107 protein-coding genes and 1 pseudogene (1 of these 108 only partly in view) are annotated in these 111,619 nt (G+C 60.4%); 60 read left to right on the top strand and 48 right to left on the bottom strand.

Annotation, left to right across the window (positions count from 1 at the left end; all coding sequences use genetic code 11):
• Both AB4N92_RS12435 and AB4N92_RS12430 read left to right on the top strand, forming a co-directional pair.
• Positions 1 to 452, top strand: the 3' portion of a protein-coding gene (locus tag AB4N92_RS12435) for a gamma carbonic anhydrase family protein (protein WP_010207773.1). Its footprint begins 91 nt before the window's first position; 452 of the gene's 543 nt are visible here — the last part of the coding sequence; its start codon lies off the left edge, out of view; the stop codon is at positions 450 to 452.
• Entirely contained in the window at positions 449 to 1,108 is a 660-nt protein-coding gene (locus AB4N92_RS12430) for an HAD family hydrolase (protein ID WP_010207772.1), read from the top strand. Before AB4N92_RS12435 ends, AB4N92_RS12430 begins: the two co-directional genes overlap by 4 nt.
• Positions 1,109 to 1,194: 86 nt before the next feature.
• On the opposite strand, the gene AB4N92_RS12425 is transcribed toward AB4N92_RS12430, so the two are convergent.
• Entirely contained in the window at positions 1,195 to 2,238 is a 1,044-nt protein-coding gene (locus AB4N92_RS12425) for an aminopeptidase (RefSeq protein ID WP_021491414.1), read from the bottom strand.
• Between the two features lie 142 nt (positions 2,239 to 2,380).
• Between AB4N92_RS12425 and AB4N92_RS12420 the strand changes: the two genes are divergently transcribed.
• Complete coding sequence (locus AB4N92_RS12420; RefSeq protein WP_010207770.1) at positions 2,381 to 2,803, top strand: PA0061/PA0062 family lipoprotein; 423 nt, start codon at positions 2,381 to 2,383, stop codon at positions 2,801 to 2,803.
• Here the strand turns inward: AB4N92_RS12420 and AB4N92_RS12415 are convergent, their stop codons facing one another.
• Positions 2,804 to 3,043: a DUF1161 domain-containing protein gene (locus tag AB4N92_RS12415; RefSeq protein ID WP_010207769.1), complete on the bottom strand. Its 240-nt coding sequence runs from the start codon at positions 3,041 to 3,043 to the stop codon at positions 2,804 to 2,806.
• Positions 3,044 to 3,278: 235 nt separating this feature from the next.
• The gene (locus AB4N92_RS12410) at positions 3,279 to 3,710 is read right to left on the bottom strand and encodes an OsmC family protein (RefSeq protein ID WP_021491415.1); all 432 of its coding nucleotides are present in this window, start codon (positions 3,708 to 3,710) and stop codon (positions 3,279 to 3,281) included.
• Between the two features lie 217 nt (positions 3,711 to 3,927).
• Between AB4N92_RS12410 and AB4N92_RS12405 the strand changes: the two genes are divergently transcribed.
• Positions 3,928 to 4,929 (top strand): LLM class flavin-dependent oxidoreductase, encoded by a 1,002-nt coding sequence (locus AB4N92_RS12405; protein ID WP_460130202.1) that lies wholly within the window; start codon positions 3,928 to 3,930, stop codon positions 4,927 to 4,929.
• Between the two features lie 59 nt (positions 4,930 to 4,988).
• Here AB4N92_RS12405 and AB4N92_RS12400 read toward each other — a convergent pair whose 3' ends face one another.
• Positions 4,989 to 5,216 (bottom strand): DUF1161 domain-containing protein, encoded by a 228-nt coding sequence (locus AB4N92_RS12400; protein WP_010207766.1) that lies wholly within the window; start codon positions 5,214 to 5,216, stop codon positions 4,989 to 4,991.
• A 115-nt stretch (positions 5,217 to 5,331) separates the two neighbouring features.
• Positions 5,332 to 5,547 carry a dodecin gene (locus AB4N92_RS12395; RefSeq protein ID WP_007953919.1) on the bottom strand — a complete coding sequence of 72 codons (216 nt, stop codon included), beginning with the start codon at positions 5,545 to 5,547 and terminating at the stop codon, positions 5,332 to 5,334.
• A 156-nt stretch (positions 5,548 to 5,703) separates the two neighbouring features.
• Here AB4N92_RS12395 and AB4N92_RS12390 point away from each other — a divergent pair, with 156 nt between their 5' ends.
• Entirely contained in the window at positions 5,704 to 6,030 is a 327-nt protein-coding gene (locus tag AB4N92_RS12390) for an ElaB/YgaM/YqjD family protein (RefSeq protein ID WP_003170746.1), read from the top strand.
• A 9-nt stretch (positions 6,031 to 6,039) separates the two neighbouring features.
• Here the strand turns inward: AB4N92_RS12390 and AB4N92_RS12385 are convergent, their stop codons facing one another.
• Complete coding sequence (locus tag AB4N92_RS12385) at positions 6,040 to 6,936, bottom strand: LysR family transcriptional regulator (protein ID WP_236266992.1); 897 nt, start codon at positions 6,934 to 6,936, stop codon at positions 6,040 to 6,042.
• A 110-nt stretch (positions 6,937 to 7,046) separates the two neighbouring features.
• On the opposite strand from AB4N92_RS12385, the gene trpB reads away from it, so the two are divergent.
• The 3 genes from trpB to AB4N92_RS12370 all read left to right on the top strand — a co-directional run bounded on the left by trpB (position 7,047) and on the right by AB4N92_RS12370 (position 9,674).
• A complete protein-coding gene (gene trpB / locus AB4N92_RS12380) occupies positions 7,047 to 8,288 on the top strand; it encodes a tryptophan synthase subunit beta (RefSeq protein WP_010207764.1) in 1,242 nt (413 codons plus the stop codon).
• A complete protein-coding gene (gene trpA / locus AB4N92_RS12375; protein WP_010207762.1) occupies positions 8,288 to 9,097 on the top strand; it encodes a tryptophan synthase subunit alpha in 810 nt (269 codons plus the stop codon). The genes trpB and trpA overlap by 1 nt, the downstream gene beginning before the upstream one ends.
• A gap of 136 nt (positions 9,098 to 9,233) precedes the next feature.
• A complete protein-coding gene (locus AB4N92_RS12370) occupies positions 9,234 to 9,674 on the top strand; it encodes an anti-virulence regulator CigR family protein (protein ID WP_236266991.1) in 441 nt (146 codons plus the stop codon).
• 65 nt (positions 9,675 to 9,739) lie between these two features.
• Here AB4N92_RS12370 and AB4N92_RS12365 read toward each other — a convergent pair whose 3' ends face one another.
• The 6 genes from AB4N92_RS12365 to AB4N92_RS12340 form a co-directional block, all read right to left on the bottom strand.
• A complete protein-coding gene (locus AB4N92_RS12365) occupies positions 9,740 to 11,047 on the bottom strand; it encodes an MFS transporter (protein WP_045791468.1) in 1,308 nt (435 codons plus the stop codon).
• Between the two features lie 183 nt (positions 11,048 to 11,230).
• A complete protein-coding gene (gene dgoD, locus AB4N92_RS12360; RefSeq protein WP_003170741.1) occupies positions 11,231 to 12,379 on the bottom strand; it encodes a galactonate dehydratase in 1,149 nt (382 codons plus the stop codon).
• 48 nt (positions 12,380 to 12,427) lie between these two features.
• Positions 12,428 to 13,048, bottom strand: coding sequence for a 2-dehydro-3-deoxy-6-phosphogalactonate aldolase (locus AB4N92_RS12355; RefSeq protein ID WP_010207755.1), 621 nt, complete (start codon positions 13,046 to 13,048; stop codon positions 12,428 to 12,430).
• Position 13,049: 1 nt separating this feature from the next.
• Positions 13,050 to 14,009 carry a 2-dehydro-3-deoxygalactonokinase gene (locus tag AB4N92_RS12350; protein WP_236266990.1) on the bottom strand — a complete coding sequence of 320 codons (960 nt, stop codon included), beginning with the start codon at positions 14,007 to 14,009 and terminating at the stop codon, positions 13,050 to 13,052.
• A gap of 96 nt (positions 14,010 to 14,105) precedes the next feature.
• On the bottom strand, positions 14,106 to 14,435 hold the full coding sequence (locus tag AB4N92_RS12345; protein ID WP_010207752.1) for a DOPA 4,5-dioxygenase family protein: 330 nt from the start codon (positions 14,433 to 14,435) through the stop codon (positions 14,106 to 14,108).
• A gap of 31 nt (positions 14,436 to 14,466) precedes the next feature.
• Positions 14,467 to 15,417 carry a choline sulfate utilization transcriptional regulator gene (locus tag AB4N92_RS12340; protein WP_010207751.1) on the bottom strand — a complete coding sequence of 317 codons (951 nt, stop codon included), beginning with the start codon at positions 15,415 to 15,417 and terminating at the stop codon, positions 14,467 to 14,469.
• A 103-nt stretch (positions 15,418 to 15,520) separates the two neighbouring features.
• On the opposite strand from AB4N92_RS12340, the gene betC reads away from it, so the two are divergent.
• The 3 genes from betC to AB4N92_RS12325 all read left to right on the top strand — a co-directional run bounded on the left by betC (position 15,521) and on the right by AB4N92_RS12325 (position 19,691).
• A complete protein-coding gene (gene betC, locus AB4N92_RS12335) occupies positions 15,521 to 17,035 on the top strand; it encodes a choline-sulfatase (protein WP_021491420.1) in 1,515 nt (504 codons plus the stop codon).
• A gap of 15 nt (positions 17,036 to 17,050) precedes the next feature.
• A complete protein-coding gene (gene choX, locus AB4N92_RS12330) occupies positions 17,051 to 17,965 on the top strand; it encodes a choline ABC transporter substrate-binding protein (RefSeq protein WP_010207749.1) in 915 nt (304 codons plus the stop codon).
• A 133-nt stretch (positions 17,966 to 18,098) separates the two neighbouring features.
• Positions 18,099 to 19,691, top strand: coding sequence for a SulP family inorganic anion transporter (locus AB4N92_RS12325; protein ID WP_154973722.1), 1,593 nt, complete (start codon positions 18,099 to 18,101; stop codon positions 19,689 to 19,691).
• 36 nt (positions 19,692 to 19,727) lie between these two features.
• Here AB4N92_RS12325 and aroE read toward each other — a convergent pair whose 3' ends face one another.
• Entirely contained in the window at positions 19,728 to 20,546 is an 819-nt protein-coding gene (aroE, locus tag AB4N92_RS12320) for a shikimate dehydrogenase (RefSeq protein ID WP_010207747.1), read from the bottom strand.
• The gene (hemF, locus tag AB4N92_RS12315; RefSeq protein ID WP_010207746.1) at positions 20,546 to 21,478 is read right to left on the bottom strand and encodes an oxygen-dependent coproporphyrinogen oxidase; all 933 of its coding nucleotides are present in this window, start codon (positions 21,476 to 21,478) and stop codon (positions 20,546 to 20,548) included. The genes aroE and hemF overlap by 1 nt, the downstream gene beginning before the upstream one ends.
• Positions 21,479 to 21,637: 159 nt before the next feature.
• Here hemF and AB4N92_RS12310 point away from each other — a divergent pair, with 159 nt between their 5' ends.
• Positions 21,638 to 22,615, top strand: a complete 978-nt coding sequence (locus AB4N92_RS12310) for a quinone oxidoreductase family protein (protein WP_198581247.1) — start codon at positions 21,638 to 21,640, stop codon at positions 22,613 to 22,615.
• A gap of 130 nt (positions 22,616 to 22,745) precedes the next feature.
• Here AB4N92_RS12310 and AB4N92_RS12305 read toward each other — a convergent pair whose 3' ends face one another.
• The 3 genes from AB4N92_RS12305 to AB4N92_RS12295 form a co-directional block, all read right to left on the bottom strand.
• Positions 22,746 to 23,303 carry an L-threonylcarbamoyladenylate synthase type 1 TsaC gene (locus AB4N92_RS12305; RefSeq protein ID WP_010207742.1) on the bottom strand — a complete coding sequence of 186 codons (558 nt, stop codon included), beginning with the start codon at positions 23,301 to 23,303 and terminating at the stop codon, positions 22,746 to 22,748.
• 54 nt (positions 23,304 to 23,357) lie between these two features.
• On the bottom strand, positions 23,358 to 24,452 hold the full coding sequence (dprA, locus tag AB4N92_RS12300) for a DNA-processing protein DprA (RefSeq protein WP_047542377.1): 1,095 nt from the start codon (positions 24,450 to 24,452) through the stop codon (positions 23,358 to 23,360).
• A 63-nt stretch (positions 24,453 to 24,515) separates the two neighbouring features.
• Positions 24,516 to 25,292, bottom strand: a complete 777-nt coding sequence (locus AB4N92_RS12295; RefSeq protein WP_042571106.1) for a hypothetical protein — start codon at positions 25,290 to 25,292, stop codon at positions 24,516 to 24,518.
• 135 nt (positions 25,293 to 25,427) lie between these two features.
• On the opposite strand from AB4N92_RS12295, the gene def reads away from it, so the two are divergent.
• From def to AB4N92_RS12270, 5 genes are all read left to right on the top strand, one after another.
• Complete coding sequence (def, locus tag AB4N92_RS12290; protein WP_010207739.1) at positions 25,428 to 25,934, top strand: peptide deformylase; 507 nt, start codon at positions 25,428 to 25,430, stop codon at positions 25,932 to 25,934.
• 68 nt (positions 25,935 to 26,002) lie between these two features.
• Positions 26,003 to 26,956, top strand: a complete 954-nt coding sequence (gene fmt / locus AB4N92_RS12285) for a methionyl-tRNA formyltransferase (protein WP_021491426.1) — start codon at positions 26,003 to 26,005, stop codon at positions 26,954 to 26,956.
• Positions 26,953 to 28,263 carry a 16S rRNA (cytosine(967)-C(5))-methyltransferase RsmB gene (rsmB, locus tag AB4N92_RS12280; protein ID WP_044286387.1) on the top strand — a complete coding sequence of 437 codons (1,311 nt, stop codon included), beginning with the start codon at positions 26,953 to 26,955 and terminating at the stop codon, positions 28,261 to 28,263. The genes fmt and rsmB overlap by 4 nt, the downstream gene beginning before the upstream one ends.
• Positions 28,264 to 28,284: 21 nt before the next feature.
• Positions 28,285 to 29,658, top strand: a complete 1,374-nt coding sequence (gene trkA / locus AB4N92_RS12275; protein WP_010207735.1) for a Trk system potassium transporter TrkA — start codon at positions 28,285 to 28,287, stop codon at positions 29,656 to 29,658.
• A gap of 17 nt (positions 29,659 to 29,675) precedes the next feature.
• Entirely contained in the window at positions 29,676 to 29,987 is a 312-nt protein-coding gene (locus tag AB4N92_RS12270; protein WP_010207734.1) for a hypothetical protein, read from the top strand.
• A gap of 136 nt (positions 29,988 to 30,123) precedes the next feature.
• Here the strand turns inward: AB4N92_RS12270 and AB4N92_RS12265 are convergent, their stop codons facing one another.
• On the bottom strand, positions 30,124 to 31,011 hold the full coding sequence (locus AB4N92_RS12265; protein WP_010207733.1) for a lysophospholipid acyltransferase: 888 nt from the start codon (positions 31,009 to 31,011) through the stop codon (positions 30,124 to 30,126).
• A gap of 40 nt (positions 31,012 to 31,051) precedes the next feature.
• A complete protein-coding gene (locus tag AB4N92_RS12260) occupies positions 31,052 to 31,609 on the bottom strand; it encodes a DNA-3-methyladenine glycosylase I (protein ID WP_010207732.1) in 558 nt (185 codons plus the stop codon).
• Positions 31,610 to 31,690: 81 nt separating this feature from the next.
• Between AB4N92_RS12260 and glyQ the strand changes: the two genes are divergently transcribed.
• The 4 genes from glyQ to AB4N92_RS12240 all read left to right on the top strand — a co-directional run bounded on the left by glyQ (position 31,691) and on the right by AB4N92_RS12240 (position 36,087).
• The gene (gene glyQ, locus AB4N92_RS12255; RefSeq protein ID WP_003187265.1) at positions 31,691 to 32,644 is read left to right on the top strand and encodes a glycine--tRNA ligase subunit alpha; all 954 of its coding nucleotides are present in this window, start codon (positions 31,691 to 31,693) and stop codon (positions 32,642 to 32,644) included.
• Positions 32,641 to 34,695 carry a glycine--tRNA ligase subunit beta gene (gene glyS / locus AB4N92_RS12250; RefSeq protein ID WP_010207731.1) on the top strand — a complete coding sequence of 685 codons (2,055 nt, stop codon included), beginning with the start codon at positions 32,641 to 32,643 and terminating at the stop codon, positions 34,693 to 34,695. The genes glyQ and glyS overlap by 4 nt, the downstream gene beginning before the upstream one ends.
• 2 nt (positions 34,696 to 34,697) lie before the next feature.
• Positions 34,698 to 35,234 (top strand): D-glycero-beta-D-manno-heptose 1,7-bisphosphate 7-phosphatase, encoded by a 537-nt coding sequence (gene gmhB, locus AB4N92_RS12245; protein WP_021491428.1) that lies wholly within the window; start codon positions 34,698 to 34,700, stop codon positions 35,232 to 35,234.
• An 82-nt stretch (positions 35,235 to 35,316) separates the two neighbouring features.
• Positions 35,317 to 36,087, top strand: a complete 771-nt coding sequence (locus AB4N92_RS12240; protein ID WP_010207729.1) for a lysophospholipid acyltransferase family protein — start codon at positions 35,317 to 35,319, stop codon at positions 36,085 to 36,087.
• Between the two features lie 182 nt (positions 36,088 to 36,269).
• Here the strand turns inward: AB4N92_RS12240 and AB4N92_RS12235 are convergent, their stop codons facing one another.
• Both AB4N92_RS12235 and AB4N92_RS12230 read right to left on the bottom strand, forming a co-directional pair.
• Positions 36,270 to 38,549: a CHASE2 domain-containing protein gene (locus tag AB4N92_RS12235; protein ID WP_010207728.1), complete on the bottom strand. Its 2,280-nt coding sequence runs from the start codon at positions 38,547 to 38,549 to the stop codon at positions 36,270 to 36,272.
• A gap of 3 nt (positions 38,550 to 38,552) precedes the next feature.
• Positions 38,553 to 39,410, bottom strand: a complete 858-nt coding sequence (locus AB4N92_RS12230; protein ID WP_236266999.1) for a FecR family protein — start codon at positions 39,408 to 39,410, stop codon at positions 38,553 to 38,555.
• Positions 39,411 to 39,725: 315 nt separating this feature from the next.
• Between AB4N92_RS12230 and AB4N92_RS12225 the strand changes: the two genes are divergently transcribed.
• On the top strand, positions 39,726 to 40,448 hold the full coding sequence (locus tag AB4N92_RS12225; protein ID WP_010207724.1) for a response regulator transcription factor: 723 nt from the start codon (positions 39,726 to 39,728) through the stop codon (positions 40,446 to 40,448).
• Between the two features lie 106 nt (positions 40,449 to 40,554).
• On the opposite strand, the gene gyrB is transcribed toward AB4N92_RS12225, so the two are convergent.
• From gyrB to dnaA, 4 genes are read right to left on the bottom strand one after another with little or no spacing between them, the layout of a single operon-like run.
• Positions 40,555 to 42,972 carry a DNA topoisomerase (ATP-hydrolyzing) subunit B gene (gene gyrB, locus AB4N92_RS12220; protein WP_010207722.1) on the bottom strand — a complete coding sequence of 806 codons (2,418 nt, stop codon included), beginning with the start codon at positions 42,970 to 42,972 and terminating at the stop codon, positions 40,555 to 40,557.
• A 4-nt stretch (positions 42,973 to 42,976) separates the two neighbouring features.
• Positions 42,977 to 44,080 (bottom strand): DNA replication/repair protein RecF, encoded by a 1,104-nt coding sequence (gene recF, locus AB4N92_RS12215; RefSeq protein ID WP_021491432.1) that lies wholly within the window; start codon positions 44,078 to 44,080, stop codon positions 42,977 to 42,979.
• Between the two features lie 20 nt (positions 44,081 to 44,100).
• Positions 44,101 to 45,204, bottom strand: a complete 1,104-nt coding sequence (dnaN, locus tag AB4N92_RS12210; RefSeq protein ID WP_010207719.1) for a DNA polymerase III subunit beta — start codon at positions 45,202 to 45,204, stop codon at positions 44,101 to 44,103.
• Positions 45,205 to 45,242: 38 nt separating this feature from the next.
• Positions 45,243 to 46,760 (bottom strand): chromosomal replication initiator protein DnaA, encoded by a 1,518-nt coding sequence (dnaA, locus tag AB4N92_RS12205; RefSeq protein ID WP_010207718.1) that lies wholly within the window; start codon positions 46,758 to 46,760, stop codon positions 45,243 to 45,245.
• Between the two features lie 585 nt (positions 46,761 to 47,345).
• Here dnaA and rpmH point away from each other — a divergent pair.
• The 5 genes and pseudogenes from rpmH to mnmE all read left to right on the top strand — a co-directional run bounded on the left by rpmH (position 47,346) and on the right by mnmE (position 51,273).
• Positions 47,346 to 47,480: a 50S ribosomal protein L34 gene (rpmH, locus tag AB4N92_RS12200; protein WP_003213577.1), complete on the top strand. Its 135-nt coding sequence runs from the start codon at positions 47,346 to 47,348 to the stop codon at positions 47,478 to 47,480.
• A gap of 16 nt (positions 47,481 to 47,496) precedes the next feature.
• Positions 47,497 to 47,900, top strand: a pseudogene (gene rnpA / locus AB4N92_RS12195) (ribonuclease P protein component).
• Complete coding sequence (gene yidD, locus AB4N92_RS12190) at positions 47,893 to 48,138, top strand: membrane protein insertion efficiency factor YidD (protein ID WP_010207715.1); 246 nt, start codon at positions 47,893 to 47,895, stop codon at positions 48,136 to 48,138. Before rnpA ends, yidD begins: the two are co-directional and overlap by 8 nt.
• 2 nt (positions 48,139 to 48,140) lie before the next feature.
• Entirely contained in the window at positions 48,141 to 49,823 is a 1,683-nt protein-coding gene (yidC, locus tag AB4N92_RS12185) for a membrane protein insertase YidC (protein WP_021491434.1), read from the top strand.
• Between the two features lie 79 nt (positions 49,824 to 49,902).
• Positions 49,903 to 51,273: a tRNA uridine-5-carboxymethylaminomethyl(34) synthesis GTPase MnmE gene (gene mnmE / locus AB4N92_RS12180; RefSeq protein WP_010207710.1), complete on the top strand. Its 1,371-nt coding sequence runs from the start codon at positions 49,903 to 49,905 to the stop codon at positions 51,271 to 51,273.
• A 70-nt stretch (positions 51,274 to 51,343) separates the two neighbouring features.
• Here mnmE and AB4N92_RS12175 read toward each other — a convergent pair whose 3' ends face one another.
• The 3 genes from AB4N92_RS12175 to AB4N92_RS12165 all read right to left on the bottom strand — a co-directional run bounded on the left by AB4N92_RS12175 (position 51,344) and on the right by AB4N92_RS12165 (position 55,323).
• Positions 51,344 to 53,782, bottom strand: a complete 2,439-nt coding sequence (locus tag AB4N92_RS12175) for a TonB-dependent siderophore receptor (RefSeq protein WP_236266759.1) — start codon at positions 53,780 to 53,782, stop codon at positions 51,344 to 51,346.
• A gap of 90 nt (positions 53,783 to 53,872) precedes the next feature.
• Positions 53,873 to 54,817 (bottom strand): FecR domain-containing protein, encoded by a 945-nt coding sequence (locus AB4N92_RS12170; protein ID WP_047542381.1) that lies wholly within the window; start codon positions 54,815 to 54,817, stop codon positions 53,873 to 53,875.
• Entirely contained in the window at positions 54,817 to 55,323 is a 507-nt protein-coding gene (locus tag AB4N92_RS12165) for a sigma-70 family RNA polymerase sigma factor (RefSeq protein WP_029529036.1), read from the bottom strand. The genes AB4N92_RS12170 and AB4N92_RS12165 overlap by 1 nt, the downstream gene beginning before the upstream one ends.
• 566 nt (positions 55,324 to 55,889) lie before the next feature.
• On the opposite strand from AB4N92_RS12165, the gene mnmG reads away from it, so the two are divergent.
• The 17 genes from mnmG to AB4N92_RS12080 all read left to right on the top strand — a co-directional run bounded on the left by mnmG (position 55,890) and on the right by AB4N92_RS12080 (position 72,140).
• Positions 55,890 to 57,782 (top strand): tRNA uridine-5-carboxymethylaminomethyl(34) synthesis enzyme MnmG, encoded by a 1,893-nt coding sequence (mnmG, locus tag AB4N92_RS12160; RefSeq protein ID WP_010207706.1) that lies wholly within the window; start codon positions 55,890 to 55,892, stop codon positions 57,780 to 57,782.
• On the top strand, positions 57,779 to 58,423 hold the full coding sequence (gene rsmG / locus AB4N92_RS12155; RefSeq protein ID WP_038454092.1) for a 16S rRNA (guanine(527)-N(7))-methyltransferase RsmG: 645 nt from the start codon (positions 57,779 to 57,781) through the stop codon (positions 58,421 to 58,423). The genes mnmG and rsmG overlap by 4 nt, the downstream gene beginning before the upstream one ends.
• Positions 58,424 to 58,441: 18 nt before the next feature.
• The gene (locus tag AB4N92_RS12150) at positions 58,442 to 59,239 is read left to right on the top strand and encodes a ParA family protein (RefSeq protein WP_010207696.1); all 798 of its coding nucleotides are present in this window, start codon (positions 58,442 to 58,444) and stop codon (positions 59,237 to 59,239) included.
• Between the two features lie 9 nt (positions 59,240 to 59,248).
• The gene (locus tag AB4N92_RS12145) at positions 59,249 to 60,121 is read left to right on the top strand and encodes a ParB/RepB/Spo0J family partition protein (protein WP_010207694.1); all 873 of its coding nucleotides are present in this window, start codon (positions 59,249 to 59,251) and stop codon (positions 60,119 to 60,121) included.
• A gap of 160 nt (positions 60,122 to 60,281) precedes the next feature.
• Positions 60,282 to 60,689 (top strand): F0F1 ATP synthase subunit I, encoded by a 408-nt coding sequence (locus tag AB4N92_RS12140; RefSeq protein WP_010207692.1) that lies wholly within the window; start codon positions 60,282 to 60,284, stop codon positions 60,687 to 60,689.
• 16 nt (positions 60,690 to 60,705) lie between these two features.
• Positions 60,706 to 61,575: a F0F1 ATP synthase subunit A gene (atpB, locus tag AB4N92_RS12135; RefSeq protein ID WP_010207690.1), complete on the top strand. Its 870-nt coding sequence runs from the start codon at positions 60,706 to 60,708 to the stop codon at positions 61,573 to 61,575.
• 133 nt (positions 61,576 to 61,708) lie between these two features.
• A complete protein-coding gene (gene atpE, locus AB4N92_RS12130) occupies positions 61,709 to 61,966 on the top strand; it encodes a F0F1 ATP synthase subunit C (RefSeq protein ID WP_002555987.1) in 258 nt (85 codons plus the stop codon).
• 56 nt (positions 61,967 to 62,022) lie between these two features.
• Positions 62,023 to 62,493: a F0F1 ATP synthase subunit B gene (locus AB4N92_RS12125; protein ID WP_008439543.1), complete on the top strand. Its 471-nt coding sequence runs from the start codon at positions 62,023 to 62,025 to the stop codon at positions 62,491 to 62,493.
• Positions 62,494 to 62,505: 12 nt separating this feature from the next.
• Positions 62,506 to 63,042, top strand: coding sequence for a F0F1 ATP synthase subunit delta (locus AB4N92_RS12120; RefSeq protein ID WP_010207689.1), 537 nt, complete (start codon positions 62,506 to 62,508; stop codon positions 63,040 to 63,042).
• Positions 63,043 to 63,063: 21 nt separating this feature from the next.
• Positions 63,064 to 64,608, top strand: a complete 1,545-nt coding sequence (atpA, locus tag AB4N92_RS12115; protein ID WP_460130175.1) for a F0F1 ATP synthase subunit alpha — start codon at positions 63,064 to 63,066, stop codon at positions 64,606 to 64,608.
• Positions 64,609 to 64,658: 50 nt separating this feature from the next.
• Complete coding sequence (atpG, locus tag AB4N92_RS12110; RefSeq protein WP_010207685.1) at positions 64,659 to 65,519, top strand: F0F1 ATP synthase subunit gamma; 861 nt, start codon at positions 64,659 to 64,661, stop codon at positions 65,517 to 65,519.
• Positions 65,520 to 65,546: 27 nt separating this feature from the next.
• On the top strand, positions 65,547 to 66,923 hold the full coding sequence (gene atpD, locus AB4N92_RS12105) for a F0F1 ATP synthase subunit beta (RefSeq protein WP_010207684.1): 1,377 nt from the start codon (positions 65,547 to 65,549) through the stop codon (positions 66,921 to 66,923).
• 44 nt (positions 66,924 to 66,967) lie between these two features.
• Entirely contained in the window at positions 66,968 to 67,384 is a 417-nt protein-coding gene (locus AB4N92_RS12100) for a F0F1 ATP synthase subunit epsilon (protein ID WP_003177061.1), read from the top strand.
• A gap of 123 nt (positions 67,385 to 67,507) precedes the next feature.
• On the top strand, positions 67,508 to 68,875 hold the full coding sequence (glmU, locus tag AB4N92_RS12095; protein ID WP_010207682.1) for a bifunctional UDP-N-acetylglucosamine diphosphorylase/glucosamine-1-phosphate N-acetyltransferase GlmU: 1,368 nt from the start codon (positions 67,508 to 67,510) through the stop codon (positions 68,873 to 68,875).
• A 228-nt stretch (positions 68,876 to 69,103) separates the two neighbouring features.
• Positions 69,104 to 69,871 carry a DeoR/GlpR family DNA-binding transcription regulator gene (locus AB4N92_RS12090; RefSeq protein ID WP_460130170.1) on the top strand — a complete coding sequence of 256 codons (768 nt, stop codon included), beginning with the start codon at positions 69,104 to 69,106 and terminating at the stop codon, positions 69,869 to 69,871.
• Between the two features lie 10 nt (positions 69,872 to 69,881).
• A complete protein-coding gene (gene glmS, locus AB4N92_RS12085; RefSeq protein WP_010207680.1) occupies positions 69,882 to 71,714 on the top strand; it encodes a glutamine--fructose-6-phosphate transaminase (isomerizing) in 1,833 nt (610 codons plus the stop codon).
• Positions 71,715 to 71,774: 60 nt separating this feature from the next.
• Positions 71,775 to 72,140, top strand: a complete 366-nt coding sequence (locus AB4N92_RS12080) for a hypothetical protein (protein WP_010207679.1) — start codon at positions 71,775 to 71,777, stop codon at positions 72,138 to 72,140.
• 36 nt (positions 72,141 to 72,176) lie between these two features.
• Here AB4N92_RS12080 and pbpC read toward each other — a convergent pair whose 3' ends face one another.
• The 3 genes from pbpC to AB4N92_RS12065 form a co-directional block, all read right to left on the bottom strand.
• Positions 72,177 to 74,474, bottom strand: a complete 2,298-nt coding sequence (gene pbpC, locus AB4N92_RS12075) for a penicillin-binding protein 1C (protein ID WP_236266758.1) — start codon at positions 74,472 to 74,474, stop codon at positions 72,177 to 72,179.
• Positions 74,455 to 80,259 carry an MG2 domain-containing protein gene (locus AB4N92_RS12070; RefSeq protein WP_236266757.1) on the bottom strand — a complete coding sequence of 1,935 codons (5,805 nt, stop codon included), beginning with the start codon at positions 80,257 to 80,259 and terminating at the stop codon, positions 74,455 to 74,457. Before AB4N92_RS12070 ends, pbpC begins: the two co-directional genes overlap by 20 nt.
• Positions 80,260 to 80,336: 77 nt before the next feature.
• Positions 80,337 to 80,966 (bottom strand): LysE family translocator, encoded by a 630-nt coding sequence (locus AB4N92_RS12065; RefSeq protein ID WP_029529035.1) that lies wholly within the window; start codon positions 80,964 to 80,966, stop codon positions 80,337 to 80,339.
• Positions 80,967 to 81,116: 150 nt separating this feature from the next.
• Here AB4N92_RS12065 and AB4N92_RS12060 point away from each other — a divergent pair, with 150 nt between their 5' ends.
• Positions 81,117 to 81,590 (top strand): Lrp/AsnC family transcriptional regulator, encoded by a 474-nt coding sequence (locus tag AB4N92_RS12060; RefSeq protein WP_029529034.1) that lies wholly within the window; start codon positions 81,117 to 81,119, stop codon positions 81,588 to 81,590.
• Between the two features lie 22 nt (positions 81,591 to 81,612).
• Here the strand turns inward: AB4N92_RS12060 and AB4N92_RS12055 are convergent, their stop codons facing one another.
• Genes AB4N92_RS12055 through AB4N92_RS12030 form a run of 6 tightly spaced genes read right to left on the bottom strand, consistent with a single transcriptional unit; the run spans position 81,613 to position 87,293 of the window.
• Positions 81,613 to 82,545: a phosphatidate cytidylyltransferase gene (locus tag AB4N92_RS12055; protein ID WP_010207670.1), complete on the bottom strand. Its 933-nt coding sequence runs from the start codon at positions 82,543 to 82,545 to the stop codon at positions 81,613 to 81,615.
• A 1-nt stretch (position 82,546) separates the two neighbouring features.
• A complete protein-coding gene (locus AB4N92_RS12050) occupies positions 82,547 to 83,167 on the bottom strand; it encodes a lysophospholipid acyltransferase family protein (protein ID WP_021491443.1) in 621 nt (206 codons plus the stop codon).
• A 9-nt stretch (positions 83,168 to 83,176) separates the two neighbouring features.
• A complete protein-coding gene (locus tag AB4N92_RS12045; protein ID WP_021491444.1) occupies positions 83,177 to 83,620 on the bottom strand; it encodes a hypothetical protein in 444 nt (147 codons plus the stop codon).
• Entirely contained in the window at positions 83,610 to 84,908 is a 1,299-nt protein-coding gene (locus tag AB4N92_RS12040; RefSeq protein ID WP_045791477.1) for a phosphatase PAP2/dual specificity phosphatase family protein, read from the bottom strand. The genes AB4N92_RS12045 and AB4N92_RS12040 overlap by 11 nt, the downstream gene beginning before the upstream one ends.
• Before the next feature lie 2 nt (positions 84,909 to 84,910).
• Positions 84,911 to 86,659: a bifunctional alpha/beta hydrolase/class I SAM-dependent methyltransferase gene (locus tag AB4N92_RS12035; protein WP_176331935.1), complete on the bottom strand. Its 1,749-nt coding sequence runs from the start codon at positions 86,657 to 86,659 to the stop codon at positions 84,911 to 84,913.
• Between the two features lie 10 nt (positions 86,660 to 86,669).
• Positions 86,670 to 87,293 (bottom strand): CDP-alcohol phosphatidyltransferase family protein, encoded by a 624-nt coding sequence (locus tag AB4N92_RS12030; RefSeq protein ID WP_010207663.1) that lies wholly within the window; start codon positions 87,291 to 87,293, stop codon positions 86,670 to 86,672.
• Between the two features lie 185 nt (positions 87,294 to 87,478).
• On the opposite strand from AB4N92_RS12030, the gene hflK (AB4N92_RS12025) reads away from it, so the two are divergent.
• The 8 genes from hflK (AB4N92_RS12025) (at position 87,479) to cfaB (ending at position 96,631) form a co-directional block, all read left to right on the top strand.
• Positions 87,479 to 89,383, top strand: coding sequence for a protease modulator HflK (hflK, locus tag AB4N92_RS12025; RefSeq protein WP_236266756.1), 1,905 nt, complete (start codon positions 87,479 to 87,481; stop codon positions 89,381 to 89,383).
• A gap of 12 nt (positions 89,384 to 89,395) precedes the next feature.
• Positions 89,396 to 90,385, top strand: a complete 990-nt coding sequence (gene hflC / locus AB4N92_RS12020) for a protease modulator HflC (protein WP_031290624.1) — start codon at positions 89,396 to 89,398, stop codon at positions 90,383 to 90,385.
• On the top strand, positions 90,382 to 91,416 hold the full coding sequence (gene hflK, locus AB4N92_RS12015) for a protease modulator HflK (RefSeq protein ID WP_021491449.1): 1,035 nt from the start codon (positions 90,382 to 90,384) through the stop codon (positions 91,414 to 91,416). Before hflC ends, hflK (AB4N92_RS12015) begins: the two co-directional genes overlap by 4 nt.
• Complete coding sequence (locus AB4N92_RS12010; RefSeq protein WP_021491450.1) at positions 91,413 to 93,299, top strand: cation-translocating P-type ATPase; 1,887 nt, start codon at positions 91,413 to 91,415, stop codon at positions 93,297 to 93,299. Before hflK (AB4N92_RS12015) ends, AB4N92_RS12010 begins: the two co-directional genes overlap by 4 nt.
• Before the next feature lie 115 nt (positions 93,300 to 93,414).
• Positions 93,415 to 93,669 (top strand): BufA2 family periplasmic bufferin-type metallophore, encoded by a 255-nt coding sequence (gene bufA2, locus AB4N92_RS12005; protein WP_010207657.1) that lies wholly within the window; start codon positions 93,415 to 93,417, stop codon positions 93,667 to 93,669.
• 65 nt (positions 93,670 to 93,734) lie between these two features.
• On the top strand, positions 93,735 to 94,580 hold the full coding sequence (gene bufB, locus AB4N92_RS12000) for an MNIO family bufferin maturase (RefSeq protein ID WP_236266755.1): 846 nt from the start codon (positions 93,735 to 93,737) through the stop codon (positions 94,578 to 94,580).
• Complete coding sequence (locus tag AB4N92_RS11995; protein WP_010207654.1) at positions 94,571 to 95,359, top strand: HvfC/BufC N-terminal domain-containing protein; 789 nt, start codon at positions 94,571 to 94,573, stop codon at positions 95,357 to 95,359. Before bufB ends, AB4N92_RS11995 begins: the two co-directional genes overlap by 10 nt.
• Positions 95,360 to 95,446: 87 nt before the next feature.
• Complete coding sequence (cfaB, locus tag AB4N92_RS11990) at positions 95,447 to 96,631, top strand: C17 cyclopropane fatty acid synthase CfaB (RefSeq protein WP_042571095.1); 1,185 nt, start codon at positions 95,447 to 95,449, stop codon at positions 96,629 to 96,631.
• Between the two features lie 5 nt (positions 96,632 to 96,636).
• Here the strand turns inward: cfaB and cls are convergent, their stop codons facing one another.
• Positions 96,637 to 98,076, bottom strand: coding sequence for a cardiolipin synthase (cls, locus tag AB4N92_RS11985; RefSeq protein WP_044288081.1), 1,440 nt, complete (start codon positions 98,074 to 98,076; stop codon positions 96,637 to 96,639).
• Between the two features lie 131 nt (positions 98,077 to 98,207).
• Between cls and AB4N92_RS11980 the strand changes: the two genes are divergently transcribed.
• Positions 98,208 to 98,729 (top strand): DUF3617 domain-containing protein, encoded by a 522-nt coding sequence (locus AB4N92_RS11980; RefSeq protein WP_010207650.1) that lies wholly within the window; start codon positions 98,208 to 98,210, stop codon positions 98,727 to 98,729.
• Between the two features lie 47 nt (positions 98,730 to 98,776).
• Here AB4N92_RS11980 and AB4N92_RS11975 read toward each other — a convergent pair whose 3' ends face one another.
• The 7 genes from AB4N92_RS11975 to folE2 are packed head-to-tail and all read right to left on the bottom strand — an operon-like array spanning position 98,777 to position 104,405.
• Positions 98,777 to 100,114, bottom strand: coding sequence for a dihydroorotase (locus AB4N92_RS11975; protein WP_236266754.1), 1,338 nt, complete (start codon positions 100,112 to 100,114; stop codon positions 98,777 to 98,779).
• A 3-nt stretch (positions 100,115 to 100,117) separates the two neighbouring features.
• The gene (locus AB4N92_RS11970; protein ID WP_010207647.1) at positions 100,118 to 100,678 is read right to left on the bottom strand and encodes a gamma carbonic anhydrase family protein; all 561 of its coding nucleotides are present in this window, start codon (positions 100,676 to 100,678) and stop codon (positions 100,118 to 100,120) included.
• Positions 100,675 to 101,088 (bottom strand): phosphoribosyl-AMP cyclohydrolase, encoded by a 414-nt coding sequence (gene hisI, locus AB4N92_RS11965; RefSeq protein WP_044288079.1) that lies wholly within the window; start codon positions 101,086 to 101,088, stop codon positions 100,675 to 100,677. Before hisI ends, AB4N92_RS11970 begins: the two co-directional genes overlap by 4 nt.
• Positions 101,085 to 101,963, bottom strand: coding sequence for a metal ABC transporter substrate-binding protein (locus AB4N92_RS11960; RefSeq protein WP_236266753.1), 879 nt, complete (start codon positions 101,961 to 101,963; stop codon positions 101,085 to 101,087). Before AB4N92_RS11960 ends, hisI begins: the two co-directional genes overlap by 4 nt.
• An 11-nt stretch (positions 101,964 to 101,974) precedes the next feature.
• Entirely contained in the window at positions 101,975 to 102,841 is an 867-nt protein-coding gene (locus tag AB4N92_RS11955; protein WP_154973703.1) for a metal ABC transporter permease, read from the bottom strand.
• Positions 102,841 to 103,512, bottom strand: a complete 672-nt coding sequence (locus tag AB4N92_RS11950) for a metal ABC transporter ATP-binding protein (protein WP_042571092.1) — start codon at positions 103,510 to 103,512, stop codon at positions 102,841 to 102,843. Before AB4N92_RS11950 ends, AB4N92_RS11955 begins: the two co-directional genes overlap by 1 nt.
• Complete coding sequence (folE2, locus tag AB4N92_RS11945) at positions 103,509 to 104,405, bottom strand: GTP cyclohydrolase FolE2 (RefSeq protein WP_042571091.1); 897 nt, start codon at positions 104,403 to 104,405, stop codon at positions 103,509 to 103,511. The genes AB4N92_RS11950 and folE2 overlap by 4 nt, the downstream gene beginning before the upstream one ends.
• A 128-nt stretch (positions 104,406 to 104,533) precedes the next feature.
• On the opposite strand from folE2, the gene AB4N92_RS11940 reads away from it, so the two are divergent.
• Positions 104,534 to 105,736: an N-acetylmuramoyl-L-alanine amidase gene (locus AB4N92_RS11940; RefSeq protein WP_236266752.1), complete on the top strand. Its 1,203-nt coding sequence runs from the start codon at positions 104,534 to 104,536 to the stop codon at positions 105,734 to 105,736.
• Here the strand turns inward: AB4N92_RS11940 and AB4N92_RS11935 are convergent.
• A complete protein-coding gene (locus tag AB4N92_RS11935; protein WP_137205828.1) occupies positions 105,733 to 106,101 on the bottom strand; it encodes a glutamine synthetase in 369 nt (122 codons plus the stop codon). The genes AB4N92_RS11940 and AB4N92_RS11935 overlap by 4 nt on opposite strands.
• A gap of 126 nt (positions 106,102 to 106,227) precedes the next feature.
• On the opposite strand from AB4N92_RS11935, the gene dksA reads away from it, so the two are divergent.
• The 4 genes from dksA to AB4N92_RS11915 are packed head-to-tail and all read left to right on the top strand — an operon-like array spanning position 106,228 to position 109,519.
• Positions 106,228 to 106,632 carry an RNA polymerase-binding protein DksA gene (gene dksA / locus AB4N92_RS11930; protein ID WP_010207636.1) on the top strand — a complete coding sequence of 135 codons (405 nt, stop codon included), beginning with the start codon at positions 106,228 to 106,230 and terminating at the stop codon, positions 106,630 to 106,632.
• Positions 106,633 to 106,659: 27 nt separating this feature from the next.
• Positions 106,660 to 107,868 (top strand): zinc metallochaperone GTPase ZigA, encoded by a 1,209-nt coding sequence (zigA, locus tag AB4N92_RS11925; protein WP_010207635.1) that lies wholly within the window; start codon positions 106,660 to 106,662, stop codon positions 107,866 to 107,868.
• On the top strand, positions 107,868 to 108,512 hold the full coding sequence (locus tag AB4N92_RS11920; protein ID WP_236266751.1) for a DUF1826 domain-containing protein: 645 nt from the start codon (positions 107,868 to 107,870) through the stop codon (positions 108,510 to 108,512). The genes zigA and AB4N92_RS11920 overlap by 1 nt, the downstream gene beginning before the upstream one ends.
• Positions 108,513 to 108,556: 44 nt before the next feature.
• Positions 108,557 to 109,519, top strand: a complete 963-nt coding sequence (locus AB4N92_RS11915) for a CobW family GTP-binding protein (RefSeq protein ID WP_236266750.1) — start codon at positions 108,557 to 108,559, stop codon at positions 109,517 to 109,519.
• Here the strand turns inward: AB4N92_RS11915 and AB4N92_RS11910 are convergent.
• Entirely contained in the window at positions 109,513 to 109,908 is a 396-nt protein-coding gene (locus AB4N92_RS11910) for a DUF3301 domain-containing protein (RefSeq protein ID WP_198831536.1), read from the bottom strand. The two genes, AB4N92_RS11915 and AB4N92_RS11910, sit on opposite strands and share 7 nt — an antisense overlap.
• A 117-nt stretch (positions 109,909 to 110,025) precedes the next feature.
• Between AB4N92_RS11910 and pdxY the strand changes: the two genes are divergently transcribed.
• Positions 110,026 to 110,898 (top strand): pyridoxal kinase PdxY, encoded by an 873-nt coding sequence (gene pdxY / locus AB4N92_RS11905; RefSeq protein ID WP_010207628.1) that lies wholly within the window; start codon positions 110,026 to 110,028, stop codon positions 110,896 to 110,898.
• A gap of 125 nt (positions 110,899 to 111,023) precedes the next feature.
• On the opposite strand, the gene AB4N92_RS11900 is transcribed toward pdxY, so the two are convergent.
• Entirely contained in the window at positions 111,024 to 111,500 is a 477-nt protein-coding gene (locus AB4N92_RS11900) for an acyl-CoA thioesterase (protein WP_010207626.1), read from the bottom strand.
• Positions 111,501 to 111,619: the final 119 nt, after the last annotated feature.

The raw sequence follows: 111,619 nt of genomic DNA, 5'->3' as shown, positions 1-111,619 counted from the left end.
TCGGCGCCGACAGCTCGGTCTGGCCGCTGACCGTGATTCGCGGCGACATGCACCGCATCCGCATCGGTGCACGCACCAGCGTGCAGGATGGCTGCGTGCTGCACATCACCCACGCGGGTCCCTTCAATCCGGATGGCTTCCCACTGCTGATCGGCGACGATGTGACCATCGCCCACAAGGTCATGCTGCATGGCTGCACTGTGGGCAATCGCATCCTGATCGGCATGGGCAGCACCGTGATGGACGGGGCGGTGGTGGAAGACGACGTGATCATCGGCGCCGGCAGCCTGGTGCCGCCCGGCAAGAAACTCGAAAGCGGCTTCTTGTATGTAGGCAGCCCGGTTAAACAAATCCGCCCGCTGACTGACAAGGAACGCGCCTTTTTCACCTACAGCGCCGCGAACTACGTGAAGCTCAAAGACCTGCACCTGGCTGAAGGATTCGACCGATGACTCTGCATTACCAAACCGTGCTGTTCGACCTGGACGGTACCCTCACTGACCCGCGCGAGGGCATTACCCGTTCGATCCAATATGCCCTCGGCAAACTGGGAATCGACGAGCCGGACTTGACCCAGCTGGAACATTTCATCGGCCCGCCGTTGCTGCAAGCGTTCATGCAGTTCTACGGTTTTGATGAAGCCAAGGCGTGGGAGGCGGTGAATTTCTACCGCGAGCGTTTCAAAGTGACCGGCCTGTATGAGAACCGCGTGTTCGAGGGCGTGATGCCGTTGCTGGAGGACTTGAGCGGCCAGGGACGCCAGCTCTACGTCGCGACGTCCAAGCCTTGGGTGTTCGCTCGCGAGATCGCCCGGCACTTCGATTTCGCCAAGCACTTCAAGGTCATCTACGGCAGCGAACTGGACGGCACGCGCACCAACAAAGTCGAACTGATCGCCCACCTGATGAGCGAGGAAGGCCTGGACCCGGCCACCACCCTGATGATTGGTGACCGCAAGCATGACCTGATCGGTGCGCACAGCAATGGGCTGGATTCGGCAGCGGTGGGGTACGGTTTTGGCAGTTTTGAAGAGTTGAATGCCGAGGCGCCAACCTGGCATTTTGAGACATTGGCCGAGATGCACCAGGCGTTTATGCAGCGTTCTTGAGATAGCTTTCGCAGGCACGCCAGCCCCTACATTTTGACCGGTGTACCCAGGACCAATGTGGGAGCTGGCTTGTCTGCGATGAGGCCCTAAAGCCCGGCACCTTCCAACTGTTTCAACGCCGCCTTGCGCTGCTCCACCGGCAACCCGCCCAGCTTCTCCACCGCCGCATAAAACCGCACCCAATCCCCACCTTCCTGCGCAAACAACGCCGCAAACGCCGGTACCCACTGGTCATACAACCCAAACGGTAACAACCGCGCATTGTTCATGGGCTGGTTTATCCAGGCGTCATAACGCTTATCCCCGCCCCATTGGTTATCACGCAGGTGTCGATAATCGGCGCGCAAACGCTCGAACTGAGCCGCCTTGGCCTGACGCATCGCATCCTTAGCCAACGGCTGGGCGTAGAGCGTTTCCAAGCGTCGACGGGTATCGAGGACCAGTTGGATAAACTGATCACGTTGCTTGGACGTCGACAGGCTATCTGGCGCCAGCCCCCGCGCAGCGCGCCATTGGCGTGTACCTTCCTGCTCAACGAAATTGGCAAACGACTCGTTGAATTCGGTGTCGTCCTTCACATAGAAACGCTGGTGCGCCAGCTCATGGAAGATCAGCGTGGCCAGGCGCTCATCGCCCCAGTTCATCATCGAATTCATGATCGGGTCATTGAACCAGCCCAAGGTGGAGTAAGCCTCGACGCCACCTATCGACACGTCCATACCCCGCTGCTTCAACAACGCTGCCTCGCCACGCGCCGCGCCCTGGTTGTAGTAGCCGCGATAGGCCACACAACCGGCAATGGGGAAGCAATGGGTTTCGGGGGACAGGGAAAATTCCTGCGTGGCGAAGACATTCCAGACCACATAGGGCCGGCCGATATCGGCGTACAACTTGTAACTCTGGTTGTCGGGCAGGTGCAGATGTTCACTGGCGAACGTGCGCGCCCGCTGAGATTGCACCAGGTGCTCGCGCAATAACGCAGGGCGTGTGGGGTCGGCAATCACCTGCGCCACCGGCTCACGAGCCCGCAGCAATTGCCACTGACCGCTGGCCAACTGACTGTAATAACTGACACTGGAGCAGCCGCTGAGCAGCACAACCAACAACCCTGGAAGAAAACGCCTGACCATGCCCCGACCGCTCCTGGGTAATTTGCTCGCCAGACTATCGCGCCTGTGTGGAATTTTTCCATGGCATGACGTGTTTATACTCATAGGGAGTCTGTTGCCGTCGGCGCCAGGCTCAATACTTCCTTCCCATTGAGTGCCTGCCATGCGCCAGCTCTTGCTTCCCGTCGCCGCCCTGTTTCTCGGTGCCTGCACCACAACGCCCGTACCACCGGTGGACCCGCAGCAAGCCTGGGTCGATTTCACCACGCCGACACCGGGCTCCAAGCTGGTCATGGCGCAGCGTCTGGACGGCAAGAACCTGGCTGACGGACGTTTCTTCCAATTCCCGCCCGGCCATCACGAACTGATGGTGCGTTTCGACTTTGAAGTCCCGGCAGGCGGCGGGCTGGGTGGGCTGAGCCAGATGATGTACCGCACTTGCTTCATGACCCTGGAATACGATCACTTCCAGGCCGGCCAGCGCTATGTGCTGGAAGGCCGCTCGCTGGCCTTCACGCCGAATATCCGGCTGTACGACTCGGCGCGTCAGTTGCTCGCGGAAGAACGCAGCGTCAACTGCATCTGATCAGTCGTTGTTCTTCTGGTAGACGATGGCCTTGGTGCCGTTCTCACAGCTGCCGACGACCATGGCGCTGTCGTGTTTGTCGGCTTCTTCCTTGCTGACGATTTCCAGGGTGTACGAAGGAACCGCATTCGCCTGGATCTTGACCTCGATCTCTTTCCTGAGCTCTTCACAATCTTTTGGAGCGGCCACGGCCGAAGTGGCCAATACACCGCAGATGATCGCCAAGGCAAAACGTTTCATGTGTGAAGCTCCCTGAATGCACTGCGCACGGATGTGCGCCTAGACTGCATAGGCTATAGGACCACATCGGTGAAATACGAGTTCTGATTTAACGCATAACTAAATGTCTGAAGACACCTCTGTGGGAGCAGGACTTGCCCGCGGTGCGTCGCCTCGGTTTCGCAATGACGTCGAGGTGATGCGTTCGCAGGCAAGCCAGCCCCGACAAAAGCCGGCGCCTATCGCTACAGGGGCGTCAGTTTACGAGCGTGGCATCCAGGCTGATTTTCGCATTCAGTACCTTGGACACCGGGCACCCTTCCTTGGCTTTCTTGCTTAACTCCTCGAACTGCGCCTGGCTCGCGCCAGGGATCTTGGCCTTGAGGATCAGGTGCACGGCGGTGATCGCGAAGCCACCGTCGACCTGGTCGAGGGTTACTTCGGCCTGGGTGTCGATGCTGTCAGCCTTGAGCCCGGCATCGCCGAGAATCATGGAAAAGGCCATGGAGAAACAGCCTGCGTGGGCTGCACCGATCAGTTCTTCCGGGTTGGTGCCCTTGCCGCCCTCGAAACGCGCCTTGAAGCCGTAAGGCGCTTCACGTAGCACACCGGTTTCCGTGGAAATAGAACCCAGGCCCGTCTTCAGGTCACCTTCCCAATGCGCGGATGCTTTTTTAACGATACTCATAGCGGTCTCCTCGAACGGTGGTTTTGCGTCAGTAAGGGTTCTGAGGATAGACGGCGTGGCAAAGTTCATCTTGTCGGAGAAACCGAGTGATTCAGTAGGAAATTTCCGGTCCCACTATTGAATCTCGGGTATATGCCCTCATTGCATGGGTATGCACATGAAGCGGCAGGTTTTGGTTCGTCTAAAAAGCCTGCGGCCCCCTTGGAGAAGCAGGCTTATGAAATCGCTGTCCGACGTAAAGTTCTCGACCCTCGACCTGGTGCCCGTGCGGGCCAACGGCAGTCCGGCGCAGTCGCTGCGCAATTCCCTGGACCTTGCCCAGCATGTGGAAAAGTTTGGCTACAACCGTTTCTGGGTGGCTGAACACCACAATATGGATGGCATCGCCAGTTCGGCCACCTCGGTGTTGCTCGGTTACCTGGCCGGCGGCACCTCGACGATTCGTGTCGGTTCCGGCGGCGTGATGCTGCCCAACCACGCGCCTCTGGTGATCGCCGAACAGTTCGGCACCCTGGAAAGTCTCTACCCCGGCCGCATCGACCTGGGCCTGGGCCGCGCGCCCGGCTCCGATCAGATGACCGCCCGCGCCCTGCGCCGTGAGCGCTCCGGCAGTGCCGACGATTTTCCGGAAGACGTGGCGGAGCTGATGGCCTACCTGGGCCCGCGCACGCCCGACCAACGGGTGATCGCCGTTCCCGGCACCGGCACCAACGTGCCGGTGTGGCTACTGGGCTCCAGTCTATTCAGCGCACAGTTGGCGGGCGAACGCGGTTTGCCCTACGCCTTTGCCTCGCATTTCGCACCGCGCCTGATGCATGAAGCGATTCGCGTGTACCGCAATCACTTCAAGCCTTCTGCCGTGCTGGACAAACCCTACGTGATGCTCGGTATTCCGTTGGTGGCGGCGGACACCGATGAACAGGCCGACTACCTGGCAACCTCGCTCTACCAGCGCATCCTCGCCCTCATGCGTGGGCAAAGCCTGGTGCAGCGCCCCCCGGTGAAAACCATGGACGGCCTGTGGCTGCCCCACGAAAAAGACGCCGTCGGCAGCTTCCTCGGCCTGGCAATGGTGGGCAGCCCTGCGAAGATCCGCGCCAAACTGGAAGTGCTGATCGAGCAAACCGGTGCCGATGAGCTGATTTTTACCTGCGACCTGTACGAGCACGCCGACCGGATTCATTCCTACGAGTTGCTGACGCAGTTAATGAAGGACTAAAACCCTCAGGCAAAAAAAACCGACGCATCGCGTCGGTTTTTTATATCCGCAACACAGGGTTAACCGCGCTTGTAGGCGATTTCCTTGGTGCCAGCTTCGCAGGTGCCGACCACTGTGTGGTCGCTCGGCGCAGCACCTTTATCCACCACTTCCAACGAATAACCCGAAGCGCCCTTGGCGTCGATTTTCGCCGCAATTTCGCTTTTGAGCTCTTCACAAGGCTTGCCCGCCGCCAGGGCCGTGCCTGCAATGCTCAACAAACCTACCGCTAACAGGAACTTCTTCATCCGTTACTTTCCTTGCGCTGATCTAAAAGAGCGTGCCGACGCTTGTGGCATCGGCACCCATTGGTTGTAGCGCAGGTTATGGCAATCGGCCAGTCAGCAAGTTCAACCGGTGCGATCAACTACTGGCAATTCGGAACCCCACCTTGAGGGTGACCTGAAAGTGTGCGGCCTTGCCGTCTTTGATGTGCCCACGGGTTTCGGTCACCTCGAACCATTCCAAATGCTTGATGCTCTTGTTGGCCTCGGCCAGCGCATTATTGATGGCGTCTTCGATGCTGGAGGTGGACGAGCCCACCAGTTCGACTTTCTTGTAGGTGTGATGATCACTCATGGCAGTTCTCCTAGGGGTCGTAAAGCAAGCGTAGCAGTCAATGTGCGTACTGCTTCTGGCGGCCGTTTCTACCTGAAAGTTCATATTTACTGCACTTTCTGAAACGGCCGCAGTCGGTATCTACACACGCCACTCAATCACTTCAGGAGAGTCCACATGGCCAACACTTCTTTACGCAAAGCGTCGCTGGAAAGCATGGAAGCCGAGATTTCGAGCCTGCTCAAGTCTCTGGAAAGTCTCAAGGACGATGCATCCGACGAGTCGCGCAAAACCTTGAAGGCGCTGAAGAGCAATGCGGAGAATGCCCTCAAGCACTCTCGCCACCTGATCAGCGACGCCTACGAAGAAAGCAAAGTCAAAATCCGCGAAACCGGTGTTGCAACCCGGGACTATGCACAAGAGCACCCATGGACAACGGCCGGCGTTGCCGTCGGTGCACTGGGTCTGCTCGCGGCTTATCTGCTGTGCAAGCGCGGCGATTAAACGCGTCGATTAAATAGGTTCGCGCTGTAGCTCAGCCTTGAGCCACTGCGCCAGTTGCCCGGCGCGCCCATCTGCGGCGCGTTTGGGCAGCCACAGCGCCAGGTGCGCCGGGGTTTCGCTGAAACCCCACGGCGCCACAAGGCGACCCGCCCGCACGTCCTCGGCCACCAGCGGCTGCGGGGCAATCGCTACGCCCAACCCTGCCACGGCCGCCTCCAGCAAGTAATACAAATGCTCAAACCCCTGGCCGTGCTTCAGCGCGCCGGGCTCAATGCCGTGCTGCGCTGCCCAACTGGGCCAGGCTTGCGGCCGTGACGTGGTGCGCAACAGCTTTTCGCCACACAAAGCCTCAGCAGGTGCATCGCGCAAGTGTGCATAGCCGGCAAAGCGCGGGCTCATCACCGGGCCGATGCGTTCACTCGCCAGCTCATACACCTGCATGTCCGCCGGCCAAGGCGGTTCAGCGAATACCAGCAGCGCGTCCAGGCCCGGGCGGCGAGGGTCCAGATCACCATCCCCCGCCGACAAATGCAGGCGCAGATCCGGCAGGTCAGCGTTCAAGCGGCCCAGGCGCGGGATCAACCAGCGCGCCAGCAGGCTGCCCGAACACCCGAGCACGAAAGGCGCATCGGCGCTGGCCTGGGTCAACTCGGCGCACACATCGCGCAGCCGCTCAAAGGCTTCGGCGCTGGCATCCCGCAGGCGAACGCCCGCATCTGTGAGTTTAAGGCCGCGCCCATCCTTGACGAACAAGCTGATCCCCAGATGCTCTTCCAGCACCTTCAACTGCCGACTGACAGCGCCGTGGGTCACATGCAATTGCTCGGCGGCCTGGCTGACGCTGTTCAAGCGCGCAGTCGCCTCAAAGGCACGCAAGGCATTGAGGGGCGGAAGGTCTCGGGTCATCTGTGAGTTTTCCTGACAGGTTACGGCGATCTTATCGGTTTTCAGCGCAGAGCGTCAGGGGTAGAGTGGCCCTCATTGCTTCCTACATCCTTTCTTTCCTGGAGCCTCCTATGACTCAGTCCCAGACCGATCTACGCCACGGCCCAGACGCCAACGGCCTCTTTGGCGCGTTCGGCGGCCGTTACGTCGCTGAAACCCTGATGCCGTTGATCCTCGACCTGGCCCGCGAATACGAAGCGGCCAAGGAAGATCCTGCATTCAAGGAAGAATTGGCCTACTTTCAGCGCGACTACGTCGGCCGCCCAAGCCCGCTGTATTTCGCCGAACGCCTGACCGAATTCTGCGGCGGCGCCAAGATCTACCTCAAGCGTGAAGAGCTGAACCATACCGGCGCGCACAAGATCAACAACTGCATCGGCCAGATCCTGCTGGCACGGCGCATGGGCAAGAAACGCATCATCGCCGAAACCGGCGCCGGCATGCACGGCGTGGCCACTGCCACCGTGGCGGCGCGCTTCGGCCTGCAATGCGTGATCTACATGGGCACCACTGATATTGAGCGTCAACAGGCCAACGTGTTCCGCATGAAGCTGCTGGGCGCTGAAGTGATCCCGGTGGTCGCCGGCACCGGCACGCTCAAAGATGCCATGAACGAAGCCCTGCGTGACTGGGTGACCAATGTCGACAGCACCTTCTATCTGATCGGCACTGTGGCCGGTCCGCACCCATACCCGGCGATGGTGCGCGACTTCCAGGCCGTGATCGGCAAGGAAACCCGCGACCAGCTGCAAGCTCAGGAAGGCCGCCTGCCAGACAGCCTGGTAGCGTGCATCGGCGGCGGTTCCAACGCCATGGGCCTGTTCCACCCGTTCCTCGATGACCAGAGCGTGGAAATCATCGGTGTTGAAGCCGCCGGCCACGGTATCGAAACCGGCAAGCACGCCGCCAGCCTCAACGGCGGCGTACCCGGCGTACTGCACGGCAATCGCACCTTCCTGTTGCAGGACGACGACGGCCAGATCATCGACGCCCACTCGATCTCCGCAGGCCTGGATTATCCCGGCATCGGCCCGGAACATGCGTGGTTGCATGATATCGGCCGCGTTCAGTACACCTCGGTGACGGACGACGAAGCCCTCGACGCCTTCCACAAATGCTGCCGCCTGGAAGGGATCATTCCTGCCCTGGAAAGCGCCCACGCCCTGGCCGAAGTGTTCAAACGCGCCCCCACCCTGCCGAAGGATCATCTGATGGTGGTCAACCTGTCGGGCCGTGGCGATAAAGACATGCAAACCGTGATGCACCACATGGAACTCTCTCTACAAGAGAAAACGCAGCAGGAGAAACACTGATGAGCCGCCTGCAAACCCGCTTCGCACAGCTTAAAGAACAAAACCGCGCCGCCCTGGTGACCTTCGTCACCGCTGGCGACCCTGGCTATGACACCTCGCTGGCCATCCTCAAGGGCTTGCCAGCCGCCGGCGCCGATGTGATCGAGTTGGGCATGCCCTTCACCGACCCAATGGCGGACGGCCCGGCGATCCAGCTGGCCAACATCCGCGCGCTGGAAGCCAAGCAGAACCTGGCAAAAACCCTGCAGATGGTCCGCGAGTTCCGCAAAGACAACAACGACACGCCGCTGGTGTTGATGGGCTATTTCAACCCGATCCACAAATACGGCGTGCCGCAGTTCATCGCCGACGCCAAGGAAGCCGGCGTGGACGGCCTGATTGTGGTCGACATGCCGCCCGAACATAACGGCGAACTGTGCGACCCGGCCCAGGCCGCTGGCATTGATTTCATCCGCCTGACCACGCCGACCACCGACGATGTGCGTCTGCCGACCGTGCTCAACGGCAGCTCCGGCTTTGTGTACTACGTGTCGGTGGCCGGCGTGACCGGTGCCGGCGCCGCGACCCTGGAGCACGTCGAAGAAGCCGTGACCCGCCTGCGTCGCCATACCGACCTGCCGATCAGCATCGGTTTTGGTATCCGCACCCCGGAACAAGCGGCGGCCATCGCGCGCTTGGCTGACGGTGTGGTGGTAGGTTCGGCACTGATTGATCACATCGCCAATGCCAAGAATGACCAGCAAGCCATCGATGGCGTGTTGACCCTGTGTGCGGCGCTGTCGGAAGGCGTGCGTAACGCCCGTAAGTAAAGGCCCCGTAAGCAGTGGGTAAAGTTCCTGATACAGAGGAATCAACCCGCCCAGGCACGGCCTAAACAGCAAGACCAAGGGATTTCGAACCTCGTTCGAGATCCCTTTTTTGTTTGCGTGCCCTGAGGAATACCCAATGAAAATGCCCAACTCCGTGATTGCCGGCCTTGGCGTGCTGGTGCTTGGCGCCAGCGCCCTGGTGCAGGCCGCGCCTTATGACCAAGGCGGCCCTGACCGTGGCGGCCCACAGGGCCAGCACGAACAACATCGCGACGACCCACGCGGCCCGCAGGACAACCGTCGCGGCGGCCCGCCCCAGGACTTCGGCCCGGTACGGCAGATCATCCACGACAACCACGGCCAGTTCGCCCGTGGCGCACCGCCACCACCGAATGTGCGCCTGGTGCGTGGCCAGCCGCTGCCCCGTGGCTACTACGGCGAACGCCTCGACAATCGCGCCCTGGCGCGCCTGCCGGTGTATCCCGGTTATGAATGGCGCCGTTCGGGGCCGGATGTAGTGTTGATCGCCGTGGGTACGGGCATCGTCTACGAGATCCTCGATGGCGTCCTCAACTGAAACCCACCCACTGTAGGAGCCGGCTTGCCGGCGATGGCGGTAAGCCGGCTCCTAAAGGGCTGTGGTTATTTGAGTTCGATGCGTTCGACTTTGCCTACGAGCAATACGTAGGACAGCGCTCCGAGCAACGCCAGCACCGCGATATAGGTAATGGCCGGCGCAAACGAGTCGCCACTGGCCAGAAAGCCGATCACGATCGGCGTGGCAATCGCCGACAGGTTGCCGATGAAGTTGAACACCCCACCGGTCAGCCCCAACAGGCGCGCCGGTGCCAGGGTCGACACCAGCGACCAGGTAATCGACGCCAACCCATTACCAAAGAACGCCACCGCCAGGAACGCAATCACCCACGCCGTCGAGTCCACATAGTTGGCGCCAATGATCGCCGTGGAGATCAGCAGCCCGCCAATGATCGGCAACTTGCGCGCAAAGCCCACCGACGCGCCGCGACGAATCAGCCAGTCGGAAAAGATCCCTGAGCACAGCACGCCGACAAACGCTGCAAGGAACGGCAGTGACGCCAGCAGGCCGGACTTGATGAAGTCCATGCCGCGGTATTTCACCAGGTAAGTCGGGAACCACGTCAGGAAGAACCACAGCGTGGAGTTCAGGCAGAACTGCCCCAGGTAGATGCCCCAGAGCTTGCGCTTGCTCAGCACGATGCCCAAATCGACCCAACTGAAGGGTGCCTTGGCGGCTTTTTCCTGCATGTCCACCAACCCGCCACCTTCACGGATCAGGTCGATTTCAGCGGTGTTCGCGCCTTTGAAATCCTTCGGTTCGCGGTACACCGCGTACCAGATCACCGCCCACACAATCCCCACGCCACCGGTCGCGACAAACACCATGTGCCAGCCGAATGCATGCTGCAGCCAGGCCAGTACCGGCGTGAGGAATGCCAGGCCGACAAACTGGCCGGAGGTGTAGACGCCAATCGCTGTGGCGCGCTCGCGTTCGGGAAACCAGGTGGTGACCACGCGGCTGTTGATCGGATACGCCGGGGCTTCCAGCGCACCCACCGCCATGCGCAAAACAAACAGCGCGATAAAGCTGGCGGCAAAGCCGAGCATGACGGTGGCGATGGACCACAGCAGCAACGCAGCGGTGTACAGAATGCGTGGGGGCACACGGTCCACCAGCCAGCCACCAGGGATTTGCATGGCGGCGTAGGTCCAACCGAACGCGGAGAAAATCAGCCCGACGTGCACCGGATCGATGCCCAGTTCGCTGGTCAACGCCGGGGCGGCAATCGACAGGTTGCTGCGGTCGAGGTAGTTGATCACCACGGTGATGAACAGCAGCACCATGATGAAAAAACGCTTTCTGGTAGGCGTGACTAAAGAAGCCTGCCCGGTGAAGGATTCAGGGTGCATGGGGGTGCCTCTTCTTATGCTTATTGAGGTCTGAAATGGATCTGACTGAAGCAACCGGATCAATCATGTGGGAGCGGGCTTGCTCGCGAATGCGCTAGTTCAGCCCCAGATGTGTTGATTGACACACTGCATTCGCGAGCAAGCCCGCTCCCACATTTCTGATCGCCCTCCGTCAGTCAGGAATCACCACTCGGCGAAGCTGCCGTCGGCATGCCGCCAGATCGGGTTGCGCCAGCGATGGCCGATGGCCGCGCGTTCGATCACGTATTCCTCATTGATCTCGATGCCCAGGCCCGGCCCGTTGGGGATCTTCACGAAGCCTTGGTCATAGTCGAACACGCCCGGATCGCGCACATAATCGAGCAGGTCATTGCTCTCGTTATAGTGAATGCCCAGGCTTTGCTCCTGGATAAACGCGTTGTAGCAGACCGCGTCCAGTTGCAGGCACGCCGCCAGGGCAATCGGGCCCAGCGGGCAGTGCAGGGCCAGGGCCACGTCGTAGGCTTCGGCCATGTTGGCGATCTTGCGGGTCTCGGTGATGCCGCCGGCGTGGGAGGCGTCCGGCTGGATGATGTCGACGTAGCCTTCGCTGAGCACGCGCTTGAAGTCCCAGCGCGAGAACAGACGCTCGCCCAAGGCAATCGGGGTGCTGGTCAGCGGCGCCAGCTCCTTGAGCGCTTCGTAGTTTTCGCTGAGGACCGGCTCTTCGATAAACATCAGCTTGTACGGGTCCAGCTCTTTCATCAGCACTTTGGCCATGGGCTTGTGCACCCGGCCATGGAAGTCGACGCCGATGCCGACGTTCGGGCCTACCGCATCACGTACGGCGGCGACGTTGGCCAGGGCCAGGTCGACTTTTTCAAAGCTGTCGACGAACTGCAGTTCTTCGGTGCCGTTCATTTTTACGGCGGTAAAACCTCGGGCCACGGCTTCTTTGGCGGCGCGGGCAGTGTCGGCCGGGCGGTCGCCGCCGATCCACGAATACACGCGGATCTTGTCACGCACCTGGCCGCCGAGCAGGTCGCTGACCGACACACCCAGGGCCTTGCCCTTGATGTCCCACAGCGCCTGGTCGATACCGGCGAGTGCGCTCATGTGCACGGCGCCGCCCCGGTAGAAGCCACCGCGATAGAGCACGGTCCAGATGTCTTCGATATTGCGTGGGTCTTTGCCGATCAGGTAGTCGGACAATTCTTCGACGGCAGCCGCCACGGTGTGGGCGCGGCCCTCGACCACGGGCTCACCCCAGCCGGTCACGCCCTGGTCAGTCTCGACCTTGAGGAAGCACCAGCGCGGCGGAACGATAAAGGTCGTCAGTTTGGTGATTTTCATCTGTTATGTCTCTTATAGATGCGGCGCCTGGGGGCGCAAGACTTGAAGTCAGTTCAGGGCTTTCCAGGCGGCGACATAAGCCTGGGCGCGGCTCGCTACCTGATCCACTGTCATACCCGGTTTGAACAACCCGGAACCCAGCCCGAAGCCTTTGGCGCCGGCGTCGATGAACACCTGCATATTGTCCGGGGTGATGCCGCCCACCGGCAGCAACAAGGTGCCGGCCGGCAACACCGCCAACCACGCCTTGATCACCGAAGGGCCCATTTGCTCGGCGGGGAACAGCTTCAGCACGTCGGCGCCTTCAGCCAGGGCGGCGAACGCTTCGGTAGGCGTGGCCACACCCGGCGACAGGAACAGGCCTGCGGCTTTCGCGGCACGCAACACCTTGGCATCGCTGTGGGGCATCACGACCACCTGACCACCAGCCGCCTTCACCTGCTCGACCTGCTCAGGCAGCAACACCGTGCCGGCACCGATCAAGCAGTCGGCGGGCAGGCTGTCGCGCAGGGTGCGGATGCTGGTGTAAGGGTCGGGGGAATTCAGCGGGACTTCGATCACACGAAACCCGGCCTGGTACAGCACCTGGCCGACAGCCTCGGCTTCGTCCGGGCGAATGCCTCGCAGGATGGCGATCAAACCGTTTTGCGCGAGTGCTTGCTTGAGCATGTCAGGCCTCCAATACAGGTTGAGTGAGCCCAGCCGCCACGGCCAGTTGCCACAGGCCGCGCTCGGCAGCTTCCTGCGCCAGGCTGACGTGGGCAAAGCCGCAGAGGGCGAGGGCGCGTTGATAACGGGCGCAGAGAGGAGCGGCGCCGACCAGGATGATCGGCTTGTGTTTGGCGCTGTCGGGCAGGCCGGCGAGTTCATGTCCGATGAGCAAGCCGGACAGGTAGTCGGGCTGCTGGTCTGGGGCGAGTTCGCCGGTGAGCCCAAGGGTGCGGGCGCTGAACAAGGTGGACAACACGCCGCGCTGACCGTCATTGGAGCGCGCCACGTGTACGCCGCGGTCGAAGGCTTCGGCCTGGAATCGCTCGCTGGGTTGCTGGGTACGCCCGAGGATGCTGTGCTTGCTCAACACCGCAAACACCTCGCCGGTCATGAAGGTATCGAAGTGCGTGATACGGCCCTCGACCACCTCGACCCACTTGGAATGGCTGCCGGGCAGGCCGATCAACATGTCGGCGCCCAGCCCTTGCAGCACACCCAGCACTTGGGTTTCTTCGCCGCGCATCACGTTGGGCAAGCCGACCTGCTCGATCACGCCCGGCACGATGTGCACGTCCACACCACGCAGGCTGCGCACCTTATGCAGCGCTTGGCCGAGGCTGGCGACATCGACGGGGGTAGGGCGGTAGGCCGCTTCGCTCCAGCCCTGGGCGCTGCCGACCATGCCACAGGCGATCACCGGCAAACCCGGCTCGGCGTCGAGCCAATCTCCGCACGCCGCATCGAACGCCAACTCGAAGCCGTTGCCGCAACGCACACCGGCGATGTCCCGGGGCTCGCTGGGCAAATGCATGATGCCCCACGCCAGCGCGCGCTGTTTCAGCACCACGCCTGCGAGGCCGAGTTTATAAGCACGAAGGGAGCTGGTCCCCCAATCGAGCGCGATCAATTGCGCCTGCATCGCTTCACCTGAGTTCTGAGCGGATGCAGCGAATATAAACCTACGCGAGCGGAAGTCTCAATATATAAATATCAATCCCATATTTAGGGACAATATTTAAGAAAAGGCTGACAGGTTCAGCTCCCGCATCGCCCCCATCCAGACGGCATAGTCAGTGTGGTCCTTTAGGTCATCACCGGTTTCGGGGTGCAAAAAAACCACCAGCCCGTTGCGATGAATCACCAACCACGGCAACACCACACCGATGTATTCAGGATCGAACGCCAGCTGGCAGCTCCAATCCGGGTGCGGTCCCACCGGCCGTTCGTGCACACGGCCCATGCGCAGCGGGAAGAGTTTGGCGGCGTCTTCACACAGGCTGCGCGCTTGGTCGATAGTGCTCGCGTCGAAGTAGATATGGGCGTGATAGCCCTTGATACGTTGCATGACGGACTCCGGATCCCCTATGCGCCAGATGCTAGACCGCAATGGACGGCAGGGCCAGCCCGGTCAGCGACTGTGCGCTGCTGGCTTGTTCCGCCACCAACCATTCGACGAAGCGCTCGACCAACTGCCCCCTGCGTTTGCGCTGGGGTTGCACCACGTAATAGCCGAAGCGCGAGATCACGGTGTCGCTCAGCGGTCGGCACAACCAACCCTGCTCCAGCAGGTTATCCACCAAGTGGCGCCAGCCGATGGCCACGCCCTGGCCGGCAATCGCGGCTTGGATCAGCAGGGTGTAGTTGTCAAAACGCAGTTGGCCCGGCGTCGGCGCACTGGCGATGCCCAGTTCGCGAAACACGCCGCTCCAGTCGAACCACTGGCTGTTGTTTTCCTGGCGCAGGTGCAACAGTGGGAAATCGTGCAAATTTTGCACAGTCAGCGGCGTGGTCTGGTCCTTGAGCCATTGTGGACTGCACACCGGGAACACCTCCTCGTTGAACAGCCACAGGCTGTCGCCCTGCTTGAAACGGCCGTCACCAAACAACACCGCCACGTCAATATCGCTACGCAGGGTGGCGTGGTTGCGCTCGCTGGTCACCAGGCTTACATCGACCTGCGGGTTGGCCTTATGAAAGCGATGCAGGCGCGGCATCAGCCAATAGGCGGCGAAGGCGAAGTCGGTGGCGACTTGCAGCACTTCATGCTGGTCCTGCTGGGTGATGAGGCTCAGGCCCTGGTTGATCCCCTGCAACCCGCCTTGCACGTGCTCGAATAGCAGGGCGCCGGCGTCGGTCAATTCGATGCCTCGGTAGATGCGGTCAAACAGGCGGATCGCCAACTGTTCTTCCAGGCGCTTGATCTGCTGGCTGATGGCCGGTTGGGTGGTGCCCAATTCCATCGCGGCGGCGGTAAAGCTGCGATGACGTGCGGCGGCTTCGAAGGCACGCAGCAAATCGAGGGACAGGTCACCGAGGGCTTCATACATAAGCTGTGCTTATCCTAGACATTGCTTCTCATGGGCTTTACCCCACTTTTCATGGGCTGCATGCTCATTCGCATAAACACCGCCTATGGAATGCCGATAGATCATGAAGCGCAAGAACATTCTTTTCATCATGGCCGATCAAATGGCCGCACCGTTGCTTCCGTTCTACGGTTCTTCGCCTATCAAATTGCCCAACCTGAGTCGCCTCGCCGAGCAAGGCGTGGTGTTCGATGCCGCCTATTGCAACAGCCCGTTGTGTGCGCCGTCGCGCTTCACCCTGGTCACTGGCCAACTGCCGAGCAAGATCGGCGCCTACGACAATGCCGCCGATTTCCCCGCCGATGTGCCGACCTATGCCCACTACCTGCGCCGCCTCGGGTATCGCACAGCGCTGTCGGGCAAGATGCACTTCTGCGGCCCCGATCAGTTGCATGGCTATGAAGAACGCCTGACCAGCGACATCTACCCCGCCGACTATGGCTGGGCGGTGAACTGGGATGAGCCGGACGTCCGCCCCACTTGGTATCACAACATGTCGTCGGTGCTGCAAGCCGGGCCGTGCGTGCGCACCAACCAGCTGGATTTCGACGAAGAGGTGGTGTTCAAGGCCCAGCAATACCTGTTCGACCATATCCGTGAGGACGGCGACCAGCCGTTCTGCCTGACGGTGTCGATGACTCATCCCCACGACCCGTACACCATTCCCAAACCGTTCTGGGACCTCTACGACAACGCCGATATACCTTTGCCTACAACACCTGCGCAAGGCGATCTCGATCCGCATTCCCAGCGCCTGCTCAAGGTCTACGACCTGTGGGACAAGCCGCTGCCTGTGGACAAAATCCGCGATGCACGCCGTGCCTACTTCGGCGCCTGCAGTTACATCGACAGCAACGTCGGCAAGCTGCTGCAAACCCTGGAAGACACCGGCCTGGCCGACGACACCATCATCGTGTTCTCAGGCGACCACGGCGATATGCTCGGCGAGCGCGGCCTCTGGTACAAAATGCACTGGTTTGAAATGGCCGCCCGCGTACCGCTGCTGGTCAGCGCGCCGGGGCAGTTCGCAGCAGGCCGCGTGAGCAAAGCCGTGTCCACCGCCGACCTGCTGCCAACGCTGGTGGAACTGGCCGGCGGCGAGTTGGATCCGCGCCTGCCGCTGGACGGCCGTTCACTGGTCCCGCACTTACAGGGGCAGGGCGGCCATGACGAAGTATTTGGCGAGTACATGGCCGAAGGCACCATCAGCCCGCTGATGATGATTCGCCGGGGCGCCTACAAATTCATCTACAGCGAAGACGACCCTTGCCTACTGTTCGATGTACACAACGACCCACGGGAGCAGGAAGACCTCAGCCAGTCGCCACACCATCAGGCGCTGTTTGCAGCCTTCCTGGACGAGGCGCGGGCCAAATGGGACATCCCGGCGATCCACCAACAGGTGCTCGCCAGCCAACGCCGCCGCCGTCTGGTGTTTGAAGCACTGACCCAGGGCAAGCTGAAGAGCTGGGATCACCAGCCACTGGTGGACGCCAGTCAGCAATACATGCGCAACCATATCGACCTCGACGACCTGGAGCGCAAGGCACGTTATCCACAACCCTGCCAAAACCAATAACACTGAGGGAAGGCCATGCAAAAGTTAACTGTGATGCTGGGGCTCTTGGCGCTGGGAAGCGCCAATGTTTACGCCGACGCCAGTTGTGAAACGGTAAAGATGGCCGATCCGGGCTGGAGCGATATCGCGGCCACCAATGCCATCACCGGTTTTCTGCTGACGGGCATGGGCTACAAACCCAAAGTCGACACCCTGGCGGTGCCGATCACCTTTGGCGGGCTCAAGGACGGCCAGGTGGATGTGTTCCTGGGCAACTGGATGCCGGCGCAGCAGGGCTTCTATGACAAGTTCGTGGCCAATGGCGACGTGGTTCAACTGGCGAAAAACCTCGACGGCACCGAGTTCACCCTCGCCGTGCCCGACTACGTATGGGATGCCGGGGTGCATGACTTTGCCGACTTGAACCACTATGCCGACAAGTTCGACAAGAAGATCTACGGCATCGGCTCCGGCGCGCCGGCGAATATCTCCCTGCAGGAAATCATCAAGAAGAACGACTTCGAGCTGGGCCAGTGGAAACTGGTGGAGTCCAGTGAACAGGCGATGCTCGCCGAAGTATCGCGGGCCGTTAAGAAGCAGAAATTCGTGACCTTCCTCGGCTGGACGCCGCATCCGATGAACGTGCAGTTGAAAATGCGCTACCTCAAAGGCGGCGAGAAATATTTTGGTGACACCGGCAGCGTGTATACCTTGACCCGCAAGGGCTACGCACAGGCCTGCCCGAATGTTGGAAAACTGCTGACCAACCTGAGTTTTACCCAGGAAATGGAAAACAGCATCATGGCCGAGGTGGCCAACAACAAGGTCAGCAATGCCGATGCGGCGAAAGCTTGGATCAAAGCCAATCCGGCGGTGTTGGATAAATGGCTGGAGGGCGTGAAGACCGTGGATGGCAAGGACGCGCTGGCCGCTGTAAAAGCCAAACTCTGAACGATACACAACCCTTTGTAGGAGCCGGCTCGCCGGCGAAGCCCTCGAAAACGCCGCGTTTTTTCACACAACCCGCGTTATCGTTACCCACCTTCGCTGGCAAGCCAGCTCCTACAGTATTTAGAGCAGTCCGATGCCCTGGCCCAACCGCCATACACTTTTCCCCTTCCTCGCCTGGCTCCCGCGCCAGACCCGCGCCAGCGTCGGCCGAGATGCGATGGTGGGCCTCAGCGGCGCAGTGCTCGCCTTGCCACAGTCTATTGCCTACGCGCTGATCGCCGGCCTGCCACCCGAATACGGCCTGTACGCCGCGATCATCCCGGTGCTGATCGCCTGCCTCTGGGGTTCCTCCTGGCATTTGATCTGCGGCCCCACAGCGGCGATTTCCATTGTGCTCTATGCCAGCGTCAGCCCGCTGGCCGTGCCGGGGTCGCAGGACTACATCACCCTGATCCTGTTGCTCACCTTTCTCGCCGGTGTTTTCCAGTGGCTGCTGGGCATGCTGCGCTTTGGTGCGCTGGTGAATTTTGTCTCCCATTCAGTGGTGCTCGGTTTCACCCTGGGAGCCGCTGTGGTGATTGCGCTCGGGCAACTGCCCAATCTGCTGGGGCTGGATTTGCCGAGCCAGGCCACGGCGATCAACAACCTGCTGACACTGATCCATCACAGCGGCGAATGGGACCCTGCGTCCGTCATTCTCGGGCTCGGTACCTTGCTGGTGGGTGCGTTGCTCAAATACCTCGTACCGCGCTGGCCGACCCTGTTGATCGCCCTGACGCTGGGCAGCCTGGTCACCTGGTTGTGGCCGGCAATGTTCGGGCATGTGGCGCTGGTCAGTTCCTTTATCGGCAAGCTGCCGCCGTTCAGCCCGTTGCCAATGGACCTGGACGTGATCCTGCGTCTGCTGCCGAGCGCCGTGGCGGTGGGCATGCTGGGGCTGGTCACCAGCCTGTCGATTGCCCGTTCACTGTCAGTGCGCTCGCAGCAATTGCTCGATGCCAACCAGGAAATCCGTGCGCAGGGTTTTTCCAACATCGTGGGCGGATTTTTCTCCGGGTATCTGTCAGCCGGCTCCTTTACCCGCTCCGGCCTCAGTTATGAGGCGGGCGCCTGTTCGCCGTTGGCTGGCGTGTTTTCTGCCTTATGGGTGGCGCTGTTTGCACTGTTTGGCGCGGCGCTGATCGCCCATATTCCGATCCCGAGCATGGCGGCGAGCATCTTGCTTATCAGTTGGGGGCTGGTGGACCGTCGCGGTATTCGGGCGTTATTCCGCGTCAGTCGCGCCGAGTTTGTGGTGATGAGCCTGACCTGCGTCGCCACCTTGCTGCTGGAGCTGCAAACAGCGATTTACGCCGGGGTGCTGGCGTCACTGTTTTTCTACCTCAAGCGCACTTCGCAGCCACGTGTCCAGCAATGGCGCGATGGCGATGAGGACGTGCTGCGCGTGGGCGGTTCGATCTTTTTCGGCGCCAGCCACTACCTGCAAGTGCGCCTGCAAAGCCTGCAGGGCAAACGGGTGGTGATCGAGGCGCAGCAGATCAACTTTATCGACTATTCCGGGGTGGAGATGCTGCACCAGGAGGCGCGGCGCTTGCGTGGGTTGGGACGCAGTCTGACGCTGCGCCGGGCCAGGCCGCAGGTGGTGGAGGAGTTGAGGAAGCTGGAAGGGGCCGACAATTGCCCCATCCATTTCCAAGCATCCATTGCCAAGACTGAACACCCTTAACGCTGTGGGAGCTGGACGTGCCCACCTCAAATAGCGTCAAGCCAACTGCCGGCGCAGCTCAGCCAGCACCGGCGCAGAATCCGGACGCACACCGCGCCACAAGTAGAAGGCTTCCGCCGCCTGCTCCACCAGCATGCCCAGGCCATCCATCGCCACGGATGCGCCATGCTCGGTGGCCCAGCGGCAGAACGCGGTCGGTTCCTTGGCGTACATCATGTCGTAGCAAAACGTCTTGCCCGGTTCGATCAGGCTGCTGGCAATCGGCGGTACATCGCCTGACAGGCTGGCGGACGTGGCGTTGATGATCACATCCACCGGCTCACGCAGCCAGTCGAAACCACTGGCGGACACCGGGCCCAGATCGTCGAACAACTCGGCGAGCATTTCGGCCTTTTCCACGGTGCGGTTGGCGATGATCAGCGAAGCAGGCTGTTCGGCCAGCAACGGTTCCAATGCGCCGCGCACCGCGCCGCCGGCGCCCAGCAACAGGATGCGCTTGCCTTGCAGGTTCAGGCCGGCATTGACCGTGAGGTCGCGCACCAGGCCGGCGCCGTCAGTGTTATCGCCCAGCAGGCTGCCGTCGGCCAGCTTGCTCAGGGTGTTCACCGCACCCGCACGTTGAGCGCGTTCGGTGAGGCTGTTGGCCAGGCGGTAAGCGTCTTCCTTGAACGGCACAGTGACGTTGGCGCCACGACCCTGTTGAAAAAACTCACGAGCACAGCCGGAGAAATCCTCCAATGGCGCCAGCAGGGTGCTGTAGTCCAGTTGCTCGCCCGTCTGCTCGGCGAACATCCGGTGGATCAGCGGCGACTTGCTGTGGCCGATGGGGTTGCCGAACACGACATAGCGGTCCATCAGACAGCCGCCTTGGGCGCGGCAAGGCCCAGCCAGTCACGGTCTTGCAGGAAGTAGTCGGTGAGACGCGCTTCTTCGCTGCCGGCTTCGGCCTTCCAGTCGTAGCTCCAGCGCACTTGCGGCGGCAGCGACATCAGGATCGACTCGGTGCGCCCGCCCGATTGCAGGCCGAACAAGGTGCCACGGTCGTAGACCAGGTTGAATTCAACGTAGCGGCCGCGGCGGAATTCCTGGAATTCGCGCTGCTGCTCAGTGTACGCGGTGGACTTGCGGCGCTGCACGATCGGCAGGTAGGCGTCGATGTAGGCGTCACCGATGGCGCGGATGAAGGCGAAGCAGGTGTCAAAGTCCCACTCGTTCAGGTCGTCAAAGAACAGGCCGCCAATACCGCGCGGTTCGTTGCGGTGCTTGATGTGGAAGTAGGTGTCGCACCAGGCTTTGTAGCGCGAATACACGTCCGGCCCGAACGGCGCACAGGCCTGTTCGGCCACGCGGTGCCAGTGGATGCAATCGTCTTCGTTGCCGTAGTAAGGCGTCAGGTCGAAGCCGCCGCCGAACCACCACACCGGTTCTTCGCCTTCTTTTTCAGCGATGAAAAAGCGCACGTTGGCGTGGGACGTCGGTACGTGGGGGTTGTGCGGGTGGATCACCAGCGACACACCCAGGGCCTCAAAGCCACGACCGGCCAGCTCAGGCCGATGCGCGCTGGCGGACGGTGGCAGACCGCTGCCAAACACGTGGGAAAAGTTGACGCCGCCTTTTTCGATCACCGAACCGTTTTCGATCACACGGGTGCGACCGCCGCCGCCGGCAGGCCGGGTCCAGGCGTCTTCGATAAAGCGAGTGTCCGTCTCGAAGGTTTCCAGGGCGCTGCAAATGCGGTCTTGCAGGTCAAGCAGGTAGGCCTTTACAGCCTCGGTGCGGGTAGTCATGGCATCACCTTGAATCGGGCAAAGCTACGCGAGGCCATTGGGCGTCGGCGGCAAATGGGCGCACAGGATACCACTGCACCCGGTTGCGCCGCAGTTGACGAAGATCAAGCTTAGGAGTTCGATAGGCGGCTACGCGAGTTCGACCCAAGGAGAAGGCAGATGGCAAAACGTATCCAGTTCAGCGCCCATGGCGGTCCCGAAGTGCTTGAGTATGTGGACTACACCCCAGCGGAGCCTGGCCCGCAGCAAGTGCGCGTGCGTAACGAGGCGATCGGCCTGAACTTCATCGACACCTATTTCCGCAGCGGTCTGTACGCGCCGCCAGCCCTGCCATCGGGTTTGGGCGCAGAAGGCGCCGGCGTGGTCGATGCGGTCGGCAGCGAAGTCACCCAATTCAAGGTTGGCGACCGTGTGGCCTACGGCAGTGGTCCATTGGGTGCCTACAGCCAACTGCACGTGCTGCCCGCCGCAAATCTGGTGCATCTGCCGGACGAGATCAGCTTCGAACAAGCCGCCGGCGCCATGCTCAAGGGCCTGACCGTGCAGTACCTGCTGCGCCAAACCTATGAAGTGAAGGCCGGTGAAACCATCCTGTTCCACGCCGCTGCCGGTGGTGTGGGCTCGCTGGCCTGCCAATGGGCCAAGGCCCTGGGTGTGAAGTTGATCGGTACCGTGAGCTCGCCGGAAAAAGCCGCCCTGGCCAAATCCCTCGGCGCCTGGGAAACCATCGACTACAGCAAGGAAAACGTCGCACAGCGCGTGCTGGAATTGACCGACGGTAAAAAGGTACCGGTGGTGTATGACGGCGTCGGCAAGGACACCTGGTTGACCTCGTTGGACAGCGTGGCGCCGCGTGGGCTGGTGGTAAGTTTCGGTAATGCGTCGGGCGCGGTGGATGGGGTGAACCTGGGGATTCTGTCAGCCAAGGGCTCGCTCTACGTCACTCGGCCGACCCTGGCGACCTACGCCAACAACCCACATAACCTGCAGGCGATGGCGGATGACTTGTTCTCGATGATCAAGAGCGGCAAGGTGCGCATTGATATCAACCAGCGGTATGCGCTGGCGGATGCGGCCAAAGCGCAGACCGAGTTGTCGGGGCGGCGGACTACCGGTTCGACCATTCTCCTGCCATAAGGCTACAGCTCTCCGGGGTCAGTGAGGCCTCTTCGCGAGCAAGCCCGCTCCCAGATGTTGATCGGATTCCCACTGGAGGAACTCGATCGAACGGGGGAGCGGGCTTGCTCGCGAAGGCCACGACTCGGTCTCAGGAGGGCCGCACCACCTCACCCGTCACCAGATCACGAATCAGGCTCGGGTTCTTGCGCCCACCCAGGGCGCCACCCAACACCAGGTCCACCTGGCCACGGAAGTATTGCTCCACGCGAATCCGCGAGCGCGCCGCCGGACGGCCCTGCGGGTTGGCCGATGTGGAAATCAGCGGCCCTACCAGCGAACACAGGTCCCGCACCAGCGGATGGTCAGTCACCCGCAGCGCCACGGTGTCGTGCACCCCCGTGACCCATTCCGGCAACAAGTCCTGATGGGGCACCAACCAAGTATTCGGCCCTGGCCAGGTACTGGCCATGCGGTCGATCCAGTCCTGTGGGAAATCTTCGAACAGAAAGTCGAACTGACGGATGTTGTCCGCCACCAGGATCAGGCCCTTGTCCACCGAACGGTTCTTGATGGCGAGCAAACGGTCCACTGCTTCTTCGTTCCACGGGTCGCAGCCCAAGCCCCAAACCGCTTCGGTTGGATAGGCAATCACCGCGCCTGCGCGAATTTCTCGTGCGGTTTCCAGCACACGCCACCGGTTGACCATTGTTCACTCTCCAGACTAAAGCTCTGCTCAGTTTACCGATCTTCTTTACAAAACCTAGCGGCGCGCAAGCCAGCGCCCGCTCTCGCAGATGACCTGGCCTTCCAGCTCAAGCTCCGTCAGGGTCGCCAGCACTTGGGACAACGGCCTTGCGCTGGCAATCGCCAGGGCTTCACTGGAGTGGGGCGCCGCGTGCAGCAGCGCCACCAGCGGGTGGACCACCGGCATCGGCGCCGGGCGAGACAATGCCTGCCAGCCACGCAACCCTTCCAGGATGTGCTCGATAGTTTCCACTAGCACCGCGCCATCGCGGATCAACTGGTGACAGCCCTTGGCGCCGGGATGATGGATTGAGCCCGGGATCGCATACACCTCGCGCCCCTGCTCGGCCGCCAGTTTCGCGGTAATCAGCGAACCGCTGGCCATGCTGGCTTCCACCACCAACACCCCCAGGGACAGCCCGCTGATGATCCGATTGCGTCGGGGGAAGTTACCCGCTTGGGGCGGCGCGTCCAGGGGGAACTCGGAAACCACGGCGCTGCCTTGGTCAATCATCGCCGCCGCCAGCCGCCGGTGGCGCTGTGGATAAAAATTTTCAAGCCCTGTGCCGAGCACGCCGATTGTCTGGCCGCCCACATCCAATGCCGCCTGATGGGCTGCACCGTCAATGCCCAGCGCAAGGCCGCTGGTGATGACAAAACCGGCGCTCGCCAGACTGCGTGAAAACGCTGCCGCCGTGTCCATGCCGGGGCGCGATGCACGACGACTGCCGACTATCGCCAGTTGCGGTTTTTCCAGGATCGAAGGGTCACCGGCGACGAATAACAGTGGCGGCGCATCATCGATCTGGGCAAGCAGTGCGGGGTAGTCCGGCTGGTCCCACATCAGCAATTGCTGGGCCGGACGCGCCAGCCAGGCCAATGCGTCGCTCGCACCGTCGCGGATTTCATGACTGCGTCGGGCATCGGCGCTGATGGAAGGCAACCCGAGCGAACGCCAGGCACTGGCAGGCGCACTGATGGCTTTTGAGGCAGAGCCGAACGCCTCGATCAACAAGCGAAAACGCTTCGGACCCAGTTCCGGCAGCCTGTGCAAGCGTAGACGCGCTTCCAGTTCTGAGGGGGAGATTTCGTGGTTTTTTGTCGGATACATCTGATCATCCTTGACCGGAACAAGCTGTGGATAACTCTGTTGGTAACTTATTTAGCAGGCTATTTATTGCGTTTGATGGGCAGTCTCGAAACGGTCCATTACGGCCAGGGGCCGTGAGGCATTGAGGACCAGGCCGTAACTGAGTTTTTCGTAGGTGCGAAACACCAACAGTGTGCCGGCGCGTTCATCAGGGAGTTGGGTCGGCGTGCCCGTCAGACTGTCGCGTACCGTGGCGCCAGCCTTGATTACGCTGAGCAGTTGGCCTTCGACCAGGCCGTCACGACGGCCTTTATTCAGGGTTACGGCATCCAGCACGCCGATCTGGGTCACGCCCTTGGGGATATCGATGATCTGCCCTTTGATAAAGCGCGTTGCTGGCGTGACGGCAAAGGCTGCCGGGTCGACGGGTGTTTGCGCACGCAGCAAGCGGTCACCGGGACGCACCTCCTGGGTGACACGCTGCACAGCGAGGGTGGTGAGGTCGCCCGCCGTGACGAAACGGGCGGTGCCAATGTCGTCGGCGTTGATCCCCAGTAGCTCTCGGGTCTGCGGGTCGGTGTAGACCTTGCCACGTCGGAATATGCCGTAATTCGGCTGGGAAGGCTCCAGGTCGCCCCTGGCGTGGACCCGCTCGCCATTGGCGCCAAGCACGCGGCCAGCATCGGCAGCGACGATGTAGGGCGCGTTGTCCAGGTCCTGGGGTGTATCGAGAATGCGGTTATGCAGCAGGAAGCGCTGGATAGCGTGTTGTGTCGGTGGGTCCAGACGCTGGATGGGCTGGGGTAGCAGGGCCATGGAAAACGGGGCCCACAGCAGCAAGACGAGTAGCGATTTCCTCATAGGGTGAATCTCCTTTATTATGTGCGTTCGCGTGAAATGCCTGGGCCTTAGCGGCTTTTAAGGGTTTCACACCGGTCGTGTGGGTCCATCCCAACGCCGATTTGCCTCTACCTCACATGTGCAGCAATTACGCTTATGGCTATTTTGAACATCCTCGAATTCCCCGACTCGCGCCTGCGCACGATCGCCAAACCGGTGGCCGTAGTGGACGACAAGGTTCGTCAGTTGGTCGATGACATGTTTGAAACAATGTATGAAGCCCCGGGTATCGGCCTCGCCGCGACCCAGGTCAACGTGCACCTGCGCGTCGTGGTCATGGACCTGTCGGAAGATCGCAGCGAACCGAAGGTGTACATCAACCCGGAGTTCGAACCGCTGACCGACGAGATGGGCGAATACCAGGAAGGCTGCCTTTCTGTGCCGGAGTTCTACGAGAACGTCGAGCGCCCGCTGCGCGTGAAGATCAAGGCCCTGGACCGCGACGGCAAGCCGTTCGAGCTGATTGCCGAAGGCCTGCTGGCGGTGTGCATCCAGCACGAATGCGACCACCTCAACGGCAAGCTGTTTGTCGATTACCTGTCCACGCTCAAGCGCGACCGGATCAAGAAGAAGCTGGAAAAAAAGCATCGCCAGCAAGCTTGATGCCCTCCTTCCAAAGGCTTGCTGCGGCAAGCCTTTTTCTTTGTGACTGCTTTTAACCGAGACCTCCCATGACCGAGCCACTGCGCATAGTTTTTGCCGGCACTCCTGAATTTGCCGCCGAACACCTCAAGGCCCTGCTTGCCAGCCCTTATGACATCGTCGCGGTATACACCCAGCCGGATCGCCCGGCCGGTCGTGGGCAAAAACTGATGCCGAGCCCGGTCAAACAGCTGGCGCTGGAACACGACATCCCTGTGCTGCAACCGCCGACCCTACGCAACGCCGAAGCCCAGGCAGAACTGGCGGCGCTGAAGCCGGACCTGTTGGTAGTAGTGGCCTATGGCTTGATCCTGCCGCAAGTCGTGCTGGATATCCCCCGTCTGGGCTGCATCAACAGCCACGCCTCGCTGCTGCCTCGCTGGCGCGGTGCGGCGCCGATCCAGCGCGCCGTGGAAGCCGGCGACAGCGAAAGCGGCGTGACCGTGATGCGCATGGAAGCAGGCCTGGACACCGGCCCGATGCTGCTGAAAGTCACCACCTCGATCACCGCCCAAGACACCGGCGGCAGCCTGCACGACCGCCTTGCCGAGCTGGGCCCACCGGCTGTAATCCAGGCCATCGCCGGTCTGGCTGCTGGCACCCTGCAAGGCGACGTGCAGGACGACAGCCTGGCCACCTACGCCCACAAACTGAACAAAGACGAAGCGCGCATCGACTGGCGCCGCCCGGCCGTGGAGCTTGAACGCCTGGTGCGCGCCTTCAACCCATGGCCGATCTGCCACAGCACGCTTAACGGCGAAGCCTTGAAAGTGCTGGCCGCGACCCTGGCCGAAGGCAAAGGCGCGCCCGGTGAAATCATCGGCGCCAGCAAGGACGGCCTAGTGGTCGCCTGCGGTGAACAGGCATTGTGTCTGACCCGTCTGCAATTACCCGGTGGCAAGGCGCTCAATTTCAGCGATTTGTTCAACAGCCGCCGTGAGAAATTTGCCTTGGGCACGGTCCTTGGGGTGGTAGCCCAATGAACCCACGTCTGGCCGCCGCCAAGGCTCTCGCCGCCGTCCTCAGCGGCAAGGCGTCGTTGAACAGTTCGTTGCCCACCCAACTGGACAAGGTCGAAGACCGCGATCGCGGTTTTACCCAGGACCTGGCCTTTGGCACAGCGCGCTGGCAACCACGCTTGTCGGCGCTGGCAGCCACGTTGCTGCAGAAGCCGTTCAAGGCGGCCGACGCGGATGTCGAGGCGCTGCTGCTGGTCGGCCTCTATCAACTGCTCTACACCCGCGTGCCCGCCCACGCCGCTATCGGCGAAACGGTCGGTTGCGCCGACAAGCTGAAAAAACCCTGGGCCAAGGCCCTGCTCAACGCCGTGCTGCGCCGCGCCCAGCGCGAAAGCGAAGCACTGCTGGCTGAACTGGAGCACGACCCGGTGGTGCGCACCGCCCACCCGCGCTGGCTGCAAAAGTCCCTGAAGGCGTTCTGGCCGGAGCAATGGGAAGCCATTTGCGCAGCGAACAATGCGCACCCGCCGATGATCCTGCGGGTCAACCGTCGTCATCACAGCCGTGACGCCTACCTGCAATTGCTCACCGACGCAGGTATCGGCGCCACGCCGTGCGTGTACAGCGTCGACGGCATCGTGCTCGAAGCCGCCACTGATGTGCGCGGCCTGCCGGGATTTGCCGAGGGCTGGATCAGCGTGCAGGACGAAGCCGCGCAACTGGCTGCCGACCTGCTCGACCTTGCACCGGGCCAACGCGTACTCGACGCCTGTTGCGCGCCGGGCGGTAAGACGTGTCACATCCTGGAAGTCGAAAAAGACCTGGTCGGTGTAGTTGCCGTCGACCTGGAAGCCAAGCGCCTGGTGCGCGTGCGCGAGAACCTGGCTCGCCTGGGCCTCAGCGCCGAGCTGATCGCGGCCGACGGTCGTGACACCGCCACGTGGTGGGACGGCAAACCGTTCCAGCGCATCCTGCTCGATGCGCCGTGCTCCGCCACAGGCGTGATCCGCCGCCACCCGGACATCAAGCTCACCCGCCAACCCGACGACATCGCCGCCTTGGCCGTGCTGCAGGGCGAGTTGCTCGACGCCCTGTGGCCCACCCTGGAAGTCGGCGGCATCCTGCTCTACGCCACCTGTTCGACCTTACCGACAGAGAACACCGAGGTGATCGAAGCCTTCCTCGCCCGCACCAGCGGCGCGCGGGAGCTGGACCTCGCCACCACGGCCGGCATCAGGCAGCCCCACGGCCGCCAATTGCTTGCGCAAGAAGGCGGACACGATGGCTTCTACTACGCCAAACTGATCAAGATCGCCGCCGCGCGCGGCTGAATGATTTAAGGGAGTGACCGGATGAAAATCATCATCCTTGGGGCAGGGCAGGTCGGCGGCACGCTGGCTGAACATTTGGCCAGCGAAGCCAACGACATCACCGTGGTCGACACTGACAGCGAGCGTCTGCGCAACCTTGGCGACCGCCTCGACATCCGCACCGTACAAGGCCGCGCATCGTTCCCGACAGTGCTGCGCCAGGCCGGTGCCGACGACGCAGACATGCTGGTGGCCGTGACCAACAGCGACGAAACCAACATGGTCGCCTGCCAGGTTGCCCATACTCTGTTCCACACCCCGACCAAAATCGCCCGTGTGCGCGAAGCGGCCTACCTGACCCGCGCCGGGCTGTTCGACAACGACGCGATTCCCGTCGACGTGCTGATCAGCCCGGAACAAGTGGTCACCCACTACATCAAGCGCTTGATCGAAATTCCGGGCGCCCTGCAGGTGATCGACTTCGCCGGCGGCAAGGCGCAGCTGGTCGCGGTGAAGGCCTATTACGGCGGCCCGCTGGTGGGCCAGCAGCTGCGCCAGTTGCGTGAGCACATGCCGAATGTGGAAACCCGCGTAGCGGCGATTTTCCGGCGTGACCGTCCGATCCTGCCCCAGGGCGATACGGTGATCGAGGCCGACGACGAAGTGTTTTTCATCGCTGCCAAAGCGAATATTCGTGCAGTCATGAGCGAAATGCGCCGCCTCGACGAGACCTATAAACGCATCGTCATCGCCGGCGGCGGGCAAATCGGCGAGCGTTTGGCCGAAGCCATCGAAAGCCGCTACCAGGTGAAGATCATCGAGATGAGCCCGGCACGCTGCCGGCATTTGTCCGACACCCTCGACAGCACGGTCGTACTCCAGGGCAGTGCCTCTGACCGCGACCTGCTGATGGAAGAGAATATCGCCGACGCCGACATCTTCCTGGCCCTCACCAACGATGACGAAGCCAACATTATGTCTTCCCTGCTGGCCAAGCGGCTGGGGGCGAAGAAGGTGATGACCATCATCAACAACCCGGCTTATGTGGACCTGATCCAGGGCGGCGATATCGACATCGCCATCAGCCCCCAGTTGGCCACCATCGGCACCTTGCTGGCCCACGTGCGCCGTGGCGATATCGTCAGCGTGCACTCCCTGCGCCGGGGTGCGGCGGAAGCCATCGAGGCGATTGCCCATGGTGACTCAAAGTCGAGCAAAGTGATCGGCAAGGCCATCCGCGATATCGGCTTGCCGCCGGGCACCACCATTGGCGCGATCATTCGTGACGAAGAAGTGATCATTGCCCACGACGATACAGTGATCGAAACCGGGGACCATGTGATCCTGTTCCTGGTGGACAAGAAACATATCCGCGATGTGGAGAAACTGTTCCACGTGGGCCTGAGCTTTTTCTGATCGAACGGAGAGAACCGATGCTGGAGTCCCTGGAAAAAATGCTCGCCAAAGGTGCGGATAATTCCCTGCTGCGCTTTGGTTTGGGCAAGGGTTATCTGGACCTGAAAGACAACGCCAAGGCAGCGGAGCATCTGCACAAGTGCGTCGAGTTCGACCCGAAGTATTCAGCGGCGTGGAAGCTGCTGGGCAAGGCGCATCAGGGACTGGGGGATAGTGCTGCGGCGCGGCTGGCGTGGCAGAAGGGCATAGAAGCCGCCCAGGCCCATGGCGACAAACAGGCCGAAAAAGAGATGACCGTGTTCCTGAAAAAACTCGACCGCCAGGGGTGAATGGCGATCAACAATGGGGGAGCGGGCTTGCTCGCGAAAGCGGTGTATCAGCGTCACATTCAGTGACTGACATACCGCTTTCGCGAGCAAGCCCGCTCCCACATGGGTTTCGCGGCGAACCGGAGTCAGTATGGAATCAATACCACCGCGCCTCACCCGGCGGGCGTTTCTTGAAGCGCTTCATGCTCCACATGTACTGGCTCGGATAAGCGCCGACATAACGCTCCACCACCTTGCTCATCGCGGCGCAGGACGTGGCGGTGTCGGTGCTGTACATGTCTTCCGGCGCCGCTTCCAAAATCACTTTGTAACCCGAACCGTCCGGCAGCCGCAGCGCATGCAGGAACACACCCACCGCCTTGTGGCCGGCGAGCATGTTCGGCACGAACTTGCTGGTCAGCGCCTGGGTGGCGAAGAACGGCACGAAGATCCCCGCGGATTCCGCCGGCTCGGGATCGGCCGGGATTCCCACCTGGCCGCCTTTGCGCACTTCCTTGATCACACTGAGGATGCCTTCCTTGGTCGACGCGGCCACGCGGTTGCCCAACTGCACGCGCTGTTTTCGCAGTAACTCATCCACCGCCTTGAGCTTGGGTGGGCGGTAGAAAATGATCGGTTTGCACTGGCTGCAATAGAAGTGGTTCAGCACTTCCCAGTTGCCCAGGTGGCTGGTGATGCCAACCACGCCTTTGCCTGAGGCGAGGGCTTCGTGCAGCACTTCCAGGCCTTCGACTTCACGCACCAGGTCGATGGAACGCTGGGCCGGCCAGATCCAGGCGCAGGCGCTTTCGGTCAGGGACTTGCCGATGTCCATCAGGCTGCGGCCGACCAGCGCTTCGCGCTCCGCGGGGTCCATGTCCGGGAAGCACTTGGACAGGTTGATCCGCACCGTGTCACGGGAACGGTTGGGGGTTTTCCACATGATCCAGCCAATCGCGGTGCCGACGGCCTGAACGGCGCGCCAGGGCAGCAGGGCAAATAACCGGAGAGCGCCTACCAGCAAGGCGCCTTTCAACTTTTCCACAGGTCACTCCTGATCGTGTGTGGTGCGCAAAGCCGGCATTCTAACCGGCGTTGGCCAGGTCCGCGTAACGGTCGCAGTCCTGAGTGTGGTCCATGACCATGCCCGAGGCCTGCATGAACGCGTAGCAAATGGTCGGGCCGACGAAGGTGAAACCGGCTTTTTTCAGGGCTTTGCTCATGGCTTCAGCTTCCTGTGTAATCGCCGGTACTTCGCTGCGGTCCTTGAAGTGATTGACCTTGGGTTTGCCGCCGACGAAGGACCAGAGCAACCCCACCGGGTCCTCCAGCGCCAGCCAAGCGGCGGCATTGCGGCGGGTGGCATTGAGTTTAAGGCGGTTACGCACGATACCCGGATCGAGCATCAGCGCTTCGATCTCGGCGTCGCTCAGTTGGGCCAGACGCTGCGCATCAAAACCGAACAAGACCTTTCGATAATGCTCGCGTTTGCGTAAAACGGTGATCCAGGAAAGGCCCGCCTGGAACCCTTCGAGCAAAAGCAACTCGAACAAACCCTGCGCATCGCGCAGCGGCGTTCCCCACTCCTGATCGTGATAAGCCATGTACAGCGGATCTTCAGAACACCAAAAGCAGCGTGGCATAAGGCTCCAGGGAGTGGTGGCAGGGCCGAATCGGGTATACTCCCGCTCTTTAAATCGCAGCCCAAGTAACAGGTGAATTTTGTGAGCCAGCCTACGCCAGCCGTGCGTACCTTCCAAGACTTGATCCTCGCCCTCCAGCAATACTGGGCCGAGCAAGGTTGTGTGGTACTTCAGCCCTACGATATGGAAGTAGGCGCCGGCACTTTCCACACCGCAACATTCCTGCGGGCCATTGGCCCGGAAACCTGGAACGCCGCTTATGTGCAGCCCAGTCGTCGCCCGACTGACGGCCGCTACGGCGAAAACCCGAACCGTCTGCAGCACTACTACCAGTTCCAGGTGGTACTGAAGCCGAACCCGGACAATTTCCAGGAACTGTACCTGGGCTCGCTCAAGCACGTGGGCCTGGACCCACTGGTCCACGACATCCGTTTCGTCGAAGACAACTGGGAGTCGCCGACCCTGGGCGCCTGGGGCTTGGGCTGGGAAGTCTGGCTCAATGGCATGGAAGTGACGCAGTTCACGTACTTCCAGCAAGCGGGCGGCATCGAGTGCTACCCGGTGACCGGCGAAATCACTTACGGTCTTGAGCGCCTGGCCATGTACCTGCAAGGCGTGGACTCGGTCTACGACCTGGTGTGGGCTGACGGCCCGTTCGGCAAAGTCACCTACGGCGACGTGTTCCACCAGAACGAGGTGGAGCAGTCCACCTATAACTTCGAACACGCCAACGTCGACAAGCTGTTCGAACTGTTCGACTTCTATGAAAGCGAAGCCAAGCGCCTGATCGAACTCGACCAGCCGCTGCCATTGCCGAGCTATGAAATGGTGTTGAAGGCCTCCCATACCTTCAACCTGCTGGACGCCCGCCGTGCCATCTCGGTAACCGCGCGCCAGCAATACATCCTGCGTGTACGCACCCTGGCGCGTTCCGTCGCCCAAGCCTATCTGCTGGCTCGCGCCAAGCTGGGCTTCCCGATGGCAACCCCGGACCTGCGTGATGAAGTGTTGGCTAAGCTGGAGGCTGCACAATGAGTGCTCAAGATTTCCTGGTTGAACTGGGCACCGAAGAGCTGCCACCCAAGGCACTGAACACCTTGGCCGACGCCTTCCTGGCCGGTATCGAAAAAGGCCTGCAGACCGCTGGCCTGAAGTTCGAAACGAAGAAAGTCTACGCCGCACCGCGTCGCCTCGCGGTGTTGCTGACCGCGCTGGAAACCCAGCAGCCGGACCGCAGCATCAACCTCGACGGCCCGCCGCGCCAGGCGGCTTTCGATGCCGAAGGCAACCCGACCCAGGCCGCCCTTGGTTTTGCCAAGAAGTGTGGCGTCGAGCTGAGCGAGATCGACCAGAGCGGACCGAAACTGCGTTTCAGCCAGGTCATCACCGGCAAGCCGACCGCCAGCCTGTTGCCGACCATCGTTGAAGACTCGTTGAACGACCTGCCGATCCCGAAGCGCATGCGCTGGGGTGCTCGCAAGGAAGAATTCGTACGTCCGACCCAGTGGCTGGTGATGCTGCTCGGTGACCAAGTCATCGACTGCACCCTCCTCGCCCAGAAAGCCGGTCGTGATTCCCGTGGCCACCGCTTCCATCACCCTGAAGCCGTACGCATCACCTCGCCGGCCAACTACGCCGCCGACCTGCGTGCTGCCTACGTGCTGGCTGACGCCAACGAGCGTCGCGAGTTGATCAGCAAGCGTACCGAAGAGCTGGCCCGTCTGCAGGAAGGCACCGCCATCGTGCCGCCAAACCTGCTCGACGAAGTGACGGCGTTGGTTGAATGGCCGGTGCCGCTGGTGTGTTCGTTCGAGGAACGTTTCCTCGACGTACCGCAGGAAGCGTTGATCACCACCATGCAGGACAACCAGAAGTACTTCTGCCTGCTGGACGTGGACGGTAAGTTGCTGCCGCGTTTCATCACCGTGGCCAACATCGAAAGCAAGGATCCGCAGCAGATCATCGCCGGTAACGAGAAAGTCGTTCGCCCGCGCCTGACCGACGCCGAGTTCTTCTTCAAGCAAGACAAGAAGCAGAAGCTGGAAGACTTCAACCAGCGCCTGCAAAACGTGGTGTTCCAGGAAAAACTCGGTAGCGTCTACGACAAGGCCGTACGGGTTTCCAAGCTGGCCGCCTACATTGCGCCACGCATTGGCGGTGATTCCGCCTGGGCTGCGCGCGCAGGCCTGCTGTCCAAATGCGACCTGGCCACTGAGATGGTCGGCGAGTTCCCGGAGATGCAAGGCGTTGCCGGCTACTACTACGCCCTCAACGACGGCGAGCCGGACGATGTGGCCCTGGCGCTGAACGAGCAGTACATGCCGCGCGGTGCCGGCGCTGAACTGCCGACCACCCTGACCGGTGCAGCCGTGGCGATCGCCGACAAGCTGGACACCCTCGTGGGTATCTTCGGTATCGGCATGTTGCCAACCGGCAGCAAAGACCCCTATGCCTTGCGTCGTGCGGCCCTGGGCGTACTCCGCATCCTGATCGACAAGAAGCTGGACCTCGACCTGACCCAGGCCGTGGTGTTTGCCGTCGGCCAGTTCGGCGCCAAGGTCAAGCAGGCCGGCCTGGCCGAGCAAGTGCTGGAGTTTGTGTTCGACCGCCTGCGTGCGCGTTATGAAGACGAAGGCGTGGACGTGTCGGTGTACCTGTCGGTGCGTGCCCTGCAGCCGGGTTCGGCGCTGGACTTCGACCAGCGCGTACAGGCCGTGCAGGCCTTCCGCAAACTGCCGGAAGCCGATGCCCTGGCCGCCGTGAACAAGCGTGTGTCGAACCTGCTGAGCAAGGCCGAAGGCCTGGGCAATGCCGACGTCGACCCTGGCCTGTTCGCGGATGCCAAGGAGTTCTCGCTGAACTCGGCCATCGCCAAGGCTGAAAACGCCGTGAAGCCGCTGATCGCTGAACGCAACTACGCCGAAGCATTGGCTCGCCTGGCGACCTTGCGTGAGCCAGTGGATGCGTTCTTTGAGGCGGTGATGATCAATGCCGAAGATGCCGGCGTGCGGAAAAACCGCTACGCCATGCTGGCGCGTCTGCGTGGCTTGTTCGTCAACATCGCTGACATTTCGACGCTGAGCTGACCATGTTGAAACTGCTGATTCTCGATCGGGACGGGGTGATCAACTACGACTCCGACGCTTACATCAAGTCGGTGGCGGAGTGGATTCCTTTGCCTGGCTCGATCGAGGCCATTGCGCAGTTGAGCAAAGCCGGCTGGACGGTGGCGATCGCCACCAACCAGTCCGGCATCGCCCGTGGCTACTACGACATCGCCACCCTGGACGCCATGCACACGCGCTTGCGCACGTTGGTGGCGGAGCAGGGCGGTGAGGTGGGGCTGGTGGTGTACTGCCCCCACGGGCCGGATGAGGGCTGCGATTGCCGCAAACCCAAGCCTGGCATGTTGAAAACCATTGCAGAACATTACAACGTGCCGTTAGCTGGGATATGGTTCGTCGGGGACAGCCTCGGTGACCTGGAGGCGGCCAAAGCCGTCGACTCTCAGCCAGTTTTGGTTAAGACCGGGAAAGGCGACAAGACCCAGGCGAAAAACCTGCCGGTAGGCACCTTGATTTTTGACGATCTGGCGGCCGTTGCCGCAGAACTTATCAACAACTAGCCGCCCTCGACTTCCTGACCAAGGAGTGTTCGGGAGTGCGCTTTTAGCAGGCGGGCCGTGTCCCGCAACGGTAAATGCCGCCATGTCGATTTTGCAGGCCATCAGAACCTTTTTCTTTTACCTGCTGCTGGGCACCAGTTCGTTTCTCTGGTGCACCCTGAGCTTTTTTATTGCGCCCTTTTTGCCGTTCAAGGCGCGCTATCGCTTTATCAACGTTTATTGGTGCCGCTGCGCGTTGTGGCTGACCAAGGTGTTCCTGAACATTCGTTTTGAGGTCAAGGGTGCGGAAAACGTTCCGGACCAGCCCTGTGTGATTCTGTCGAACCACCAGAGCACCTGGGAGACGTTCTTTCTCTCGGCGTACTTCTCCCCGTTGAGCCAAGTGCTCAAGCGTGAATTGCTGTATGTGCCGTTCTTCGGCTGGGCCATGGCCATGTTGCGTCCGATCGCCATCGACCGTGACAACCCCAAGGCTGCGCTCAAGCATGTGGCCAAGAAGGGCGACGAGTTGCTCAAGGATGGTGTTTGGGTGCTGATATTCCCGGAAGGCACGCGTGTGCCCTTCGGCACGGTAGGCAAGTTCTCACGCGGTGGTACGGCATTGGCGGTCAATGCGCATCTGCCAGTGCTACCGATTGCGCATAACGCCGGTAAGTTCTGGCCGAAGATGGGCTGGGCCAAGCGCGAAGGCACCATCACGGTGGTCATCGGTAAACCGATGTACGCCGAAGGTGAAGGACCCCGCGCCATTGCAGCGCTGAATGACCGTGCCCAGGCCTGGAATGAAGCACAGCAGAGGGCCATGGGTTCGCTGCCGCCGGAGCCGGTTGTAGTCGACACGCCCATTATCTAAGTATCTGTGGATAACCTGTGCACGGTTTGTTGGCGAATCGCCTTTTTTGTCTTGTAAGAATCTGATTTTATTACATATTTCCCAACATAATAAAATCACGAAAAAGGTGCATAAGTTTTTTCCGCATAAAAAAACCGGTCCTTGCGACCGGTTTTTTATGCACAACTGAAAAGTACGTTTTTTCAGTCGTCCAGCAGCGGCAGTCGAAGGCTGAATGTGGTGCCTTTCCCCACCTCACTTTCGCAGCTGATGCGTCCACCGTGGCGCTCTACCACGGCCTTGACCATCGTCAGCCCCAAGCCCAGTCCTTCACTGCCTTGGGACGAATCGAAACGACGGTATTGGTTGAACAACTCCGGCAGGTCCTCTGCAGCAATCCCCGGGCCCTGGTCGCTGATACGGCATTCCAACCAACCCTGCTCGCTACTGTGCCTCAACCTCACGGTCGTCCCGGAAGGCGAATACTTGATGGCATTCTCCAGCACGTTGAACAACGCCCGTGTGAGCAGTGACTGGTCGGCAGAGACCATGCCTTCATCGGCCTCATCCAAATCGTGGACCAGGTGAATACCTTTAAGTTGGGCGATCAGCGCTACTTGATCAAAGGCATCCATGACCAACATAGCGAACAACGTCGGTTGGAACTGATAACCGTCAGCCTCGGCCTTCGCCAGTTGCACGAAGGATTCGGTGAGGCCCAAGGCGCGGCGAACCTGCTGTTCGATCTGGGCAAAGACCGGGGATTCACCGTTATGCACATCCAGCAACGCGAGGATCGCTGAATGGGGCGCACGCAGGTCGTGAGAGAGGAACCGCAACATGGTCTCGCGGTGTTGCTGGGCGTCGCGCTCCTTACTCAAATCCGTCAGGCTCAGCAGCCAACCGAGGGCGACATCGCCTTCAGCCGGCAGCAAGGGCGCAAGCTCCATGCGCAGGCTGCGTTGGTGGATGTCCCGGAACTCTACAAGCTCCAGCGCTGATAGGGCAGGGCGCACGCCATTGTGCAGCGGCGGGTAGCCCAAGTCGGCCAACTGCTCCAGCAGGTTCTGCGTGACCAGCTCATTACCGAACACCTCGCGGGCAATGCGGTTGGCCAGCAGGATATTGCCCATGGGATCGGTAATCAGCGTCGCCACCGGCAGGCATTCCAGGCCATCGGCCATAAAGCGTCGTGTGTCACGCGTACGGCTGACGGCTTGCTCCAGGGCGAAGATACGCGCCTGCAGTACATCGCCTTTGCTGGCGGGTGCACGGCGCCGTTCGGGCAGGACTTTGGGTTCATTGTCCAGGCGTGCCAGCTCCCAACCGAAATAGGCGAGGATCACGCTGAGGCGGCGCCAGTTCCAGATCAGATAACTGAGCAGCAAACCAATCAGGCAGGCCGCAGGCGACCACCAGTGGCCCAGGCGCAACAAGGCCAAGGACACGAGCAAAGCGACAGCCATGCAGCCCAGGGTCATCCACAGCGCATAGCGCGGCCGGTAGAGCAGCAACCCCAGCAGTAACGCCACCCATGCGGTAGCGATCAATGCGGCGAGCCAGCCCGGTAGATCAACGATGCTGCGGCCTTGGAGCAAACCATTGAGCACGTTGGCCTGTATCTCCAAACCCGCTGTGGTGCCCACCGTGGAGGAAAGAGGCGTGACGAAACGATCGCCCATGCCGGAAGCCGTCGAGCCGACGAGGATCAGGCGGTTACGTAGTCGCTCAGGCGCGACTTCACCGTGTAGGACGCTGACGTAGGACACACTGGGAAAGCGCGTATGAGGTGCGATGAAGGGGATACGGATGGCATGTTCGCGATGCCATTGCTGGGTGACCGATTGCTGAGGCTCGCCCGGCATCTCAGACAGCTCGCCACTCATCTCATAGGCCAACCAGGCCAATTGCGGCGCCTTGGCATCAGGCGGGCCTTCACGCAGATAGAGGCTGCGGACCACGCCATCGCTGTCTGCTTCAACATTGATGTGGCCCACGCCTTTGGCACATTTGAGCAGCGGCATCATCTGTGCGTCCGGTTGGCTGTAGTTCGCAGCACCTTCACGCACCAGAGGCAGCAAGACATTGCCAGCGTTGCAGACCGACTCGGCCAGGCGTTTGTCATTGGCCGGGTCACCGGGCTCACTGAAGATCACATCGAACAAAATGCCCGCCGGTTGCGCGGCGCTCAAGCGATCGATCAGGTCGGCGTGCAAGCCGCGTGGCCAAGGCCATCGGCCAAGCTTTTTCAAACTGGCGTCATCGATCGTCACCAGCAGGATGCGTGGGTCGACCGGCAGCGGGCTGAGGCGACGCAAACTGTCGTATAACGGATTGTTCAAGGCCAAGCCGGGGCTCAACGACAGGTAGGCGGTGATAGGCAACAGCAATAAACCAATCCACAACCACTCACGCACCAGGCCGTGGAACAGCCGCTGAGCATGGGTAGGTTGACGTTTTTCGGCCTTGCCCCAGAGCATCATCGGTCAACGCACCTGAACAGTGGGTGGGTAATAGAAGATGTCATAGACCCCGGTTTCTCCCTCAAGGCCGTGTTCGTCGTAAGCCGACAATCGCACGTGATAGAACGAGGCTTTGAGCCCAGTGAAGCTCATTTTCGGCATGCTGGAGAAGTTTTCCTGCTTGATATTCATAAAGGCTTTGTCGGTGGCGACCTGGGCACGGTATCGCTGGGCGCCGGGCAACGGGCGAAGGTACAAACTCCAGACTGGCGCGTCACCTTTCTGGCCGTCTTGGCCGATAAGCTTCGGCGCCGCAAGCAGCTCCACAGGATTGAGGTCGCCCAGTTTCCTGAAGAGCAGACCTTGGCGAGCGGCCACTTTGATCTCGCTTGTGCGATCGCGATTGACGGCGACCTGGCCGTCCAACACTTCCACAAGCGATCGCTCAGCGTCATTGCGCACCCGAAAATGCGTGCCCCGCACGCCCAGCACACCGACCGGCGTCACGATCTGGAAGCGATCATGATCGCTGGCGCGCTTGATCACGTACGCCTCGACCTGGCCTTGTTCGAGCACCACCTGGGGAATCGACAGTTTCTTCTCCAAGCGCAACCGCACCTGGGAATCAGAAGGCAACACCACGCGGGATCCATCACCGAGCAACAGACTGACAAACGCCGAGGCCGAAGTCTTCACACCTTCCTGTTCATCAACAGTCATGCCTTCCAGCAAAGGCGTCGCCTTGCCCTTGGTATCGAGTTTCCAGGCCTCTCCAGTGAGATGCTGGACCACCGCAGGCAGAGGCTGGACCCGGCACAGAAACTCATCGTCGATGTAAGGCGCTCGAACCTTTGTGGCAGCGCCCGCCGAACCCACCACCATGATCAACAGAGAGGGAAGGGCGCGGCGCAAGTAACTGAGAAGAACAAACATGGCGCTCATCAAGGTCGGGGGTTCCAGAAGGCATCTGACATCAGACACAGGAGTTTACGGCAGCGCATGCGTCGGCTGATCCTTTTCCTTATGGTCAGGAGCCGGTATCTTTCCCACATTGGTATCGAGGACTTTCAATGGGTTAACCGCCCATTGTTCCCAGCGTATAGAGAGATCCGAGGGCTCGATGAATCTGCGCACAATTCTTCAGATTCAAAGACCGGCCGGACGGCTGCCGCACTCTTCAAATGAAAGGACCCACCCATGCGTGTCGCAATACTGGATGACGAACCCGCGGAACTGCGCCGGGTGGAACAGACACTGCGACAAATCCCCAGCACCGCCGAACAGCCCTGGACGCTGCATTGCTTCGAACGTGGTGAAGACCTGCTTCGTCAATTGCGCCGGGAAACCTTCGACCTGTTGATACTCGACTGGCAACTGCCGGATATCACCGGCATCGCATTGCTCCGCTGGACCCGCGAACACATGGAATCCCCGCCTGCTGTCATCATGCTCACCAGCCGTGATGCCGAGAGCGACATCGTCACCGCGCTCAACAGTGGCGCGGATGATTACGTCAGCAAACCGTTTCGCCCCAATGAACTGAAAGCACGGGTTACGGCGGTGCTGCGTCGGCATGGCCTGCAGAAGTCTGCTAGCCATGAAGTGCAAAGCTTCAACGACTTGACCTTTGACGATGCCGAATTGACGGTGACCCGAGCGGGAAAACCCATCAACCTCACAGAACGGGAGTATCGCTTGGCTAGCTGTCTGTTTGCCAACCTGGCGCGACCGCTGTCTCGCGAGTACCTCTACGAGCGATTCTGGACCCATGAAGAAATGGTGTCTTCACGGCCGCTGGATACACATATCTACCGGTTAAGAAACAAACTCGGGCTGACGGCGGACCGAGGTTGGCAGTTACTGACCATCTATGGGTATGGTTATCGATTGGAGAGTGTGGCGGCCGCTTCTCAAAGTTAGTGTGCTGATGTTCCACGTGGAGCATTTTAAAAATCAACGTGTTTTACCCAATAAAAAAGGCCAACGTTTAAGCGTTGGCCTTTTTAGTTTGACGGGCTTACCGGGATCAGAAGTCCAGGTTGGAAACCGCCAGGGCATTGCTCTCGATGAAGTCACGACGAGGCTCGACCGCATCACCCATGAGGGTGTTGAAGATCTGGTCTGCGCCAATGGCGTCTTCGATGGTCACACGCAACATGCGACGCTGAGCAGGGTCCATGGTGGTTTCCCACAGCTGATCCGGGTTCATTTCACCCAGACCTTTGTATCGCTGGATGGTGTGACGCTTGGTGCTTTCCGCCATCAGCCAGTCGAGGGCTTCCTTGAATTCCTTGACCTGCTTCTTGCGTTCGCCACGCTGAATATAAGCGCCGTCGTCCAACAGGGTGCTCAGTTGAGCGCCCAGCGTTACCACGGTCTTATAGTCATTGCTGCCGAAGAAATCACGGTTGAACGTGACGTAGTTCGACAGACCGTGGGAGATCAGTTCGACCTCAGGCAGCCACACGTTACGTTCACGGTCTTCTCGCAGGCTGGCCTTGTACACCAGACCAGACTTCTCGACGGTACGCAGGCGCACCTCGTACTGAGCCAGCCAATCTTGCATCGCTGCGTGATCGCCCAATTGCTCAAGGCTGACAGCCGGCAGGTAGATGAAGTGCTCGGTCAATTCCTGAGGGTAGAGACGCGACAGGCGCTTGAGGGTCTTCATCACCATGCGGAAGTCGTTTACCAGACGTTCCAGCGACTCACCGGAAATGCCCGGCGCTTCGTCGTTCAAGTGCAGGCTGGCATCTTCCAGAGCCGACTGCGTCATGTACTCTTCCATGGCGTCGTCGTCTTTGATGTATTGCTCTTGCTTGCCTTTTTTCACTTTGTACAACGGCGGCTGAGCGATGTAGATGTAGCCACGCTCGATCAACTCCGGCAACTGACGGAAGAAGAACGTCAGCAGCAGCGTACGAATGTGCGAACCGTCGACGTCAGCATCGGTCATGATGATGATGTTGTGATAGCGCAACTTGTCGATGTTGTACTCGTCGCGGCCGATACCGCAGCCCAACGCCGTGATCAAGGTACCGACTTCCTGGGAGGAAATCATCTTGTCGAAGCGAGCCTTCTCGACGTTGAGGATCTTGCCTTTCAACGGCAGGATGGCTTGGGTGCGACGGTTACGACCCTGCTTGGCGGAACCGCCAGCAGAGTCACCTTCCACCAGGTACAGTTCGGAGAGGGCAGGGTCCTTCTCTTGGCAGTCAGCCAGTTTGCCTGGCAAGCCTGCGATATCCAGCGCGCCTTTGCGACGAGTCATCTCACGGGCTTTACGCGCCGCTTCACGAGCACGCGCGGCGTCGATCATCTTGCCGACAACCAGCTTGGCTTCGTTCGGGTTCTCCAGCAGGAAGTCGGAGAAGTACTTGCCCATCTCCTGTTCCACCGCAGTCTTCACTTCGGAAGACACCAGCTTGTCTTTGGTCTGAGAGCTGAACTTCGGATCAGGTACTTTTACCGAGATAATCGCGGTCAGGCCTTCACGGGCATCGTCACCGGTGGTGGCGACTTTGTGCTTTTTGGCCAGGCCTTCGGCTTCAATGTAGGTGTTCAGGTTACGCGTCAGTGCGGAACGGAAACCCACCAGGTGAGTACCACCGTCGCGCTGAGGAATGTTGTTGGTGAAGCACAACAGGTTCTCGTTGAAGCTGTCGTTCCACTGCAGAGCGATTTCCACGCCGATGCCGTCTTCACGCTGAATGTTGAAGTGGAACACCTGGTTGACCGCGGTCTTGTTGGTGTTCAGGTATTCAACGAATGCGCGCAGGCCACCTTCATACTTGAACAACTCTTCCTTACCGCTGCGCTCATCCTTGAGGACGATACCCACACCGGAGTTCAGGAAGGACAGTTCACGAATACGCTTGGCCAGGATGTCCCAGCTAAAGTGGATATTCTTGAAGGTCTCAGCCGATGGCTTGAAGTGGATCTGCGTACCGGTGGTTTCACTGTCACCGACGATTTTCATCGGTTCTTTTGGAACACCGTGAACGTAGGTCTGTTCCCAGATCTTGCCACTGCGGCGAACAGTCAGGATCAACTCTTCAGAAAGAGCGTTCACTACCGAAACGCCCACACCGTGCAGACCGCCGGAAACTTTATAGGAGTTGTCGTCGAACTTACCGCCGGCGTGGAGCACGGTCATGATGACCTCTGCTGCCGAAACGCCTTCTTCTTTGTGTACGTCTACCGGAATGCCGCGACCATTGTCGCGCACGGTAATAGACTCATCCGGGTGGATGATGATGCTGATGTCGTCGCAGTGACCGGCCAGAGCTTCGTCGATGGAGTTGTCGACCACCTCGAACACCATGTGGTGCAGACCGCTACCGTCATCAGTGTCGCCAATGTACATACCGGGACGTTTGCGTACGGCATCCAAACCTTTCAGCACTTTAATGCTGGTCGAGTCGTACGTGTTTTCTTCGCTCATGCCTTCACTCCCGATGGTCGTGGGTCTGGGTGATACGGCCTTGTTCCACGTGGAACAAAGCGACTGGCGTTTCCGTCTGCCAGCCTTCCCTCAATAATTCGTGGTCTACACAGGTGATAAACACCTGGCAGCGTAATTCTTCCAACAAGCGGCATAACGCGCGGCGGTGTTGCTCATCGAGCTCCGACGGCAAGTCATCCACCAGATAAATACACTGACCGCGCCGGGCCTGGCTAACCAGATGGCCCTGGGCGATGCGCAATGCACACACCACCAACTTCTGCTGACCACGGGACAAAATATCCGCGGCATTGTGAGCGCCTAGTCTAAGACGCAAATCAGCCCGTTGGGGTCCGGCCTGGGTATGGCCAATTTGCTGATCCCGCTGCAAGGACGTCGCGAGCACTGCACTCAGCTCACGTTCTTTGTCCCAGCCACGGTAGTAACTCAGCGTCAGCCCTTCGAGTTCCAGCAACTCACTCAAGGTCTGCTCAAAGACTGGTTTCAAGGCTTTGATATAAGCACGGCGGTATTCATCTATTTCGTCGCTGGCCAGGCACAGTTCCCGGTCCCAGGCCGCTTGCGAAGCGGCGTCAAGTGTACCATGCCGCAGCCATGAGTTCCGCTGCCGCAGGGCCTTCTGCAGGCGCTGCCAAGTGGCCATGAAACGCGGTTCCACGTGGAACACTCCCCAATCGAGGAACTGCCTGCGGATTTTTGGCGCGCCTTCCAATAGGCGGAAACTGTCGGGGTTGATCAATTGCAGCGGCAGGATCTCTGCCAGCTGCGCAGCACTGCGCGCGTTTTGCCCGTCAATGCGAATCTGGAACTCTCCGCCGCGATCACGGGATATCCCCAGGCTGCTATGCCCACCTTCAGCTAGTTCGACTTGGCCAAACACTGTGCACGCCAACTGCTCGTACTGGATAACCGGTAACAAGCGAGCGCTGCGGAAGGAACGAGCAAGCCCCAGCAGGTGAATGGCTTCCAGCACGCTGGTTTTGCCACTGCCGTTGGCGCCGTGGAGGATATTGATGCGGGGAGAGGGGGAGAAGGTCACCGGGTGCAGATTGCGCACCGCGGTGACCGAGACGCGACTGAGGGACATCTAGCTTCTGCTGAGCATGATTACAGGCGCATCGGCATGACAACATACGCCGAGTCGTCATTGTCGGATTCCTGTACCAGCGCGCTGCTGTTGGAGTCCGACAGAATCAGGCGAACCTGTTCGGTGGTCATCACACCCAGTACGTCCAGCAGGTAGCTCACGTTGAAGCCGATTTCCAGGGAACCTCCGTTGTAGTCGACGCCCACTTCTTCTTCCGCTTCTTCCTGCTCCGGGTTGTTCGCCTGGATTTTCAGCTGACCGTTGGCCAGTTGCAGACGGATACCCCGGTACTTCTCGTTGGACAGAATCGCGGTACGGCTGAACGCTTCACGCAGCGCTTGACGATCCCCCAGCACCAACTTGTCGCCACCTTTGGGCAGCACACGCTCGTAATCCGGGAACTTGCCATCAACCAGCTTGGAGGTGAAGGTGAACTCGCCGGTGGTCGCACGAATGTGGTGTTGACCCAACACAATGCTGACGTTGCCTTCCGGCTCGGTAAGCAGGCGCGCCAGCTCAAGAATACCTTTGCGCGGCACGATCACCTGGTGACGGTCCGGCTGACCGATATCGGCGCGCATAGAGCACATAGCCAGACGGTGACCGTCGGTTGCCACGGCGCGAATGATGCCTTCCGAGACTTCCAGCAGCATGCCGTTGAGGTAGTAACGCACGTCTTGCTGAGCCATGGCGAAGCTTGTGCGCTCGATCAAACGACGCAGCTTGCTCTGCTCCAGGCTGCAGGTCAGCGAGCCTGGGCCTTCTTCCACTGTCGGGAAATCATTGGCCGGCAGGGTGGACAGGGTGAAGCGGCTGCGACCCGCCTTGACCACCAACTTCGCCTCATCAACCTTGATGTCGATCAGCGCGTCGTTAGGCAGGCTTTTGCAGATGTCCATCAGCTTGCGCGCGGGTACGGTGATCTCGCCCGGTTCGGCGGGCTCTTCCAGCTGCACACGACCCACCAGCTCGACTTCCAGGTCAGTACCGGTCAAGGACAATTGCTGGCCTTCGACTACCAGCAATACGTTGGAAAGCACCGGCAAGGTCTGTCGGCGCTCGACGACGCCTGCGACCAGTTGCAGGGGTTTCAACAGGGCTTCGCGTTGAATGGTGAAATGCATGGTCTAGTCCCTTGCCTTAATAAGCTGCGCTGGTGTCATCACGTTGTCAGTGTACGCAGCAGGTTCTTGTAGTCCTCGCGAATATCCGCGTCGGATTCCTTAAGTTCATTGATCTTGCGGCACGCGTGCAAGACCGTGGTGTGGTCGCGTCCGCCAAACACATCACCGATTTCCGGCAGGCTGTGGTTGGTCAACTCCTTGGAGAGGGCCATGGCCACCTGACGGGGGCGTGCCACCGAGCGCGAGCGGCGCTTGGACAGCAGGTCGGAAATCTTGATCTTGTAGTACTCGGCCACGGTGCGCTGGATGTTATCCACACTCACCAGTTTGTCCTGCAGTGCCAGCAAGTCCTTCAGGGATTCGCGAATCAGCTCGATGGTGATATCGCGGCCCATGAAGTGAGAGTGAGCGATGACCCGCTTGAGTGCACCTTCCAGCTCACGCACGTTGGAGCGAATACGTTGAGCGATGAAGAACGCCGCATCGTGGGGCAGGTCGACCTTGGCCTGGTCGGCTTTTTTCATCAGGATCGCGACGCGGGTTTCCAGCTCCGGCGGCTCTACCGCAACGGTCAAGCCCCAGCCGAAGCGCGATTTCAAGCGTTCTTCCAGGCCTTCGATTTCTTTTGGATAACGGTCACTGGTCAAGATGACCTGCTGGCCACCTTCGAGCAGGGCGTTGAAGGTGTGGAAGAACTCTTCCTGGGAGCGCTCTTTGCGGGCAAAAAATTGAATGTCGTCGATCAGCAACGCATCAACCGAGCGGTAGAACCGCTTGAACTCGTTGATTGCGTTGAGCTGCAACGCCTTGACCATGTCAGCCACGAAGCGCTCCGAATGCAGGTACACGACCTTGGCATTCGGATTCTTCTTTAATAGGTGGTTACCCACAGCGTGCATCAAGTGGGTCTTACCCAAGCCAACGCCACCATAAAGGAAGAGTGGGTTGTAACCATGCTTGGGGTTATCGGCTACCTGCCAGGCGGCAGCACGGGCCAGCTGGTTGGATTTACCTTCGACGAAGTTCTCAAAGGTAAAGGTGCGGTTCAGGTAGCTGGTGTGCTTGAGCGCGCCTTCGACCTGCACGGTGCGCTGTTCGGCGCGTACCGGAGCTTGCTGGGAGGCCGCGCCTGCCATCGGATCAAAGCTGTCGCGGGACGGCTCTTCATTCTCTGGTGCATTTTTTTGCGCAGACGACTTGGAGGGCGCAGGAGCAGGAGACGGCGCACTGACAGCCGGTGCCGCTGCCGCCTGGGCTTGCGACGCAGCCGCCGCCAGAGGCGCATTCGGCGCAGCACGAGGCGCCGAGCTACGTTTGCTACCTATTAATAAGGAGAGCACGGGCGCGAGGCCGTTGCCATGTTCATCGAGCAATTCGAGAACGCGGCTCAGGTACTTCTCGTTGACCCAGTCAAGAACAAACCGATTGGGCGCGTAGACACGCAACTCGTCGCCTTCGGCTTCGACCTGTAGCGGACGGATCCAGGTGTTGAATTGCTGGGCAGGCAGCTCTTCGCGCAAAAGCTCCACGCACTGCTGCCAAAGTTCCACTGACACGGATATCCCCTAAGTTGAAAGCCGGTGAGGCAAAAACAGCCGCCATTGTAGCGGCGAGCCGCCCACTTATCCACATGTAGGTTGATCACAGGCCAGCCAAAATCAACGTCTTAACAGCAATAAAGGCGACCAATGGTCTGTGCATAAGCTCTGTGGATAAGCGCCCTTGAGGTCGTTGTACAAGTGGGGTCAAAAGTCTGTGGGTAACTGGCCTGTGGATAACTCGCCATTCCACACACAGCTTATCCGACAGCGCAGCACAGGCAGAGCACCGTTTCTCCCCCGTGTTGTCATTCTCTGTACATCAGGTGGAACAAGGCCTCAATGCAGTTATCCACAGATGATTGCCTGCCTAGCTTTTATAAGCTTTACAGAAAAGCTTTAAATAACTTCCTTCTTTATTTTTATATCTATGCCACGCGCTGGGAAAGCCAAGCGGACAGAAAAAGGTAAATGACCGGTAGATATCTAATTAAAGGAAAAGCTGGTTGGAAATTGACCTAGAGGCTTGCTTTCTCTAGAATCGCCGGTCTCTTAAAACGGGGGCCATTCCGGCCCGTTGTGGACGAACCAGGTAACAACGCCATGAAACGTACTTTCCAACCAAGCACCATCAAACGCGCCCGTACCCACGGCTTCCGTGCTCGCATGGCCACCAAGAACGGCCGTGCTGTCCTGTCGCGTCGCCGCGCCAAAGGTCGTGCGCGTCTGGCAGTTTGATAATCCGGTACTGGTGGTGAGTCAGGACTTCAGTCGGGAAAAGCGTCTGCTAACCCCCGGCATTTCAAGGCAGTCTTTGACTCCCCCACCGGCAAGGTTCCGGGGAAAAATCTCCTGCTCCTTGCGCGTAACAACGATCTTGATCACCCCCGTCTCGGGTTGGTGATCGGCAAGAAGAGCGTAAAGCTCTCCGTTGAGCGCAATCGCCTCAAGCGTCTGATGCGCGAATCGTTTCGCCTCCACCAGGACACTCTGGTTGGTTGGGATATTGTTATCGTCGCGCGCAAAGGCTTGGGTGATGTAGAAAACCCCGAATTGATTCAGCATTTCGGCAAGCTCTGGAAACGTCTGGCGCGTACCAACAAACCAGCTCCAGCGGCCAACGCCGAAACTGTAGGGGTAGACAGCACTGATGCGTAAACTGGCCCTCGTTCCGATCCAGTTTTATCGCTATGCCATTAGTCCTCTGATGGCCAGCCACTGTCGTTTCTACCCCAGTTGTTCCTGCTACGCGTTAGAGGCCATAGAAAATCATGGTCTTCTGCGCGGTGGCTGGCTGACCTTTCGTCGTTTAGGTCGCTGTCATCCGTGGAATCCCGGTGGTTATGACCCGGTTCCGCCTATCCCTACCTCCCGTTCTTCTTCGATGGCCGAGTAATCATGGATATTAAACGCACGATCCTGATCGTCGCCCTGGCAATCGTGTCCTACGTCATGGTTCTTAAGTGGAACCAGGACTACGGCCAAGCTGCCCTGCCGACTCAGAATGTTGCTACCAATCAGGCTGCGCCGGCTATTCCGGACACCCCGCTGGGTAACAATGCGTCCGCGAGTGCCGATGTTCCCAGCGCGAATGGCGAGACAAGCGCCCCTTTAGAGACGCCAGTGGTCACCAATAAAGACCTCATCCACGTCAAAACGGATGTGCTCGACCTGGCTATCGACCCACAAGGTGGTGATATCGCGCAGTTGAAACTGCCGCTGTATCCACGTCGCCAAGACCATCCGGATGTTCCGTTCCAACTGTTCGATAACGGTGGTGAACGTACTTATCTGGCGCAAAGCGGCCTGACCGGCACCAACGGTCCGGATGCTCGTGCTACCGGTCGTCCGGTTTATTCGACCGAACAGAAGACTTATCAACTGGCTGATGGCCAGAACCAGTTGAACGTCGACCTGAAATTCAGCCTCGACGGCGTCAACTACATCAAGCGCTTCAGCTTTACCCGTGGTCTGTACGACTTGAAGGTCACTTACCTGATCGACAACGAAAGCGACAAGCCATGGAGCGGCAACCTGTTTGCCCAGCTCAAGCGTGATGCCAGCTCCGATCCTTCTTCCAGCACTGCCACCGGCACCGCGACTTACCTGGGCGCCGCCCTGTGGACAAGTAGCGAGCCGTACAAAAAAGTGTCGATGAAAGATATCGACAAGGGCTCGCTGAAAGAAACTGTCCAAGGTGGTTGGGTAGCTTGGCTGCAACACTACTTCGTGACTGCCTGGATCCCGAGCAAAGGTGAAGCCAACCTGGTTCAAACCCGCAAGGACAGCCAAGGTAACTACATCATTGGTTTTACTGGCCCGGCGTTGACCGTCGCGCCAGGTGCCAAGGCTGAAACCAGTGCCACTCTGTACGCCGGTCCGAAAAGCCAGGCCGTACTGAAAGAGTTGTCCCCAGGTCTGGAACTGACTGTGGATTACGGCTTCCTGTGGTTCATTGCTCAGCCGATTTTCTGGTTGCTGCAACATATCCACAGCATTGTGGGTAACTGGGGCTTCTCGATCATCTTCCTCACCATGCTGATCAAGGGGATCTTCTTCCCTCTGTCGGCAGCCAGCTACAAGTCGATGGCGCGCATGCGTGCCGTGGCTCCGAAACTGGCGGCGCTGAAAGAACAACATGGCGACGACCGGCAGAAAATGTCGCAGGCCATGATGGAGCTGTACAAGAAAGAGAAGATCAACCCGCTGGGTGGATGCTTGCCGATTCTGGTGCAGATGCCGGTATTCCTGTCGCTGTACTGGGTACTGCTGGAAAGCGTGGAAATGCGTCAGGCACCGTTCATGCTGTGGATAACTGACCTGTCGATCAAAGACCCGTTCTTTATCCTGCCGATCATCATGGGCGCGACCATGTTTATCCAGCAGCGTCTGAACCCGACTCCGCCGGATCCGATGCAGGCCAAGGTAATGAAAATGATGCCAATCATCTTCACCTTCTTCTTCCTGTGGTTCCCTGCTGGTCTGGTGCTGTACTGGGTGGTCAACAACGTGTTGTCGATCTCTCAACAGTGGTACATCACACGTAAAATCGAAGCGGCTACCGCGAAAGCCTCTGCGTAATTTACTCTGTGGATAACCACTCAAGACGCCCCCTAGTGGGGCGTTTTGCTTTCCGTCACTTTAATTCTGGAACCTGCTGATGAGCGCTCCCCGTGAAACCATCGCTGCTGTCGCTACCGCTCAGGGTCGCGGCGGTGTCGGTATCGTTCGTATCTCTGGACCGCTTGCGAGTGTGGCAGCCAAGGCCATCAGTGGCCGTGAGCTGAAGCCGCGCTACGCCCATTACGGTCAGTTCCTGGATGCTGACGACAGTGTGCTGGATGAAGGCCTGGCTATCTATTTCCCGGGGCCGAACTCATTCACAGGCGAAGATGTCCTGGAATTACAGGGGCACGGCGGCCCGGTTGTACTGGATATGTTGTTGCAGCGCTGCCTGCAATTGGGCTGCCGCTTGGCGCGTCCAGGGGAATTCAGTGAGCGCGCCTTCCTGAACGACAAACTCGACCTGGCCCAGGCCGAAGCCATCGCTGATTTGATCGAAGCCAGTTCGGCACAGGCGGCACGCAATGCACTGCGCTCGCTGCAGGGCGCTTTTTCCCTGCGTGTGCATAACTTGACCGAGCAGTTGATCAGCCTGCGCATCTACGTCGAGGCAGCGATTGATTTCCCGGAGGAGGAAATTGACTTTCTCGCCGATGGCCACGTGTTGGCCATGCTGGATAAAGTGCGCGAAGAGTTATCCACAGTGCTGCGCGAAGCTGGGCAGGGCGCACTGCTACGTGACGGCATGACGGTGGTGATCGCTGGGCGACCTAACGCCGGCAAATCCAGCTTGCTCAATGCGCTGGCGGGGCGTGAAGCCGCTATCGTTACCGAGATTGCCGGCACCACTCGGGATATCCTGCGTGAACATATCCACATCGACGGCATGCCACTGCACGTGGTCGATACCGCCGGCTTGCGCGATACCGAAGACCAGGTGGAAAAGATCGGGGTGGAACGCGCGCTCAAAGCCATCGGCGAAGCGGACAGGGTGCTGCTGGTGGTCGATGCCACGGCGCCCGAAGCGGTGGATCCTTTTGCATTGTGGCCGGAATTCCTCGAGCAACGTCCGGACCCGGCCAAAGTCACCTTGATTCGCAACAAAGCCGACCTGACGGGCGAAGCCATTGCGATGGAAACCAGCGCGGATGGCCATGTCACCATCAGCCTCAGCGCCAAGGCGGCGGGAGAAGGCCTGGAATTGCTGCGCGAGCACCTCAAGGCCTGCATGGGCTACGAGCAAACCTCGGAAAGCAGCTTCAGCGCGCGCCGCAGGCACCTGGAGGCGTTGCGCCATGCGAGCGCGGCGTTGGAGCACGGCCGGGCCCAGCTGACCCTGGCGGGGGCAGGGGAGCTGCTGGCTGAGGATCTGCGTCAGGCACAGCAGCTGTTGGGCGAAATCACCGGTGCGTTCAGCTCCGATGATTTGTTAGGGCGGATCTTTTCCAGCTTTTGCATCGGCAAATAGCCAAGTTATCCACAGTCTCTGTGGGCACTGGCGGCCTGAAGAACATCTGGATTCTTCAGGCCGTTATCCATCACCAGTTGTACGAAACCGTCCCAAGCAGCGTACGGCTGTCGCCCCAATAGCAGCGGCCCGCATCGTTGCAACCAGATACATATTCCTTGTCGAACAGGTTCTTGGCGTTCACGTCCACAGACCAGTGTTTGTCGATCTGATAACCAACGGCTGCGTCCACCAGGGTGACGCTTCCTGCGTCCAGCTTCCCGTAAAGCGTTGGTGCCGTGTAGGAGAACGTGCTGTCGAAATACCGCACGCCGCCGCCCAGGGACAAGCCTTTGAGCTGACCGTCGAGGAAACGGTATTTGCCCCACACTGAGGCCTGGTTGCGTGGAACCCCCGTCATTTGGCGGCCCTCGACCAGCGATGTCGCCGAGTCCTTGGTAATCCGAGCGTCAGTGTAGGTGTAGGCCGCTGTCACATTCAGGTTGGGTGTGATGTTGCTGTTCACCTCGACTTCCGCACCTTTGGCGCGGCTCTCGCCCACCTGGCGGTAGCTGTTGGTGGTGGCGTCCAGGTAGGTGTCGTCTTCCTTGCGCAAGTCATACACCGACAGGGTCATCGCCGTATCCCAGCCGATCGGTTCGTATTTCACACCCACTTCGTACTGGCTGCTGGTAATCGGCTTTAACGGTGAACCCGCGTTGGAGATCTGCTGCACAGGCACGAATGCGGTGGAGTAGCTGACATACGGCGTGAGGCCATTGTCGAACTGGTACATCACCCCGCCCTGGTAAGTGAACTTGCGGTCTTCCGAGCGGGTGTTGCTGGCTTTGTTGACCTTGTCGCGGAAATCGCTGTCGACCCAATCCTGACGGCCACCCAGCAGGAACAACCAATGGTCATACTTGCTTTGGACCTGTGCATAAACGCCCTTCATTTGCTGTTCGAGCAAGGTGTTTTGCACGGCCACTGGGGTAAGCGGATCGCGCAGGTACACGGGGTTATACACATTGATGGTGCCGGCGAAGCCTGCGTCCCAATCCTGGTTGAAAGAGGTGCGGTCGTAACTGGCACCGAACAGCACTGTATTTTCCAGGGCACCGACCTGGAATTTGCCTTCCAACTGGTTATCCAGGGAATAGACCATCGACTTGTTATAGCGGTCGTAGGCGGTCATGTTCAGTTGAGTACCGAAACCGCGGTTGTTCAGCGTGCTGGGCCAGGTCTCATGGCGGTTGATGCGCGACTGCATATAGCGCGAGTTCTGACGGAACTGCCAATCATCGTTGAAGCTATGGCTGAATTCGTAGCCGGTGCTCCAGGCTTCACGTTCGAACGTATTCCAATCCGGATCGCCGAGCATGGTGTGCTTGGACAGCTTGCCATTGGGATTTGTAAGCAAAGTGCCAGCGGCCGGTAGGCCAAGTTCGAGGTTGGTGTGGTCCTTCTGGTAATTGGCCAACAGCGTGAGGGTGTTGTAATCGTCGAAATTCAGGGTCAGTGAGGGGGCGATATACAGGCGATCATCGGGCACATGGTCAGTCTGCGTGTCGGACTTACGCCCGAGCATTACAACGCGACCAAGAATGTTGTCGCTGTCGTTGAGCGGCCCCGAGATATCCACACCCAATTGACGGCGATTATTCGAGCCATAACCCAGCTGCACTTCACCTTGCGGCGTCGCAGTAGGGTGTTTGCTCACCAGATTCACCAAACCACCGGGCGCGTTTTCGCCGTAGAGCAGGGAAGAGGGGCCACGGAAGATTTCGACCCGTTCCAGGCCATAGGGCTCACTGGTGGTGTCGTACCGATTGCCTTGTACGCGCAGGCCATCTCGCAGCAGACCGTAGCCGTAATCCGTGGCATTGAAACCGCGAATGAAGAATAAATCACCCGCCAGACCATCGCCGGCAGCAAAAGGTGGCGCGAAGATACCTGGCACGTAACCCAATACTTCGGTCAGGGTCTGCGACTTCTGGTCCTTGATGCGCTGGCCGGTCACGACCGATACCGAACGCGGTGTTTCCGACAGAGGTGTGCTGGTCTTGGTACCAATACGGCTATTTTGCGCCTTGTAGCCCACATCCCCGGCAATCTCTTGATTGAAACCCGCCTGTTGATAAGTGCTGACGGTGGTAGGCGCGAGCGTGAGTTGCCCTGCGGGAATAGCCTGCAGGACATAACTGCCAGGCGCCTGGGTGACGGCTTGCAACCCCGTGTTCTGCAACAACAGGGCAAAGCCTTGCTCCACCGAATAGTCACCTTCCAGCCCAGTCGTGTTCAAACGCGCGGTTTGCTGGGGCGAGAACGACAAGATCACATTCGCCCTGGCGGCAAACTGGCTCAAGGCATTGTCCAGGGGACCCGCGGCAATGATGTAATGCTGCACCGCGCTGGCGGCCATGGCATCAGTAGAGAGCACAACCCCAGCGGTGGCTGCCGTGCCGAGCAGGAGGCTGCAGGTCATACCGTGGTAGGAAAGTCGCTGGCGGAGCTTGGGAGGAAGGCGCATAGGTGGATAAGCCCTGAAGGTGGCGTCGTGATTACCTGTAGGGCCGTTCCAGGTAAAAAAAGATAACCCCTTGTGCGATTTTTTTTGCGATCAACCGATTCGTTTCACCGAAACCCAATAACGAGTGAAGTACTTCACCTGGATCGGCAGGGTTGCCTGCAGGTTGGCCAGTACTGCGTCGGTAGAATCCAGGCGGAAGGTCCCGGAAACACGTAGACGTGCCGAAGCCAAGTCGCATTGCAGGACACCCGTACGGTAGCGGGCGAGGTCTTCGATCACATCTCCGAGGCGAGCGTCCAAGACGATCAGTTGGCCATCAACCCAGGCCGCCTGTGACCCGCTATACACACGGTCCAGCCCCACGTTTTGGCGATCAAAGTCAGCGCTTTCCCCGGCCCCAAGCAGTCGTGCGTGGTTAGGTTGGTCCCCTGGCGACACGCTCACCCGATCCTCCAGGACGCCGACGCGCGTGGCGTCTGGCAACTGGCGCACAGTGAACGTGGTGCCCAACGCTTGGACTCGGCCTTGGCGGGTCTCGACATAAAACGGTGTCTGCCCACCCAATTTCCCAGTGTGGATAAGTACTTCACCTTCGCGCAGGCGCACCAATCGCTGGCGCCCGTCGAACACCACGTCAATCGCTGTGCGGGTATTAAGATCAATCCGCGTGCCATCGGCCAGTTCGATGCGCCGGCGTTCCCCCACAGACGTACGGTAGTCAGCCCACACATTGCCCAGGGGCGTGTGCTGCTGGAGATTCCAACCGAGATACCCAGTACCGCCGAGCACCAGCATCCACTTCAGTACCTGGCGACGTTGCTGGGTGGTCGACAATGCGCGGCGGGTGAAGTCCTGCGGCAGTGCGCCAAGGCTGCGCTGCAGTTGTTCCATCTGGTTCCACGCGGCCTGATGGGACGGATCGCCGTTGAGCCATTGTTGCCAGGCCAGGCGTTCGGCAGCGGTAGGCACTTGGGATTGAAACTGTACATACCAAGTGGCAGCGGCCTCAAAGGTCTTGCGATCGGGGTTCGCCATTACAGGCTGGCCATGATCAGTGAGCATTCAGTCAATGCACGGATCATGTGCTTCTTCACCGTGGTCAATGACACCTGCAGTTCATCCGCGATCTGTTGATAAGTCAGGCCCTCGACCTGCGACAGCATGAAGATCCGCCGAGCTCGCTCGCCGAGCCCGGCCAAGGCTTTATCAACGGCCACCAGTGTCTCGATGATGATGGCTTTGTCTTCTTCACTGATGGCCGTGGCGTCAGGCCGTTCGGCCAAGGTTTGCTTGTAGGCCTGCTCGATGGCATGCCGACGGTAACGATCAATCACCAGGCCCCTGGCGATGGTCGCCAGGTAGTCACGTGGTTCAAGGATCTGCGCTGCATGTCGCCCACCCAAGATACGCACGAACGTATCGTGCGCCACATCGGCCGCATCGCAGGCGTTATGCAACTTGCCTTTGAGCCACCCATGCAACCAGGAATGGTGCTGCTCGTAGATGTTCTGGACCGCAGCCGTGTGTGAAGAAGGGGACATAGGGCATGACAAAGTAGGTTAATGATAATCGCTATTATTAACTGCCCCGCTGTTTTCTCACAATAGATCTCTTTTTTGGCTGTGCTTACTACCGGGTGGGAGGTTTCGGATGGCTTCGTCGTGGACGAAATACCCAGGGGTGTGGCGATTTATGTGGATTAAGCCCTGTGAATAACCGCCTCTGTGCCCAGTTGATAACAGGCCCTGAAACCTGAGTAAAAACCCCTCTGTGGATAACCATCGCTTTAATCCACAGGCTTAAAGCACTTATCCAAGGGCCTCATTGGCACATGACCACAGACTTTTGAATCTCTGTACACTAAGTAAATAGGGGCCTGTAGAGATCTATCCACAGAAAGGTTGCTCAGTATAAATAAACATAAAAACAAAGATTTAATAAATTTCTCTCTTTTAATTTCTATTGTCTGTGATTCATCCACAGCTGGTTAAATTTTGTGCAAAGGGTTCTTTAGGAAGGGCTAAGTCCCTATACTTGCCGCCAAAGCTCTAAAACTCTTTCAACAGACAATTCCTGATTACCTACATAAGCAGGCACGAGGTGCGTGGTGGATTTCCCTTCCCGTTTTGAAGTGATCGTCATCGGCGGCGGTCATGCCGGTACCGAGGCAGCACTGGCGTCAGCACGCATGGGCGTAAAAACCCTGTTGTTGACGCACAACGTGGAAACCCTCGGAGCAATGAGTTGCAACCCTGCCATCGGTGGGATCGGCAAAAGTCACCTGGTCAAGGAAATCGATGCCCTTGGCGGCGTGATGGCCATGGCTACCGATAAGGGTGGTATTCAATTTCGTGTGCTCAACAGTCGCAAAGGCCCGGCCGTACGTGCTACCCGTGCTCAAGCAGACCGCATCCTGTACAAGGCTGCCGTGCGCGAAACCCTGGAAAACCAGCCGAACCTGTGGATATTTCAACAAGCAGCGGATGACCTGATCGTCGAACAAGACCAGGTACGCGGTGTTGTCACCCAAATGGGCCTGCGGTTCTTCGCAGAATCCGTGGTGTTGACCACCGGTACGTTCCTCGGCGGACTTATCCACATTGGTATGCAGAACTATTCCGGCGGTCGCGCCGGTGACCCGCCGTCGATTGCCCTGGCAAAACGCCTGCGTGAATTGCCACTGCGTGTCGGCCGCCTGAAAACCGGGACCCCGCCGCGAATCGATGGGCGTTCCGTGGATTTCTCGGTGATGACCGAACAGGCCGGCGATACGCCGATCCCGGTCATGTCGTTCATGGGGTCCAAAGCGCAGCACCCGAAACAGGTGAGTTGCTGGATTACCCACACCAATGCCCGCACCCACGAGATCATTGCCGCGAACCTCGACCGTTCGCCGATGTATTCCGGGGTAATCGAAGGCATCGGCCCGCGTTATTGCCCGTCGATCGAAGACAAGATCCACCGCTTTGCCGACAAGGAAAGCCACCAGGTCTTCATCGAGCCCGAAGGCTTGACCACTCACGAGCTGTACCCGAACGGAATATCCACGTCCTTGCCGTTCGACGTGCAGATCCAGATCGTGCAGTCGATCCGCGGCATGGAAAACGCGCACATCGTGCGTCCGGGCTACGCCATCGAATACGACTACTTCGACCCCCGCGACCTGAAGTACAGCCTGGAAACCAAAGTCATTGGCGGTCTGTTCTTCGCCGGGCAAATCAACGGCACCACCGGTTACGAAGAAGCCGGCGCCCAAGGTTTGCTGGCCGGAACCAACGCTGCGCTGCGTGCGCAAGGCAAAGACAGCTGGTGCCCGCGTCGCGACGAAGCGTACATCGGTGTATTGGTCGATGACCTGATTACCCTGGGCACCCAGGAACCGTACCGGATGTTCACTTCCCGGGCGGAATACCGTTTGATCCTGCGCGAAGACAACGCCGACCTGCGCCTGACCGAAAAAGGTCGTGAACTTGGGCTGGTCGATGATGTGCGTTGGGAAGCCTTCTGCAAAAAACGTGAAAGCATTGCATTGGAAGAGCAGCGCCTGAAAAGCACCTGGGTTCGCCCGGGGACTGAACAAGGCGATGCGATCGCTGAAAAATTCGGCACGCCGCTGACCCACGAGTACAACTTGCTCAACCTGCTGTCACGTCCGGAAATCGACTACGCTGGTCTGGTCGAAGTGACCGGCCAGGGCGCAGAAGATCCACAGGTCGCCGAGCAGGTCGAAATCAAGACCAAATACGCCGGTTACATTGACCGCCAACAGGACGAGATCGCTCGCCTGCGCGCCAGTGAAGACACCAAGCTGCCTGCGGACATCGATTACACCGGGATTTCCGGGCTGTCGAAAGAAATCCAAAGCAAGCTGGGGATAACTCGGCCGGAAACCCTGGGGCAGGCTTCACGTATCCCAGGCGTCACCCCGGCGGCGATATCGCTGCTGATGATTCATTTGAAAAAACGCGGCGCGGGCCGTCAGTTGGAGCAAAGCGCTTGAGTTCGTTGGTCACCTCGCAACACGCCGAAGAGTTATCCACAGGTGCACGCCAGTTGGGCGTCGACCTGACCCCGGCCCAGCATGAATTGCTGCTGGGCTATCTGGCCCTGTTGATCAAATGGAACAAGGCTTACAACCTGACAGCGGTGCGTGATCCCGACGAAATGGTGTCCCGTCACTTGCTCGACAGCTTGAGCGTGATGCCATTCATCGAAAACGGCCGTTGGTTGGACGTTGGCAGTGGCGGCGGCATGCCTGGCATTCCGTTGGCCATCCTGTTTCCCGGCTCCCAAGTGACCTGCCTGGACAGCAACGGCAAGAAAACCCGCTTCCTGACTCAGGTCAAACTCGAACTCAAGCTGGATAACCTGCAGGTTATCCACAGTCGTGTCGAAGCCTTCACGCCTGAACAGCCTTTCACCGGAATTGTTTCCAGGGCATTCAGCAGCATGGAGAACTTCAGCAACTGGACTCGCCATCTTGGCGACCGCGACACCCGCTGGCTGGCAATGAAGGGCGTCCATCCAAGCGATGAGCTGTTAGCATTGCCGGCAGACTTCCACCTCGATAGCGAACACGCCTTGGCTGTACCCGGTTGCCAAGGCCAACGCCATCTGCTGATACTGCGCCGCACGGCATGATTGGGAACACAAGCAAGAATGGCTAAGGTATTCGCGATAGCGAACCAGAAAGGTGGCGTGGGCAAAACCACCACCTGCATCAACCTCGCAGCATCCCTGGTCGCGACCAAGCGCCGGGTGCTGTTGATCGATCTCGATCCACAGGGCAACGCCACCATGGGTAGCGGTGTGGATAAACACGGCCTGGAAAACTCGGTCTACGACTTGCTGATTGGCGAGTGCGACCTGGCCCAGGCCATGCACTATTCCGAACACGGTGGTTATCAACTGCTGCCGGCCAACCGCGATTTGACCGCGGCGGAAGTGGTGCTGCTGGAAATGCAGATGAAAGAAAGCCGTCTGCGCAGCGCCTTGGCGCCAATCCGTGAGAATTACGACTACATTTTGATCGACTGCCCGCCGTCACTGTCGATGCTGACCTTGAACGCGTTGGTGGCCGCCGATGGTGTGATTATCCCCATGCAGTGCGAGTACTACGCGCTGGAAGGTCTGAGCGACCTTGTGGATAACATCAAGCGCATCGCCGAGTTGCTCAACCCGAACTTGCAGATCGAAGGCCTGTTGCGGACCATGTTCGACCCACGCCTGAGCCTGATGAACGATGTGTCGGCGCAACTCAAGGAACACTTCGGTGATCAGTTGTACGACACGGTGATCCCGCGCAACATCCGTTTGGCCGAAGCCCCGAGCTACGGCATGCCGGCCCTGGCCTACGACAAGCAATCCCGTGGCGCCATTGCCTACCTGGCGCTGGCCGGCGAGATGGTTCGTCGCCAACGCCGCAACTCACGCACCGCTGCAGCCCAGCCAACTTAAGGAATCCCCATGGCCGTCAAGAAACGAGGTCTCGGACGTGGACTGGATGCACTGTTGAGTGGTCCGACCGTCACATCGCTTGAAGAACAAGCGGTGCAGGCCGACGAGCGCGAGCTGCAACACCTGCCGTTGGACCTGATCCAGCGCGGCAAATATCAGCCGCGCCGCGACATGGACCCCCAGGCACTGGAAGAACTGGCCAATTCGATCAAGGCCCAGGGCGTGATGCAGCCGATCGTGGTGCGCCCGATTGGTGGCGGCCGCTTTGAAATCATCGCCGGCGAGCGCCGCTGGCGTGCGAGCCAGCAGGCTGGCAAGGAAACCATTCCGGCGATGGTGCGCGATGTGCCGGATGAAACCGCCATCGCCATGGCGCTGATCGAGAACATCCAGCGCGAAGACCTCAACCCGATCGAAGAAGCGATCGCTCTGCAGCGTTTGCAGCAAGAGTTCCAGCTGACCCAGCAACAAGTGGCCGAGGCGGTGGGTAAATCCCGCGTGACCGTGTCCAACTTGTTGCGCCTGATCGCGTTGCCGGAAGTCATCAAGACCATGTTGTCCCACGGCGACCTGGAGATGGGTCACGCCCGTGCTTTGCTCGGTTTACCGGAAAATCAACAGGTTGAAGGGGCGCGACACGTTGTCGCACGAGGGCTCACCGTTCGCCAGACCGAGGCGCTGGTTCGCCAGTGGCTCAGCGGTAAACCTGCACCGGTCGAAACGGTTAAACCTGATCCGGATATCGCTCGTCTCGAGCAGCGCCTGGCCGAGCGCCTGGGCTCTGCGGTGCAAATTCGCCACGGTAAGAAAGGCAAAGGGCAATTGGTCATCGGATATAACTCCCTCGACGAGCTTCAAGGCGTCCTTGCCCACATCCGTTGAAACATTCACTGAAACATTTGCTCATGTAGCGCGTGATCGGAAATCACTACCCGACAGTTGAATAGGGGCAGAACCGCCCCTATACTCTGCGCGCATTTTGTCGGCACAAATTATGCCAAGTTATTGATATCCGGCAGCCGACCATTGAGGAGCAAGAGTGATGGAAACCCGCACGCCAAACACGTTGCCGTTCCGTCGCTTGGCCGTTTTTCCGGTTTTATTGGCTCAATTTGTCATTTTGCTGATCGCCGCATTGGCGCTTTGGTACGGGCATGGAGTCGTTGCCGGATATTCAGGACTCTGCGGAGGCCTGATAGCCTTGCTGCCCAATATGTATTTTGCTCACAGGGCCTTTCGGTTTTCCGGCGCCCGAGCAGCCCAGGCTATCGTCCGGTCATTTTATGCCGGCGAGGCGGGGAAACTGATTTTGACGGCAGTGCTGTTTGCACTGACCTTTGCAGGTGTGAAGCCATTGGCGCCGCTGGCTGTATTCGGCGTCTTCGTGTTGACCCAACTGGTCAGCTGGTTCGCTCCCCTGCTAATGAAAACAAGACTTTCGAAACCTTAGGGCGTTTGAGGCAACCATGGCAGAAACAACCGCTTCGGGCTATATCCAGCACCACTTGCAGAACCTGACCTTCGGTCAGCTTCCTAATGGCGGCTGGGGCTTTGCCCACTCCGCAGCAGAGGCCAAAGAAATGGGCTTCTGGGCTTTCCACCTGGATACTCTGGGCTGGTCGGTCGCATTGGGTCTGATTTTCGTCTTCATTTTCCGCATGGCGGCAAAGAAGGCGACTTCCGGTCAGCCAGGTGCTTTGCAGAACTTCGTTGAAGTACTGGTCGAATTCGTCGATGGCAGCGTGAAAGACAGCTTCCATGGCCGTAGCCCGGTGATCGCACCGCTGGCACTGACCATCTTCGTCTGGGTGTTCCTGATGAACGCCGTCGACCTGATCCCGGTTGACTGGATTCCTCAGTTGGCCATGGCGATCAGCGGCGACCCACACATTCCATTCCGTGCCGTATCGACCACTGACCCTAACGCTACCCTGGGCATGGCCCTGTCGGTATTCGCGTTGATCATTTTCTACAGCATCAAGATCAAGGGCATCGGCGGTTTTATTGGCGAACTGACCCTGCACCCGTTCGGCAGCAAGAACATTTTCGTTCAAGCCCTGCTGATCCCGGTGAACTTCCTGCTGGAATTCGTGACCCTGGTCGCCAAGCCGATTTCCCTGGCCCTGCGACTGTTCGGCAACATGTATGCCGGCGAGTTGGTGTTCATTCTGATCGCTGTGATGTTCGGCAGCGGCCTGCTCTGGCTTAGCGGCCTGGGCATTGTTCTGCAGTGGGCGTGGGCTGTGTTCCACATCCTGATCATCACCCTGCAGGCCTTCATCTTCATGATGCTGACCATCGTCTACCTGTCGATGGCGCACGAAGAGAACCATTAAGACCAGTCTCGACTAGTCTGATGTCCTTCCCGGTCAAACGGGAAGGTGGCCCACCAGGGCTATGAAACGATTTGTTTTACCGCTTTAAAATCTAAAAAACCTAAACCATACGACGTAAAAGTCGGGAGGAAAGATGGAAACTGTAGTTGGTCTAACCGCTATCGCTGTTGCACTGTTGATCGGCCTGGGCGCCCTGGGTACTGCCATTGGTTTCGGCCTGCTGGGCGGCAAGTTCCTGGAAGGCGCAGCGCGTCAGCCAGAAATGGTTCCAATGCTGCAAGTTAAAATGTTCATCGTCGCCGGCCTGCTCGACGCCGTGACCATGATCGGTGTTGGTATCGCTCTGTTCTTCACCTTCGCGAACCCTTTCGTTGGTCAACTCGCCGGTTAATCACTCGTTTTTTCGAGTGATTGGTGTGTTGTGCAACGAATGAGCGAGGTATTGGCGTGAACATTAATGCAACCATTATTGGTCAGTCCTTAGCGTTCTTGATTTTTGTCGTTTTCTGCATGAAGTTCGTATGGCCTCCGGTCATCGCAGCTCTGCACGAACGTCAGAAGAAGATCGCGGATGGGCTGGACGCTGCAGCACGAGCAGCTCGCGACCTGGAGTTGGCCCAAGATAAAGCGGGTCAACAACTGCGCGAAGCGAAAGCTCAAGCAGCCGAAATCATTGAGCAAGCCAAGAAACGCGGTAACCAGATTGTTGAAGAGGCTGTTGAAAAAGCCCGTATCGACGCTGACCGTGTGAAGGTTCAGGCTCAGGCCGAGATCGAGCAGGAACTGAACGGTGTCAAAGATGCGCTGCGTGCCCAACTGGGTGCTCTGGCCGTCGGCGGTGCTGAGAAGATCCTGGGTGCCACAATCGATCAAAACGCGCACGCGGAGCTGGTAAACAAACTGGCTGCTGAAATTTAAGCGAGGGCGATCATGGCAGAATTGACCACGTTGGCCCGACCTTACGCTAAGGCAGCCTTCGAGCACGCCCAGGCCCACCAGCAGCTGGCCTCTTGGTCAGCCATGCTCGGCCTGGCTGCAGCAGTGTCGCAAGACGACACCATGCAGCGCGTGCTCAAGGCCCCGCGACTGACGAGCGCAGACAAGGCCGCCACTTTTATTGAAGTGTGCGGCGACAAGTTTGATGTGAAAGTGCAGAACTTCATCCACGTCGTTGCCGAAAACGACCGTCTCCTGCTTCTGCCGGAGATTGCCGCTCTGTTCGACCTGTACAAGGCCGAGCAAGAGAAGTCGGTAGACGTTGAAGTGACCAGTGCTTTTGCATTGAACCAAGAACAGCAAGACAAACTCGCCAAGGTTCTCAGTGCACGACTCGACCGGGAAGTGCGCCTGCAAGTTGCGGAAGACAAGTCCCTCATTGGGGGCATTGTCATTCGCGCCGGCGACCTGGTTATCGATGGCTCGATTCGCGGCAAACTCGCGAATCTTGCCGAAGCATTGAAATCTTGAGTTTGAAGGGGCAGCAGAGCAATGCAGCAACTCAATCCTTCCGAAATAAGTGAAATTATCAAGGGCCGCATCGACAAGCTCGATGTGACCTCCCAAGCCCGTAACGAAGGCTCTGTCGTCAGCGTATCTGACGGTATTGTGCGGATTCACGGTCTGGCCGACGTAATGTCCGGCGAGATGATCGAGTTTCCGGGCGGCGTCTTCGGTATGGCCCTCAACCTGGAGCAAGACTCCGTAGGTGCCGTTATCCTGGGCGCTTACCAGTCTCTGGCTGAAGGCATGAGCGCCAAGTGCACCGGCCGCATCCTGGAGGTTCCGGTTGGTAAGGAACTGCTGGGTCGCGTAGTCGACGCACTGGGTAACCCTGTTGACGGCAAAGGTCCACTGGGCAACACCGAGACCGACGCGGTCGAGAAAGTTGCTCCAGGCGTGATCTGGCGTAAGTCGGTAGACCAGCCTGTACAGACTGGCTACAAGGCTGTCGATGCCATGATCCCTGTCGGCCGTGGCCAGCGTGAGCTGATCATCGGTGACCGTCAGATCGGTAAAACCGCTCTGGCGATCGACGCGATCATCAACCAGAAAGACAGCGGCATTTTCTGCGTCTACGTAGCCATCGGTCAGAAGCAATCGACCATCGCCAACGTGGTTCGCAAGCTGGAAGAGAACGGCGCACTGAAAAACACGATCATCGTGGCTGCCAGTGCTTCGGAATCGCCTGCACTGCAATACCTGGCACCGTATGCCGGTTGCACCATGGGTGAATTCTTCCGCGACCGCGGTGAAGACGCGCTGATCGTTTATGACGATCTGTCCAAGCAAGCAGTGGCTTACCGCCAGATTTCCCTGCTGCTGCGCCGTCCACCAGGCCGTGAAGCTTACCCAGGCGACGTGTTCTATCTCCACTCCCGTCTGCTGGAGCGCGCATCCCGCGTTTCGGAAGAGTACGTAGAGAAGTTCACCAACGGCGCAGTGACCGGCAAAACCGGTTCCCTGACCGCACTGCCGATCATCGAAACCCAGGCTGGCGACGTTTCCGCGTTCGTTCCGACCAACGTGATTTCCATCACCGACGGTCAGATCTTCCTGGAATCGGCCATGTTCAACTCGGGCATCCGCCCTGCAGTGAACGCCGGTGTTTCGGTATCCCGTGTGGGTGGTGCCGCTCAGACCAAGATCATCAAGAAGCTCTCCGGTGGTATCCGTACCGCTCTGGCTCAGTACCGTGAACTGGCGGCATTCGCCCAGTTCGCTTCTGACCTGGACGAAGCGACCCGTAAGCAACTTGAGCATGGTCAGCGCGTTACCGAGCTGATGAAGCAGAAGCAATACGCCCCAATGTCGATCGCTGACATGGCGTTGTCGCTGTATGCCGCTGAGCGTGGGTTCCTGACTGACGTCGAAATCGCCAAGGTCGGCAGCTTTGAACAAGCGCTGATTGCTTACTTCAACCGCGATCACGCCGACTTGTTGGCCAAGATCAACGTGAAGGGTGACTTCAATGACGAAATCGACGCTGGCCTGAAAGCCGGTATCGAGAAGTTCAAGGCCACCCAAACCTGGTAAGCCGCAGCGGGAGCCGCAAGGCTCCCGCTTGCTAACCTGATAGGTGTTACATGGCAGGCGCAAAAGAGATTCGCAGTAAGATTGCGAGCATCAAAAGCACGCAAAAAATTACCAGCGCCATGGAAAAAGTGGCGGTCAGCAAAATGCGCAAGGCACAAATGCGCATGGCTGCTAGCCGTCCTTATGCGGAGCGTATCCGCCAGGTAATTGGGCATCTGGCCAACGCCAACCCGGAATACCGCCACCCATTCATGATCGACCGCGAAGTTAAGCGTGTGGGTTATGTGGTTGTGAGCAGTGACCGTGGTTTGTGCGGTGGTTTGAATACCAACCTGTTCAAGGCCCTGGTCAAGGACATGGCGGTAAACCGCGAAAAAGGCGTCGAGATCGATCTGTGTGTTGTTGGTAGCAAGGGTGCGGCCTTTTTCCGCAACTTCGGCGGTAACGTCGTAGCAGCTATCAGCCACCTGGGTGAAGAGCCGTCGATCAATGATTTGATCGGCAGCGTGAAGGTGATGCTGGATGCGTACCTGGAAGGCCGGATTGATCGCCTCTCCGTGGTATCCAACAAGTTCATCAACACCATGACCCAGCAGCCAACCGTGGAGCAATTGATTCCACTGGTGGCGACTCCGGATCAGGAACTCAAGCACCACTGGGACTACCTCTACGAACCAGACGCCAAAGAGCTGCTTGACGGCTTGATGGTGCGCTACGTGGAGTCGCAGGTGTACCAGGCGGTGGTCGAGAACAACGCAGCTGAACAAGCGGCGCGGATGATCGCGATGAAAAACGCTACCGATAACGCCGGTGATCTGATCAGCGATTTGCAGCTGATCTACAACAAGGCGCGTCAGGCTGCGATCACCCAAGAGATCTCGGAAATCGTCGGCGGCGCTGCCGCGGTTTAACGGTTCAAATATTCAGAGGATCCAGCTATGAGTAGCGGACGTATCGTTCAAATCATCGGCGCCGTTATCGACGTGGAATTTCCACGCGACAGCGTACCGAGCATCTACAACGCGCTGAAAGTACAAGGCGCGGACACTACTCTGGAAGTTCAGCAGCAGCTGGGCGACGGCGTAGTTCGTACCATTGCGATGGGTTCCACCGAAGGCTTGAAGCGCGGTCTGGACGTTGTCGACTCTGGCGCAGCCATCTCCGTACCGGTCGGTAAAGCGACCCTGGGCCGGATCATGGACGTACTGGGCAACCCGATTGACGAAGCTGGTCCGATCGACACCGAAGAGCGTTGGGGCATTCACCGTCCAGCACCTTCGTTCGCGGAACAAGCTGGCGGCAACGACCTGCTGGAAACCGGCATCAAGGTTATCGACCTGGTTTGCCCGTTCGCCAAAGGCGGTAAAGTCGGTCTGTTCGGTGGTGCCGGTGTAGGCAAGACCGTAAACATGATGGAACTGATCCGTAACATCGCCATCGAGCACAGCGGTTATTCCGTGTTCGCCGGTGTGGGTGAGCGTACCCGTGAGGGTAACGACTTCTACCACGAGATGAAGGACTCCAACGTTCTGGACAAAGTGGCACTGGTTTACGGTCAGATGAACGAGCCGCCGGGTAACCGTCTGCGCGTAGCACTGACTGGCCTGACCATGGCCGAGAAGTTCCGTGACGAAGGTAACGACGTTCTGCTGTTCGTCGACAACATCTATCGTTACACCCTGGCCGGTACTGAAGTATCCGCACTGCTGGGCCGTATGCCTTCCGCAGTAGGTTACCAGCCGACCCTGGCTGAAGAGATGGGCGTTCTGCAAGAACGTATCACTTCGACCAAGGAAGGTTCGATCACTTCGATCCAAGCGGTATACGTACCTGCGGATGACTTGACCGACCCGTCGCCAGCGACCACCTTCGCCCACTTGGACGCCACCGTCGTTCTGTCCCGTGACATCGCTTCCCTGGGTATCTACCCAGCGGTCGATCCACTCGACTCGACTTCGCGCCAGCTGGACCCGAACGTGATCGGCCAGGAGCACTACGACACCGCTCGCGGCGTTCAGTACGTGCTGCAGCGTTACAAAGAACTGAAGGACATCATTGCGATCCTGGGTATGGACGAGCTGTCGGAAGCCGACAAGCAGTTGGTAAACCGTGCTCGTAAGATCCAGCGTTTCTTGTCGCAGCCGTTCTTCGTGGCTGAAGTCTTCACCGGTGCCTCGGGTAAATACGTTTCCCTGAAAGACACCATTGCTGGCTTCAAAGGCATCCTCAACGGTGACTACGACCACCTGCCAGAACAAGCGTTCTACATGGTCGGCGGCATCGAAGAAGCGATCGAGAAAGCCAAGAAACTGTAATCCAGGCGCCCGGAAACGGGCGCTCATCAGGTTGAGGCAATCAGATGGCTATGACAGTCCATTGCGATATCGTCAGCGCGGAAGGGGAAATCTTCTCCGGTCTGGTAGAGATGGTGATTGCACACGGCGAACTCGGTGACCTTGGTATTGCCATGGGTCACGCGCCGTTGATCACCAGCTTGAAGCCAGGTCCGATCACTCTGACCAAGCAAGGCGGGGAAAAGGAGGTGTTTTACATCTCCGGTGGTTTCCTCGAGGTTCAGCCGAACATGGTCAAGGTACTTGCCGACACCGTGCAACGTGCTGGCGACCTGGATGAAGCCTCCGCTCAGGAAGCCGTCAAGGCTGCTGAGAAGGCCCTGAACGAAAAGGGTGCGGACTTCGACTACAGCGCTGCTGCTGTACGTCTGGCCGAGGCTGCAGCTCAGCTGCGCACGCTCCAGCAGATCCGCAAGAAGTAAGCGGCCATGCCGTCATGCTTCAAGCGCGATTGATTAAAAAGGGTAGCCTCGGCTACCCTTTTTCTTTTTTTGCAAAACACTTCTTTGGTCTGAAGCCGGACCGCCTAGGATTGGTAGCCACTCATGTCTCTTGAAATCGTCATTCTCGCCGCAGGCCAGGGCACCCGTATGCGTTCGGCCTTGCCCAAGGTGCTGCACCCGGTTGCCGGTAATTCCATGCTGGGCCATGTTATCCACAGTGCCCGGCAGCTCGACCCACAGCGCATTCACGTCGTAATCGGGCACGGTGCCGATGCGGTGCGTGAACGCCTCGCCGCGGATGATCTGAATTTCGTATTGCAAGACAAGCAGCTGGGCACCGGCCACGCCACCGCCCAAGCCGTGCCGTTCATCACCGCCGACACCGTGCTGATCCTCTACGGCGACGTGCCGCTGATTGAAGTGGAAACCCTGCAACGCCTGCTCAAGCACGTAGTGCCTGGCCAGATGGGCCTGCTGACCGTTGAACTGGATGATCCCACCGGCTACGGACGTATCGTGCGCAACGCCGATGGCAAGGTAGCCGCCATCGTTGAGCACAAAGACGCTAGCGAAGCCCAGCGTGCGATCACCGAGGGCAACACCGGGATCCTGGCTGTCCCAGCCGATAAGCTCGGCGACTGGATGAGCCGCCTGTCTAACAACAACGCCCAGGGCGAGTACTACCTCACCGACGTCATCGAAATGGCCGTAAGCGATGGCCTGCTGGTTGCGACCGAACAGCCCCACGACCCGATGGAAGTGCAGGGCGCCAACGACCGCAAGCAACTGGCCGAGCTGGAGCGTCACTATCAACTGCGCGAAGGCCGCCGCCTGATGGCCCAGGGTGTGACCCTGCGTGACCCGGCGCGTTTCGATGTGCGCGGGGAAGTGACCGTCGGCCGCGACGTGCTGATCGATATCAACGTGATCCTCGAAGGCCGTGTGGTCATCGAAGACGACGTGGTAATTGGTCCTAACTGCGTGATCAAGGACAGTACCCTGCGTAAGGGCGTGGTGATCAAGGCCAACAGCCACATAGACGGTGCGGTGATGGGCGAGGGCAGCGACGCCGGCCCGTTTGCGCGGCTGCGTCCAGGTAGCGTGCTGGGAGCCAAGGCCCATGTGGGTAACTTTGTTGAACTGAAAAACGCCAAGTTGGATGCCGAAGCCAAAGTCGGTCACCTGACCTACCTGGGTGATGCTACCGTCGGCGCGCGAACCAACATCGGCGCCGGCACCATCACGTGCAACTACGATGGCGCCAATAAACACCAGACCACCATTGGTGCGGACGTGTTTATCGGTTCCAATAATTCGCTGGTCGCCCCGGTTACCCTCGACGATGGCGCCACCACCGCCGCAGGCTCAACCATCAACCAGGATGTGGATAAGTCCCAACTGGCAGTAGCCCGCGCCCGTCAACGCAACATCGACGGCTGGAAACGCCCGGTCAAAATCAAGAAGACCTGACTTATCCACATTCTCGACAGCGATAAGTAACCCCCTGTGGGAGCGGGCTTGCTCGCGAATGCGAAGTGCCAGTCACCGGAAGTGGCGACTGGACCCACGCATTCGCGAGCAAGCCCGCTCCCACATTCGTGTGCGGGTAAATAAAAAATGTCCTCGCCCTCTTGACGACCTTTCGACAATAGGTTTTGATTGCCTTCGTTATCTTTCGAAACGAAACTTACCGTTACCATGTCGAAACGAAATACCCCCCAGCGACGCCACAACATCCTGACCTTGCTGAATGAACAGGGCGAAGTCAGCGTGGACGAGTTGGCCAAGCGTTTCGAAACTTCGGAAGTCACGATCCGCAAGGACCTGGCCGCCCTCGAAAGCAATGGCCTGTTGCTGCGCCGCTACGGTGGCGCGATCACCATGCCCCAGGAACTGGTGGGCGACGCCACCCAGCCCATCTCGGTGTACAAGCGCGCCATTGCCCGTGCTGCCGTCATGCGCCTGCGCGAACACGCGCGCATCATCATCGACAGCGGCAGCACCACCGCCGCCATGATCCCCGAGTTGGGCCACCAGCCCGGCCTGGTGGTGATGACCAACTCCCTCCACGTCGCCCGCGCGTTAAGCGAACTGGAGCATGAGCCAGTGCTATTGACGACCGGTGGCACCTGGGACCCGCATTCGGACTCGTTCCAGGGCCAGGTCGCCGAGCAAGTGCTGCGTTCCTATGACTTTGACCAGCTGTTTATCGGCGCCGACGGCATCGATCTGCAACGGGGTACCACCACCTTCAACGAATTGCTGGGCCTGAGCCGCGTCATGGCCGAGGTCGCTCGTGAAGTGGTGGTGATGGTCGAATCCGACAAGATCGGCCGCAAGATTCCCAACCTGGAACTGCCGTGGAGCAGCGTCCATACCCTTATCACCGATGATCGCCTGCCGCTTGAGGCCCGCGACCAGATCCAAGCCCGCGGCATTACGCTGATATGCGCGGCAATCATCTAGGAGAAACATCATGTGTGGCATCGTAGGCGCAGTCGCTGAACGCAACATTACCCCGATTTTGATCGAAGGCCTCAAGCGCCTGGAATACCGCGGCTATGACAGCGCCGGTGTGGCCGTCTTCACCAACGCCGGCAAGCTGGAGCGCATGCGCCGTCCGGGCAAGGTCAGCGAGTTGGAGCAAGCCTTGAACGGTGAGCCGCTGGTCGGCCGTCTGGGCATCGCCCACACCCGTTGGGCGACCCACGGTGCACCCTGCGAACGCAACGCCCACCCGCATTTCTCGGGCGACCTGGCGGTGGTCCACAACGGCATCATTGAAAACCACGAAGTGTTGCGTGAACAACTCAAGGGCCAGGGCTACGTGTTCACCTCGGACACCGACACCGAAGTCATCGCCCACCTGCTCAACCACAAGCTCAAGGACCTGGGCGACCTGACCGTCGCCCTCAAGGCCACCGTTAAAGAGCTACACGGCGCCTACGGCCTGGCCGTGGTCAGCGCCAGCCAACCGGACCGCGTGGTTGCTGCTCGCAGTGGCAGCCCGCTGGTGATCGGCCTGGGGCTGGGCGAAAACTTCCTCGCCTCCGACCAACTGGCCCTGCGCCAGGTCACCGACCGCTTCATGTACCTGGAAGAAGGCGATATCGCCGACATTCGCCGTGAAAGCGTGCAGATCTGGGATGTAAACGGCCAGTCCGTCGAGCGCGAAGCCGTGCAATACCGCGACGGCGCCGAAGCTGCCGATAAGGGCGAGTTCCGCCACTTCATGCTCAAGGAAATCCACGAGCAACCGTCCGTGGTGCAACGCACCCTGGAAGGTCGCCTGAGCCAGAACCAAGTGCTGGTCAACGCCTTTGGTCCACAAGCCGCCGAGCTGTTCGCCAAAGTGCGCAACGTGCAGATCGTTGCCTGTGGCACCAGTTACCACGCCGGCATGGTTGCCCGTTATTGGCTGGAAGAACTCGCCGGCATCCCTTGCCAGGTGGAAGTCGCCAGCGAGTTCCGCTACCGCAAGGTGGTGGTGCAGCCCGACACCCTGTTCGTGACCATCTCGCAGTCCGGCGAAACCGCCGACACCCTGGCCGCCCTGCGCAATGCCAAGGAGTTGGGGTTCCTGGCCAGCCTGGCGATCTGTAACGTCAGCATCAGCTCCCTGGTGCGTGAATCCGACCTGACCCTGCTGACCCAGGCCGGTCGCGAAATCGGCGTGGCGTCCACCAAAGCCTTCACCACCCAGTTGGTTGGCCTGTTGCTGCTGACCCTGTCTCTGGGTCAAGTGCGTGGCACCCTGGCCGAAGGCGTCGAAGCCACGCTGGTCGAAGAACTGCGCCGCCTGCCAGCCCGTCTCGGTGAAGCCTTGGCCATGGACAGCACCGTGGAAAAAGTCGCCGAGCTGTTCGCCGACAAGAACCACACCCTGTTCCTCGGTCGTGGCGCGCAATACCCGGTGGCCATGGAAGGTTCGCTCAAGCTCAAGGAAATCTCGTACATCCACGCCGAAGCCTACCCGGCCGGCGAACTCAAGCACGGCCCACTGGCCCTGGTGGATGACGACATGCCGGTGGTCACCGTGGCGCCGAACAACGAACTGCTGGAAAAGCTCAAGTCCAACTTGCAGGAAGTCCGCGCCCGTGGCGGCCAACTGGTGGTGTTCGCCGATGAAAAAGCCGGCATGACCAATGGTGAAGGCACTCACGTCATCAACATGCCGCATATCAACGACACCCTGTCGCCGATCCTCTACACCATTCCGCTGCAGTTGCTGTCGTACTACGTCGCTGTGTTGAAAGGCACTGACGTCGACCAGCCGCGCAACCTGGCTAAGTCGGTGACGGTGGAGTAACACGCCCCCTCCTGGAGGCCCGCCCGGGTCTCCAGGCTCCCGCGAAAGGACGCGCCCTCGATGCAACCCCCCTCCCAGATCCACCAGCGTTTGAACAACCGCCGGTTCACCGTCGCCAACAATGCCCAGGGGCTGTCCGGTTCGGGCACGGTATTTCATTACTTTGTCGAGGGTGATGCCATCTCTGGCACTTACCAGGGCGGGCGGATTCGCCTGGGCACGCAAGTGGGACGAGTGACAGGCCCGGACACTATCGAATTGCTGTTTCAGTGCCTGACCCTGGAGGGTGAGCTGCTGTCCGGTTGGTCGCGTGGCACGGTAGGCATTGATCACGCGGGTCTGACGACGCTGGCTTTTGAATGGGGCTGGTTGTCGGGGGCCATGGGCGGTGGAGAGTCCGGTTACGTGGAGTGTGTCTCCCGTTAACCAGCGCGTGTCGGTGCTGTGCAATAAACAGCCTGATCAGGGCACAAACTCCACCTTCAACCCGCGACTCGCGCTGCGCCCCTGATCATCACTGACTCGCAACCGATACTCCCCCGACTTTCCCGGGCGCCAGTTCAGCGTGGTGTGCGGCGGACCCTGGCCGATCAAAGTTTGATCAGCAAACCAGTACAGTGTGGCAGCGTCGCTGGCGGCGTTGGCATTCAGCGGGATGCTTTCCTGGGGCTGGGACAGGCGCAATTGATAGCTCACCTGGGTCAGCGGTGAACGAATCTGCGGGGCTTCGCTCTGGTCACTGAGGCGGTTGGGCTGGCAGTTTTTCATTACGTTTGGCGGGGTACGCCGTGGAAGGCCGGCGGCGCGGTACAAGCGTTGCACGTCACTGGGCCAGAATTCGAAGACTTCCTCGCGCGTGTATTGTGCGTCGAACGGTGGGCAGGCGGCCTTGCCGGTGCGGGTGTCGATCAGCACGGGGCGGTGCAGGTTGGACACGCGAATCGGCGACACACCGGGGATGTACCAGGTCTTGCGGGTCTGCGGGCACCAGCGGTTGGGCAACTCGCCGGACGCCGCGCAGACGTCGATGCGCACTAAGCCGGCAGGCGGTTTGTCGGCTTTGATCACCACGTTGGGCAACGCCAGGGGCAGGGCGTCGGCGATGCGGAAGAACAACGGCGCGGCGGTCTTGGCGCCGATGAATGCGGGGTTCGGCCGGCCATCGAAGTTGCCCACCCACACCACCAGCACGTAGGGACCCACCAATCCCGCACTCCACGCATCGTGAAACCCCCAGGACGTGCCGGTTTTCCAGGCGGTGCGCCAATGGCGGCCGGGCAGGCCATCCGGGCGTGGGTTTCGGCGCAGCATGTCGCGCACCATGAACGCCGCCTGGGGCGTGAGCAGTTGCGCGCCGGTGGATTGCGGTTGTTCCTGCAGATAGCGCAATGGCCGCAGGTGCCCATCACCGGCCAGCATCACATACAGTCGCGCCAGTTCCTCCGGGGTCATTTCACCTCCACCGAGGGCCAGGGCCAGGCCGTAATGGCTTTCGTCACGCAGGCCTTTTATCCCGGCGCGTTGCAGCAACCCATACAAGGAAGGCGACTTGACTTGGCTGGCAAGCCACACCGCCGGGATGTTGCGACTACGGATCAGGGCATCCCGCGCGGTCAGCGGCCCGACAAAACTGCCGTCGAAATTCTCCGGCTGGAAGTAGCCGAAGTTACTCGGCAGGTCCTTGAGGATACTCATGGGGTGAATCACCCCTTGGTCCAGCGCCAGCCCATACAGGAACGGCTTGAGTGTCGAGCCCGGCGAGCGCCGCGACAGCACGCCATTGACCTGGCCGTGAAGGCGTGTAGATAAGTAATCCGCCGATCCCACCAGCGCCTTGACGCTCTGGTCGCGGCTGTCGATCAGGATCGCCGTGGCGTTTTCCACACCCGTGCTGCGACGCTCGGCGATGAAGCCGCTGATCAGGCGTTCGAGCAAGTGTTGCAGTGGTAGGTTGAGGGTGCTGTTCAGCTCATTGCCAGGCTGGGACGCCAGCAGTTGTTCACTCAAATGCGGCGCCAGGAACGGAATCTGCTGGCGGTTGCGCGCCTCCAGAGGCAAGTCCAGCAAACTGTCGTTACGTGGGTCTTGTGGATACGTCTCGCGCCAGTCGGCCATCAAGCGCTGCCGCGCATGTTGCAGCGACGGCCCGAAGCGTGCGCGTCGCCCCGGCTGCTGCGGAATCACCGCCAGCGCCAGTGCTTCGGACAGCGACAGCTGCGCCGCCGACTTGCCAAAGTAGATCCGGCTGGCCGCCTCGGCGCCTTCGATATTGCCGCCCATGGGCGCGAGGTTCAGGTAGGCCTCAAGGATGTCGTGCTTGCTGTAGCGCGCCTCCAGCCACAGCGCCAAGGCCATCTGCTGCAACTTGCCCGGCACCTGTCGGGTGTTCAAGTCCCACAGGCGCCGTGCCAGTTGCATGCTCAAGGTCGAGCCGCCCTGGCGCTGGCCACCGCTGTAGGTGGCCATAGCCGCGCGCACCAATGCCGGGGGGTTGATCCCCGGGTGCCAGTAGAAGTTGCGGTCTTCCTTGAGCAGCAAGGCTTCGACCAGTGAAGGCGATATCCGCTCCAGCGGTAGCCAAAGTCGGTATTGCCCGTCATCGGCCAACGTCATGCGCAGCAGCGAGCCGTCATCGGCCAACACCACGCGTGATGACGTGACTGCTTGCTCCAGCGGGACATGGGGCCACAGCCGCAACCCCGCCAGCATCACCGCCGCTGCGAGCAGCGGCGTCAGGCGCTTAAGGCTGGGTGATTTCAAGCTGGCCTACTTTACCGCGCCCTTGCAGGGTGGTTTCGTACATGCCTTCGGCGTAGGCCGGTGGCGTGTTGAAGGTGCCGGCGTTGGTGGCACGCACGCGGTAGACGAAGGTGCCTACATCGCGCAGTGCGGTGCCGTACAACACCACTCGATCATCACGTACGTCCACGTACTCCGGCTGCCAGTTGCTCAGCTCGGTTTCGCCGATAGGTGCTTGCCAGCTTTCTTCTTCCTGGCTGTCCTCTTCCACGTACTCGGACGCTTCGCCTTCACCGTCCTCGCTGCTGGCGGCTTCTGGCTCCGGCGGCAAGTTATACACAGGCTCGACGCCACCGGGGAGCAAGTCGACTACGGCCACTTGTTGTACTTGGTCACGGTCGGTCGCGCGCAGGCGCAGGCGCACCAGGAACTCATCGCCTACCGCGACCGTGCTCACCGGCTCGCCCTTGAGGTCGAGGTATTCGTGGATGATCTCCAGGCCATTGTTGATCGGCTTGAGCTTGGCGCCCTTGTCGAAACCGGCTTCGCTGAGCATGTAGAACGCTGCCGGGCCGTCGGATTTTTCCATCACCAGCTTCTGCGTAGCGCCCGGCACAGCGGCGCGCGGCGGTTGCCCGGCCATCTCCAGCAATTGCTGCTGTTTGTCCCCCAGCCAGGCCGTGGCCTTGAGGGTCATGTCGCTTTGCGCACGTTGGCCGTAATTGTCCAGGGCGCGCAGCAGCAGGGCCGCCGACAGCGAGTTGTAACGCTGCTCGTTGAGGCGCTTACCGAGTTTATCCAGCAGCGCTGTAGGTACATCGTCCATCAGCTCTGGGAAATGCCGCGCCAGCAGGTGCAAGTGTTCGGCATCGTGCACCAGGGGATCGTAGTAGAGGCCATCGCTGTCCCACTTATCCACAAGTGAGCGCCAAGGGATTTTGCGGAACAGCGTGTCAGCCTGGCGATCCTGTTTGAGCAGTTTATAGCTGGCCGCCAGGTAGGCGGCGCCCAAGTCGTTCTGCCAGCTGTCCTTGAAGTAGTTTTCGTAGCGCTCGCGGATATCGCTCAATGCGCCGCTTACCAGAATCCCCTGACGGCTCAGCAGGTAACTGGCGTAGGCGCGGTTGCGCAATTCCGACAGGCCTTCGCTCGGGCCATTGGCCAGGTCCGTCAGATAGGCATTCGAACGCACCAGCAGGTCTTCCGGCACCGGCAAGCCGCGCTCCCTGGCTTCGATCAGGAAGTCGGTGGCGTACAGGCTGGCGTACGGCGCCACGTCCGGGTTTGCCGCCCATAAACCGAAGCCACCGGCCTGGTTCTGGCGCTGGCGCAGCATGCGTACCGCACTGCCGAAGGCTTGTTCGGCTTCCGGCGCGTTACCGCCCCAGATCAACGCCGGCATGGCCTTGGACACCAGCTGCTCGGTGCAGGCGTAGCCGTAGTCGTCCAGGTAATGCTTAAGGCCGTTGGCCCACACCAGCGGCGACGCCGCCACGCCCAGTTGTACGTCACGCAGTTGGCTGAACAGCTCGCGGGTGGGCTTGAGCTCTTTGCTGGCGCTGTCGAAGCGGCCCAGGCTCAGGGCGACGCGATGCTCGCTCAGTGGGCGAATCGAGGTGGTTTCGGCCACCTGGATACGTTTGCCGTCCGGCAGCACTGCGACAAAACGCAAGTCCGCCGAACCCAGGGTTTCGCCGACCTTGATCTTGAACTCGGCGGTGCCTTCCTTGCGCGGTTGCAGGGACAGGGTGCTGCCCTTGTCGCCCTGTACCTTCAGGCCATCGCTGGTCTGCAGTTCAAACTTCACATCCGCCGTGGAGTCGAGGTTGCTGAACACCCCGGCGCTGACGTTGAACACATCCCCCGGTGCCACAAAGGCAGGCACGTTTGGCGTGATCACGATCGGGCCGCGTACTTCGGTATTGGTTTCGCTGACACCCACACTGTCGGTGTCCACCGCCACCGCAAACAGGTGCAACTTACCGTTGAAGCTGTCCGGCACCTGGTAATGCAGCACGGTTTCGCCGGCGGGTAGATCGACCAGTCCAGACCACCAAGCCACCGGCGGCTGATGTTTGCGTTTGAACGGGTTGAGGTGATTGGCCAGGGCGCCTTCCGTATCGCCACCGGGCGCTGCCCCACTGAGCAAACGGCTGAATTCCGGCAGGATCAGGTCAAGGATCTGACTGGTGCCTACCTCCAGCGCACGCTTCTGGAAGAAGAAGCCCAACGGGTCCGGCGTCTGGTAACGCGCCACTTGCAGAATGCCTTCGTCTACCGCGTAAACCACTGCGCGGCCCGGACGGTCAGCGTTAACCTTGATATCCAGCGTCTGCCCCGGCTCGATCTTCGCCGGGCCTTCAACCTTCAATGCCATGCGCCGCGCATCCAGGTTGATGCTGAACGGCACCACGCCGTAGGACAGGGGGCTCATGTACACCTCGGCCGAGCCCATGTCGCGCACAAACTGCACGTTGACGTAGGCATTGCCCTCAAGCCCTGCCGGTACGCGGATGTGTTGCACGCTGTTGGTGCTGTCGGCCTTGAACCACTGCTGGGTGTAGACCTTGTCGCGTTCGATGGTGATCAAGCCGGCACCGGTATACGGGGCACGAATGCTGATGGCGATCTCATCACCGGTGGCGTAGCTGGGTTTATCCAGACGCAGTTGCAGCTCGGCGTTGCGTTCCAGGGAGCGCGATGTGTTGCCGTGCCCGGCCACGCTGTAGTCGATCTGGTTGAGCAGGTTGCCGTTGGCGTCCTTTAACTGCAGGGTGAAATCGCCCGGCGTTGACGTGTTCAACGTTTGCTTGGCGCCTTCTTTCGTCATCACCAGCGGTGAGGCGGGTTGGCTGATGTTCTTGATGCGCGACTCGTACTTGTAGGTGCCGTTGGACTGTTTCACCAGCACCGACACATAACGGTGCTCGACCACTTCGCTGGTCAGGCCGTCCACCGCCAGTGGCGAAAGGTCCGGCGCGACGGCCAGCCATTGAACCTGGCGCGGCGCATCCTTGGCGACGTACGACAGCGAGTCCTGACTTTTCACACCGACCAGATAAGGTGCGGACGACACCAGCAAGGCACTTTGCGCCGCCACATTACGGCCGCCTTCGGCCTCGAACACCTGGGTCATTACCTGCAGGCGGTAGGTGCTGTTGGCGAAGCGTTGCAGGTTGAGGTCGAGCACGGCCTGGCCGTTGTCGTCGACGGTGGTTTCCGCCAGGTCTTCAGTGGTGGCGTCTTCCAGGGAGTCGTTGAGGCGGAAACGGTAATCCGGGTAACGGTCAAACGCCGCGAGCGTCGGGCTCAGGGACATCTTCGCGGTGACACGACGCCCTGATGCCGGAGCGCCGAACAGGTGCAGGGCGGTGACCTTGGCCACCACCTGGTCCGGTGGAATCCAACCCTGAACAGGTGTGTCATGCAGGCTCAGGCTGACCTTCATGCGGTCCGGCTCGAAGTCGCGGACCTTGAAGCTCACGCTGCCCAGGTCGGTGCGGGTCTGCTTTTGGCCGATCAACTGCAAGGTCGCGGTGTATTCCCCGGCGGGGGCGACTTCGCTGCTGGGGAAATCAAAGGTTTCAAAACCGCTGGCGGACAGCTTCAACGGCTGGCGAATCACTTCCAGTCCGCGCGGGTCGGTGATTTGCAGTTCCACCGGCAAGCCTTGCAGGGCGCCTTTCCAATTGCCGCTGCGCACGATCATGCCCAGATGCGCGGTTTCCCCAGGCCGGTACAGGCCGCGGTCGGTAAACAGGTAGGCGCTGAGGCGATCGATCGCACCGTCTTCTTCCAAACCGCCTACATCGAATCGCGACAGATCCAGTTGCTGGGACTGACGGGCGATCGGCAGGAACGACTGGTCATTGCCGCGAGTGACTACATACATCAGCGGCGTTTTCTCACGGCGCAGTTCATCCAGCTTGGCGAAATGCGCGTGGCCTTCGCCGTCAGTGTGGCCGCTGCTCACCGGCAAACCGTTGCGGCCGATGATGTCGACTTGCGCGTCGGCGACGGGCGAACCATTGCCGATGGACTGCACATACACATCGTGGCTGCCATCGCTGGAACGCTTGGCGATGATGCCCAGGTCCGTCACCACGATAAAACGCAGGTCGCTGGTGCTGCTGCGGTCGTATTCGAAGGTGCGCTGGGCCGGATCATCCTGGGGGCTCAGCTTGAGCACGAAAATGCCGCGGCGCCCGCCATTGGCCGTGAGGTAGTGGCTGAGGTCCACATTGTCGTAGACGGTTTTCGCGGGGTCATTGGACGACAGCGGGATGTCCAGCGATTGACGCTCAACCATGCGGTCGAAGTATTCGTTGCCGAAGTTCGGCCGGGCAAAGCTGCCGCTGCTCTGGTCCACCAAGTGTTGCAACTGGTTGGGCAGCAGGCGGGCGATTTCCACATGGGCGCCAGGCACACCACGGGCCATGAAGCCCAGGCGTTTTTCACCGTTGAGGCTGAGCAAGGCGCCTTCAGACAGGAACTGCAGGGTGCGCGGGTACGCGGGCATGCTGATCAGCGACGCCGTAGGATTCTTCGCCAGGTAGCCGCCGATGGCTTCCAGGTTGGCGGGTACGCGTACATACACGGCGCGACCCGCCGGGGCCTTGAATTTGAAGGCGTGCAGGGTATTCAGCGGTTCGACGCTCGGCACGTGGGTCAGGTTAACCTTGCTGCTGCGGGCGAGCAGGGCGTCGTCGATGTCGTTGCTGCTGTAGGGGCGCGTGTCGTCCTGGGCTTTTTCCGGCAACAGCCAGGCCTGGACCTTACCGGCGATGGTGTCGTCGGCTACAGCGTTGGAGCTGCTGAACATCAACACCGGCTCTGGTTCACCACGCGCGTTGTCGACAAAACTCACTTCGGCGCCGGTAAAGGTCAGGCGATAGCGACCGGGCACGGTGACTTCCGCCACCAGCGGCGCGTTGCTGGCGTTGCCACCGTCGCGGGCCTTGATACCTTCGTCGAGCTTGGCGCTGACCGGCGTGCTTTCAAGTGGCGTGGCCAGGGCGGCGGAGCGTACGTAGGCGTTGAGTTTTTTCTCGTCGAAGGTGATTTCCGGGCGGTTGGGCAATTGGGCGTCGCGGTAGGCCAGGCCTTTGCCGAGGGTTACCGTGACGCGCTTGCGTAGGTTGTCTTCATCCACCGGGTGGGAAAAATGGAAGGTCGCCACCAGCTGTTTCAGCGTCGGGTTGGACGGGTCCTGGTACAGCTCGTTTTGTGCCAGGGTGGCGCGAAACGGTTGGGTGGAAAACTGCGTGCTGTATTGGTCCAGTAACACGCCATCGGCCAACAGGTCTTTCTTCGCCATGTCCAAGGTGTAATGGGCGTCGATGGGCCAATCTTTTTCCGGTACGAACAACAGGCTGCGGTCATCTGCCCAGCGCCAGGTGCCCGCAACCGCTGGTTTGAGGGTGATGCCCTCGGTAACCGGCTTGCCGATGGCCGACAGCGGCGCCACGGATTCGCTGAAGCGCACCTGCAAGTTATCCACATGCGGGGTTTGCTGGGTGTAGTCGGTGAGGTTCGGTTTGTGCAGCGAATAGCTCGCGGTATGCGGCTGCGGCAGGTTGGAATACCAGTGCCAGCCGTAGAAGCCGGCGGCCGCCAGCAACACCAGACCCAATAAGCCGGCACCGGTTTGGCGCGGATAAGCGCGCGCCTTGTTGCCCAGGTTCGCCAGCCCACGGCCGATGGCACGCAACCAGAACGGCGGATGCCATTGACCAAAGACGGCCCCCACCACAGTCAATAACGCACCGACAACACCGCGGCTGATCGCTTTGAACGAATCGAACATGGTGAGCATCCCTGGCTAAGTGCGGCGTATCTTACACGCCTCTTTGCCACAAAAGATGACGCCGATACGCTGCGCCGCTAGGCGTGTTGTACAAAAGTGAGACGCACCGCAAAACCGATCAAAAGACTGCCGAATAACCACTGCTGCATACGCTGCGCCGAGCGATTGCGCGCCAGCCACTGGCCGATGCGCGCGCCGGTCAGTGCGTAGCAACAGTCGAACACGAAACCGACGGCCACCAGGATCACGCCCAGTAACGCAAACTGCGCCGCCACCGGGCCGGCTTGGGGGTTGATGAATTGCGGCAGCAGTACCGAGCAGAACAGCAGCGCCTTGGGGTTGAGCAGGTTGGTCAGCAAGCCGCGTTGAAACGCTGCACGCCAAGCATGGGCTGCCAGCGGGGTGTTTGCCATATCCAGAGGCGGCAGCATAGACGCGCGCAGGCATTGAATACCAAGCCACAACAGATAGGCCGCGCCACCCAGGCGCACGACATCAAAGGTCCACGGCGCCACCTTGAACAAGGTCGCCAACCCCATGCCCGCCAAGGCCACATGGCAGGCGCGGGCCAGTCCCAAGCCAATCGCCGTGGTCAGCGCCAGGGCTTTGCCCTGGCGGGCTCCGGTCTGCAGCAGCAAGATCATGTCCGGCCCGGGCAACAGGTACGCCACCGACAGCGCCACCAAAAACAACCAAAGTTCCGCCATGTAAAGTTCCGCCATGTCTCACCCCCTAGTGTGTTGGCCAATTCTAGGGCTGAAGGGTGGGGCAGGTGCTTGCGTAGTCAGCCACAAAAGCGTCTAGTCTTGGCATTCTCTGCCACTGATAACCTGATCGGCCATTCACTTATGCCAAACCTGAAACTCGATGCGTTTGACCGCAAGATTCTCGAAGCCCTGCAACGCGACGGCCGCCTGAGCAATGTGCAACTGGCGGATGAGATCGGCCTGTCTGCCTCACCCTGCCTGCGGCGCGTGCGTCTGCTGGAAGAAGCCGGTGTGATTCGGGGTTACCAGGCCACGCTGGACCGTGACGAAGTGGGCCTGGGGATGATGGTGTTCGTTGGCGTGAAGGTGGAGCGGCACAACGACACCGAGGCCAACGCCTTTCGCGAAGCGGTGATGGCCTTGCCCGAGGTGATCTCGGCGTTCCTGGTGTCGGGGGAATCGGACTTTCTGTTGCAGGTGGTGGTGCCGGATCTGCGCGGCTACGAGCGGTTTGTCACGGGCAGCCTGTTGAAACTGCCGGGGGTGAGGGACATCCGCAGCAACTTCGCGATCCAGACCGTGAAAACCCCAGGCGCTTTGCCGCTGGGGCATTTGCCAGGTTGATGTCTGAGCCCCTGTAGGAGCGTCAGGTCCACCAGTAGCGCACGAGGTGGAAGAAGATGGGGGCGGCGAAGCACACCGAATCCAACCGATCCAACATCCCGCCGTGCCCTTCGATCATATGGCCCCAGTCCTTCACGCCCCGGTCGCGTTTGATCGCTGACATCACGATGCCGCCGGCAAAGCCGAGCAGGTTGATCAGCAGCGCAATCAAGAACGACTGCCACGGGTTGAATGGCGTAGTCCACCACAGTGCCGCGCCGATCAGGGACGACAACAGGATCCCGCCGACAAAGCCTTCCACGGTTTTCGACGGCGACAGGTTGGGCGCGATCTTGTGTTTGCCGAACAACTTCCCACACACGTACTGCAATACGTCCGACAGTTGCACCACGATCACCAGGTAGGCAATCAGCAGCAGGTTGCGGCCTTCGTAGCCGGGAATGTCGAGGGTGAGCAGGGCAGGTACGAAAGACACGCAGAACACCGCGATCATCAGGCCCCATTGCACCTTCGACGCGCGCTCCAGGAAGTGCGTGCTGTCGCCACCCAGCGAAGCGAGGATCGGCAGCAGCAGGAACACGTACACCGGGATGAAGATCGAGAACAGCCCGTACCAGTCTGAATAGATCAGCAGGTATTGCAGCGGCAGCGCCAGGTAGAACGCGGCGACCAGCGCCGGGTAGTCGCTGCGGCGGGTGGGCGTAAGGGTGAGGAATTCACGCAGGGCGTAGAAGGACACCGCGTAGAACAGCAGGATCACCGCGCCGGTGCCGAGCCAGAAGGCGATGCCGATGACCACCACCATGACCCACCAGGCGTTGATGCGGGCGTTGAGGTTGTCGATGACGGCGTTTGGGCTGCCACGGGTGCGTAGCTTGAGGATCAGGCCGATCAGCGAGGCGAGCACCAGGATCGCGCCGATGCCGCCGAACAACATCAGGGTTTGGCTATCCATGTCAGACATGCTCCGGGGCAAGGGCGAGCAGGGCGTCGCGGGTGCGGGCGAGGAACAGCGTTTTTTCTTCGCCTTCTTCCAATTGCAGCGGCGCGCCGAAGCTGGTGGTGCACAGCAGGGGCAGCGGCAGTACGCGGCCCTTGGGCATGACCCGATTTAGGTTGGCGATCCACACGGGGATCAATTCGGCCTGTGGGTAACTTTTCGCCAAGTGATACAAGCCACTTTTGAACGGCAGCAAACCGTCTTCGAGGTTGCGCGTGCCTTCCGGGAAGATGATCAAGGAGTCGCCGCCTTCGAGCGCGGACAGCATGGGCTGCAGTGGGTTATCCACAGGGTCCTTGCGTTCGCGGTCGATCAGCACGCCGTTGAACACCCGGTTGATGATGTAGCGACGCAAGGCGCTTTTATTCCAGTAATCGCTGCCGGCCACCGGGCGCGTGAATTTGCGCAGGTTCTGCGGCAACGAGGCCCACAGCAACACGAAATCACCGTGGCTGCTGTGGTTGGCGAAGTAGATGCGTTGCACCGGCACCGGCGCGCACCCCAGCCACAGGCTGCGGGCACCGGTGACAGTGCGGGCCATGGAGGTAATCAGCGTGGCGACCACGGGTTCGAACATGGGAATTCCTTATCCGGCGAAAGGCAGCCAAGGGCTGGCGAGGATCACGCCCAGGGTCAGCAGCGCTTGCGCGCCCAGCAGCCAGGCTTGTTTGCGCAACAGTTTAAGGGCGCCGCGACGGCGTTCGGTCCAGGGCCGGCCAATGCGCTTGGCCGATTGCAGGCCAAGGGTTTGCAGGGCCTGGTCAAGGTCCGGGGTGCGGTCGATGTCGCGGGCCAGCAGGGCGAACAGGTCGGCGTCGAAGGCCACGCGCAACGCCCAGTATTTTTGCAGCAGCCCCAGAATAATCATCCACAGGCTGAGCAGCAGGCAGATGGTTGAAATACTCGCCATCAGCAACTGGGCGAGGCCAAATAACACACCGGCCACGGTCAGGCCTGTGGATAACTGATCCAGTGAACGGCCACGGCGCAGCAGGCTGGCGACCACCTGGAGTTCCATATCAGCGGGCATGGGGCAAACCCTCCAACGCTTGACGATGAGCAGGATGCAGGACCACATGGGCCCGCGCTGTACGAATAATAGCCAGCGCCTGGTCCACCGTGGCGGCGCGCCCGCTGTGCAGCAGCCAGGCGGCGACCGCGGTGGCGCTGCGTGAGTAGCCAAGGGCGCAGCACACCAGCACCGGGCCGCTTGAACGCAGACGCTCGATGGCCTCGGCGGCTTGCTGGCATTCGGTGGGTGTCGGAGCGATCAGGTCCAGCACGGGGATGCTTTGATACGCGCGACCCTGTGGATTAATTGGCAACTCGGCACAGAGGTCGACGATGGCGTTGAATGAATCCTGCTCTTTCGCACTGGGAATCCGTCCAAGCCACACGTTATCCACAATCAGGTCCGGCTGTGGGTGTTTGCGTGTCCACAGGCGCGAATTTATCCACGCCCCGGCCAGGTAAGGTGCATACAGCCAACGCGCCGCGGGTGTGAGCCGGCCATCGGTGCGTTTCTGAAAGCCCGACGCGCCGAGCACTAGGTAATTCACCTTGATCAGGCCCAGGGACACCGCCGGCCAGAGCAGCCATAACCAGCCGCCGCCCAGGGAAAATGCGAGTACTGCCAGTGCCAACGCCCCCAGGCCGTAGCGCAGACCCAAGCGCCAGCGCTTCGAATCCCGGGTAAGCCGTGCATTCAGCAATGGGCTTGGATGTTCCACCGGCCACAACCACACACACAGCCAACCGGCGAGAGCGCCTGTGGGTAAGTCGATAAAGTGATGTTGATAAGTGGTCAGCACCGAAATGCCGATCAAGGCGAACCAGCCATGCACCAGCCAGCGCCATAACCCTTGGGTGTGGCGCTGATACATGACCCACAGGATCACCAGCAGCGCGATATGCAACGAAGGCGCCTGGTTGAACGGTTTGTCGAACCCCGCCAGCACGGCAAACAGCCAGCCGAACACGCCATCCAGTTCCGGCCGCTCGAAGGTGAAGCGCAGCGGCCAGATCAGGAAGCAACTCACGGCGATCACCTGGGCACTCAGCAAGCGCAGCGCATGCTGTTTCAACTCATGCCGGGTGTTGGGCAGCAGCAGGGAAAACCCGTAGAGCAGGTCGATGGACCAATAGGGCACGATGGTCCAGGCCCAGAACGGCATATGGGTTTCCCAGCCGAACACCAGCGTGCCGACGTCGCTGCGTTGGCTGGTCACCCACGTGGCAAAGCCGTAAGTGCTGAAGAACAGCGGCGCCAACAGCAGCAGCCACAGGACCGCGGGTTTCAACAAACCGGGTTCGCGCATGCTCAGATCTTCTGTGCCAGGGACACGGTGAAAATGCCCCATTCATCCACACGCTGGGTGATCTTGCGGAAACCGGCAGCTTCCACCAACTGATCCATTTCCGATTGGCTACGGCGGCGCATGACCCAGGCCTGACCCTGGCGGTGGCTGGTCAGCGCACGGGCGATCAGCTCCAGTTGCGGGTGCCATGGCTGGCCGGTGTAGACCAGATAGCCACCGGGTTCCACGGCTTCAGCGAGGCCCGCCAGTGAATTGCCAACCATGCCGTTATCGGCAAACAACTCATACAGTCCGGACACCACCGCCAGCGTTGGCTTGGGTTGCAGTGCCGCCAAATCCAAACGGTCGAATGCATCGCCTTTGACGAACTGCGCAATGTCCCCCAGGCCTTTCTCGCGAATCAGCGCGCCACCGTCGCGCACGTTGATGTCGCTGTAGTCGCGCAGCAGGATCGATTCCGGCAGCGGCGACACGCCCTGCAAGGCTTCCAGAATATAGCGGCCATGACCGGCGGCGATATCCACGATACGGACTTCGCGACCCTCCCCACGCAACTTCGCCATTGCCAGGCGCAGGAGCTCTTCGACGTTCAACTTGCGTTGGCGAATGCCACGCCAGCCGATGGAGTTGAGGTAGTTGGTGTCGATCAGCCGCCCCACCCCGCCCTTGCCGGTAGGTGTATTGCGGTACACGTAGTCCAGGGTGCTGCCGGAGTCGAAGCCGGTGTCGAAGCCCAGCTTTACGCCGTCCGACAGGCTCTTGCCCAGGCCCATGCTGGCGCGGGTCATGCGCCAGTACAGGTCGCGCAAGGAGTTGCGCGGCAGGGGGGCGGCGAGGGCTTCGGACTCGGCACAGGTGGCGCCCAGCTTGTCGGCATCCAACAGTGATGCACGGTCCAGCGGGTGTTCGAAATTTTGCAGGATGAAACGCCGGGCGCTGTTCACGGCGGTGGCGCGGTCGCGTTCGCCCAGGGTGTCGTGGAAGAAACCGGGGAGGATGTGCAGCTCTTTTTTCAGGCTCCCAAGGCGGTCGAAAAATTGCTGCTGGGGCTTGCGGTGCACCACAAAGTCCGAACCCGAGATCAGCAGCTGCGTCGGCACCTGGATCGCCTGGGCATCGGCGACAACCCGGTCGGCCGCTTCGTAGAGGCCGAGCAGCACATTGACCGATATCGCCTTGGTGATCAGCGGGTCGCTGTCATAGGACGCGACCCGCTCCGGGTCATGGCTGAGGAACTTGGCCTTGACGTAACTATTGACGAAAAAGTTGCCACGGAACTTGCGCATCAACGCCAGGCCTGGCCGCGCAAAAGGCACGTAGAGCTTGACCTTGAAAGCGGGGGAAGCGAGCACCAGCGCGCGGATTTTCGGCGCGTAATCGTGCACCCAAGTCGCGGCAATCACCGCGCCAACGCTTTGCGCGATGACCGCGAAGTTCTCTTCCTCGATGCCATAGGTGGCGCCGATGTGGTCACAGAAGGTCTGCACATCACGGGCGCTGGTGGCGAAGCTGGGGCTGTCACCGCGTTCGCCGGGGGACTGGCCGTGGCCACGGGCGTCCCACGCGAAAAAGTCGAAGTGCGGCAGGTTCAGTTCATCCACCAGGTGGGCGATACGCCCCGAATGCTCATGGCCGCGATGGAACAGCACGATAGCCTGGCGCGGCCCGTCGCTCTGCGTGGCCGGCCAGTGCCGGTAGAAAAGCTCGACGCCGTCATGGGTGCTGAAGGTGTGCTGTTGCTGTTCGCGCATTGCAAAGTCCTTATGCAGAAGGGGAGGTTTCTGGTTGTTCTTTGAGGCCCTGACGCACCCGATTGACCATGGTGTAAGCGAGCAGGGCGGCCACCAGCCACATCACCGTGTCGACCCAGCCCGCGCCCAGCCAGCCCAGCGCCACGCCGGTGGCCAGTACGCCGAGTACGAACGCGCGATCGCTTTTGCCCATCGGCCCGTCATAGCGCCGTGATGCGCCCACCATCGGCCCCAGCACGCCGGCGTATTCGCTGAACACCGCCAACAACGCCACCAGCAGCACCGGCGCCAGGCTCACGCCGGGGATCAGCGCGAACGGCAGGATCAGCGCACTGTCGGCGATCACATCACACAGTTCATTCAGGTAGGCACCCAGGCGCGACTGCTGGCCGAATTCCCGGGCGAGCATGCCGTCGATGGCGTTGAGAGCCATGCGCAGGATCATCCACAGCGGGATCAGGGCAAACAGCCACAGGTGTTGGGCGAAGCCGGCGATCAGCAGGCCGACCAGCAAGGAAATCACGCCGGCCAGCACGGTGATCTGGTTGGCGGTGGTGCCATTGTCATAGAGGCGCTGCACAAGAGGGCGCAGCAGGTTTTGAAAACGCGGCTTGAGCTGATAGATCGAAATCATGGGAGGTGACGCTTCCTTGTCCGTGGACCCGCGAAAAACTGTTCTGGAGTGTGCCGATTAATCGTGGCCTGCACCAGTGATGGCGCGTGTTTCTGGGGGTTTAGTCACGGTCTGCTCTTAAGCAAACAAAAATTTCACGCCGTGTGTTATATCGTAACTAATTGTGTACAAGCGGACGTAAGTGGATGCGAGTGGATCTGGAAGCTGACGGCGCTTCGGCGCAAGGCCTTCCGCGTTTTCAACAGGGGCTGTTCCATGCGCGCCGAGTGCGCCAGGCCGGTATCAGCCTGACGGTGCTGGCCATTGCCGGCTGGGTGCTGGCGTTGTTTGTCGCGTTGTTTGCGCCGCTGTCGATCTGGCCGGTGGTATTGATCAACTGCGCGTCGGCGTTGCTGCTGCTGGTGGCCGGATTGCAATCGGCGTGGTGGGTGGCGGATTGGCGCGCCCAGGCGTTGGAAGAACCGTTGGTTCAGCTACCGGTTGAAGACGCGAGTCGTTACGCGCGTCTTGTGGAGCGCTTTGGCCAACAGATTGGCACGCCAGTGTTGTGGCTGGGGGGATGGTCGTTGCTGGCGCTGGTCAGCATTGTCGAGTTCTGGAACCTGGCCTTGCCCGCCGCACCGGTCGGTCAATCGGCAAGCGTTGGAGCCGCGCTCGCGTTGGGATTGGCGTTTGGTTTGCTGGTGTTTGAACGCCGCCTGGCCCAGGAGACCGCCGCGCAATGGCCGGAAGCGTCGCAACTGGCGCAATTGAGCCGGGTAGCGATTATTTGCCTGGTGGTCAGTGCGGTGTGCCTGCTCTTTGCCGGTGCGAACGCCGTCTGGCCCCTAAGGTTGGCCGTAGGGATCGGCTTGCTGCCAGCACTGGTCTCGCTGGAGTTTCTATTAAGAGCGGTGCTGTCCCTGTTCAGCCCGCGCGAGCCACGCCTCGAGCCCCGGCTGATGGCGCAAAGCTTTATCGCCGGGCTGCTGCGCTGGCCGCCGCAACCCTTGCTCGCGCTGCAGCATGAATTGCACAACCGCTTTGGCATCGACCTGCGCCAGATCTGGGCGTTTACTTACATGCGTCGGGCGTTCCTGCCGGTGTTGCTGGTGGTGTTGGCGGTAGGCTGGACGCTGACCGGCGTGCACGAAGTGCCCCTGCAAGGCCGTGGGATCTATGAACGTTTTGGCAAGCCGGTACAGGTCTTCGGCCCAGGCCTGCATGCGGGATTGCCGTGGCCATTGGGCCGCGTCATCAACGTGGAAAACGGCGTAGTGCATGAACTGGCCACCAGTGTCAGTGAAGCGGCCACGTCGGAACTGGCCCCTGCCGAAGGCCCGGCGCCGTTGATTGCCAACCGTTTGTGGGACGCCAGCCATGTGAATGACAAGTCTCAGGTGATCGCCAGCAGCAGCGGCGACAAACAGAGCTTCCAGATCGTCAATATGGATGTGCGTTTCGTCTACCGCATCGGCCTTACCGATCAGGCCGCGCTCGCCGCCACCTATAACAGCGCGGACGTAACAACCCTGCTCCGCAGCACCGCCAGCCGCATCCTCGTGCATGACTTTGCCTCGCGCACCCTCGACGAATTGCTCGGTGAACAACGCACCCGCCTGGCTGACGAAATCGGCCGCGCCGTACAGGCCGATCTGCAAAAACTCGACAGCGGCGTGGAAATCCTCGCCACGGTGGTGGAGGCGATCCACCCTCCGGCCGGTGCCGCCAACGCTTACCACGGTGTGCAGGCTGCACAGATCGGCGCCCAGGCCCTGATCTCCCGCGAACGCGGCGCGGCCAGCGAACAAACCAACCAGGCGTTGCTGCAAGCCAGCACCGCCCGCGACCAGGCCACGGCCACAGCCCGCGAAGTGAACGCGGACGCGCAAGCGGCCAACCTGCGCTTCGCCGCCGAACAAAAGGCCTACGCCACGGCGGGGCAGGCGTTCGTGCTGGAACAGTACCTGGGCCAACTCAGCCAGGGCCTGGCCCACGCCAAGCTGCTTATTCTGGATCATCGCCTGGGTGCCGACGGCGCGCCGACGATCGATCTACGTTCTTTTACCTTGCCGGCCGATCCTTCGGTGCCGCGTAAAGCCGTTCAATAAGGAGTCGGTCTGTTGAGCGCTCATTCTCACGATCACGGTCATCATCACGGCCATCACCACCACCATCATCACGGTGATGAACAGGCTGCCGGCCCGTTCCCCTGGCGGCGTATGACCTGGGCGCTGTTGCTGGTGCTGTTTGCAGTCGCCGCCGCCAGCCTGGTGCAAGTGCGATCCGGCGAAGCTACGGTGATCACGCGTTTCGGCAACCCATCGCGGGTGCTGCTGGAACCGGGCCTGGGCTGGCGCTGGCCGGCGCCGTTCGAAGCGGCGATCCCGGTCGATTTGCGCCTGCGCACCACTTCCAGCGGCTTGCAGGATGTGGGCACCCGCGACGGCCTGCGCATCATCGTGCAGGCGTACGTGGCGTGGCAGGTACAGGGCGACGCGGACAACGTGCAGCGCTTCATGCGTGCGGTGCAGAACCAGCCGGATGAAGCGGCGCGGCAGATTCGTACCTTCGTGGGTTCGGCGCTGGAAACCACGGCGGCGAGCTTCGACCTGTCCAGCTTGATCAACACCGACGCCAGCCAGGTGCGCATCGCTGATTTCGAAGCACAGTTGCGCCAGCAGATTGATCAACAATTGCTCACTACCTACGGTGTGCGCGTGGCCCAGGTCGGCATTGAACGCCTGACCCTGCCGTCGGTGACCCTCACCGCCACTGTCGACCGCATGCGTGCCGAGCGTGAAACCATTGCCACCGAACGCACCGCCGTGGGCAAGCGTGAAGCTGCGCAGATCCGCTCCGCCGCCGAGCGTGATGCGCGGATTGTGCAGGCCGATGCTACGGTGAAGGCCGCCGATATCGAGGCCCAGTCGCGGGTCGAAGCGGCGCAGATTTATGCTCGCGCTTACGCCGGTAATCCGCAGCTTTACAACCTGCTGCGGTCCCTGGACACCTTGGGCACGGTTGTCACACCGGGCACCAAGATCATCCTGCGCACCGACGCCGCACCGTTTCGCGCCTTGGTGGACGGGCCAAAGGATGTCCAGCCATGACCGAGCGTGACACCCCGGACAGCCCATGGATCCAGGCCGGGCGCCTGGCCTTCCTGGCGTTGTACGCGGTGACTGTATTGGCGGCGCTGGCCTGGGCGTTTTCCAATGTGCGTCAGATTGACCCGCAGAACCGCGCGGTAGTCCTGCATTTCGGCGCGCTCGACCGTATCCAGAATGCCGGGTTGTTGGTGGCGTGGCCGCAGCCGTTCGAGCAAGTGGTACTGCTGCCGGCTGCTGACCGCGTGATCGAACGCCGCGTGGAGAACCTGCTGCGCTCCGACGCAGCGATCCAGGCCGACCGTGTGGCCAGTTTCGCGACGCCATTGAGTGATGCGTTGGCCGGTTCCGGTTACCTGCTGACGGGCGATGCCGGTGTGGTGCAACTGGATGTGCGGGTGTTCTACAAGGTCACCGAGCCCTATGCGTTTGTGTTGCAGGGCGATCATGTGCTGCCGGCCCTGGATCGGGTGGTGACGCGCAGCGCGGTAGCCCTCACAGCGGCGCGGGACTTGGATACTATTTTGGTCGCGCGCCCCGAGTTGATCGGCACCGACAACGGCGCCGCTGAACGCCGTGAGCGGTTGCGCGGCGACTTGGTGCAAGGCATCAATAAACGCCTTACGGAGTTGGCGTCCACTGGTTTGGGGCTGGGCATCGAAGTGACCCGTGTCGACGTGCAATCGAGCCTGCCGGGCCCGGCGGTGAATGCGTTCAACGCCGTGCTGACTGCCAGCCAGCAAGCCGACAAGGCCGTGGCCAATGCGCGCACCGACGCGGAAAAACTCACCCAGACAGCGACCCAGCAGGCCGACCGCCTGGTGCAAGTCGCCCACGCCCAGGCCAGCGAACGTCTGGCCAATGCCCAGGCGCAAACCGCGACCGTTGTTAGCCTGGCCCAAGTGAAAGACCCGGGCCTGTTGCTGCGCCTGTACCGCGAGCGCTTGCCGAAGATTCTCGGCCAGGCCGGTGCCGTGACCACGGTGGATCCGAAAGACGACTCCCGCTTGATCATTCAGGGAGCCGAACAATGAGCGCACCCATGCTGACCTCCGCCGAGCAGCGCAGCGCTGCCCGGCAATTGACCCTGGCCATGCTGGCCTTGGGTTTGCTGGTACTGGGCCTGGCATGGCGCTGGCTGGCGCCGGACCAGTCCGGCGTGAGCCAGCTCCTGCTGGGCGTCGCGTCGTTGCTGGTGGCCGTGCCGGTGATGCGTTCGGCCTGGTACAGCCTGCGGTTTCCCAGCCTGCATGGCATCACCGACCAACTGATCGCCCTGGCCATGCTCGGCGCCTGGGCGACGGGCGATCTGCTGACTGCCGCGTTGTTGCCGATCATCATGATCTTCGGTCACGTACTGGAGGAGCGCAGCGTGATCGGCTCCCAGGAAGCGATCCACGCGTTGGGCAAGCTGACTCGCAGCCATGCGCGGTTGGTACAGGCGGATGGCAGCATTGTCGAAGTGGATAACGGCACGCTGAACACCGGCGATGTCGTCGAAGTGCGGGCCGGTGATCGGGTGCCGGCAGATGGCGTGGTGCTGTCGGGCCAGGCGAGCCTGGATACGGCGCCGATTACCGGTGAGTCGGTGCCGTTGGAAGCCAGTGTGGGCGTGCAGGTGTTTGGTGGGGCGATCAATCTCGACGGCCTGCTGCGCCTGCAAGTGACCCGCACGGGTAATGAGTCCACGTTGGGCAAAGTCATCGCGTTGATGCAGAACGCCGAGCGGTCCAAGCCACCGATTACGCGGCTGCTGGAACGCTATGCCGGCAGCTATATGGTGCTGGTGTTGCTACTGGCGGCGGTGACCTGGTTCGTGACCAACGACGCCCAGGCGATGCTCGCCGTGTTGGTGGCGGCGTGCCCGTGCGCGTTGGTGCTGTCGGCACCAGCCACCGCGATCGCCGGGATAGCCGTCGCGGCGCGGCATGGAATCCTGATTCGCAGCTCCGCGTTCCTGGAGGAACTGGCGGACCTGACCTCATTGGTGGTCGATAAGACCGGGACGCTGACCTTCGGCACCTTGCGCCTGCACTCCATCGAAACCACTGCGCCGGATCGGCAGGTGCTGCTCAACCTGGCGGCCAGTCTCGGCTCCGCCAGCAGCCATCCGGTCAGTCGGGCGTTGGCGGGTTTGGCAACACAGGAACAGCTGTTGGTGTTGACGGATATTCGTGAGCGTCAGGGCTTGGGGGTAGTGGCGCAGACTGATCGGGGTGAAGCGGCCTTGGGTCGGCCGGAATTGTTTGAGCAACTGGGTATCACCACCACCGCCGTGCCGAATCACGATGGCCCCATCGCCGGGCTGGCGCTGAACGGGCAGTTTCTCGCCTGGTTGCTGCTGGCCGACAGCGTCAAGCCGGAGGCACGCCAGGCTCTGCAAGAGTTGCGTGACCTTGGCCTCGGTCGCCAACTGCTGCTCACCGGCGATCGCCAAAGCGTGGCCAACAGCCTGGCGCTGGAGGTAGGCATCAGCGATGTCGAAGCCCAGGCCTTGCCCGAAGACAAGCTCAACCGCGTGTTGGGTGAGATCAGCAACGGCTTCCGCCCGATGGTGGTGGGCGACGGCATCAACGACTCCCTGGCGCTCAAGGCCGGTGTGGTTGGCGTGGCCATGGGCGCGGGTGGGGCGGATATTGCCCTGGCGTCTGCGGACGTGGTGCTGATCGGCAGCGACTTGCGACGCCTGGGCACGTGTGTGCGCTTGAGTCGCCAGTGTCGGCAGACTTTGCAGGTCAACGTGATCATCGGCCTGGGCTGGACCTTGGCCATTGTCGTGTTCGCCGCTTTCGGCTGGTTGGGTGCGGCGGGCGCCATGATTGCAGCGGTGTTGCATAACCTCAGCACTTTGCTGGTACTGGGAAACGCGGGGCGGTTACTGCGCTTTCAGGAACCGCTTTTGAAGCTTGAAGAGTAATTTCAGAAATATTTGCACACCGCTGTAACGCCGATGAGGGGCCTCACTCTAGTGGTCTGTCGAGACTGAACAACCCGTTCGGACCGACACCCCTACGATCATGAGGAATACAACAATGAACATCAAATCCGCTGCTGCCGGTGCCGCTCTCGCAATGGCCGCCGCTACCCTGTTCGCCGGTGTTGTCACTCAGGCTCAAGCCGCCGACACCGCCGTTCACTGCTACGGCATCAACGCGTGCAAAGGCCAGAACGATTGCAAAACCAAGGACCACGCCTGTAAAGGCCAGGGTTCTTGCAAAGGCCAGGGCTTCAAGGCGATGGCCAGTGCCGATGCCTGCACCAAGGCTGGCGGCAAAGTCGGCGAATAACCGACAGCTCAGTGCACCCGCAGCGGTCGCCCCCACCGCTGCGGACACTTTCCCAGGAGTGTCTTATGCCTACCTCTCTTCCGAGCCTCGGTTACGGCCTGGGTTTACGCAGCGAGTACTACCAGCAGATCCTTGAACAATCGCCGCCTGTGGATTGGTTCGAAGTGATCTCCGAGAATTACCTGGTCCAGGGCGGTAAGGCCTTGTATTACCTGGATGCGATAGCCGAGCGCTATCCCCTGGTGATGCACGGTGTGTCCCTGTCCATCGGCGGGCCCCATGCCCTCGATACCGAGTACCTGCAGCAGATCAAACAGCTCGCTGAGCGTATCCAGCCGGCGTGGGTGTCCGATCACCTGTGCTGGAGTCGCGGCAGCGCCCACCAGTTGCATGACCTGCTGCCGCTGCCCTACACCGAAGAAAGCCTCTACCACGTGGCCGCCCGTGTGCTCCACGTGCAGGAGGTGCTGCAACGCCCGTTGGTGCTGGAAAACGTCTCCAGTTATGTGCGCTCGAAGGCGGACGAATTCACCGAATGGGAATTCCTCAATGCCCTGGCCCACCTGTCGGGCTGCCAGCTGTTGCTGGACGTCAACAATGTGTACGTCAGCTCGCGCAATCATGGCTTTGACGCCTGGACGTTTATCCGCAACCTGCCACCGGAGAGCATCCGCCAACTGCATCTGGCGGGGCATATGGATTATGGCGACTACGTGGTCGACACCCATGACCATCCGGTGTGTGACCCGGTGTGGGCGCTTTATCAACAGACGCTTGAACATCTGGGACCCGTGTCGACGCTGCTGGAGCGGGACGACCATTTCCCACCCTTTGAAGAGCTGCTCACCGAACTGAACAAGGCCCGTGAACTGGGCGCGGCGGCACTGGCCAGGAGGCCGTTATGCGCCTGACCGATTGGCAGTTGGCCTTCGAACAGCACCTGCTGACGGAAACCTCGACTGCCCGCAGTGACTTCGCCGCCACGTTGCTCGGCGGGCCGACGCTGGATGTGGACACGGGCCTGGCGATTTACCACAACGCCTACCTCTCACGGTTGCAGGAAGTCTTGCGGCATGACTTCAGCGCCCTCCTTTATTGGTTGGGCGATGACGAGTTTGCCGCGTTGACCGAGGCTTACCTGCGTCGCTACCCCTCGGCTCATTACAGCCTGCGCTGGCTGGGCGAGCGTTTCCCGGCGTTTATCCTTGAGCATTGGAGGGTGGAGCAGAGTGCGCCATTGGCGGAACTGGCGCGCTTGGAATGGGCGTTTACCCTGGCATTTGATGCGCCGCAGGGTGAACCGCTGACGCTGAACGACATGGCGTCGTTGCCGCCCGACGCGTGGCCGGTGTTGCAGGTCTCCCTGGCGCCCTCGGTGCAACCGCTGCTGTGCCGGTTCAACAGCGTAGCCATCTGGCGTGCCAGCAAGGACGAATCCGACTTCCCCGACAGCCACACGCTAGCCCCGGCGCAGATGTGCCTGGTGTGGCGCCATCAGAATGTCTGCCATTACCGTAGCCTGGAGCCCGCCGAAGCCTCTGCCTTGACAGGAATGGCGACCACCGGTTGGAGCTTTGCCGAACTGTGCGCCGAGTTGGCAGTCACTCATGCAGAGGGTGCGCCACTGCAGGCCGTCACATGGCTGAAGCAATGGGTCCAGGACGGGTTGCTCGAGCGCCGAGCCCCATAGTAGAGCGCTATCAAATCGATAGCCTCCTACTTTGTCTTCGGATGGTCTAACCTCTCAGCAGACGTCTGAAACAAGGGGGGATCATCCATGCTCGCGCAACTTCCACCGGCCTTACAGAATCTTCAGCTACCGCTGCGTCTTCGACTCTGGGACGGCCATGAATTCAACTTGGGCCCCGAGCCCAGTGTGACCATCGTGGTGAAGGACCCCACGGTCGTGACCCAGCTGTCCCATCCAACGCTCGATTCACTGGGCGAAGCCTTCGTCGAGGGAAAGTTGGAGCTGGAAGGCTCCATCTCCGAGGTCATCCGGGTTTGTGATGAATTGAGTCACGCCCTGATCGCAGACGACGAGGGGAGTCGTCCGGTGCGCTCGATCCACGACAAGGCCACTGACGCAGCGGCTATTTCCTACCATTACGACCTGTCCAATGAGTTCTACCAGCTGTGGCTGGACCAGGACATGGCGTACTCCTGCGGTTATTTCGAAACCGGCAGCGAATCCATCGATCAGGCCCAACAAGACAAATTCCGCCACCTGTGCCGCAAGTTGCGGTTGCAGCCAGGTGAGTACTTGCTCGATGTCGGCTGTGGCTGGGGCGGGCTGGCGCGGTTTGCTGCGCGGGAATTCGGGGTCAAGGTGTTTGGCATCACCCTGAGCCGGGAGCAGTTGGCGCTGGCGCGGGAACGGGTCAAAGCCGAAGGCCTGGAAGAACAGGTGGACCTGCAATTGCTCGACTACCGTGACCTGCCGCAAGACGGCCGTTTCGACAAAGTGGTCAGCGTGGGTATGTTCGAACACGTCGGCCACGCCAACCTGGCGGAGTACTGCAAGATCCTGTTCGGCGCGGTGCGCGAAGGCGGCCTGGTGATGAACCACGGCATTACCGCCAAGCACACCGACGGTCGTCCTGTAGGGCGCGGCGCCGGGGAGTTCATCGAGCGTTACGTGTTCCCCAACGGCGAACTGCCGCATTTGGCGATGATGACGGCCGAGATCAGCGAAGTCGGGCTGGAAGTGGTCGACGTCGAAAGCCTGCGCCTGCACTACGCGCGCACCTTGGACCATTGGAGCGAGCGCCTGGAAGACAACCTTGAAGCGGCGGCGAAAATGGTGCCGGAGCAAGCGTTGCGCATCTGGCGGCTGTACCTGGCGGGTTGTGCGTATGCGTTTGCGCGGGGCTGGATCAACCTGCACCAGATTCTGGCGGTGAAACCCCATGCCGATGGCAGCCATGACCTGCCTTGGACACGGGAAGATATCTACCGTTGAGTGGGTTACAAAATCGGTGAAATCAGCCGCGCAACCCGCATGCCCAGTTGTTGAAGGCGGCGGGTTTCGCGGCTTTCTGCCTGGCTGACTTCATGGGCCAGGGAGAAGTCGTCCAGCAGCATGTGTTCGACTTCCTTGGCGAAGGCCTCGTCGACCGTCAGCAACATCACTTCGAAATTCAGCCTGAACGAACGGTTGTCCATGTTCGCACTGCCGATGGCGCTGATTTCGTTGTCAACCAACACCACCTTCTGATGCAGGAAGCCTGGGGTATAGCGGAACACCCGCACGCCAGCTCGCACAGCTTCGATCGCGTAAAGGCTGGACGCGGCGTAGACGATGCGGTGATCAGGCCGTGAGGGCAGCAGAAGGCGCACATCGACACCCCGCAGCACTGCCAGGCGCAGGGCGGAAAACACCGCTTCGTCGGGGATGAAGTAGGGGCTGGTGATCCATACGCGCTCAGTCGCTGCATGGATGGCTTCGACGAAAAACAGTGAGCAGGTTTCATAGGGGTCGGCTGGACCGCTGGCGAGCAATTGGCAGAGCACGCCGTCTTCGGGGTAGGCGTCCGGCAATATCAGTGGCGGCAGTTCTCGCGCAGCCCAGAACCAGTCTTCGGCAAACGATTCCTGCAAGCACGCCACCACCGGGCCGATCACCTGCACATGGGTATCGCGCCACGGTGCCAGCGGTGGTTGCTTGCCCAGGTATTCATCGCCGACGTTATGCCCGCCGACAAACCCGGTGATGCCATCCACCACCACGATCTTGCGGTGGTTGCGGAAGTTGACCTGAAAGCGATTGAGCCAGCCGCTGCGGGTGGCGAAGGCTTTCACGTTGACTCCGGCGTCGCGCAGGGATTGCACATAACGATGGGGCAGGGCGTGGCTGCCGATACGGTCATACAGCACGTAAATGGCGACACCCTCTGCGGCCTTTTCCTTCAATAGGACGTGCAACTGTCGGCCAAGGTCGTCGTCATGAATGATGAAAAACTGGAACAACACCGCCGTCCTGGCGTTGCGAATCGCCTCGAAGATCGCGCCGAAGGTGGCGTCGCCATTGATCAGCAAACGCACTTCGTTGTTGGCCAGGCACGGCATGCGGCCCAGCTTGGGCATGGCGCGCAGCGAGGCATAGGCGCTGGAGTTACGGGCGGCCAGGGCTTCTTCGACCCATGGGCGCCAGTTCAGCTCGGCAATGGCGGTGTGCATTTCCTGGTTGGCCTGGCGACGGGCCTGGATGTAGGCGTCGAACGTGCTCCGGCCGAAGATCAGGTACGGGATCAGCGTGAGGTAGGGCATGAACATCAGCGACAATGCCCAGGCGATCGAGCCTTGGGCGGTCCTGACGGTCAGCACCGCGTGAATCGCGGCGAGGGTCCCGAGAAAATGCAGCGTGGCGATGAAGTAGGCGAGCAGGTGCGGGCCAAAAAAATCCATGGACGACGTTACTCCAGGCAATCCAAGTGCCTAACAGACCATGTCTGGTCAGGAATGTCGCTATTTTATTTGCCGTGCAACCCTGGCACCTTTGCGGCGTCTAACGCCCAACATTACCCAGGAGTTACCCGATGAATGCTCGTCTGCTGTCTTTGGCCATGATGATTGGTTTGTCGCTGCCGGTGGCGGCGCAGGCGCAGATGCTGGCGCCGGGCTTGTGGGAACTGACCACCAGCAATATGAAAGTCGATAACCAGGACCTGCCGGACCTGTCGCTGATCCTCGGTCAGCTTAAGCAACAGATGACCCCGGAACAGCGCGCCATGCTGGAAAAACAAGGCATCACCATGGCCGGTAAAGGCGTGCAGGTGTGCCTGACCCCAGCTCAAGTCGCCTCCGATTCGATCCCGCTGACCGACCCACAATCGGGCTGCAAACAGGAAGTGACCGACAAGACCGGCAATCAGTGGAAATTCCGCTTCAGTTGCCCGAAAGCCCAGGGCACTGGCGTCGCTACCTTCCAAAGCCAGAAAGAATTCAGCACCACCGTCAACGGCACCTTCAATGCCACTGGCATTCAGCAGAAGGGCAGCCTGGACAGCCATGCCCAGTGGCTGGGCAACGATTGCGGAACGGTCAAGCCTCGCGCCTGACTTCCCCCTCTGTAGGCGCGAGCTTGCGCCTACAGGTGTGCGTGGGGTCAGCGCTCAAAGTGCAGAGGCAGACCCTGGCAACTGTCGACGACCTGACCGTTGTGCCAGGCCAAGTGGCCGGAAACCAGGGTGGTGCTGACGCTGTGGCGAAAGCTGCGTTCGGCGAAGGGCGTCCAACCGCAGCGGGCCAGGATCGGCTGGCTGCTGACGGGTTTGCCTTCGGGCTCCGGTTTGATTAACACCAGGTCGGCCCAATAACCCTCACGTAGGTAGCCGCGATCCGGGATGGCGAACAAGTCGGCCACACGGTGACTGGTTTTCGCCACCAGGGTGGTCAGCGGCAGCAGCTCGTCGGCCACCAACTCCAACAACGCCGGCAGCGCGTGCTGCACCAGGGGTAATCCCGACGGCGCCTCGCGATAACGCAACTGTTTTTGTGCCCACGTATGCGGCGCATGGTCACTGCCAATCACGTCCAGACGATCACTCAACAAGGCTTGGCGCAAGGCGTCGCGGTCGGCGCGGGTCTTGATCGCCGGGTTGCATTTGATCTGATGGCCGAGGCGGTGGTAGTCGCGATCATCGAAGATCAAGTGGTGCAGGCAGACTTCGGCGGTGATGCGTTTTTTGCTCAAGGGTTTGTCTTCGAACAGCGCCAGCTCGCGTGCGCTGGTCAGGTGCAGCACATGCAGGCGGGTGCCGTGGCGCTTGGCCAATTCCACCGCAAAGGATGAAGAGCGGAAGCATGCCTCGGCATCGCGGATCAGCGGGTGCGCGACGGCGGGGATATGCTCGCCGAAACGCTCACGCAGCCGCGCTTCATTGGCCTGGATGCTTGGTGTGTGTTCGCAATGGGCCAGCAGAATCGTAGGAACCTCGGCAAACAGGCGTTCCAGGATCCGCGGATCGTCGACCAACATATTGCCGGTCGAAGCGCCCATGAACACTTTGACCCCGGCCACCTCGCGCGGGTCGAGGGCGGCGACGGTGTCGAGGTTGTCGTTGCTTACGCCGAAGTGAAAACCATAGTTGGCTACCGAGTGCAGGGCGGCGCGGCGTTTCTTGTCGGTCAGGGCATCCAGGTCAAGGGTGGCGGGATGGGTGTTGGGCATGTCCATGAAGCTGGTGATACCACCGGCTACCGCTGCCCTGGATTCGCTGTAGAAACTGCCTTTTTCCGGCGCGCCAGGTTCGCGAAAGTGCACTTGGTCATCGATCATTCCGGGTAGCAGCCATTGGCCTTGAGCGTCGATTTCCACGGGCTCGTTGTAGCCTTGCAGGCTGCTGGCAATTTTCTCGATACGGCCATTGGCGACCAGCACATCGGCGTCGAATTCCTGGCCTTCGTTCACCAGGCGGGCGTTGCGGATCAGCAGGCGGCTCATGGTTCAGAACTCGTTTTGCAGGGCTTTGTACCCGCGCACCAGATCAACGTTGGTGCGTGCCACGTCTTCGGAAAATTCCGAGGCGCTGACGCTCACGGGGGGGAACTGCGAGAGGTCGGTGTGGGGCCCGATGCGGGTCGTGGAGGGCACATAGAACGCGGCGGGCAAGTCGCGGCCGTCGACCACCGAGTTGTGGCGCACCACGCAGCCGTCGCCCACGGCGCAGTTGAACAACACGCTGTTGAAACCGATAAACACACGGTCGCCGACGGTGCAGGGGCCGTGGACGATGGAACGGTGCGCAATGGACGTGAACTCGCCGATCGTCACCGCCGCGCCGGACTTGGAGTGGATGACCACGCCGTCCTGGATATTGGAGTTGGCGCCGATGACGATCGGGTCCATACCACCGCTGGCGTCGACTTCGTCGGCACGGATCACAGCGTAGGGCCCGACGAAAACGTTTTCGCCAATGATGACTTTTCCGCAGATGATGGCGGTCTTGTCGACGTAGGCCGATTCGGCAATCACGGGCAGATCGCCGGACGGATTTTTGCGGATCATGCGAGGGGCTCCGTAATGATGTGAACGTAGTCGCCGTCGATGGCGTTGTAGAAGCAGGTGGGCCGTCCGGTGTGGCACGCCGGGCCTTGCTGGTCGACGATCAGCAGCACCGCGTCGCCGTCGCAATCCAGGCGTGCTTCCACCAACTGTTGCCAGTGCCCGGAGCTTTCGCCCTTGCGCCACAACTGCTGGCGTGAGCGCGACCAGTAGCAGACTTGCCCGGTGTCCAAGGTTTCCTTGAGGGCCTGGCGGTTCATCCAGGCCAGCATCAATACCTCGCCACTGCCGTGTTGCTGGGCGATGGCGGCGATCAGGCCATCGCTGTTCCACGGCAAGGCATCGAGCACGGGTTCGAGTGGAAAGCGGCTACCGACGGCAGCCCCTTCCAGGTCGAGCATGCTCAAAGTCATGGTTTGCTCAGGGCCGTGCACAGAGTGTTGAGGTTGTATTCGAACAGACCGGTAAAGGTGCTGGCCGGGCCTTCTGCGGCGAGGGCATCGGAGTACAGCGTGCCGCCGATCTGCGCGCCGCTTTCGTCAGCGATCTGCTTGAGCAAGCGCGAATCCTTGATGTTTTCCATGAACACGGCTTTGACTTTGTCTTTACGGATCTGGGTGATCAGCGCAGCCACTTCGGCAGCGGACGGCTCGCGCTCGGTGGACAGGCCCTGGGGCGCCAGGAACTCGATGCCGTAGGCTTGGCCCAGGTAACCGAAGGCGTCGTGGGAGGTGACGATGCGTCGGTTGCCGGCGGGCAGTGCGCCGAACTTGGTCTTGGCTTCGGCCAGCAGGCGATAGATTTCTTTCAGGTAGGTTTGGCTGTTCTGTTGGTAGTCGGCTTTGTTGGCCGGGTCAGCAGCGATCAGCGCCTTGGTGATGTTGTTCACGTAGATTTCGGCGTTGGCCAGGTTGTGCCAGGCGTGCGGGTCAGGGATGGTCTCGCCGTCCTCTTCCATGGTGTGGGAGATCACGCCCTTGCTGGCGGTTACCACCGTGGCTTTGGTTTCGGTGCTGGTCACCAGGCGGTCCAGCCAGGGTTCGAAGCCCAAGCCATTCTTGATGATCACCTTGGCCTTGAGCAACGCCTTGGCATCGTCGGGGGTGGGTTCGTAGGTATGGGCGTCGGCGTCAGGGCCGACCATGTTGCTGATCTGGATGTGATCGCCACCGATCTGGTGGGTGATGTCATCAAGGATACTGAAGCTGGTAACCACCGGAAGCTTGTCTGCGGCCTCGGCCGTCGACAACGACAGGACGAGACTGAACAGCACGAGTAGGGCGCGCATCGGGAAACACCTCATTGGGATGACAGCAAGGGTGGGCGGCGCAGCAAACCGTGCACCGGACCGAAGACCACGGACAGCAGGTACCCGGCGCCAGCCACCAGCACGATGGCCGGGCCGCTGGGCAACGAGTAGTAGAACGACAGCAGCAAACCCAACCACACCGACAGGCATCCCAGCACCGCCGATACCGCGATCAACACGGGCAGGCGCCGGCTCCAGAAGCGTGAAGCGATGGCCGGTAACATCATCAAGCCCACCACCATCAAGGCGCCGATGGCCTGGAAGCCAATCACCAGGTTCAGCACCACCAAGGTCAGGAACAAGCCATGGGCCAACGGGCCAAGGCGGCTGACGGTCTGCAGGAACAGCGGGTCCAGAGTGTCCAGCAGCAGGGGTTTGTAGATCACGGCCATGGCGATCAGGCTGAAGCTGGAAACCCAAAGCATGCCGGTGAGGGTGGTTCCGTCCACGGCCAGGGCGGAGCCAAACAGCAGGTGCAGCAGGTCCAGGCGTTTGCCGGCGAGGCCGAGGATCAGCACGCCGGCGGCAAGGGAGATGGGGTAGATAGCGGCGAGGCTGGCGTCTTCGCGCAGGCCGGTGCGGCGGGTGATCCAGGCGGACAAGCCGGCCATGCTTAGGCCCGCGCCGAGGCCGCCGATGGTCAGGGCGGACAGGCTGAGGCCGGCGAACCAGAAGCCGAGGGCGGCGCCGGGCAGAATGCCGTGGGCGACGGCGTCACCGATCAGGCTCATGCGCCGCAGGATCAGGAATACCCCCAGTGGCGCGGTGCTGCAGGCGAGCACCAGTCCACCGATGAGGGCGCGGCGCATGAAGACGAAGTCGACGAAGGGCATCCACAGGTGGGCGGCGAAGTGCATCAGGCCACCTGCATCTGTGGCTGCGGACGGATCAGCTCTTTGCTCGGGCCGAATACGCAGCCGGTGCTTTTGATCTGCACCACGTGCGGGGTGTGGTGGCGCACTGCGGCGAGATCATGACAGACCACGATCAGCGTGCGACCGGCGTCGTGCCAGGCGTGGATGTGTTTCCAGCACAGCGACTGGCCTTCTTCATCGAGGGCGGCGTGGGGCTCATCGAGCAGCAGAACCGGAGCCTCCGCCAAGCTCATGCGGGCGAGCAGAGCGCGCTGCAATTCACCTCCGGACAAGGCCATCAACGGACGATTTTCCAGGCCGCTCAGGCACCACTCTTCGAGTACCGCTTCCAGGCGCTGGCTGCGGTGTTGCGGTGACCGTTGTTGCGTGCCCCAGAAACCGGCGGCGACCAGCTCTTGCAGGCTGATGGGGAACTGTCGGTCCAAATGTTGCTGCTGGGGCAGGAACGACAGGCCGCCACGGCGTGGAACGTCCACCGTCACTTTGCCCGCCAGCGGTTTTTGCAGGCCGGCGATAACTTTGAGCAGGCTGCTCTTGCCGGTGCCGTTGGCGCCGATGATGCCGGTGAGGCTGCCTTTTTCCAGCGTGAGGTCGATGGCGGGCGTCAGCGGTTGGCCGGGTGCGCCCCAGCGTAAAGCGGTACAGGTGATCATGCAGGGTGTCTCGTCCAGCGGCTTTCAGCCACGGCATCGTGCGCGTGCAGGCTTTCGGCGTGGATCACTTTCAGGTGGAAGGCTTTGACGGCATCCGAGCGTTTCAAGGCGAGGTTCAGGCGGCGGGCGGCGTCTTCGCAGAACATCAGGTTCTGCCCATTGGCCAGTGCGAAGGCTTGTTCGTCCGCCCGTTTTACGGCGGTTTGTACGGCGGTGCCGAGGGCAGCTTCGACGTTATCGATCAGCTCGGTGATGGGCAGGCTGGGGTGTTCGCTGTCCAATGCAATCAGTAGTTGCGCGCTGCTGCGCTGGCTGTGGGGTGTGGCGACGATGCCGTTGGCGGAGCCAAGCCAGCTCAATACGTCTTCATGCTGTAAAGGCGTGTTGGCGAAGTCTTCAAGAAATTGCTGCTGAATCAACTGCCTGGCGAGGGCAGCGGAGCAAGGACAGGTTGAGGAATAAGTAACGTCAATTTTTAGTTCCACGTGGAACATCTGGTTTTCCAGACGCGCCTCGATGCTCACCGGGTAGCCTTTCCAGCCGGCCAGGGGGCTCACCAGCGCTGGGCGTTTCAGCAGCAAATCGGTGTGGATACGCAGGTAGGCGTTGTTAGATAAACCTTCATGACTGTCGAGAAAACGCTGCAGTACATTACGCAGAAGTGCAGGCGTAAGAGGCTGTTGGTCGAGCATCTCCAATGCCAGGTACAGGCGTGACATATGAATGCCACGGGCGGCGCCATCGTCCAGACTCACGCCGGCATCCGCGGTGGCAGTCAGGCGTTGTCCGTCGATGAGAATGGGCAGGGCGATGCCACACATGCCTACCCAGTCGAGTGGCAAGGCTTGGCGTGAAGCCTGCGCGGCGATATCCGGCAGAGTCAGCGCATTCATGAGCAGGTCCATCATTGGAAATAAAAAGACATGTTATAGTATAACGATTGTGTCGACGATGGTTTTTCTGCTCCAGCCTTTTTTCAGTCATGTCGAGTACGGACGCTCCTTTATTTGCGGTATTTTTCATGCACAGACGTCAGCTCCTAAACCTGCTTCTGGCCAGCCCTCTGTTCACGTTCCCGTTCGCCGCCCACGCCACGCAGATCAGCAATGCACGCCTGTGGCGTTCGGACGAAAAGTTGCGGCTGGTGTTCGATCTCAGCGGACCGGTGCAATACAAGACCTTCACCCTGAGCGCGCCGGAACGCTTGATCATCGACCTCAGCGGCGCCGGGCTCAGTGGTGACTTCTCTCAGTTGGCACTGAAGAACAGCGGGATCACCTCGATTCGCTCCGGGCATTTCGGCAAAGGCGACACGCGCATCGTGCTGGACCTCGCAGCGCCGATGCAGCTCAACAGCTTTCTGTTGCCGCCCCAGGATGGCCAGGGGCATCGCCTGGTACTGGACCTGACCAGCGCCACCCAGGCGCCGCGCCAAATGGCGGCCGAGCCCAAGCCACTGGTGGACAAGGCCCACCCCAAGCGCGACATCATTGTGGTGGTTGACCCCGGCCACGGCGGCAAGGACCCGGGCGCGGTCGGCTCCAAGGGGCAGCGCGAGAAAGATGTGGTGCTGTCCATCGCTCAGTTGCTGGCTAAACGGTTGAAACGCGAGAAAGGCTTCGACGTGAAATTGGTGCGCAACGACGACTTCTTCGTACCGCTGCGCAAACGCGTGGAAATCGCCCACAAGCACAATGCCGATATGTTTATCTCGGTGCATGCGGATGCGGCGCCGCGGGTCACTGCGTCGGGCGCTTCGGTGTATGCCTTGTCGGAAGGGGGCGCGACATCAGCCACGGCGCGGTTCATGGCACAACGGGAAAACGGCGCCGATCTGCTCGGTGCCACCCGCCTGCTTAATCTGAAGGACAAGGACCCGATGCTCGCCGGGGTGATCCTGGATATGTCGATGAACGCCACTATCGCTTCCAGCCTGCAACTGGGCAACTCGATCCTGGGCAGCCTGGAAGGCATCACCAGCCTGCATCAGAGGCGTGTGGAGCAGGCGGGTTTCGCGGTGCTCAAGTCGCCTGACGTGCCGTCGATCCTGGTGGAAACCGGGTTTATTTCCAACGCGCGGGACAGTGCGCGGCTGGTCACCGCGCGTCATCAACAGGCGGTTGCCGATGGCCTGTTCGAAGGTCTGAAAAAATACTTCCAGAAGAACCCACCCATGAACAGCTACATGGCGTGGGTACAGGAACAGAAGAACGGTCAGGTCTAACAGCCGGTCATACGGCTGCAGGTGAATTTGGCGCTGGCGCCACCCGAACTGGAAAACCGGTTGAGGGTGGTCCAGCCCACACGCCGTGTATAGCCGACCCACGCTTCCCCATCCGATGCCAACCCGGTAAAGAACGTCAGCTGCCCGTAGCGGCTGTTGGTCTGTGCCCAATAGCGTTTGCCGATCACCTCGTAGCCGCGCAAATACGTGGTGCTGCCGACCGTCGCCACACTGTAGGCATTGCCCAAGGGGTCGACACACGCGAGCAGGTTGGCGCTGCGCGTGCAGTCGGCCAACAGGCTAGGCGCCTGGGCGCAGGCAGGTCCTGCGGCAATCAATAACAGGGCGCACACCAAGTATCTCATCGGGTTTCTCAAGGCTGGAGAGTGTTGAAGCATTGCGCCCTTCGTCGTGGCGAGCAAGAGGGGATTGGCTTATTTGCATTGTTATACTATAACATTGAAAAACAGCCTGACCCGTGAACCGCTCCCATGACCGAACAAGACCTCCTGGCCCAGTCTTGCGCCGACTACATGAATGAAGCCCAGCAAGGTTTCTTCCGTGAGTTGCTGCTGAGCCAACGCACTGAATTGCAAGCACGCATCGACGCTGAGTTCCTGGTACTGCGCGAGCAGGAAACCAACAGTGATCCAGCCGATGTCGGCAGCGCCGAAGAACAGCGGCAATGGCAACTGCGCCTGCTGGAACGGGAAAAGAAGCTGCTGGACAAGATCGACGACGCCCTGGAATTGCTGGCCCGCGGCGAATACGGCTGGTGCCGCGAAACCGGCGAGCCCATCGGCCTACAGCGCTTGTTGCTGCGTCCTACCGCCACCCTGTGTATCGAAGCCAAAGAACGTGAAGAGCTGCGCGAACGCCATAGACGGGCGAGTTGACCGGCCAACCCTGATGAGGAATACCTAATGCCCAATCGTCTCCCCGTTACCGTGTTGTCCGGTTTTCTCGGTGCCGGTAAAAGCACGCTGCTCAATTACGTCCTGCGCAACCGCGAAAACCTGCGAGTGGCGGTGATCGTCAATGACATGAGCGAAATCAACATCGACGGCAGTGAAGTCCAACGCGACGTCACGCTCAACCGCGCCGAAGAAAAACTGGTGGAGATGAGCAACGGCTGCATCTGCTGCACCTTGCGGGAAGACTTGCTGGAAGAAGTCGGAAAACTCGCCAAGGAAGGTCGCTTCGATTACTTGCTGATCGAGTCCACCGGTATTTCAGAACCCTTGCCCGTGGCCGAAACCTTCACCTTTCGCGACGAAAATGAGCAAAGTCTGGCCGATATCGCGCGCCTGGATACCATGGTCACCGTGGTCGACGGCATGAATTTCTTACTCGACTATCAGGCTGCCGAGAGCCTGGCCTCGCGCGGTGAAACCCTCGGTGAAGATGACGAGCGCTCCATCACTGACCTGCTGATTGAGCAGATCGAATTCGCCGACGTGATCCTCATCAGCAAGATCGACCTGATCAGCAGCCGCGAACGCGAAGAGTTGATGGCGATCCTTGAGCGCCTCAACGCCCAAGCGGAAATCATTCCGATGGTCATGGGCGAAGTGCCGCTGAACAAAATCCTCAACACCGGCCGTTTCGACTTTGAACGCGCCGCTCAGGCCCCGGGCTGGTTGCAGGAACTGCGCGGTGAGCATGTGCCGGAAACCGAGGAATACGGCATCGCTTCCACAGCCTACCGTGCGCGCCGGCCGTTCCATCCCCAGCGTTTCTTCGACTTCATCGACCGTCCGTGGGTCAACGGCAAACTGCTGCGCTCCAAAGGTTTTTTCTGGTTGGCCAGCAAGCATAAGGAGGCGGGCAGCTGGTCCCAGGCCGGCGGTTTGATGCGCCATGGTTTTGCCGGACGCTGGTGGCGCTTTGTGCCTAAAAGTCAGTGGCCTCAGGACGAAGAAAGCATCGCGGCGATCATGGGCAACTGGCAACTGAGCACAGGTGATTGCCGCCAGGAACTGGTGTTTATCGGGCAAAACCTCGACTTCACCCAACTGCGTGCCGAGCTGGACGCATGCCTGCTCACCGATGAAGAAATGGCCCTGGGCGTCGAAGGTTGGCGCCTGCTGGTCGATCCCTTTGGCCCTTGGTATGAGGAGGCCGTCGCCTGATGCTGGCCCCGGCTATTTCCCTGCGCCCCGTGATTCGCCAGACACGCGGTGACACCCCGATGGCGCTGTCCGGCATTCTGGAAGATGGCGTCAATCTGGCCGTGTGGGAGCGGCGGTTGCCGTTGCACATCGCCGAGTTCGGCGCCTTGCTGGTGGCGCTCAATGAGCCATTGGCCGATTCCCTGGTGATCGAGCTCAACAATGAAGACGCCGTGCCCAACCTGCAGGGTTTGGCGTCCAGTTGCCGTGACCTTGAGGGCTACGAAGGCTTTATCGCCGATGTGTCGTGGCTGGTCAGCGCGTTTGCCTGCCTGCTGGGTGCCAAACGTATCGGCGTGCGATTGAGGTTGCTGGATAAGGCGATGTGCCCACGTTTTCACGTCGATCATGTGCCGGTGCGGCTGATCACCACCTATGCCGGAGTCGGCAGCCAGTGGTTGCGCGAGGGCGTGATGGATCGCCGCCAGCTGAGCCAGCCGGATGCCGAGCCTACCGGGCGTATCGAGCAGATCCATTGCGGCGAAGTCGCTCTGTTGAAGGGCACCAAATGGCATGGCAATGAAGGTTATGGACTGATTCACCGTTCGCCCGCACTCAAGGCTGACGAACGTCGCTTGATCCTGACACTGGATTGGCTCGCATAACCGCGTAGGATCAAACGCTCTACACGGTCCGAACGATGCCCCTCATGCTGCAGAACATTCCCACCCACGTGATTGCCGGGCCCTTGGGCGCCGGCAAGACCAGCCTCATCAAGCATCTGCTCGCCCAGCGTCCGGCCAACGAGCGCTGGGCCGTGTTGATCAACGAATTCGGGCAGATCGGCCTGGACGCCGCCTTGCTCACCCAGGATGACGACGGCATTGCCCTGGGCGAAGTTGCCGGAGGCTGCCTGTGTTGCGTGAATGGTGCTCCTTTTCAGGTAGGACTGGGTCGTCTGTTGCGTAAGGCCAAGCCCGACCGGCTGCTGATCGAACCGTCAGGTCTGGGCCATCCGGCGCAGTTGCTCAAGCAGCTGCGACAGGCGCCATGGCAGGAGGTGTTGTCAGTCCAGCCCTGTGTGGTGGTGTTGGATGCCCAGGCGCTGGCAGCGGGTAAACCGTTGCCACCGTCACAGCAGGCGGCGCTGGCGAGTGCTGGGTTGCTGGTATTGAACAAGGATGAAGGGTTGGACGCGGGACAGCGCCGTGCGATCGAACGGCAGTTGCCCGAATGCCCGCTCTACTGGACCCGCCAGGCGCAATTACCCTTGGACCAGTTACCAGGCCTGAGCGCGCAGGCCTCAGCCGCTGTGGATAAGGTTGAAGTGCCCGAAGGCCTTGCCCAAATGCCGGCTATCTGGGGCGATCCCACGCAACCGATCTGCCTGAGCCAGGCCCAGGAAGGCGGTTGGAGTGTCGGCTGGCGCTGGCACCCAAGCCAGCAATTCGACACCCGCCGTCTTCACCAGTGGCTGACAAGCCTTGAATGGCGCCGCGCCAAATTGGTTATCCACAGCGCCGAAGGCTGGGTTTCGACCAACGCGGTGGATAACAGCGAGCTCACTTGGCAGGCCAGCGAGTGGCGCCGCGATTCACGTATCGAGTTGATTTTCAGCGAGCCACAGGACGTGGCCGCCTTGCAGGTCGCGTTAAACGCCTGCCGTCACTGACGGTTCTTGGTGCCGTGGTCCTGACGCCACTGGCTTAGCTCGATCACTTCGGCGCTGGGCAACGGCGTCTTGATCTCGAACGGGTAGGGCGCCAGTTCGATCTGCGCACTGTGGGCGCCGAATTGGGTGATGGTTCCCGGATGGCGGGTTTCGCCGGTCACGGTGAATTCAAAGTTGTAGATGCGCGCCAGGCGCCGCCGCCCGTTGGCATCCCTCACAAACCCTATGCGCTTGAGCGCTACGGCGCCGTCCAGCAGTTCGATGTCGAGCTTGGCGCAATGCTGCTTGACCCGCTCCAGCGCCCGCTCGCGCAGGCCGTGGTTGTGCCACACCCAGGCGGCACCGGTCGCCAGCAGCATCAACACGAAGATGTTTCCCAGGGTCAGCATGCGAAAGACTCCAACAAAGTGAGAGCAGCTTAACTGTGTCGCCGGTCTGTCGTACAGGCTGGGTTTAGTCGCATACTGCGCGGCCAGAATTTCAATGGCTTTACGGAAATCCCGCGCATGAAACGCACACCTCATCTGCTTGCGATCCAGTCTCATGTGGTCTTTGGCCACGCCGGAAACAGCGCCGCCGTATTCCCCATGCAGCGAGTCGGGGTGAACGTCTGGCCGTTGAACACGGTGCAGTTCTCCAACCATACCCAGTATGGCCAATGGGCGGGCGAAGTATTGGCGCCGCAGCAGATTCCGGCGCTGGTGGAAGGTATCGCCGCGATTGGCGAACTGGGCAACTGCGACGCTGTGCTGTCCGGCTACCTGGGCAGTGCGGACCAGGGCCGGGCGATTCTCAGCGGTGTGGCGCGTATCAAGGCCATCAATCCTAAGGCGCTGTACCTCTGCGATCCGGTGATGGGCCACCCGGAAAAAGGCTGCATCGTGCCCCAGGAAGTCAGCGATTTCCTACTGGACGAAGCCGCAGCCATGGCCGACTTCCTGTGCCCTAACCAGCTGGAGCTGGACAGCTTTGCCGGGCGCAAGCCGCAGTCGCTGTTCGATTGCCTGGCCATGGCCAAGGCGTTGCTGGCGCGCGGGCCAAAGGCTGTGTTGGTTAAGCACTTGGATTACCCCGGCAAGCTGCCGGACGGTTTCGAGATGCTGCTGGTGACCGCGGAAGGCAGTTGGCACCTGCGCCGGCCGCTGCTGGCGTTTCCGCGTCAGCCAGTGGGCGTGGGGGACCTGACCTCGGGGTTGTTCCTGGCGCGGGTACTGTTGGGCGACAGCCTGCTGGCCGCCTTTGAATTCACCGCCGCTGCGGTGCACGAAGTGCTGCTGGAAACCCAAGCCTGTGCCAGTTGGGAACTGGAACTGGTACGTGCCCAGGATCGCATCGCCCATCCGCGTGTGCGCTTTGAAGCCACGCCGATCGGTCTATAAATACCCAGAACCCAGTGTGGGAGCGGGCTTGCTCGCGAATGCGGTGGATCAGTCAAAGATGCATTTACTGACACACCGCATTCGCGAGCAAGCCCGCTCCCACATTTGAATCGTGTTCGCCGCTGTCAGCCTTTGATTTCCTGGTAGCGCTTTTCCAGCTCCTGACGGATCTGACGGCGCTGCTGGGCCTGGACGAACCGGCGCTTGTCTTCGCTGTTGTGCGGTTGCAGCGGCGGCACGGGGGCTGGTTTACGCTGGTCGTCTACGGCCACCATGGTGAAGAAGCAGCTGTTGGTATGGCGCACCGAGCGTTCGCGGATGTTCTCGGTCACCACCTTGATGCCCACCTCCATCGAGGTGTTACCGGTGTAGTTGACCGACGCGAGGAACGTCACCAGCTCGCCGACATGAATCGGCTCGCGGAAAATCACCTGGTCCACCGACAGCGTCACGACATAGCGCCCGGCATAGCGGCTTGCGCAGGCATAGGCCACTTCGTCGAGGTACTTGAGCAGGGTGCCGCCGTGGACATTACCTGAGAAGTTGGCCATATCAGGGGTCATCAATACCGTCATCGACAGCTGGGCGTTTCCGGGTTCCATAGCACACTCACGGGTTGTAGGCATTGGTTTGGGGGGGGCACCTCTGCGGGTGCTGGAATCTTTGCAGCGCCATCCATAACGGGACGCCAGTGGGCGGCTTGCCGTCACGCATGCACCGA

The sequence above is a fragment of the Pseudomonas sp. S3_A09 genome, assembly GCF_054668065.1.
Note: the sequence above shows the minus strand (reverse complement) of the source record. Positions and strands in the feature narration are given on the sequence as shown.

What these genes read in the sequence shown, in the direction of transcription:
- AB4N92_RS12430 (WP_010207772.1), top strand. Translation starts at nt 449, where the DNA reads ATGACTCTGCATTACCAAACCGTGCTGTTCGACCTGGACGGTACCCTC.
- AB4N92_RS12425 (WP_021491414.1), bottom strand. Translation starts at nt 2,238, where the DNA reads ATGGTCAGGCGTTTTCTTCCAGGGTTGTTGGTTGTGCTGCTCAGCGGC.
- AB4N92_RS12420 (WP_010207770.1), top strand. Translation starts at nt 2,381, where the DNA reads ATGCGCCAGCTCTTGCTTCCCGTCGCCGCCCTGTTTCTCGGTGCCTGC.
- AB4N92_RS12415 (WP_010207769.1), bottom strand. Translation starts at nt 3,043, where the DNA reads ATGAAACGTTTTGCCTTGGCGATCATCTGCGGTGTATTGGCCACTTCG.
- AB4N92_RS12410 (WP_021491415.1), bottom strand. Translation starts at nt 3,710, where the DNA reads ATGAGTATCGTTAAAAAAGCATCCGCGCATTGGGAAGGTGACCTGAAG.
- AB4N92_RS12405 (WP_460130202.1), top strand. Translation starts at nt 3,928, where the DNA reads ATGAAATCGCTGTCCGACGTAAAGTTCTCGACCCTCGACCTGGTGCCC.
- AB4N92_RS12400 (WP_010207766.1), bottom strand. Translation starts at nt 5,216, where the DNA reads ATGAAGAAGTTCCTGTTAGCGGTAGGTTTGTTGAGCATTGCAGGCACG.
- AB4N92_RS12395 (WP_007953919.1), bottom strand. Translation starts at nt 5,547, where the DNA reads ATGAGTGATCATCACACCTACAAGAAAGTCGAACTGGTGGGCTCGTCC.
- AB4N92_RS12390 (WP_003170746.1), top strand. Translation starts at nt 5,704, where the DNA reads ATGGCCAACACTTCTTTACGCAAAGCGTCGCTGGAAAGCATGGAAGCC.
- AB4N92_RS12385 (WP_236266992.1), bottom strand. Translation starts at nt 6,936, where the DNA reads ATGACCCGAGACCTTCCGCCCCTCAATGCCTTGCGTGCCTTTGAGGCG.
- trpB (WP_010207764.1), top strand. Translation starts at nt 7,047, where the DNA reads ATGACTCAGTCCCAGACCGATCTACGCCACGGCCCAGACGCCAACGGC.
- trpA (WP_010207762.1), top strand. Translation starts at nt 8,288, where the DNA reads ATGAGCCGCCTGCAAACCCGCTTCGCACAGCTTAAAGAACAAAACCGC.
- AB4N92_RS12370 (WP_236266991.1), top strand. Translation starts at nt 9,234, where the DNA reads ATGAAAATGCCCAACTCCGTGATTGCCGGCCTTGGCGTGCTGGTGCTT.
- AB4N92_RS12365 (WP_045791468.1), bottom strand. Translation starts at nt 11,047, where the DNA reads ATGCACCCTGAATCCTTCACCGGGCAGGCTTCTTTAGTCACGCCTACC.
- dgoD (WP_003170741.1), bottom strand. Translation starts at nt 12,379, where the DNA reads ATGAAAATCACCAAACTGACGACCTTTATCGTTCCGCCGCGCTGGTGC.
- AB4N92_RS12355 (WP_010207755.1), bottom strand. Translation starts at nt 13,048, where the DNA reads ATGCTCAAGCAAGCACTCGCGCAAAACGGTTTGATCGCCATCCTGCGA.
- AB4N92_RS12350 (WP_236266990.1), bottom strand. Translation starts at nt 14,009, where the DNA reads ATGCAGGCGCAATTGATCGCGCTCGATTGGGGGACCAGCTCCCTTCGT.
- AB4N92_RS12345 (WP_010207752.1), bottom strand. Translation starts at nt 14,435, where the DNA reads ATGCAACGTATCAAGGGCTATCACGCCCATATCTACTTCGACGCGAGC.
- AB4N92_RS12340 (WP_010207751.1), bottom strand. Translation starts at nt 15,417, where the DNA reads ATGTATGAAGCCCTCGGTGACCTGTCCCTCGATTTGCTGCGTGCCTTC.
- betC (WP_021491420.1), top strand. Translation starts at nt 15,521, where the DNA reads ATGAAGCGCAAGAACATTCTTTTCATCATGGCCGATCAAATGGCCGCA.
- choX (WP_010207749.1), top strand. Translation starts at nt 17,051, where the DNA reads ATGCAAAAGTTAACTGTGATGCTGGGGCTCTTGGCGCTGGGAAGCGCC.
- AB4N92_RS12325 (WP_154973722.1), top strand. Translation starts at nt 18,099, where the DNA reads ATGCCCTGGCCCAACCGCCATACACTTTTCCCCTTCCTCGCCTGGCTC.
- aroE (WP_010207747.1), bottom strand. Translation starts at nt 20,546, where the DNA reads ATGGACCGCTATGTCGTGTTCGGCAACCCCATCGGCCACAGCAAGTCG.
- hemF (WP_010207746.1), bottom strand. Translation starts at nt 21,478, where the DNA reads ATGACTACCCGCACCGAGGCTGTAAAGGCCTACCTGCTTGACCTGCAA.
- AB4N92_RS12310 (WP_198581247.1), top strand. Translation starts at nt 21,638, where the DNA reads ATGGCAAAACGTATCCAGTTCAGCGCCCATGGCGGTCCCGAAGTGCTT.
- AB4N92_RS12305 (WP_010207742.1), bottom strand. Translation starts at nt 23,303, where the DNA reads ATGGTCAACCGGTGGCGTGTGCTGGAAACCGCACGAGAAATTCGCGCA.
- dprA (WP_047542377.1), bottom strand. Translation starts at nt 24,452, where the DNA reads ATGTATCCGACAAAAAACCACGAAATCTCCCCCTCAGAACTGGAAGCG.
- AB4N92_RS12295 (WP_042571106.1), bottom strand. Translation starts at nt 25,292, where the DNA reads ATGAGGAAATCGCTACTCGTCTTGCTGCTGTGGGCCCCGTTTTCCATG.
- def (WP_010207739.1), top strand. Translation starts at nt 25,428, where the DNA reads ATGGCTATTTTGAACATCCTCGAATTCCCCGACTCGCGCCTGCGCACG.
- fmt (WP_021491426.1), top strand. Translation starts at nt 26,003, where the DNA reads ATGACCGAGCCACTGCGCATAGTTTTTGCCGGCACTCCTGAATTTGCC.
- rsmB (WP_044286387.1), top strand. Translation starts at nt 26,953, where the DNA reads ATGAACCCACGTCTGGCCGCCGCCAAGGCTCTCGCCGCCGTCCTCAGC.
- trkA (WP_010207735.1), top strand. Translation starts at nt 28,285, where the DNA reads ATGAAAATCATCATCCTTGGGGCAGGGCAGGTCGGCGGCACGCTGGCT.
- AB4N92_RS12270 (WP_010207734.1), top strand. Translation starts at nt 29,676, where the DNA reads ATGCTGGAGTCCCTGGAAAAAATGCTCGCCAAAGGTGCGGATAATTCC.
- AB4N92_RS12260 (WP_010207732.1), bottom strand. Translation starts at nt 31,609, where the DNA reads ATGCCACGCTGCTTTTGGTGTTCTGAAGATCCGCTGTACATGGCTTAT.
- glyS (WP_010207731.1), top strand. Translation starts at nt 32,641, where the DNA reads ATGAGTGCTCAAGATTTCCTGGTTGAACTGGGCACCGAAGAGCTGCCA.
- gmhB (WP_021491428.1), top strand. Translation starts at nt 34,698, where the DNA reads ATGTTGAAACTGCTGATTCTCGATCGGGACGGGGTGATCAACTACGAC.
- AB4N92_RS12240 (WP_010207729.1), top strand. Translation starts at nt 35,317, where the DNA reads ATGTCGATTTTGCAGGCCATCAGAACCTTTTTCTTTTACCTGCTGCTG.
- AB4N92_RS12235 (WP_010207728.1), bottom strand. Translation starts at nt 38,549, where the DNA reads ATGATGCTCTGGGGCAAGGCCGAAAAACGTCAACCTACCCATGCTCAG.
- AB4N92_RS12230 (WP_236266999.1), bottom strand. Translation starts at nt 39,410, where the DNA reads ATGGTGGTGGGTTCGGCGGGCGCTGCCACAAAGGTTCGAGCGCCTTAC.
- AB4N92_RS12225 (WP_010207724.1), top strand. Translation starts at nt 39,726, where the DNA reads ATGCGTGTCGCAATACTGGATGACGAACCCGCGGAACTGCGCCGGGTG.
- gyrB (WP_010207722.1), bottom strand. Translation starts at nt 42,972, where the DNA reads ATGAGCGAAGAAAACACGTACGACTCGACCAGCATTAAAGTGCTGAAA.
- recF (WP_021491432.1), bottom strand. Translation starts at nt 44,080, where the DNA reads ATGTCCCTCAGTCGCGTCTCGGTCACCGCGGTGCGCAATCTGCACCCG.
- dnaN (WP_010207719.1), bottom strand. Translation starts at nt 45,204, where the DNA reads ATGCATTTCACCATTCAACGCGAAGCCCTGTTGAAACCCCTGCAACTG.
- rpmH (WP_003213577.1), top strand. Translation starts at nt 47,346, where the DNA reads ATGAAACGTACTTTCCAACCAAGCACCATCAAACGCGCCCGTACCCAC.
- yidD (WP_010207715.1), top strand. Translation starts at nt 47,893, where the DNA reads ATGCGTAAACTGGCCCTCGTTCCGATCCAGTTTTATCGCTATGCCATT.
- yidC (WP_021491434.1), top strand. Translation starts at nt 48,141, where the DNA reads ATGGATATTAAACGCACGATCCTGATCGTCGCCCTGGCAATCGTGTCC.
- mnmE (WP_010207710.1), top strand. Translation starts at nt 49,903, where the DNA reads ATGAGCGCTCCCCGTGAAACCATCGCTGCTGTCGCTACCGCTCAGGGT.
- AB4N92_RS12175 (WP_236266759.1), bottom strand. Translation starts at nt 53,782, where the DNA reads ATGCGCCTTCCTCCCAAGCTCCGCCAGCGACTTTCCTACCACGGTATG.
- AB4N92_RS12170 (WP_047542381.1), bottom strand. Translation starts at nt 54,817, where the DNA reads ATGGCGAACCCCGATCGCAAGACCTTTGAGGCCGCTGCCACTTGGTAT.
- AB4N92_RS12165 (WP_029529036.1), bottom strand. Translation starts at nt 55,323, where the DNA reads ATGTCCCCTTCTTCACACACGGCTGCGGTCCAGAACATCTACGAGCAG.
- AB4N92_RS12150 (WP_010207696.1), top strand. Translation starts at nt 58,442, where the DNA reads ATGGCTAAGGTATTCGCGATAGCGAACCAGAAAGGTGGCGTGGGCAAA.
- AB4N92_RS12145 (WP_010207694.1), top strand. Translation starts at nt 59,249, where the DNA reads ATGGCCGTCAAGAAACGAGGTCTCGGACGTGGACTGGATGCACTGTTG.
- AB4N92_RS12140 (WP_010207692.1), top strand. Translation starts at nt 60,282, where the DNA reads ATGGAAACCCGCACGCCAAACACGTTGCCGTTCCGTCGCTTGGCCGTT.
- atpB (WP_010207690.1), top strand. Translation starts at nt 60,706, where the DNA reads ATGGCAGAAACAACCGCTTCGGGCTATATCCAGCACCACTTGCAGAAC.
- atpE (WP_002555987.1), top strand. Translation starts at nt 61,709, where the DNA reads ATGGAAACTGTAGTTGGTCTAACCGCTATCGCTGTTGCACTGTTGATC.
- AB4N92_RS12120 (WP_010207689.1), top strand. Translation starts at nt 62,506, where the DNA reads ATGGCAGAATTGACCACGTTGGCCCGACCTTACGCTAAGGCAGCCTTC.
- atpA (WP_460130175.1), top strand. Translation starts at nt 63,064, where the DNA reads ATGCAGCAACTCAATCCTTCCGAAATAAGTGAAATTATCAAGGGCCGC.
- atpG (WP_010207685.1), top strand. Translation starts at nt 64,659, where the DNA reads ATGGCAGGCGCAAAAGAGATTCGCAGTAAGATTGCGAGCATCAAAAGC.
- atpD (WP_010207684.1), top strand. Translation starts at nt 65,547, where the DNA reads ATGAGTAGCGGACGTATCGTTCAAATCATCGGCGCCGTTATCGACGTG.
- AB4N92_RS12100 (WP_003177061.1), top strand. Translation starts at nt 66,968, where the DNA reads ATGGCTATGACAGTCCATTGCGATATCGTCAGCGCGGAAGGGGAAATC.
- glmU (WP_010207682.1), top strand. Translation starts at nt 67,508, where the DNA reads ATGTCTCTTGAAATCGTCATTCTCGCCGCAGGCCAGGGCACCCGTATG.
- AB4N92_RS12090 (WP_460130170.1), top strand. Translation starts at nt 69,104, where the DNA reads ATGTCGAAACGAAATACCCCCCAGCGACGCCACAACATCCTGACCTTG.
- glmS (WP_010207680.1), top strand. Translation starts at nt 69,882, where the DNA reads ATGTGTGGCATCGTAGGCGCAGTCGCTGAACGCAACATTACCCCGATT.
- AB4N92_RS12080 (WP_010207679.1), top strand. Translation starts at nt 71,775, where the DNA reads ATGCAACCCCCCTCCCAGATCCACCAGCGTTTGAACAACCGCCGGTTC.
- AB4N92_RS12070 (WP_236266757.1), bottom strand. Translation starts at nt 80,259, where the DNA reads ATGTTCGATTCGTTCAAAGCGATCAGCCGCGGTGTTGTCGGTGCGTTA.
- AB4N92_RS12065 (WP_029529035.1), bottom strand. Translation starts at nt 80,966, where the DNA reads ATGGCGGAACTTTGGTTGTTTTTGGTGGCGCTGTCGGTGGCGTACCTG.
- AB4N92_RS12055 (WP_010207670.1), bottom strand. Translation starts at nt 82,545, where the DNA reads ATGGATAGCCAAACCCTGATGTTGTTCGGCGGCATCGGCGCGATCCTG.
- AB4N92_RS12050 (WP_021491443.1), bottom strand. Translation starts at nt 83,167, where the DNA reads ATGTTCGAACCCGTGGTCGCCACGCTGATTACCTCCATGGCCCGCACT.
- AB4N92_RS12045 (WP_021491444.1), bottom strand. Translation starts at nt 83,620, where the DNA reads ATGCCCGCTGATATGGAACTCCAGGTGGTCGCCAGCCTGCTGCGCCGT.
- AB4N92_RS12040 (WP_045791477.1), bottom strand. Translation starts at nt 84,908, where the DNA reads ATGCGCGAACCCGGTTTGTTGAAACCCGCGGTCCTGTGGCTGCTGCTG.
- AB4N92_RS12035 (WP_176331935.1), bottom strand. Translation starts at nt 86,659, where the DNA reads ATGCGCGAACAGCAACAGCACACCTTCAGCACCCATGACGGCGTCGAG.
- AB4N92_RS12030 (WP_010207663.1), bottom strand. Translation starts at nt 87,293, where the DNA reads ATGATTTCGATCTATCAGCTCAAGCCGCGTTTTCAAAACCTGCTGCGC.
- hflK (WP_236266756.1), top strand. Translation starts at nt 87,479, where the DNA reads ATGCGAGTGGATCTGGAAGCTGACGGCGCTTCGGCGCAAGGCCTTCCG.
- hflK (WP_021491449.1), top strand. Translation starts at nt 90,382, where the DNA reads ATGACCGAGCGTGACACCCCGGACAGCCCATGGATCCAGGCCGGGCGC.
- AB4N92_RS12010 (WP_021491450.1), top strand. Translation starts at nt 91,413, where the DNA reads ATGAGCGCACCCATGCTGACCTCCGCCGAGCAGCGCAGCGCTGCCCGG.
- bufA2 (WP_010207657.1), top strand. Translation starts at nt 93,415, where the DNA reads ATGAACATCAAATCCGCTGCTGCCGGTGCCGCTCTCGCAATGGCCGCC.
- bufB (WP_236266755.1), top strand. Translation starts at nt 93,735, where the DNA reads ATGCCTACCTCTCTTCCGAGCCTCGGTTACGGCCTGGGTTTACGCAGC.
- AB4N92_RS11995 (WP_010207654.1), top strand. Translation starts at nt 94,571, where the DNA reads ATGCGCCTGACCGATTGGCAGTTGGCCTTCGAACAGCACCTGCTGACG.
- cfaB (WP_042571095.1), top strand. Translation starts at nt 95,447, where the DNA reads ATGCTCGCGCAACTTCCACCGGCCTTACAGAATCTTCAGCTACCGCTG.
- cls (WP_044288081.1), bottom strand. Translation starts at nt 98,076, where the DNA reads ATGGATTTTTTTGGCCCGCACCTGCTCGCCTACTTCATCGCCACGCTG.
- AB4N92_RS11980 (WP_010207650.1), top strand. Translation starts at nt 98,208, where the DNA reads ATGAATGCTCGTCTGCTGTCTTTGGCCATGATGATTGGTTTGTCGCTG.
- AB4N92_RS11975 (WP_236266754.1), bottom strand. Translation starts at nt 100,114, where the DNA reads ATGAGCCGCCTGCTGATCCGCAACGCCCGCCTGGTGAACGAAGGCCAG.
- AB4N92_RS11970 (WP_010207647.1), bottom strand. Translation starts at nt 100,678, where the DNA reads ATGATCCGCAAAAATCCGTCCGGCGATCTGCCCGTGATTGCCGAATCG.
- hisI (WP_044288079.1), bottom strand. Translation starts at nt 101,088, where the DNA reads ATGACTTTGAGCATGCTCGACCTGGAAGGGGCTGCCGTCGGTAGCCGC.
- AB4N92_RS11960 (WP_236266753.1), bottom strand. Translation starts at nt 101,963, where the DNA reads ATGCGCGCCCTACTCGTGCTGTTCAGTCTCGTCCTGTCGTTGTCGACG.
- AB4N92_RS11955 (WP_154973703.1), bottom strand. Translation starts at nt 102,841, where the DNA reads ATGCACTTCGCCGCCCACCTGTGGATGCCCTTCGTCGACTTCGTCTTC.
- AB4N92_RS11950 (WP_042571092.1), bottom strand. Translation starts at nt 103,512, where the DNA reads ATGATCACCTGTACCGCTTTACGCTGGGGCGCACCCGGCCAACCGCTG.
- folE2 (WP_042571091.1), bottom strand. Translation starts at nt 104,405, where the DNA reads ATGAATGCGCTGACTCTGCCGGATATCGCCGCGCAGGCTTCACGCCAA.
- AB4N92_RS11940 (WP_236266752.1), top strand. Translation starts at nt 104,534, where the DNA reads ATGCACAGACGTCAGCTCCTAAACCTGCTTCTGGCCAGCCCTCTGTTC.
- AB4N92_RS11935 (WP_137205828.1), bottom strand. Translation starts at nt 106,101, where the DNA reads ATGAGATACTTGGTGTGCGCCCTGTTATTGATTGCCGCAGGACCTGCC.
- dksA (WP_010207636.1), top strand. Translation starts at nt 106,228, where the DNA reads ATGACCGAACAAGACCTCCTGGCCCAGTCTTGCGCCGACTACATGAAT.
- zigA (WP_010207635.1), top strand. Translation starts at nt 106,660, where the DNA reads ATGCCCAATCGTCTCCCCGTTACCGTGTTGTCCGGTTTTCTCGGTGCC.
- AB4N92_RS11920 (WP_236266751.1), top strand. Translation starts at nt 107,868, where the DNA reads ATGCTGGCCCCGGCTATTTCCCTGCGCCCCGTGATTCGCCAGACACGC.
- AB4N92_RS11915 (WP_236266750.1), top strand. Translation starts at nt 108,557, where the DNA reads ATGCTGCAGAACATTCCCACCCACGTGATTGCCGGGCCCTTGGGCGCC.
- AB4N92_RS11910 (WP_198831536.1), bottom strand. Translation starts at nt 109,908, where the DNA reads ATGCTGACCCTGGGAAACATCTTCGTGTTGATGCTGCTGGCGACCGGT.
- pdxY (WP_010207628.1), top strand. Translation starts at nt 110,026, where the DNA reads ATGAAACGCACACCTCATCTGCTTGCGATCCAGTCTCATGTGGTCTTT.
- AB4N92_RS11900 (WP_010207626.1), bottom strand. Translation starts at nt 111,500, where the DNA reads ATGGAACCCGGAAACGCCCAGCTGTCGATGACGGTATTGATGACCCCT.